This window comes from Enterobacter sp. NFIX58, assembly GCF_900110475.1.
Lineage (GTDB): Bacteria > Pseudomonadota > Gammaproteobacteria > Enterobacterales > Enterobacteriaceae > Enterobacter > Enterobacter quasiroggenkampii.
Genome location: NZ_FODW01000005.1, coordinates 78,149 through 192,305, shown reverse-complemented (window position 1 = coordinate 192,305; position 114,157 = coordinate 78,149). Strand labels below are relative to the sequence as shown.

Genomic DNA, 114,157 nt, shown 5'->3' with positions numbered 1-114,157 from the left:
TCACCTGCTCGTCGGTGTTGGTTTCGCGAGCCAGATCGCGAACCCACCACGGCTCATCGCCAAACAGCGGGGCCGCTTTTTGCCATATGGCCTCTTGCTCGGCGGTGAACCCGGCCTTGTGATCCGGCAGGTGCAGCCAGCCGTGGTGGCTTTTAATCACGCCGCTTTCGCGCATGTTTTCGATCAGCAGCAGCACCAGCGCATCGTCTTCCATCGGCAGCGCCATGCGTCGCAGACGCTCGCGCCCCGGGCCAGGCTCGTCCTGATGCTGTTCATGGTAAGTCGCAAGCGTGTTCAGTATCTTACGCTGCCAGTGCGCAGCAACCGGGGCATTGAGCAGGCTGTTGCCGGCCTGAATAAAGCCCGGCTCCTGGGTCAGCTGCCGTAAGCCTTCCCCACTCAGCTGGCGCGCCCATGCAAAATCACGCAGACTCACCGCCCCGCGATCGAGGTGCACCCGCAGCGCGGCGTTATCATCGCTGGCCTGCGCCAGCGCGGCCAGCCACTGCAGATATTCAGGTTTACGCTTGCCGCGTCGGGGTGGGTTAAGCGCCACCACGCGCGCACCCGCCAGCGTTTCCCTTGCAGAAATGTCACGCAGTACCAGACGATCGTTATCTGCCAGCCAGAGCGGCGAATCGAATACCAGCTCGGCAAGGTCGTTTTCCAGCAGCGACACGCGCCCGGTGATATGGCTGGCCGCGTGGTGAATATGCAGCGGCTGCCATTGGGTCAACGGCATGTGTGTCTGCAGGGAGACAATCACGCGTTCAGACGGTTCCGGCGGGGCATCGGCCAGCAGCCAGTCTCCGCGATTAAGCTGCTCTTTTTCCGCATCCCCGGCAATGTTCAGCGCGATACGCTGCCCGGCATGAGCGCGGTCAGTGGGCTGGTTTTGTGCATGCAGCCCGCGCACGCGCATCGGTTTATTCACGCCCGTCAGCCAGAGCGTATCTCCCACGCTGACTTCACCACTCAGCGCGGTGCCGGTCACGACCAGCCCCGCACCTTTTACGGTAAACGCCCGGTCGATCGCCAGACGGAAACGATGATGGCTGGCGTGGTCGCGTGTTGAAAGGTTCTGCAAATGGTGGCGAAGTTCGTCGATACCACGCCCTTCTGTCGCCACGGTGACAAAAAGCGATGCGTCGGCAAAACCATACTCCCGCAGAGTCGCCTGGACCGTTTCGCGCACCTCGCTGATGCGCGCATCATCCACGCGATCGGCTTTGGTCAGCGCCACGGTCAGCTGCGGGTTGCCGGTTAGCTGCAGGATCGCCAGGTGCTCGCGGGTTTGCGCCATCACGCCGTCATCGCAGGCCACCACCAGCAGGGCATGATCGATGCCGCCCACGCCCGCCAGCATGTTGGACAGAAACTTTTCATGCCCCGGCACATCAATAAAGCCCAGCACGCGACCATCAGGCTGGGGCCAGTAGGCATAGCCCAGATCGATGGTCATGCCGCGCTTTTTCTCTTCCGGCAGGCGGTCGGCGTTTACGCCGGTAATCGCCTGCAGTAACGTGGTTTTTCCGTGGTCGACGTGACCGGCGGTGGCAATAATCATTTCAACAACATCTCCAGAAATCGCTCTTCATCTTCAAGGCAGCGCAGATCCAGCCACATTCGGCCGTCGTAAATCCGCCCGATAACTGGCGTCGAGAGACCGCGCCAGCGCGACGACAGCGCCTCAAGCTGGCTGCCGCGCCCGTCACGCGGCGTGAACGTCAGCGCCTCACTCGGCAGCCTGTCCACCGGCAGCGACCCGCTGCCAATCTGCGACTGGCAGGGCTCAATGCGAACGTCAAAATCGGGATAGTGCGCGGCGACGCGCGGCAGCAGCAGTTCGGCCTGGGCGCGAATCGAGGCGGCATCGCGGCTTAACAGACGCAGCGTGGGCAGACGGTCAGCCAGTTTTTCCGGGTGGAGATAGAGCCGCAGCGTCGCATCCAGCGCGGCAAGCGTCATTTTATCGGCGCGCAGGGCGCGCTTAAGCGGGTGCTGCTGCAGCTGCGCAATCAGCTCGCGCTTGCCGACGATAATCCCGGCCTGCGGCCCGCCCAGCAGTTTGTCGCCGGAAAAGCTGACCAGGCTAACACCCGCCGCAATCATCTCCTGCGGCATCGGCTCTTTTGGCAGCCCGTACAGGCTCAGATCCACCAGCGAGCCGCTGCCGAGATCGGCAATCACCGGTATATTCAGTTCGCGCCCAATCGCCGCCAGCTCCGCCTCGTCAACCGTTTTGGTGAAGCCTTCAATATGGTAATTGCTGGTGTGAACCTTCATCAACAGGGCGGTATTTTCATTCACCGCCGCGCGATAATCTTTCGCATGGGTACGGTTTGTCGTGCCCACTTCATGCAACGTGCAGCCTGCCTGGCGCATCACGTCCGGAATACGAAACGCCCCGCCAATCTCCACCAGCTCGCCGCGGGACACCACCACCTCTTTGCCACTGGCGGTGGCCGCCAGCATCAGCAACACCGCGGCGGCGTTGTTATTCACAATGCAGGCATCTTCCGCGCCGGTCAGTTGGCACAGCAGCTCCGCCAGCGCGCGGTCGCGGTGCCCGCGCCCGGCACCGTCCAGATCGTACTCCAGCGTCACGGGCGTTCGCATGGCCTGCACGACCGCGGCAACGGCCTCTTCCGCCTGCTGCGCGCGCCCCAGGTTGGTATGCAGCACGGTTCCGGTCAGGTTTATCACCGGGCGTAATGCGCTTTGCGCCTTCTCATCCAGCCGCTGTTCAACTTCCTGCTCCCACGCGCTACACCAGTCGGGCAAGGCGTTTTCTGCCTGAATCGCGCATCGGGCTTCGTCCTGAAGCAGGCGTAACATTTCCACCGTCGCGGTATGGCCGAAACGCTCAACAACAGCATGAATGCGGGGTTCGCGAAGAAGACGGTCGGTAGCGGGGATCTGGCTGTACAGCGAATGATGAGTAGTCATGAAAGCGCCTGGCGAGTAAATATCTTCCCCCCTCCCGACGGGAGAGGGAGTTAACATGTGAGGGGATTGTACCGCCTCCGACGGCGAAGTGTTATAACCCGCGTCAAGCCTTTGGCGGTTCGGTACGGGCAAAGCTCTCGCGGCTAAACAGCGTGTCTGCAAGCTTCACCAGCAGCGGACGGTCGACGCACCAGCCCGGGGAGACGCGGCGGAAGTTGAGATAACCAATCGCGCAGGCGATGGCGATGGTCCCCAGGTTCAGGCTGTCGGTGTCGATCTTACCCTCCCGGATTAGCTGTTCGCATCTGTCCAGGCTGCGGCTGATTTTTTCCCGCTGGCGTAACAGTTCCGTTTCCGACTGCTGGGCGGCGGGCCTTGCCTGTTCCCGTACGGAGGTTAACGCCGCATCCATAATGCCATCGGCCAGGGCTTCAACCTGCTTCACCGCCAGCGCCGCTTTTGGGTCTGCTGGAAGCATTGCCGGGGCAACGCCCAGCAGCTCGATATACTCCGCAATAATCGGGGAATCAAACCAGTATTCGCCCTCGTCCGTGACCAGCGCCGGGACTTTCCCCAGCGGGTTGTACTGCGCGACGCCGTTTTCTGCGTTGTAGGGCTGTTCATTCACGAATTCAAATTCAATCCCCTTCTCCAGCAGGAGAATCGAGATTTTTCGCACGAAGGGACTGGTATAGCTGCCGATGAGTTTCATTGCCTGATCCTTGATGCCGGAAAAAAGTCAGTATGGATCAAGCGATGAAAAAAGGGCAGGTCTGCATGTCGCATTCCCGCCCTGGAAGGATTAGTGATCGAGGTAGAGGTAGTGCATCCAGCTGGTCATACGCAGCAGTACTTTACGCATGACCGAGACGTGGGCGAAGTGGTCCGAATAGACCGCCACCTGGGCATAGATACCGTCCGGCAGGGCATCGACTTCCGCGTTGGGTTCCAGCTCAATAAGTGCCTGAACGCCGTCCGTTCCCGGCACCACCGTCAGCGACTGCAGCGCGCCCTGCGCCTGATAGGTTCCCCCCGGCACCACCGGCAGAATACTGGTGAGCTTCCCGGAGAAGACCTGGCCCGGCAGCGCGTTAAACACCACTTCCGCTTCATCGCCCGGCTTCAGACGCAGCAGCGAGTTCTGACGGAACTGGGCCACAATCTGACGCTTCTGTTCAGGGATAAAGACCATCACCGGACGCAAAGGCAGCGCGGCGGCATAGGTTCCCGGACGAATCAGTACCTGGGTGATGTAACCATTGCTCGGCGCGCGCACCACGGTCTGGTCCAGATTGTATTTGGCTTCGGCAAGCTGGGCGCGTAAGGACGCAATCTGCGACTGCTCGCCGTTCACCATGCTGTCTAACTGGCTTTGGATCTGCACCTGTTCAGCCACGGAGCCTTTCACCAGCGCATCCTGTGCCAGATAGTTCTGACGCGCGTTGTCGATATCGCTTTCAGAGAACGGATTCACCTTTGCCTGGCTGCCTTTCAGGTAGCGCTGATAATCTTTATAGAGGCGATCGCGTTCAGCGGAGACGCGCGTGGTATTGGCAACAGCTTCCGCCAGCTGCGCTTTCAGATTATCGATATTGTGCGTCGCGGTCACCAGGTCGGCCTGAAGTCTGTCGACGCGCGCCTGATAGCGGCCTGGATCCAGTTTAAATAACACTTCGCCTTTTTTAATTAGCTGGTTATTTTTATCAGTCACTTCGCTGACCACACCGGTCACCTGCGGCGTGATTGGAATAGAAATAACCGCTTTTTGCGCCGTAAAGGTATACGGGTGGTTATAGTTCATTAACAGAATAAGTCCGGCAACAATAAATACGCCGCCTAATGTTGCGGTGGCAAGCGTCCACTGGTTGACCGGAATTCGGAATATTTTAAAGATGGCCCAGGCAAATGCCACATAGGTCAAAATAATCAACAGATCCATGATTAGCGCTCCAGCGTGTTCTTATCAGCAGCAGGCTTTACCGCGCCCAGCTTTTGTTCGAGTTCCGCCACGCGTTTGGCCAGCGCATCCATGCCCGGGACCTCATCAGGCTTTGTGATGTGGTTTTGCATGCCCCAGCCGCGATCCTCGCGGTACAGCGTGGCCCAAATCCACAGGAATGGCCAGATGGCATGAAGCGTAAACAGGCTAATCCAGCCAGCCGTATGAATGGCATCGGCATGCGGATGGTTACGCTTTTTGGCCATATTATAAGGAATATCATGGATGGCGATGATTCCGTAAAAGAGAACCAGAAATACAAAAATCAATACGCCCAGCGCAAAATAGTTGAGAAACATATTCTCCTCACTTAAACAACGTCAACTCATTAAATTAATAAAACGGTACGCAACCTAATTAATTTTTTATAAACACGGGGTTGTGCTTACTATTTCCGAGCCGGGGAGTATCGGTTTTTATAATATCTCCATGCAAGTTTATAAGCGTGTCAAAATATATCCTGAATAATAATAGACTTAACCTTACAATATGAGCGTAATCCACCTTTTAACTTTTCGCCATACCACACATCAAAAGTGGTTTTTTAGCTTATCGTGTCGTGCAATATCATCCTGGCGCTGAATCGCGAAGCAGAGTTTGCCGCCGATCACAGCCGGAGAAATCCGCATAAAAATATTTTGTGAAATCAGTCACAATCCAGAAACAAACCCACCAGAACAAAACGTGACAACAATCACATAAAAGGGTGGATTTTGCTTTTTTTGTCGCCATTGTATTTTTTTTGTCCGCAGATTTTGTGATTGAGATCACTCCATTGATATCCCTACCCCCTGCCTTTACGTGATGTGCATCACACAAATTTTCCCTGTCTGGACAGTTGAACGATTCAGTGCCAGATTTCACAGCATCAGAACAGGGTCCGGCTACCTCTGCCGCCTCATTAACAATAAACCTCGGGCCGCAAGCCTAAGCGTAAACAGAAGAAGGGGTGTTTTATGTCATCCGATTTCAAGATCAAAGTTCAAAGCTTTGGTCGTTTCCTCAGCAACATGGTGATGCCAAATATCGGCGCGTTTATCGCGTGGGGTATCATCACCGCATTGTTCATTCCGACAGGGTGGTTGCCTAACGAAACGCTGGCGAAACTTGTTGGCCCAATGATTACCTATCTCCTGCCGCTGCTCATCGGTTTCACCGGGGGTCGTCTGGTGGGCGGTGACCGTGGCGGCGTCGTGGGTGCTATCACAACCATGGGTGTTATCGTCGGTGCGGATATGCCGATGTTCCTCGGTGCGATGATTGCCGGTCCTCTGGGGGGCTGGGCGATTAAGAAGTTCGACGTCTGGGTTGATGGTAAGATCAAATCCGGCTTCGAAATGCTGGTGAACAACTTCTCTGCGGGCATCATCGGGATGATCCTCGCCATTCTGGCGTTCCTCGGCATTGGCCCTGCGGTTGAAGTGCTGTCTAAAATTCTGGCGGCAGGCGTTAACTTCATGGTGGCGCACGAGATGCTGCCGCTGGCGTCTATCTTCGTTGAACCGGCGAAAATCCTGTTCCTTAACAACGCCATCAACCACGGCATCTTCTCGCCGCTGGGTATCCAGCAGTCTCACGATCTCGGCAAGTCTATCTTCTTCCTGATTGAGGCCAACCCGGGTCCTGGTATGGGCGTTCTGCTGGCGTACATCTTCTTTGGCCGTGGCAGCGCAAAACAGTCTGCTGGCGGCGCGGCGATCATCCACTTCCTGGGCGGTATCCACGAAATTTACTTCCCTTACGTGCTGATGAACCCACGTCTTATCCTGGCCGTTATCCTCGGCGGTATGACCGGTGTGTTCACCCTGAGCGTGCTGGGCGGCGGTCTGGTTTCTCCGGCCTCTCCGGGTTCTATCCTGGCGGTACTGGCGATGACGCCAAAAGGCGCTTACTTCGCGAACCTCGCGGCTATCTTTGCGGCAATGGCCGTCTCCTTCGTGGTCTCTTCTATCCTGCTGAAAACCAGCAAAGTGAAAGAAGATGATGACATCGAAGCCGCAACCCGTCGTATGCACGACATGAAAGCCGAATCCAAAGGCGCGACGCCACTGGCAGCCGGTGATGTCTCTAACGACCTGAGCCACGTGCGTAAAATCATCGTTGCCTGCGACGCCGGTATGGGTTCCAGCGCAATGGGTGCAGGCGTGCTGCGTAAGAAAGTGCAGGATGCGGGCCTGACCAACATCTCCGTGACCAACAGCGCCATTAACAGCCTGCCGCCGGATGTTGACCTGGTTATCACGCACCGCGATCTGACCGAACGCGCCATGCGTCAGGTACCACAGGCACAGCACATTTCGCTGACCAACTTCCTCGACAGCGGCCTGTATACCAGCCTGACCGAACGTCTGGTTGCCGCGCAGCGTCACGAAGACAACGAAGTGAAAGTGCGCTCCAGCCTGCAGGACAGTTTTGACGAGAGCAACGCCCACCTGTTTAAGCTGGGTGCGGAAAACATCTTCCTCGGTCGTACCGCGGCCACTAAAGAAGAAGCGATTCGCTTTGCCGGTGAGCAGCTGGTGAAAGGCGGCTACGTTCAGCCTGAATATGTCGACGCGATGCTGGAACGCGAAAAACTGACCCCGACCTATCTGGGCGAATCCATCGCGGTGCCGCACGGTACGGTTGAAGCGAAAGATCGCGTCCTGAAAACCGGCGTCGTATTCTGTCAGTATCCGCAGGGCGTGCGCTTCGGTGAAGAAGAAGACGACATCGCCCGTCTGGTGATTGGTATCGCCGCTCGCAACAACGAGCACATTCAGGTGATTACCAGCCTGACCAACGCGCTGGATGATGAGTCCGTCATTGAGCGTCTGGCCAACACCACTAGCGTTGAAGAAGTTCTGGCTCTGCTTAACAAATAACGGTACTCCTCCCTCTCCCCCCGGGGAGAGGGCTAGGGTGAGGGGAAAACGTTCCTCACCCCAGCCCTCTCGGGTAAAAACATTGATGAAGGTTAACACTATGAAAGCATTACATTTTGGCGCAGGTAATATCGGTCGTGGTTTTATCGGTAAACTGCTGGCAGACGCAGGCATTACCCTGACATTCGCCGATGTGAATCAGGTTGTCCTGGATGCCCTGAATGCCCGTCATAGCTATCAGGTCCATGTGGTCGGTGAAAACGAGCAGGTTGAGACGGTATCTGGCGTCAACGCGGTCAGCAGTATCGGCGACGACGTTATTGACCTTATCGCCAGCGTCGATCTGGTTACCACCGCCGTGGGTCCGGTTGTGCTTGAGCGCATCGCCCCTGCGGTCGCGAAAGGCCTCGCAAAACGTAAAGCGCAGGGTATCGATACCCCGCTGAACATCATCGCCTGTGAAAACATGGTGCGCGGCACCACGCAGCTGAAAGGCCACGTGCTCAACGCTGTGGCAGACGAAGACAAAGCCTGGGTGGAAGCGCACGTGGGTTTTGTGGATTCCGCCGTGGATCGCATCGTTCCGCCTTCCGAATCCGCGACCAACGACCCGCTGGAAGTGACCGTAGAAACCTTCAGCGAGTGGATCGTCGATAAAACCCAGTTTAAAGGCGCGCTGCCGACCATTCCGGGAATGGAATTAACCGATAACCTGATGGCATTTGTCGAACGCAAACTCTTCACGCTGAACACCGGGCATGCTATAACCGCGTACCTCGGAAAATTGGCCGGTCATCAGACCATTCGTGACGCGATCCTCGATGAGAAGATCCGCGCGGTGGTAAAAGGGGCAATGGAAGAGAGCGGCGCGGTGCTGATTAAACGCTACGGTTTCGATGCGGATAAACACGCAGCATACATCCAGAAAATCCTCGGTCGCTTTGAAAACCCGTATCTGAAAGATGACGTTGAGCGCGTGGGCCGTCAGCCGCTGCGTAAGCTGAGCGCGGGCGACCGCCTGATTAAGCCGCTGCTGGGCACGCTGGAATACGGCCTGCCGCACGCCAATCTGGTGAAAGGGATTGCCGCCGCAATGCACTACCGCAGCGAGCAGGACCCGCAGGCGCAGGAACTGGCTCAGCTGATTGATACCCAGGGCGCGCAGGCTGCGCTGGCGCAGATTTCCGGTCTGGACGCCAACAGCGACGTGGTTGTGGAGGCGGTTAACGCATACAACGCAACCAAATGATGCACAATGCGGCGCAGGTTAGCCTGCGCCCGGATAACAGATTGTCAGATATGCAGGCAATAATGGAACAAACCCAGGCCTTTGAAAATCGTGTGCTTGAGCGTCTGAATGCTGGCAAAACCGTACGAAGTTTCCTGATTGCCGCCGTCGAGCTGTTAACCGAGGCGGTGAATATCCTGGTGCTTCAGGTGTTTCGCAAAGACGACTACGCGGTAAAATATGCTGTAGAACCGTTACTGGACGGAGACGGACCGCTGGGCGATTTATCCGTGCGTCTGAAGCTGATTTATGGTCTTGGCGTGCTGAACCGACAAGAGTATGAAGATGCGGAGCTGCTAATGGCGCTGCGCGAAGAACTCAATCATGACGGTAATGAATACACCTTTACCGACGATGAAATCCTGGGGCCGTTCGGCGAGCTGCACTGCGTCACCGCGCTTCCTCCGGCACCGCAGTTTGATAACAGCGATCCTGAGCTCTATGCGATGCAAAAGCTGCGTTATCAACAGGTTGTCCGTTCCACGATGGTTCTCTCCCTGACTGAGCTGATTTCCCGAATCAGCTTAAAAAAAGCGTTTCAGAAGTAAGCCTGCTCACATTGGTGTATCCTTCCCTGTAAATTCCCCGTTTTCAGAGTTATTTGTCATGAAAGAAGTCGAAAAGAACGAAATTAAACGCCTGAGCGACCGCCTGGATCTCATCCGCCACCAGATGGCGGGCCTGTCACTGGTCGAGTCCGCCGAGAAGTATGCCGAGCTTGAAAAAGAGACCGCGAAGCTGGAAGCAGAGATCGAGCGCCTGCGCGAAGTCAAAGGCCAGAAGCTGAGCAAAGAAGCGCAGAAGCTGATGAACATGCCGCACCGTCGTGCGATCACCAAAAAAGAGCAGGCCGACATGGGCAAGCTGAAGAAAAGCGTCCGTGGTCTGGTGGTGGTTCACCCGATGACCGAGCTTGGCCGCGAAATGGGCCTGAAAGAGATGACGGGGTTTTGTAAGACGGCGTTCTGATTTCATGCCGGGTGGCGCTACGCTTACCCGGCCTACTCTTTTCCCCTTCGTGTGAATTGGTCCAACCAATAGCGCAACCAATCCTTCCCCGGTTCACAATTCCATTATTTCCGCTCACAAAACCATTGCGAGCTCATAACATCTGGTTAACCATTCATTGTCATTAACCCTACAACACAAAATTGGCAGGACCACTTTTACACAGACTGTGACGCAGAGATGAGCGGAGACTCACCCGCAGCGCAGGCTGTCTGGTCCCCAGGAGACCTGCATGAGCCTCTGGCAACAAAACTACGACCCGGCCGGCAATATCTGGCTGTCGAGCCTGATCGCATCGCTTCCGATCCTGTTCTTCTTCTTTGCGCTGATTAAGCTCAAACTGAAGGGCTACCTTGCCGCGACGTACACCGTCGCCATCGCCCTGCTGGTGGCGCTGTTCTTCTACAAAATGCCGGTCGATCGCGCGCTGGCCTCCGTCGTCTACGGTTTCTTCTACGGCCTGTGGCCGATTGCGTGGATCATCATCGCGGCGGTCTTTGTCTATAAAATCTCGGTGAAAACCGGGCAGTTCGACATTATCCGCTCGTCGATTCTCTCCATTACGCCGGACCAGCGCCTGCAGATGCTGATTGTCGGCTTCTCCTTTGGGGCGTTTCTGGAAGGCGCGGCAGGCTTTGGCGCACCGGTGGCGATCACCGCCGCGCTGCTGGTGGGCCTGGGCTTTAACCCGCTGTATGCCGCAGGCCTGTGCCTGATTGTGAACACCGCACCAGTGGCGTTTGGCGCGATGGGTATTCCGATTCTGGTTGCGGGCCAGGTGACCGGCCTGGACAGCTTTGAGATTGGCCAGATGGTGGGTCGCCAGCTGCCGTTCCTGACCATTATCGTCCTGTTCTGGATCATGGCGATTATGGACGGCTGGCGCGGCGTGAAGGAGACCTGGCCTGCGGTGATGGTGGCGGGCGGTTCGTTCGCGATTGCCCAGTACCTCAGCTCGAACTTCCTTGGCCCGGAACTGCCGGACATCATCTCTTCGCTGGTTTCCCTGGTCTGCCTGACGCTGTTCCTGAAACGCTGGCAGCCGGTCCGTATTTTCCGCTTCGCCGACATGGGCGCCTCGCAGGTCGATCAAACCCTGGCCCGCACCGGTTATACCGCAGGACAGGTGATTCGCGCCTGGTCGCCGTTCCTGTTCCTGACCGCCACGGTTACGCTGTGGAGCATCCCGCCGTTTAAAGCCCTGTTCGCCCCGGGCGGCGCGCTGTACGACATGGTGATTAACGTTTCGGTACCGTTCCTCGACAAGATGGTCGCCCGTATGCCGCCGGTGGTGCACGCCGCCACGCCGTATGCCGCAGTCTATAAATTCGACTGGTTCTCCGCCACCGGGACCGCCATCCTGTTTGCCGCTATTCTTTCCGTGGTGTGGCTGCGCATGAAGCCTGCGGCCGCGGTGCAAACCTTTGCGGCGACCGTTAAAGAGCTGATGCTGCCGATCTACTCCATCGGCATGGTGCTGGCGTTCGCGTTTATCTCGAACTACTCCGGCCTCTCATCAACGCTGGCACTGGCGCTGGCGCATACCAGCCACGCCTTCACCTTCTTCTCGCCGTTTCTCGGCTGGCTGGGGGTTTTCCTGACCGGTTCCGATACCTCGTCTAACGCCCTGTTTGCCGCGCTGCAGGCCACGGCGGCTCAGCAGATTGGCGTGTCGGACGTCCTGCTGGTGGCCGCAAATACCACCGGCGGCGTGACCGGGAAAATGATCTCCCCACAATCCATCGCCATTGCCTGTGCGGCGGTGGGACTGGTCGGTAAAGAGTCGGATCTGTTCCGCTTTACCGTGAAACACAGCCTGATATTCACCTGCATGGTCGGGGTGATCACCACCCTGCAGGCCTATGTCTTAACCTGGATGATCCCATGATAGTGATGCCCAGACGCCTGTCCGACGAGATTGCCTCTCGCGTGCGGGCGCTGATTGAAGAACAACAGCTGGAAGCGGGCATGAAGTTGCCCGCCGAACGCCAGCTCGCCGCCCAGCTTGGCGTGTCGCGCAATTCACTGCGCGAGGCGCTGGCAACACTGGTCAGCGAAGGGGTGCTGGTAAGCCGTCGCGGCGGCGGCACCTTTGTACGCTGGCAGCATGACGACTGGTCCGAGCAAAACATCGTTCAGCCGCTGAAAACGCTGATGGAGAACGACCCGGACTACAGCTTCGACATCCTTGAAGCGCGTCACGCCATCGAAACCAGTACCGCCTGGCACGCGGCCATGCGGGCAACCGACGCCGACAAAGAGAAACTCATCGCCTGCTTTGAGGCCACGCAAAGCAGCGACCCGGACATCGCCTCCCAGGCGGACGTGCGTTTTCACCTGGCGATTGCCGAGGCGTCGCACAACGTCGTGCTGCTCCAGACCATGCGCGGGTTCTTCGACCTGCTGCAATCCTCCGTGAAGCAGAGCCGCCAGCGTATGTATCTGGTTCCGCCGGTTTTTGCCCAGCTGACCGAACAACACGAGGCGGTGCTCAACGCCATTTTGGCCGGTGATGCCGAAGCCGCGCGCAAAGCGATGATGGCGCATCTCGGTTTCGTGCATACCACCATCAAACGATTCGATGAAGACCAGGCCCGACAGGCGCGTATTACCCGTCTGCCTGGCGACAGTGATATTTCCAGGGAGAACAAAGCATGATCATTTCAGCAGCCAGTGACTATCGCGCCGCGGCGCAGCGCATTTTGCCCCCGTTCCTGTTCCACTATATCGACGGCGGAGCGTATGCCGAATACACCCTGCGCCGCAACGTGGAAGATCTGTCGGAGGTGGCTCTGCGCCAGCGCGTGCTGAAGAATATGTCTGACCTGAGCCTTGAGACAAAACTGTTTAACGAAACGCTTTCCATGCCGGTCGCGCTCGCACCTGTCGGTTTATGCGGCATGTACGCCCGTCGCGGTGAAGTGCAGGCCGCCGCCGCCGCAGATGCTAAAGGCATTCCGTTTACCCTTTCCACCGTGTCCGTCTGCCCGATTGAAGAGGTTGCCCCAACCATCAAGCGGCCAATGTGGTTCCAGCTGTACGTTCTGCGCGATCGCGGCTTTATGCGTAACGCGCTGGAGCGCGCCAAAGCGGCGGGCTGCTCCACGCTGGTCTTTACCGTTGATATGCCGACCCCCGGCGCGCGCTACCGCGATGCGCACTCCGGCATGAGCGGCCCAAATGCGGCGCTCCGCCGCTACTGGCAGGCGGTAACGCATCCACAGTGGGCGTGGGACGTCGGCCTGAACGGTCGTCCACACGATCTGGGGAATATCTCGGCGTATCTGGGTAAACCCACCGGGCTGGAAGATTACATCGGCTGGCTGGCGAATAACTTCGATCCGTCCATCTCCTGGAAAGACCTGGAGTGGATCCGCGAATTCTGGGATGGCCCGATGGTGATCAAGGGGATCCTCGACCCGGAAGATGCCCGCGATGCGGTCCGCTTTGGCGCAGACGGGATTGTGGTCTCTAACCACGGCGGACGCCAGCTCGACGGGGTGCTCTCCTCCGCCCGCGCCCTGCCAGCTATTGCCGATGCGGTGAAAGGCGATATCGCCATCCTGGCCGACAGCGGGATCCGCAACGGGCTGGACGTGGTGCGTATGATTGCGCTGGGTGCCGACAGCGTGCTGCTGGGACGCGCGTATCTGTATGCTCTGGCGACGGCCGGTCAGGCAGGCGTGGCGAATCTGCTTAACCTGATCGAAAAAGAGATGAAGGTGGCGATGACGCTGACCGGTGCGAAAACCATTAGCGAAATCAGTAAGGATTCCCTGGTGCAGGAGTTAAGCAAATTACCGGCAGCGCTGGCTCCACTTGCTCAGGGAAACGCGGCCTGAATCCCCCCTCGTTAACACCTCTTTCTCATGCGTCCGATCTCCCCCTCGGGCGCTTTTTTATGCCAAAAATAACATCCAGATAACATATTGGATAAGAAAATTTGACATATACATGCCGTCCGCAATTGTATAGACAAGCAAAGACAAGAACACAAAAACAACATCACATCAGAGGGGAGCGTATGACCTATTCAGGTAAGGTGGATATTCAGCAGGTGATCGACGACAGTCGCTTTTCAGGGTTTCACTGGCTGCTCATTGTGCTGGGCTTTCTGGTTCTGGCGATCGATGGCTTTGATACGGCGGCAATGGGCTACATCGCGCCCACGCTGTCGGCAGAATGGGGGATCCATAAACAGGATCTGGGGCCGGTGCTGAGCGCGGCGCTGCTGGGGCTGTCGTTGGGCGCGCTGATCGCCGGTCCGGTATCGGACCGGATGGGCCGCAAGCGCGTACTGGTCTTTTCGTGTCTGTTCTTCGGCCTGGCAAGCCTGGGCACGGCCTGGGCGCAAAGCCTCAACACCCTGACGCTGTGGCGCTTTCTGACGGGCCTGGGGCTCGGCGCCGCCATGCCGAATGCCATTACGCTGATCTCCGAGTTTGCCCCCCAGCGCTGCCGCGCCATGGCGATTAATACCATGTACTGCGGCTTCCCTCTGGGTGCGGCGGGCGGCGGCGCGATCTCGTCCTGGCTTATTCCCCACCACGGCTGGCGAAGCGTGCTGCTGACCGGCGCAATTGCGCCGCTGATTTTAACGCTGCTGCTGGCACTGCTGTTGCCGGAGTCGGTGAAGTTTCTGGTGCAACGCGGGAAAGACGTCATGCAGGTTCGCCGCATTGCCAGCCGGTTCGCCCGCGGTACGCTGGAGGGCGTCACGGGCTTTTTCCTGGCGGAGGAGAAAACCGCGTCTAAAAAGGGGAGCGTGTCGCAGCTGTTTTCGATGCCCTGGCTGCCCGGCACCCTGATGCTATGGGTGACCTACTTTATGGGGCTGGTCATCTACTACGTCCTGCTGAGCTGGATGCCGACGCTGATGCAGGGGATGGGTTATGCGCTGGCGGAGTCCGCCTGGCTCACCTCGCTGTTCACCTTCGGCGGCACGGCCGGCATTCTGCTCGCTGGCTGGATGATGGACCGCTGGGAAGCGCACAAGGTTGTCGCGGGCGGGTTTATCCTGACGATGGGGCTGATCCTGCTACTCGGCATGGAGCATAACCATATCGCCCTGTTTGGCGGGTTGATTTTCCTGATGGGGATCGCGATGAACGGCGCACAGTCGGGTATGCAGACCCTGGCCGCCACCTTTTATCCCACCGAGTGCCGCGCGACGGGCATCGCCTGGATGCAGGGGATCGGCCGCTTTGGCGGCGTGGCGGGCACCATGACCAGCGCCCAGCTTCTTTCGATGCAGTGGCAGGCAGACAGTATTTTAATGATCCTCAGCGTACCCGCTCTTGTGGCCGCAGCGGCAACCGTCTACAAAATGCTGTACAGCCGCTCGCAGGAACCCGGCGTCGCGTAGGTCCTCTCTTTTCTGCTATCCTGCCCCCGCAATTAAGGGGGCAGCATGCTTAACATCGTTTTATTCGAACCAGAAATTCCGCCGAATACCGGCAATATTATCCGCCTGTGCGCCAACACCGGTTTTCGTCTGCACATCATTGAGCCAATGGGCTTTACGTGGGACGACAAACGCCTGCGCCGCGCGGGGCTGGATTATCATGAATTTACCGCCGTTATTCGCCACCACGATTACGCCGCGTTTCTGGAAGCCGAGCAGCCACAGCGCATGTTCGCCCTGACCACCAAAGGTACGCCAGCGCACAGCGCCGTAAGCTATCAGGAGGGTGACTATCTGATGTTTGGCCCGGAAACCCGCGGCCTGCCGGCCACGATTCTGGATGCCCTGCCCGCTGAGCAGAAAATCCGTATTCCGATGATGCCGGACAGCCGCAGCATGAACCTGTCGAATGCGGTGTCGGTAGTGGTGTATGAAGCATGGCGCCAGCTTGGGTATCCGGGCGCCATTCTCAGACGTTAAATGCCGTCACCATACTCAAACGTATGGTGAATACCGTTGAAGTGCTGATCCATATCCATGGACGGCTTATCGCTGTCTGGCTTACCGACGATGCGCGCCGGTACGCCAGCGGCGGTGGTGTGCGGCGGAACCGGCTGGAGCACCACGGAGCCTGCGCCGATCTTCGCGCCGCGCCCGACTTCGATATTGCCGAGGATTTTGGCACCCGCGCCTATCATCACCCCTTCGCGAATTTTCGGATGGCGATCGCCGCTGGTTTTCCCGGTACCGCCCAGGGTAACCGACTGCAGGATCGAGACGTCGTCTTCAATCACCGCCGTTTCCCCGACAACAATCCCGGTGGCGTGGTCGAGCATGATCCCACGGCCAATCTTCGCCGCCGGGTGAATATCAACCTGAAACGTCACGGATACCTGGTTTTGCAGGAAGATGGCCAGCGCGCGGCGGCCTTCATTCCACAGCCAGTGCCCAATGCGGTACGCCTGCAGAGCGTGGAAGCCTTTCAGGTACAACAGCGGCGTAGAGTATTTATCGACCGCCGGGTCACGCGTGCGCACTGCCTGGATATCACAGGCGGCAGAGGCGATCATTTCCGGGTCAGCGGCGTAAGCCTCTTCCACCACCTCACGAATGGCAATCGCGGGCATGATCGAGGACGCCAGCTTGTTGGCGAGCATATAGCTGAGCGCACTGCCGAGGTTTTCGTGCTTGAGTAGCGTTGCGTGGTAGAAACTGGCCAGCATAGGCTCGCAGTCGGCCAGCGCCCGGGCTTCGGCTTTAATGTTGTTCCAGACGATATCCAGTTCTTCACACGGCATTGCTAACTCCAGACGATAGTATAATGACCAGCCAGTTCTGCGCTGGCTGGGTCATTCAGGTGACAACGGTTCCGACTAGTTACTGCTGCGCTCGTCCTTGCGCGCACGACCTAATAAGGTCAATGCTGCCTCGCGCGCATTTTTTCCGCAATACAATACCTGATAAATTTCCTCGGTTATTGGCATTTCGACACCGAAACGGTGCGCCAACTCGCGGACTTCTTTGGTATTGCGGTAGCCTTCAACCACCTGGCCAATCTTCTCCTGCGCGTCTTTCACATCGCTGCCCTGTCCGAGCATCATGCCAAAGCGGCGGTTACGAGACTGGTTGTCGGTACAGGTCAGCACCAGGTCGCCCAGGCCAGCCATCCCCATAAAGGTGGCCGGATCGGCACCCAGCGCTTCGCCCAGGCGGGACATCTCGGTCAGCCCTCGGGTGATCAGCGCCGTACGGGCGTTAGCACCAAAACCAATGCCGTCGGACATCCCGGCGCCAATCGCAATCACGTTCTTCACCGCCCCGCCCAGCTGCACGCCGATAAAATCGGGGTTGCTGTAGACGCGGAAGCTCTTGCCGCAGTGCAGCAATTGCTGGAGATCGTCGGAGAAGGCCTGGTCGGTTGAGGCCAGCGAAATCGCCGTCGGCAGGCCAGCGGCCAGCTCTTTGGCAAAGGTCGGGCCGGAGATGACCGCCAGCGGGATCGCATCACCCAGCGCTTCGCGGGCAACGTCCTGCAGCAGGCGTCCAGTTTCGGCTTCCAGTCCTTTTGTCGCCCAGACAATGCGCGCATCCGGGCGCATCAGCGGCTTAATCTGACGCAGCACGTCGCCAAAGACATGGCTCGGAACCACAATCAGAATGTTGCGGCTGGCCGCCAGCGCGGTCGCAAGGTCGCTTTCAAGGTGCAGGGAGTCAGGGAACGGAACGTCCGGGAGAAACGCGACGTTGCAACGATCGCGCTGCAGCGTGGCGATATGTTTTGGGTCGTGGCCCCACAGGACCACCTCGTGACCATTTCTTGCCAGAGTAATGGCAAGAGCGGTGCCGTATGAGCCGGCACCGATCACAGTCATTGACGCATTAACAGTGCTCATCAGGCATCCTGATGTTGTTCAGCACCTTCGCCAGCCTGCTGCTGCAGATAGTTCATGAACAGCGCATCAAAGTTAACTGGCGCAAGGTTCAGTTGCGGGAATGTACCGCGAGAAACCAGGCTGGTGATGCATTCACGCGCATACGGGAACAGAATGTTCGGGCAGTACGCACCCAGGCAATGCGCCATCTGGTTGCCTTCGATGCCGCCGATAGAGAAGATACCGCCCTGCTGTACTTCACACAGGAATGCAGTTTCTTCGCCCAGAGAGGCGGTAACGGTCACACGCAGCACGACTTCATACACGTCATCTGCCAGCTGGGTAGATGCGGTATCCAGATCAAGTTTAACCTCTGGCTGCCAATCTTTCTGGAAAACGTGTGGCGCATTTGGCGCTTCGAAAGAGACATCTTTGGTGTAGATACGCTGGATCTGGAAAGTCATCTCGGTGTTGTTTTGTTCTGACATGGAAATACCCTTTTTAATTGTCCTAAAGTCTCTTAGCTCAGCAGCGGATCGAGTCCACCACGGGCGTCGAGCGCATACAAGTCATCACAGCCGCCAATGTGCTGCGCATCAATAAAAATCTGTGGAACCGTCGTACGACCACTACGTTGGATCATCTCTTCGCGTTTAATCGCGTCACCGTCGATCGGCAGTTCCTGGAACGTGACGCCTTTACTGTTCAGCAGCGCTTTCGCACGATGGCAGAACGGGCACGTCGCTTTGGTATAGATCTCAATATGGGCCATGACTGAACTCCTTATTTACCGCGCACCAAAGGAAGATTTTCCCCGCTCCAGCCGGAAATACCTTCTTTCAGCACCGTTACGTTTTCGAAGCCTGCTTTATGAAGCGCGCTGGCAGATTCCTGTGCCTGCATGCCGGTCGCATCCACAACGATAATCGGCTGGGCTTTGTGTTTTTCAAGCTCACCGACGTTGTTCGCTTTGATTTCAGCTGGCAACAGGTTGATTGCGCCCGCAATGTGACCTTTGCGGAAATCGTCACGCTGACGCAGATCGACAACGACGGCATCTTCTTTGTTAATCAGACGCGTCGCTTCACCACGGGTGATAACCTTAATCTTAGACGTCAGGCTCTTAAATGTGGTGAACAGCACAGCAGCCAGCAGGCCAATCCACGCGATGCTCAGAACCGGATGGCGGCTAACGAATTGCATAATTTCTTGCATGGAGGGTAACTACTCCCGACTAAGTGATAAAAAAAACCAGGACAGGAGTATACCTGTGCGTTCTGGCAAATACAGCCAGCGACCCTAACCTAATCCATTTTCTGCGGCATGCCACCTAAAAAAATGCCTTAAAATGGTCTGGTCAGCACCTTGCTCCTGCGCTTTCTTTGATCTTCTGCGGCTATTTGATCGATTCAGCTGTAGTAAAATTACGCAAATTTTGACTCTTGAGCATGAGGTTGTCGCAATGTCGGTTTCTAAAAAACCTATGGTACTGGTGATTCTGGATGGCTATGGCTACCGTGAAGACAGCCAGGATAACGCTATTTTCAACGCCAAAACCCCGGTCATGGATGCCCTGTGGGCAAAACGTCCGCATACGCTGATTGACGCGTCTGGCCTGGAAGTGGGCCTGCCGGACCGCCAGATGGGCAACTCCGAAGTCGGTCACGTTAACCTGGGCGCCGGGCGTATTGTGTACCAGGACCTGACGCGTCTGGACGTTGAAATCAAAGAACGCACCTTTTTCTCCAACCCAACGCTGTCAGGCGCGGTTGATAAAGCCGTTGCCGCTGGCAAGGCCGTTCACATTATGGGCCTGCTCTCTGCCGGCGGCGTTCACAGCCACGAAGATCACATCATGGCGATGGTTGAACTGGCCGCTGAACGCGGTGCGGAAAAAATCTATCTGCACGCCTTCCTGGACGGTCGCGACACGCCACCACGCAGTGCAGAAGGCTCCCTGAAAGCCTTCGAAGAAAAATTCGCCGCGCTGGGTAAAGGCCGTGTGGCCTCCATCATTGGTCGTTACTACGCCATGGACCGCGACAACCGCTGGGATCGCGTTGAACAGGCCTATGACCTGCTGACCCTGGCAAAAGGGGAATTCCAGTTCGCGACCGCCGTTGAAGCGCTGGAAGCAGCTTATGCACGTGATGAAAACGACGAATTCGTGAAAGCATCCGTGATCCGTGCTGAAGGCCAGGCCGATGCCGCGATGGAAGACGGCGATGCGCTGATCTTCATGAACTTCCGCGCTGACCGCGCGCGCGAAATCACTCGCGCGTTCGTCAACAGCGACTTCGACGGTTTTGCCCGTAAGAAAGTGGTAAACATCGACTTCATCCAGCTGACCGAATACGCGGCAGACATCAAAGCCCCATGCGCTTACCCACCTGCCTCGCTGGCCAATACCTTCGGTGAGTGGATGGCGAAGAACGACAAAACGCAGCTACGTATCTCCGAAACGGAAAAATACGCACACGTGACCTTCTTCTTTAACGGCGGCGTTGAAGAGCCGTTCAAAGGCGAAGAGCGCATTCTGATCAACTCCCCGAAAGTCGCCACTTACGATCTGCAGCCAGAGATGAGCTCTGCAGAATTGACTGAAAAACTGGTTGCGGCCATCGAGAGCGGTAAGTACGACACCATCATCTGTAACTACCCGAACGGCGACATGGTCGGTCATACCGGGGTGATGGAAGCGGCAGTGAAAGCGGTTGAAGCGCTGGACCACTGCGTTGAGCAGGTGGCGAAAGCGGTTGAATCCGTTGGCGGCCAGCTGCTGATCACCGCGGATCACGGTAACGCTGAACAGATGCGCGACCCGGCGACCGGCCAGGCGCACACCGCCCACACCAACCTGCCGGTTCCGCTGATTTATGTGGGTGATAAATCAGTGAAAGCCGTAGAAGGCGGCAAGCTTTCTGACATCGCGCCAACCATGTTGTCGCTGATGGGGATGCCGATCCCTGAAGAGATGACTGGTAAGCCGCTGTTCATCGTGGAATAATCGCTCCCCATGAGGGGAAAGGCGATTTTTTCAATCACATGGGTCGTGAAGCCGCTTAGGTTATCAGTCAGACCTCTGTTTTACGCCAGCGCACTCAGCGCTGGCGTATTGCTGTGCGCCGCATCCGCCCACGCGGATGACCGCGACCAGCTGAAATCCATTCAGGCCGATATCGCCGCCAAAGAGCGTGCGGTACGCCAGCAGCAGCAGCAGCGCGCCGCCCTGCTCGCCCAGCTTAAGCAGCAGGAAGAGGCCATCTCCGCTGCCACGCGTAAACTCCGTGAAACGCAAAACACCCTCGCCCAGCTGAATAAGCAGATCGACGAGATGAACGCGTCGATTGCCAAACTGGAGCGCCAGCGCGATGCGCAGGAGCGCAATCTTGCGGCACAGCTTGATGCCGCATTCCGCCAGGGTGAACATACCGGACTCCAGCTGATCCTCAGCGGCGAAGAGAGCCAGCGCGGCCAGCGCCTGCAGGCCTACTTTGGCTATCTGAACCAGGCGCGTCAGGAGACGATCGCGCAGTTGAAGCAGACGCGCGAAGAGGTCTCCACGCAAAAAGCCGAACTGGAAGAGAAGCAGAGCCAGCAACAGACGCTGCTCTACGATCAGCAGGCACAGCAGGCGAAGCTCGAGCAGGCGCGCAACGAGCGTAAGAAAACCCTTGCCGGTCTCGAGTCCTCGATTCAGGAAGGGCAGAGCCAGCTGAGCGAAATGCGCGCCAACGAATCCAAACTGCGTAACAGCATCGCCCGTGCGGAAGCCGCGGCGAAAGCGCGCGCCGAAAAAGAGGCTCGCGAGGCGCAGGCCGTTCGCGACAAGCAGCAGGAAGCCTCCCGCAAAGGCACCACCTACAAACCAAGCGAAAGTGAACGTTCCCTGATGTCGCGTACCGGCGGCCTGGGTTCACCTCGCGGCCAGGCTTTCTGGCCCGTTCGCGGTTCAATTCTGCATCGCTATGGCGAACAGCTGCAGGGTGAGCTACGTTGGAAAGGGATCGTTATCGGTGCGTCTGAAGGTAGCGAAGTGAAAGCGATTGCCGATGGTCGCGTGATTCTGGCCGACTGGCTGCAGGGTTACGGACTGGTGGTGGTGGTCGAACACGGTAAAGGTGATATGAGCCTTTACGGCTACAACCAGAGCGCGCTGGTCAGCGTCGGCACGCAGGTGCGCGCGGGCCAACCCATCGCCCTTGTGGGCAGCAGTGGCGGTCAGGGCCGCCCGTCACTCTATTTCGAAATTCGTCGTCAGGGTCAGGCGGTCAATCCACAGCCGTGGTTGGGAAGATAAGTTTTGCTTCAATTTCGTCGAATCGTTTTCTCCGTCGTCAGCGCGCTGGCGCTGGCTGCACCGGTATACGCCGGTAAACTCGCCATCGTGATAGATGACTTCGGTTATCGTCCACATTATGAAAATCAGGTGCTGGCGATGCCGTCGGCCATCTCCGTTGCCGTCCTGCCGAATGCCCCCCACGCGCGTGAGATGGCGACCAAAGCCCACAGCAGCGGTCATCAGGTTCTCATCCACCTGCCCATGGCCCCGCTCAGCAAGCAGCCGCTGGAAAAAGATACCCTGCGCCCGGATATGAGCAGCGAGGAGATCGAGCGCATCATCCGCGACGCCTACAACAAGGTGCCGTATGCCGTAGGGCTGAACAACCATATGGGCAGCGCGATGACCTCCAGCCTGTACGGGATGCTAAAAGTGATGCAGGCGCTGGAGCGTTACAATCTCTACTTCCTCGACAGCATGACCATCGGCAACAGCCAGGCGATGCGCGCCGCTCAGGGAACGGGCGTAAAGGTGATTAAGCGCAAGGTATTCCTGGATGACACCCAGAACGAAGCCGATATTCGTATGCAGTTCAATCGCGCGGTACAGCTGGCCCGCCGCAATGGTTCGGCCATTGCCATCGGTCACCCGCACCCGTCGACCGTTCGCGTCCTGCAGCAAATGCTGCCGACCTTACCTTCCGATATCACGCTGGTGCGCCCGAGCGATCTGCTTAACGAGCCGCAGGTGGATACCTCTACGCCGAATTCTGCGCAGCCCGTGCCGACCGCACCGCGTAATCCGTTCCGCGGCGTGAAGCGCTGCGTACCGAAGCAGCCGCTTGAACCGGTCTACGCGACCCGCTTCTTCTCTGTCATCGGAGACAGCATCAGTAACAGTACGCTGGTGAAATACGTCCAGCAGCAGTGGCAGGGATGGGGTAAGAAAGCCTGACCGCCTGACGCTTATTTCGCAATCTGAGAGTCCGTCTGCTCATTCGCAACGGGCTCTTTTTTCTCCTGATGCTGATACCAGGATTTGAAATACTTCAAAAAGCTGTAGGCTGTAGCATACAGTCCCGTCACGACCCCAACCTTGCCCTGACGCCAGGCTCCGCTGAACAGATACCATTTGAAGAACGCCCCGATAGCGCTGATGATGCCGCGTCCGATCGAAGGGCGAGCCGGCTGGTACTTCACCAGCCGGGTGGTGTAGCTGTTGAGCTTGTTGAACACTTCATGAAGGTTATAAAACGTGTCGTGACGCACCCGCCCCGGCATTTTCATGGCGACAATCTTGCCTTCAACTTTGTCATCCACGGGTCGTTGGTTGAAGCGAGCCTGGGTACGATTGAACAGCCGCACCGGGAAATCAGGGGAGGAAACAGGGTAGATTGTACGCACTTCTTCACCCAGCACGTGCCAGTACCGGGCGATACGCCAGGCGCGATCGGCGGAAGGTTCATCCCCGGCTTTCAGGGTCAGAATAAAGTCGACAGTCTCCGCGTCCAGAATCTCGTCGCTATCCATGCAAAGCACCCAGTCATTGCTCGCCAGATCGATCGCATGGTTCATCTGCACGCCATGCATAGCATAGGGGTGATGATGAAGGGAGAGCCCGTACTCGCGGCAAATAGAAAGAGTGGCATCCGTACTGCCGGAATCCAGAACGACAATTTCATCTGCCACCGTCAGCAGCGGAGGAATCACCTCGCGCAGCAAACGCGCAGAATTACAGGTCAATAAACAAACGGTAAGCTTGAACATAGGCGCTGTAAACTTAAACGGATAATCAACAAACTTTATAAGTGTGCGGGTAAAAAAGCGAAGGAAAAATCGAAATAATCTGATTGCGGATGTAAGAAACGTGAAGAGGCCGTAAAAAAAGCGCCCGAAGGCGCTTTCTCTGTTACTCCCAGCTCAGGATCACTTTCCCTGACTGGCCGGAACGCATCGCGTCAAAGCCCTGCTGGAACTCATCGATGGAGAAACGGTGAGTAATAATCGGGGACAGATCCAGACCCGACTGAATCAACGCCGCCATCTTATACCAGGTCTCAAACATCTCGCGGCCATAGATGCCCTTGATGAACAGCCCCTTGAAGATCACTTTGTTCCAGTCGATAGACATATCCGACGGCGGGATACCCAGCATCGCGATACGACCACCGTGGTTCATGGTGTCGAGCATGGTGCGGAACGCCGGCGGCGCGCCGGACATCTCCAGGCCCACGTCGAAGCCCTCGGTCATGCCCAGCTCTTCCATCACGTCGGTCAGGCTCTCTTTCGAGACATCCACCGCGCGGGTGACGCCCATTTTGCGCGCCAGCGACAGGCGGTATTCGTTCACGTCGGTGATCACGACATTGCGTGCTCCCACGTGCTTCGCCACGGCCGCCGCCATGATGCCGATTGGGCCCGCACCGGAGACCAGCACGTCCTCACCCACCAGATCGAAGGAGAGCGCCGTGTGTACCGCGTTACCAAACGGGTCGAAGATGGAGGCCAGATCGTCAGAGATATTGTCCGGGATTTTGAAGGCGTTAAAGGCCGGGATCACCAGATATTCCGCGAAGCAGCCCGGACGGTTCACGCCCACGCCGATGGTATTGCGGCACAGGTGCGTACGCCCACCGCGGCAGTTACGGCAGTGGCCGCAGGTAATATGACCTTCACCGGAAACGCGGTCGCCGATTTTGAAGCCTTTCACTTCCTGGCCGATACCCACCACTTCACCGACATATTCGTGACCGACAACCATCGGTACAGGAATGGTTTTCTGCGACCACTGGTCCCAGTTGTAGATGTGAACGTCAGTACCGCAGATAGCTGTTTTACGAATTTTGATCAGCAGATCGTTATGACCGACTTCCGGTTCCGGCACGTCGGTCATCCAAATCCCTTCTTCCGCTTTCAGTTTGGATAACGCTTTCATCACACGTCCTCAGGCAATGACGCCCAGCTGTTTACCGATGCGGGTAAAGGCTTCCACCGCACGTTCAATTTGTTCAGGCGTATGCGCCGCAGACATCTGGGTGCGGATACGTGCCTGACCTTTTGGCACCACCGGGAAGAAGAACCCGGTGACGTAAATCCCTTCTTTCTGCAGTTCGCGGGCAAATTGCTGCGCCACGACCGCATCGCCCAGCATCACCGGAATGATCGCATGATCGGCACCGGCCAGGGTGAACCCTGCTGCGCTCATTTTTTCACGGAACAGACGGGCGTTAGACCACAGACGGTCGCGCAGCTCAGCTCCGGACTCCACCATCTCCAGCACTTTGATAGAAGCGGCAACAATCGCTGGCGCCAGGGAGTTGGAGAACAGATACGGACGGGAGCGCTGACGCAGCCACTCAACCACCTCTTTGCGCGCAGCGGTATAGCCGCCGGATGCGCCGCCGAGCGCTTTGCCCAGCGTACCGGTGATGATGTCCACGCGGCCCATGACGTCGCAGTATTCGTGGGAGCCCCGGCCGTTTTCGCCGACAAAGCCCACCGCGTGAGAGTCATCGACCATCACCAGCGCGTCATATTTATCTGCCAGGTCACATACGCCCTTCAGGTTGGCGATCACGCCGTCCATGGAGAACACGCCGTCGGTGGCGATCAGCACATGTCGAGCGCCCGCTTCACGGGCCTCTTTCAGGCGCGCTTCCAGCTCAACCATGTCGTTGTTGGCGTAGCGGAAACGCTTCGCTTTGCACAGGCGCACGCCGTCAATGATGGAAGCATGGTTCAGGGCGTCGGAGATAATGGCATCTTCTGCGCCGAGCAGGGTCTCAAACAGGCCGCCGTTGGCGTCAAAGCAGGAGGAGTACAGAATCGCATCTTCCATTCCGAGGAAGGTTGCCAGCTTTTGCTCAAGCTGCTTGTGGCTGTCCTGGGTTCCGCAGATAAAGCGTACGGAGGCCATGCCGAAGCCGTGGGTATCCATGCCGTTTTTGGCAGCGGCAATCAGCTCAGGGTGATTCGCAAGACCTAAGTAGTTGTTCGCACAAAAGTTGATCACATGGCTGCCGTCGGCAACGGTGATGTCCGCCTGCTGGGCAGACGTGATAATACGCTCTTCCTTGAACAACCCTTCCGCACGTGCGGTCTCGAGGTCGCTGTTTAACTGTTTGTAAAAATCACCACGCATTGCAATTCTCCAGACTCGGCAAATTTCGGGACATATTACCCAAACCTATAGTTCATGACGAGATGACACGTCATCTCTTGTCGTTTTTGCAGCATAAATCACGTGTACCCTTGCGCTATGTCGGTGAATGGCTGAAGGGCAGCCATACTAATGATATGATAGAAACATTAGCGTCCGGGATTGTCCCCGGGCTCCACACTTCAAAGGTTACAGTTATGATCATCGTTACCGGCGGCGCAGGCTTTATCGGCAGCAATATTGTTAAGGCTCTCAATGACAAAGGCATCACCGACATCCTGGTGGTTGACAACCTGAAAGACGGCACCAAGTTCGTTAACCTGGTGGATCTGAACATCGCTGACTACATGGATAAAGAAGACTTCCTTATCCAGATTATGGCAGGTGAAGAGTTCGGCGAGATCGAAGCCATCTTCCACGAAGGTGCCTGCTCGTCCACTACCGAGTGGGACGGCAAGTACATGATGGACAATAACTATCAGTACTCCAAAGAGATCCTGCATTACTGCCTGGAGCGTGAAATTCCGTTCCTGTATGCCTCTTCTGCTGCCACCTACGGCGGGCGCACCTCGGACTTCATCGAGTCCCGCGAATATGAGCAGCCGCTGAACGTCTACGGTTACTCCAAGTTCCTGTTCGACGAATACGTACGTCAGGTACTGCCAGAAGCGAACTCGCAGATCGTCGGTTTCCGCTACTTCAACGTCTACGGACCGCGCGAAGGCCACAAAGGCAGCATGGCGAGCGTGGCGTTCCACCTGAACACCCAGCTGAATAACGGTGAAAGTCCAAAACTGTTCGAAGGCAGCGACGGCTTTAAGCGTGACTTCGTCTACGTGGGTGACGTGGCCGCCGTAAACCTGTGGTTCTGGGAAAACGGCGTGTCCGGCATCTTCAACCTCGGTACCGGCCGCGCAGAGTCCTTCCAGGCGGTGGCTGACGCCACGCTGGCGTACCATAAAAAAGGCAGCATCGAGTACATTCCGTTCCCTGACAAGCTGAAAGGCCGTTACCAGGCGTTCACGCAGGCCGATCTGACTAACCTGCGCGCCGCAGGTTATGACAAGCCGTTCAAGACCGTTGCCGAAGGCGTAACGGAATATATGGCCTGGCTGAACCGCGACGCGTAAGTATGAGAATTCTGGTGATCGGCCCGTCATGGGTGGGCGACATGATGATGTCGCAAAGTCTCTATCGCACGCTCAAGGCGCGTTATCCCCAGGCGATAATCGACGTGATGGCACCCGCGTGGTGCCGTCCGCTGTTATCGCGTATGCCGGAAGTGAATGAAGCGATCCCGATGCCGCTCGGCCACGGAGCGCTGGAGATTGGCGAGCGCCGCAAGCTCGGCCATAGCCTGCGCGAAAAGCGGTACGATCGTGCGTATGTCCTGCCCAACTCCTTTAAATCCGCGCTGGTGCCCTTCTTTGCGGGCATCCCGCATCGCACCGGCTGGCGCGGCGAAATGCGCTACGGTCTGCTGAACGATGCGCGGGTGCTGGATAAAGCGGCCTGGCCATTAATGGTGGAGCGCTACGTGGCGCTGGCCTATGACAAAGGCGTGATGCGCAGTGCGAAAGACCTGCCGCAGCCGCTGCTCTGGCCCCAGCTTCAGGTTAACGACGGTGAAAAATCCCAGACCTGCAGCGCGTTTGGCCTTTCGTCTGAACGCCCGATGATTGGCTTCTGCCCTGGCGCCGAGTTCGGTCCGGCAAAACGCTGGCCGCACTACCACTATGCGGAGCTGGCGAAACAGCTGATCGACGAAGGCTACCAGATTGTCCTGTTCGGTTCGGCAAAAGACCACGAGGCGGGCAACGAAATTCTCGCCACACTCAGTAATGAACAGCAGGCCTGGTGCCGCAACCTGGCGGGAGAAACGCAGCTTGAACAGGCCGTTATTCTGATTGCAGCCTGTCACGCTGTGGTCACCAACGATTCAGGCCTGATGCACGTCGCCGCTGCACTCAACCGCCCGCTGGTAGCGCTGTATGGCCCAAGCAGCCCGGACTTCACGCCTCCGCTTTCCCATAAAGCGCGCGTCATCCGCCTGATCACCGGCTACCACAAGGTGCGCAAAGGCGATGCCGCAGAAGGTTATCATCAGAGCCTGATCGACATTACGCCAGCGCGCGTTCTCGAAGAACTCAACGCACTGCTGTTGAGCGAAGAAGGATAACGAATGCGGGTATTGATCGTTAAAACCTCTTCGATGGGTGATGTTCTGCATACGCTGCCGTCGCTGACGGACGCCATGCGGGCCATCCCCGGCATTCGTTTTGACTGGGTGGTGGAAGAAGGCTTCGCGCAGATCCCCACCTGGCATGAAGCGGTTGACCGCGTGATCCCGGTGGCGATTCGCCGCTGGCGCAAAGCGTGGTTCTCCGCGCCGATTAAAGCCGAACGCAAAGCCTTTCGCGAGGCGGTGCGGGCACAGCATTACGACGCCATCATTGACGCGCAGGGGCTGGTCAAAAGCGCCGCGCTGGTAACGCGTCTGGCGCACGGCGTAAAGCACGGGATGGACTGGCACAGCGCCCGAGAACCGCTGGCGAGCCTGTTTTATAACCGTCGTCATCACATCGCAAAGCAACAGCATGCCGTCGAACGTACCCGCGAGCTGTTTGCCAAAAGCCTGGGGTATGCGAAACCGGAAACCCAGGGCGACTATGCAATTTCCCGGCATTTCCTGCACGCCTCATCGCAGAAAAGCGACCCTTATTTGATTTTCCTTCACGCGACAACCCGCGATGACAAGCACTGGCCGGAAGCGTACTGGCGCGAACTGATCGGCCTGCTGGCGAGCGCGGGGCTGCGTATCAAACTCCCGTGGGGCGCACCGCACGAAGAGGCACGGGCCAAACGTCTGGCAGAAGGGTTTGATTACGTGGACGTTCTGCCGCGCATGAAACTTGACGGCGTCGCTCAGGCGCTGGCAGGCGCTACGGCTGTGGTTTCTGTGGATACGGGCCTCAGCCACCTGACGGCGGCGCTGGACCGACCTAACATCACGCTTTACGGCCCAACGGACCCGGGCCTGATCGGCGGCTATGGAAAAAATCAGTATATCTGCCGCCCGGAACACTCATCGCAGTTGAGCGATCTCAGCGCCGCTGCGGTATTTGCGCAATTAGAGCCTTTGCTGGCAGCAGAGAGAGCCTATGTCTGATTTTTTCTCAGCGGAGCGCCCGCCAAAGCGCGTGCTGATTATTAAGCTGCGTCACCACGGTGACGTTCTGCTTACCTCGCCGGTGTTTACCGTGCTGAAAAAGAACTGGCCGAACGTGGAAGTCGATGCGCTGGTTTATGACGATACCCAGGCGATGCTGACCAGCCATCCGCATATCGACCAGGTGCATACTATTGGGCGCAACTGGCGCAAGAAGGGCTGGTTTGAACAATTTCGCCTCTACCGCGCCCTGCTGAATACCCTGAAAGGCCGTCAGTATGACGTGCTGATTAATCTGACCGAACACTGGCACGGCGCGCGTCTGGCGCGTCGCCTGAAACCGCGCGTCTCCGTCGGCTTTAAGCCGGATAAACGCGGGGGCCTGGCACGTCGTCGCTGGGTGAAATCGTTCACCACGCTCTACCCGGCCATTCAGGACAACAGCCGCCATATGGTGGAAGTCAATCTGGATGCCCTGCGCCGAATCGGTATTCATCCGCAGTCCGACGAAGACAAGCATACGCTTTTTGTGCCTGGTGACGCGGCAGAAGCCTCTGTGGCCGAAAAACTGGCCGGGTTTGGGCTCACGAGTAAGTCCTACATTCTGGTTCACCCGACCTCGCGCTGGATGTTTAAGGCCTGGGATATCAAAAAACTGGCAGCGACCATTGATAACCTGGCGGCGCGCGGCCTGCCGATCGTCCTCTCCGCCGCACCGTCAAAAGAAGAGAAGGCCTACATGGATGAGCTGCGCGCAGCCCTCACCCAGCCGGTCTTTGATTTAAGCGGTCAGCTGAACCTGAAAGAGCTGGGTGCGCTGATGAAGCACGCCCGGGTGTACTTCGGCGTGGATTCCATGCCAATGCATCTTGCAAGCGCCGTCGGTACGCCGACCGTCGCTATCTTTGGCCCTACCGGCGCCATCAAATGGGCACCGTGGGGGGTAAATTATCGTGTGATTGTGGCCGGGTTTACCTGCCAGCCGTGCGGCAAAGCGGGCTGCGGAGACAGCGGTGTCTCAGACTGCATTACGGCCATCACCCCACAGCAGGTGCTAAGCGCCATTGATACGATGCTTCTGGAAACGGAAACCCCTGCATGAAGCTGGCCATTGTTCGACAGACCTACAACCCCAACGGTGGCGCAGAGCGTTTTGTCTCACGTGCGCTGAACGTGCTGGCGCAGGATACCTCCCTTGATGTCACGCTGATTGCTCGCCAGTGGGAGGATGCCGCAGGCTGGAAAACGTTGACGGTCAATCCGCCGTTTCGCAATCGCATCGCGCGTGAATCCGGTTTTGCCGTCGAAGCCGCCGCGCATTTTACGCAGTTTGATATTGTGCAAAGCCACGAACGCATACCGGGCGCCACCATCTTCCGGGCGGGCGACGGTGTTCACGCCACCTGGCTTGAGCAATATGGTCGTATTCTGTCGCCACTGGCGCGTTGGGCGCAGTCTCTGAGCCGTTATCACCGCTACATTCTGCAGGCCGAGGCGCAGATGTTTACCCATCCGCAGCTGCGCAAGGTGATCTGTAATTCGAAGATGGTTCGCGATGATATCGCCCGTCGTTTCGGACTGTCGGAAGACAAGCTGACGGTGATCTACAACGGCGTAGACACCGTTCAGTTTAGTCCTGAGGTCCGCGCCCTTTCGCAGCGTGATGCACTGGGTATTCCCCGTAACGCACCGGTACTGGCGTATGTTGGGTCAGGCTTCAGCCGCAAAGGCGTCGCCACCGCGCTGCGCGCTATTGTGCCGCATCCTGACGTCTGGCTGCTGATTGCCGGCCGCGATAAACATGCGCGGAAGTTCGAAAAGCTGGCGCAGGCGCTGGGAATTTCCTCTCGAGTGACGTTCCTGGGCCCCGTAGCCAACGTGCGTGAAGTGTATGGCACGGCTGATGCCCTTATCCTGCCGACGCTCTACGATCCCTTCCCGAACGTCTGCGTGGAAGCCCTGGCCTGTGGTTTGCCACTGCTCACCAGCCACGGTTGTGGCGCGGCGGAGTGGATAACCGAGGGTCAAAACGGCTGGGTACGCGATGCGCTGGATAGCGAAGGTTACCAGCAGGCCATCTCGCTGTGGCTAAAAGGCCGTGAACAGGGTGTCGATTACGTCGCTGCCGCGCGTGCGACTGCGGAGCCTTTCACCCTGGAGAGAATGGCCCGAGAGCTACAAACGCTTTATCGCGATTTGCTGCGCTGAGCGGCATCGGAGAAGACCTTCTCCATCGCATCCAGCATACATTCGCGGGTAAAGTGCGTGCTCAGGTAGTCATACCCCTGTTGCGCGAGCGTCTCGCGAAGGGCTGAGTCGGCATAGAGTTTCATTATGGCATCGCGCAGTGCGTTTTCGTCGCGCTGGGCGACCAACAATCCCGTCTGCCCGTTAATCACCGCATCCCCCGTTCCACCGGCATCCGTCGCAATAGTTGCAATACGGGTGGCTAACGATTGCAGGACGCCCTGCGGCACACCTTCCATATCATGCGAAGGACTCAGCGCAATATCAAAGGCCGGAAACCAGCGTTCCGGATCGGGTTGATGTCCCGCCATGACCACGCGCTGCTGTAATCCCAGCGCGGCGATTTCCTGTTCCAGCGTCGCCTTGTGCGGGCCTTCGCCAACAATCGCCAGCTTGATGTGTGGATTGTCGATTTTCGCCAGGGCATGCAACAGTACGCTATGGCCTTTGTTCGGGCGCAAATGCGACACCACGCCCAGCCAGAAATCTTCCTCAGACAGGCCACAATGCGCGCGAGCTTCGTGCTTATCTCCCGGATGGAAACGCTGCGTATCGACACCGCTTGGCACCGACGTACTCTGAGACATCGGCACGCCAATATTTGCCACCTGATGGCGCAGCGCCTCCCCGGTAGTCACGATGTGCGCGCAGGCGGTGCGGAACAGCCAGCGTGTCGTCCAGTTGTTACGCGGAACGCCGGACGCATGACGGGTTCTCACCAGTGGTACGGAGTTGGAGAGCGTCAGATTCGCCAGCGCCACCAGCCAGGTATCGGCAGAGTTATGGCTATTGATGACGTCAATCGACTGACGGTTATCCTTCAGCCAGCGACGCAGCAGCTGCAGGTTTTTAAGGTTCTTACGCTTCAACGGCATCGTGACCACCGTCAGACCGGCACTGCGTGCCAGCGCGTGAAGCGGCGCAGTTTCCGGACAAAGGAGAGTCACCTGATGGCCACGCTGAATCATCCCAAGCGATTCGTTGATAATGCGCAGAGGCTGCCCGCCTTTGCCGCCGTCTGCTTCAGTGTGAACAATGTGCATATATTTCCTGTCGTTTAGCTGAAACCGCTGCCCAGGCTGCCGATTATATACGTGGGTATTACGATAATGCACAGGCGGATTAATCTTGCTTACAAACATTGTCCTTCTGTAGTTATGGCTTATGTGGTAATTTTCTCAGGCTTTTATTCCACTCAAAATCAGTGGAATCTGCGTATGGCATTGTTAACTAACCGGTATTAACGCCGAGATCCTTTACCAGTACCAAAATTATGACAAATACTCGTAACATCCTGACAGGTCTTTTAGTACTGTCTGTACTGGCTTTATGTTTTATCTGGCCAATCCCAAACGATCAGCTACCTTTTCATCGTAATGGACTGATTTATCCTAATATTGTGGTGGCGCTCGGTCTTTTCTTTAGCTCCTCAGTGGCGAGAAAAGCGCTGGACTTAAACAAAATTAAGTTCGTGCTTATTGTGCTCTGGGCATTAACCTTCTTTATCCTGATTAACGGCTTTTTTGTCGCGCCAGATATTAAAGAAATGGTGTCGACCTGGGATGGTCAGTGGTTCCGTCCGGTATTGCTTTTCTGCGCGGGTCTGGTGTTATTACCGGTGATTCAGGAGCGCTTCCCCTCTTTATCGGCAGCCCGTTTCTTTACTCTCGTCGTCCTTTTTTTCTGGGGCGTCGTCTGTATCCACCTCCTTGATACCGTCTGGCTTTACTGGCGAGACGGCGTGATCCACTGGGGCGAAACGCGGATTGTTTATAACCGCACGCGCATGAGCTTCCAGGTCAATATGATCACCGGTTTCCTGATCGCTGAACTGCTTGCACGCGGCCTGCTTCATCAGCGTTTCTTACGCCTGCAGACACCGTTCCTCGCCTTTATGCTGCTGTGTAACCTTGTCTGCACGGCGTTAGTCGATACCCGCTGGGGAACGATCGGCCTGGTTGGTAGTCTGTTCTCCACCTTCATACTGCTTAGCCTGCACAGTATGCGTCGCAGCCGGGTAGTACTAACAGGCATTATTCTTGTGAGCATCATTATCGTTTCCGCGCTTCTGGGCTATGCTTCCTGGAAAACCGATCCGCGCTGGCAAAACCTGGAAGATGATGCAGTAACAGGCTGGAACGCGCCTTTCACCAGTTTTTGCTATAACAGAACCAACGGAACTGTACCGACTAACGATCTCGGTCGACCAATGGACCACTCCAACGGCTGTCGCGCGAGTTTCTTCCATCAGGGCTGGAAACTGGTGGGTGAACATCCTGCGGGAATGGGACCTCGCAAAGAGGCCTTCCGTTATGTGCTGCGTCGCGACACGCAGGACAATCGCATTGATATTCCGCACAGCCACTACGGCCTGATTGAGTTTGGTATCCAGAACGGGGTTGTGGGCATTGCAGGCTGGCTGATTCTGCTGGCAGGCTGCTGGTACATCGGCTGGCGCGAGTTCCGCCATGGCAATATGATGGCAGGCATGTTCTTGCTGCTGTTTACGGTTGGTTTCTTCTCCCGAACCATGGTTGACCACAATTTGAAAGATCACTACCTGGAGCAATATATGCTGTTAACCGGGTTACTTGTGGGAATGTGCGCGTTACGACCCGCTAAACGGACAGAAACAACCTCCTGATCGCGTATATTGCGCCGATGATAACAGGCATCGGCGCAACGTTACCCATCAGAACTCTTTTGCCTGCCGGCTGTCGAAAAGCCATTGCACATTGCTGTATCGCTCGTTAGCCGCATCTCACCGCGTTAAATTACGGAGTAAGCATGTCTGGAACGCCTCAATTAAGCCTCGTTGTCGCCGTCTATAATGGCGAGAATTTCCTGAGCGCTTTTTTTGACAGCATAAAGAAACAGAATCTGCCCAGCCTGGAACTTGTTATCGTTAATGACGGCTCAACTGACGGCTCCGCAGATATCATCGCCCGCTACGCCAGTGAATTCAGTCATTTTAACGTCATCGACCAGCCTAATGGGGGTGTCTCTGCGGCCCGTAATACCGGTCTGGCCGTGGCTACGGGCGAGTACGTCGCGTTCCCGGATATTGATGACGTTATCTATCCGGGTATGTATCCGCGCCTGCTGGAGATTGCACTCGCCGGGCAGTTGGACGTCGCGACCTGCAACGGTACCTATATTTATGATGACGGACGCCCGTCGAAGAAGATTTTCCCTTCAGATAAACTTGCGTCAACCGGCGTGCTGGACGGCCCGACCTGGCTGCAGATGGCGCTCGAATCGCGCAAGTTCCTGCACGTAACATGGCTGAATATCTATCGACACGCCTTTATCAAAGAGCAGGGCTTCAGCTTTGAACATGGTCTGCGCCATCAGGACATCCCCTGGACTACGGAAGTGCTGCTCACCGCCAGACGCGTGCAGTATATTGATGAGGTCTATTACGATTACCTGATCCATTCCGCTTCCGTTTCCCATACGCCAGGCACGGACGACACGCGCATGCGCTCTTCGCGCCATTACATGAAGATTCTGGAGATGCTGGACGCCATCAACAAACGCTATCCGGAACAGGTGAAACGCGTACCCGCCTGCCGCTGGCAAATCGCTAAAGAGGGTCTGGGGATCCTGCATAGCATTAACAACATTGACGATATGGCCAAAAAACGCGAGATCACCCGTGAGCTTTTCGATCGCGGTATCTGGACGCTGATTTGGCAAAATGCGCGCGGCTTCCGCCAACGGTGGCGTCTGGGACGTCGCTACTTCCGTCTTAAAAAACTCGTCAAATGAGTGGAATTATGAGCAAGCTTAAACTGCATGTTGTTTCCCGCCCAGAGTTTATCGCGACGAATTTTGCCGATTTTCAGGAACTGATTGATCACAAAATCAATCCGGATGATATTCCGCATCGTTTTTACTGTGGGGGAAGAGGCGTCTGGACATTTCAGACGATGCTCAGCCTTAACTATTACTATAACGGTCAGATTGAATGTTCATGGGGCACTGAATGCCGCCCGGATGCAATTAATCTGATGCACAACGATCACTATGGTTCCCGCGTAAAACCCTGGGTCGGCGTGACCGTTGTTGCTCGTGCCGATCGTCCGCCGGTTATCGGCGCGGATTACGTCGTCGAACAAAACCCTGAAGTTGCTAACATCCCAGGGCGTATCTTTATTCCTAACTGGCCACAACCGGGCGTAAAACCGCGTGAGCGCACCGACGAGACAATCAAAACCGTCGCATTCTTCGGCCGTGTAGACAGTTTCCCGGACCAATACCGCGAAGGGAACTTTAAGCAACGCCTTGCCGAACAAGGTATCGAGCTACGCATCTCGTTCGATAACTGGACAAACTACCAGGACGTGGACGTGTGCATCAGCTTCCGCAAATCACACGATCATAAACTGGCGCGTAAGCCTGCCAGCAAGCTCATTAACAACTGGCTGGGGAAAACGGTGATGGTCTGCGATGACGAGCCGTCTTATCGCGCGATCCGCGAAAGCGAGCTGGACTACCTCATCGCCAAAAACCCTGATGAAGCCTTCGATGCCATCATGCGTCTTAAAAATTCCCCTGAACTGTATCGTCAGATGCGCGAACAGGGTGAAAAACGCCTACAGGTCTATTCCCGCGAAGCGGTCGCCGCACGCTGGTACGCCCTGTTTGAGGATATCTGGCGTAAAGGATTGCACAATCGTCCTACGGTAGTTCGCGCACTGCGCTTTGGTTTTGGTAAAGCCATTCGCCCGCTGACTAAAAAGTTCTGATCGGAATAGAGCCCTTCCATGTTCAAAACAACGACACACTCTTCGTTCACCCCACGCAGCAATCTGTTGCGCACCCTGGGGTTGACGCTGGCATTCTTGCTGCTGTTCTCGCTCTCAGAAATCATCATTCTGCTGAAAGATCATGTCTACCAGCCGAAATCCGGTGATATCTCGCTGTATCTGATCATCTCCCTGCTTGCCGCGGCCAGTGCGCGTTTCTTCCTGACTCGCCTGCTGCTGGCCGTGACGTTTATCGTTCAGATATCGGAAGCGGTGTACTACCAGTTCTACGGTCAGTTCTATGGCCCGAGTGAAGTCTGGCTGGCGTTCGTGGAAACGAAAGACATTGCCAGTGGGATCACCGACAGCCTGGGTTCACTGGGCATTTACTTTGGCATTATGATTGTGGCGGTCGTGTTTGCGCTGGTCTTTGCGCGTCGTCTGGCGCCGCTTTGGCACAAATGGATTGCGCTTCCTTGCCTGCTTGCCATCGTCGTGATGTTTGTCGGCCAGTTCTACAAAGCGGTCGACGGGCAGATGTACAAGTTCAACCCGGACCTGCGGCACTCCCTGCTGCGTAACGGCCTGTCTGCGATGAGCTTCAGCGCCATACGCCTGATCCCGGAAGCGATGTCAGGAGAAAACCAGAATCTGACCCATTACGATCCCTACCAGGTCAAACCTGTGAAGGATACGCGTGCGGGCAAATATTCGATTATTCTGGCGATAGGTGAAAGCCTTAACCCGCACCACGTCAGCGCCCTGGGCTACGAACGCGATACCACGCCCGAGCTGAAAGCGCTGCTCCAGCAGTATCAAGGTACAGGCCGTCTGATTGTCTCCAACGCCGTATCCACCCGCGTGGCCATCCCGATGCTGGTGAATAATCTGCGCGAGCCGGATAACTACGGGGCCTATAAATCGAAATCCACCAATATCTTCGCCAACGCGAAGAAACAGGGTTATCAGACCGCCTTTATCTCCGCCCAGGGACTGGAAGGGCTGAGCAACTGGATTGGTATCCATGATATTGATCTGTGGGAAGATACCCAGATCCGCCCGGCACCGGATGTCGGCGCGGACGTTGTTCTGACGCCATCCGTTGAGAAAGCAACGCTGGACTGGAACAAACCGTTCCTGATGGTGCTCAACAGCCGTGCTCCACATATCCCGTATGAGCGTAATATCCCGCAGGGCTTCGCGAAGTTCTCTACGCCACGTCTGAGTGATGATGTGGCGCAGAAGAAAAATGAGTATGACGATGCAGTCCGCCTGTATGACAAAGAACTCGCGTCCGCGATTCGCACCGCGCTGGCAAAATCCAAACTGCCGGTGCTGGTGTTTATCACCTCCGATCACGGGGAACGCGTGGGCGATAACGGTCTGTTTGGCCACTCGGTTGTAGAAATGCCAATTGCTCAAGTACCGTTCCTCTACTTCAGCAACGATCCAGCTTACGCCATGAAGGAGATCAGCCCGCAGATGCCGCTCAACCATTATCAGGTGGCAACGCTCATCAACAAGATGCTGGGCTACGACGTCAGTAATCCAAATCAAAAAGATGACAGCTTCTTTATCACTGGCGGTGACATTCGCGGGCTTTCGGAGCGCGTAACCTACCATCTGAACGCCCTCCCCGAAGCGGAGCGCTAAACGGTGAGACAAGAAACGGGCAAGAAATTGCCCGTTTTTTTTCAGGCGAATGAGCGTAACGCAGCCAAATGGGTGTCTTAAAACACCAAAGAGATAGCTTTAGACGGCTCAAATGCTTAGAATTTGCCCGCCGAAACTAAAAAAACGGATAATCGCTTGGAATTGTTGTATACCGCTCTGCTCTACATCATTCAGCCACTGGTGTGGCTGAGACTGTTGCTTCGTAGCCGTAAAGCGCCTGCGTATCGTAAACGCTGGGCTGAACGCTATGGCTTCTGCCGCAATAAAGTCGCGCCGGACGGTATTTTGCTGCATTCCGTTTCTGTCGGTGAAACGCTGGCGGCAATCCCTCTGGTTCGCGCCCTGCGTCACCGCTACCCGTCACTGCCGATTACCGTCACGACGATGACGCCAACCGGCTCGGAGCGCGCGTTATCCGCTTTTGGCAAAGACGTCCATCACGTCTATCTCCCTTACGACCTGCCCTGCGCCATGAATCGTTTCCTGAATACCGTTCGCCCGAAGCTGGTGATTGTGATGGAAACCGAACTGTGGCCGAACATGATTTCCGCCCTGCATGCCCGTAAAATTCCGCTGGTGATTGCCAACGCGCGCCTGTCAGAGCGCTCGGCGAAAGGTTACGGCAAGCTGGGTAAATTTATGCGCCGCCTGCTGAGCAAAATCACGCTGATCGCCGCGCAGAATGAAGAAGATGCGGCACGCTTTGTCTCTCTGGGCCTCAAACGCAACCAGCTTGCAGTGACGGGCAGCCTGAAATTTGATATTTCGGTTACCCCGGAACTCGCCGCCCGCGCAATCACGCTGCGTCGCCAGTGGGCCCCGCGTCGTCAGGTCTGGATTGCGACCAGTACCCATGACGGTGAAGAAGAGATTATCCTGCAGGCGCACCGTAAGCTGCTGGAAAGCTTCCCTGATTTACTGCTGATCCTCGTGCCCCGCCATCCGGAACGTTTTAAAGATGCCCGTGAAATGGTGCAGAAAGGCGGTTTCAGCTTCACGCTGCGCAGCAGCGGGGAGATCCCGTCTGGCAGCACCCAGGTGGTGATTGGCGATACGATGGGCGAGCTGATGCTGCTGTACGGCATTGCTGACCTCGCGTTTGTCGGCGGCAGCCTGGTGGAGCGCGGCGGTCATAACCCGCTCGAGCCGGCCGCCCACGCGATTCCGGTGCTGATGGGGCCACATACGTTTAACTTCAAAGATATCTGCGCGAAATTACAGCAGGCCGATGGTTTAATTACCGTGACCGATGCGGATTCGGTAGTCAAAGAGGTATCGACCCTTCTGACTGATGAAGATTATCGCCTGTGGTACGGGCGTCATGCCGTTGAAGTGCTGCATCAGAACCAGGGCGCCCTGACCCGTCTGCTGCAACTTCTGCAACCTTACCTGCCCCAGCGGAGCCACTGATGTCAACGCGTCTGTCGGTCGTGATGATCGCCAAAAACGCCGCCGACCTGCTTCCGGACTGCCTGGCATCAGTTGCCTGGGCTGACGAGATAGTCATTCTTGACTCCGGAAGTACGGACAGCACGGTGGACGTTGCCCAGGCAGCGGGTGCAAAGGTGTTTACCGACGCTGACTGGCAAGGCTATGGCATCCAGCGCCAGCGCGCGCAGGGGTTTGCCACCGGTGATTATGTCCTGATGCTCGATACTGACGAACGTATTACGCCAGAACTTCAACAGGCCATTCAGGCGGTGCTTTCCTCGCCTCAGCCTGGTGCTGTATACAGCATTGCCCGTCGTAACTATTTCCTTGGCCGATTTATGCGCCACAGCGGCTGGTATCCAGACCGCGTGACGCGCCTTTACGAGCGCGAGCGCTATCAGTACAACGACAATCTGGTGCATGAATCCCTGAGCTGCGACAACGCCCAGGTCATCCCCCTGACGGGCGATTTGCTGCACCTGACCTGCCGTGATTTCGCGAGCTTCCAGCGTAAACAGCTCAACTATGCCACGGCTTGGGCGCAGGAGCGTCACCAGCGCGGCAAGAAGGCCTCACTGACCGGTATCTTCACCCACACGCTGGGCGCGTTCCTGAAAACGCTCCTGCTGCGTGGTGGCGTTCTGGACGGTAAGCAGGGCTGGTTACTCGCGGTAGTGAATGCCCAGTATACTTTCAACAAATACACCGAGCTGTGGGCGCTCTGCCGCGGCTACTCAGAGAAAACGTGAGCCATGAGCACAAAAGCGATTTATCCGGGTACCTTCGATCCGATCACCAACGGTCATCTTGATATCATCACCCGTGCGGCGTGCATGTTTGACAAGGTGATCCTGGCCATTGCCGCGAGCCCCAGCAAAAAGCCGATGTTTGACCTCCACGAGCGCGTGCAGCTTGCCACCGATGCCATTTCGCACCTGCCGAATGTTGAGGTGGTCGGGTTTAGTGACCTGATGGCTAACTTCGCCCGCGCCCAGCAGGCGAACATTCTGATCCGCGGCTTACGCGCGGTGGCAGACTTTGAGTATGAGATGCAGCTGGCGCACATGAACCGCCACCTGATGCCGGAGCTGGAGAGCGTATTCCTGATGCCTTCTAAAGAGTGGTCGTTTATCTCGTCCACGCTGGTAAAAGAGGTGGCGCGTCATCACGGGGACGTTACCCATTTCCTGCCGGTTAACGTCCACCAGGCGTTGATGGAAAAGCTAAAGTAGCCCTATTTCTGGCACTGACGGCAGTAGAACGTGGCGCGCTGGGCGTGCTTCGTGGCAATAATGGGCGTACCGCAGACTCTGCACGGTTCGCCTTTACGGCCATACACCTGCAGCTCCTGGGCAAAATAGCCCGGCTTGCCGTCACTTTGCAGGAAGTCTTTCAGCGTTGTTCCCCCCTGTTCAATCGAGCGCAGCAATACGGCTTTAATCACGCGGACCAGCAGCTCACACTCCTGCGCCGACAGCGAAGAGGCCAGCCGATCGGGATGGATCCCGGCGGCAAACAGCGATTCGCTGGCATAGATATTCCCCACGCCGACCACCAGCTTATTGTCCATCAGCCACGGCTTAATCGGGCTTTTCTTCTTCGCGCACTTCGCTTTCAGGTATTCCGCGTTAAACGCGTCTGAGAGCGGCTCCGGGCCCAGATGCGCGAGCACGTTATGCCCTTCCAGCTCTTTCGTCCACAGCCACGCGCCAAAGCGCCGTGGGTCGGTATAACGGAGCACTTTGCCGTTACTCATCACCAGATCGACGTGGTCGTGCTTTTCCGCCGGCAGTTCTTCGGTAAGAACGCGCAGGCTCCCGGACATCCCCAGGTGGATAATGATCCAGCCGTCAGGCAGTTCCAGCAGCAGGTATTTCGCGCGACGCTGCACGCTAAGGACGGGTTGATCGCTCAGGGCGTGGATCTCATCGGACACCGGCCAGCGCAGACGCCCGTTACGGACAACCGCGTGAAGAATCGTCGCGCCGACCAGATGGGGCTCAATGCCGCGACGGCTGGTTTCTACCTCAGGTAATTCAGGCATGGTTCCTCCGTTGAGATACAGAATGCAAAAAACCCCGCAGTTGCGGGGTTTTTCGATACAAGGAGACTAAAATTATTTGATTTTAGCTTCTTTGTACAGTACGTGCTGGCGTACAACTGGATCGAATTTTTTCAGTTCCAGTTTTTCCGGCTTAGTACGTTTGTTCTTCGTGGTGGTGTAGAAGTGACCTGTACCAGCAGAAGAAACCAGCTTGATTTTCTCGCGAATACCTTTAGCCATGATTTATTTCCTCTTTAAGTACTTAGTACTTTTCGCCACGGGCACGCAGTTCGGACAGAACTGTATCGATGCCTTTCTTATCGATTACACGCATACCTTTAGCAGATACGCGCAGGGTGACAAAACGCTTCTCGCTCTCAACCCAGAAACGGTGAGAGTGCAGGTTCGGCAGGAAACGGCGTTTAGTCGCGTTCAGTGCGTGGGAACGGTTGTTACCGGTCACCGGACGCTTGCCAGTAACTTGGCAGACTCGGGACATGTCTATTCTCCAAAAATCAAATTAGCTCGAGCTTCGTATGGGGTATCGGCGCCTCGTCAGGCTTTACAGCCCGGTCATCGCATAGTTCTAAGTGAACTCTCGATTGCCAGGCCCAAATGCCAAACCCGAGATTCTCAAAGGTGGCGTAGTATACGCTGACTCGGCGGTGTGCTCAAGTCCCGAACAGACAAAGATCCCGATGGATCGCGAGAAATAGCCTAAATCCAGCCATGTTCTGCAAAAGAAATGTACTCTCCGCGGCCAATTATCAGATGGTCCAGCACACGAATGTCCATGAATTGACAGCATTTGATAATGCGCTCGGTGATTTCTTTGTCCGCTCTGCTCGGTTCTGCACAGCCAGAGGGGTGATTATGCGCGAGGATCACGCCCGCTGCATTCACTTTTATCGCTTCCCGCACAATTTCACGCGGATGCACCTCAACGTGGCTTAACGTGCCGGCAAAGAGGCAGCTATGTTTCAGTACCCGGTTTCGGTTATCGACAAAGATCACCATAAAGATCTCGCGCTCGATATCGGTTAACTGGCTTTGCAGATATTCACGCGTCATCGCTGGCGTCAGGATCGGATCGTCCTTCTCCATGCGGACATTGTAAAAACGGCGGGCAAGTTCGGCAATGGCCCTCAACTGGGCATATTTCGCCACGCCGATCCCCTCAACATGCTTAAACTGCGCCAGCTCGGCGGTCAGTAAACCGTACAGCGAACCGAAACGTGCTATCAGCTCTTTTGCCAGCGTAAATACCGTTTTGCCGGGCGTTCCGGTACGTAAAAAGAGCGCCAGCAGTTCATCATCTTTTAACAGGGTGACGTCGTAGCGCAGCAGTTTTTCACGCGGCAGCAGCTGCTCATCCTCTTCTTCCATGCTCTTTCTCCCTTTTTAACCGCATGCTGCCACAGGCCCATCCGGCGCTCGACGGCCACGTTGCGTTCTTGCGTAGCGCCTCGCAAAGTGGTCGAAGGACAAAATCACCCCGTTTTGGGGATTGTGATAAAATGCCCGCTCTCTGGTGAAACCCAACAGGAAAGAATCATGATGAGCCTGGCCGGTAAAAAAATCGTTCTTGGCGTGAGCGGCGGTATTGCTGCCTACAAAGCGCCGGAGCTGGTGCGTCGTCTGCGCGAGCGCGGGGCAGATGTGCGGGTCGCGATAACCGAAGGCGGTAAAGCCTTTATCACTCCTCTGAGCCTGCAGGCCGTTTCAGGATACCCGGTATCTGACAGCCTGCTCGATCCGGCTGCCGAAGCCGCGATGGGCCATATTGAGCTTGGGAAATGGGCAGACCTGGTTATCCTCGCCCCCGCCACCGCGGATTTAATCGCTCGGGTGGCGGCCGGTATGGCAAACGATCTGGTTTCCACCATTTGTCTGGCTACGCCTGCCCCTGTTGCCGTCGTTCCGGCCATGAACCAGCAGATGTACCGTAATGCCGCCACTCAGCACAATCTTGAGACGCTGGCCTCACGCGGCCTGCTTATCTGGGGTCCGGACAACGGCAGCCAGGCCTGCGGCGATGTTGGCCCGGGCCGCATGCTCGATCCGCTAACGATTGTTGATATGGCCGCAGCCCACTTCTCGCCTGTCAACGATCTGCAACATCTCAACATCATGATTACCGCGGGTCCCACGCGCGAGCCGCTGGATCCGGTGCGCTACATCACCAACCATAGCTCCGGCAAAATGGGCTTTGCGATTGCCGCCGCCGCTGCGAAGCGTGGCGCGAACGTCACGCTGGTGAGCGGCCCGGTCTCTCTGCCTACCCCTGCGTTTGTGAAGCGAATTGACGTTACCACCGCGCTGGAGATGGAAGCCGCCGTGCAGGCACATGCTCAAAACCAGCAGATTTTTATCGGCTGTGCGGCCGTTGCAGACTATCGCGCCGAGACGATCGCCGAGGCTAAAATTAAAAAGCAAGGCGATGAATTAACACTAAAAATGGTGAAAAATCCGGACATTGTTGCCGGTGTCGCCGCACTAAAAAGCCACCGTCCATACGTTGTTGGGTTTGCCGCAGAAACGAATAATGTGGAAGAATATGCCCGGCAAAAACGTACCCGCAAAAACCTCGATTTAATTTGCGCGAACGACGTATCGCTGGCCACACAAGGATTTAACAGCGACAGCAACGCACTGCACCTTTTCTGGCAGGATGGAGATAAAGTCTTACCGCTTGAGCGCAAGGAACTCCTGGGCCAACATTTACTCGACGAGATCGTTACCCGTTATGATGAAAAAAATCGACGTTAAGATTCTGGACCCGCGTGTTGGCGAGCAATTTCCGCTGCCAACCTATGCCACCTCCGGCTCGGCCGGTCTTGACCTGCGCGCCTGTCTCGATGACGCCGTAGAACTGGCTCCGGGTGCCACGACCCTGGTTCCGACTGGCCTGGCGATTCACATCGCTGACCCGTCGCTGGCGGCGGTGATCTTGCCGCGTTCTGGCCTGGGCCATAAGCACGGCGTTGTGCTGGGTAACCTGGTGGGCCTGATCGACTCCGACTACCAGGGTCAGCTGATGGTCTCCGTCTGGAACCGTGGTCAGGACAGCTTCACCATTGAACCGGGCGAGCGTATCGCACAGATGGTCTTTGTACCGGTGGTACAGGCAGAATTTAACCTGGTGGCAGACTTTGATGCCACCGACCGTGGCGAAGGCGGCTTCGGCCATTCCGGGCGCAAATAACTGCCCGACAGACACGTATCCCACAGCGTCATAATGCAATAACAAACCGCAAACGTCCGTTTGCGGTCGCTGTGTGGATGCCAGCCTGGCAAGTGCTTATTTTCAGGGGTATTTTGTAACATGGCAGAAAAACAAACCGCGAAAAGGAATCGTCGCGAAGAAATACTTCAATCTCTGGCTCTGATGCTTGAATCCAGCGATGGCAGTCAACGCATCACCACCGCTAAACTGGCCGCCTCCGTAGGCGTGTCTGAGGCGGCGCTGTACCGTCATTTTCCGAGCAAGACCCGGATGTTCGACAGCCTGATCGAGTTTATTGAAGACAGCCTGATCACACGCATCAACCTGATTCTGAAAGACGAAAAAGACACCACCGCGCGTCTGCGTCTGATTGTGCTGTTAATCCTGGGCTTTGGTGAACGCAATCCGGGCTTAACCCGTATCCTGACCGGCCACGCGCTGATGTTTGAACAAGACAGACTGCAGGGCCGCATTAACCAACTTTTCGAACGCATTGAAGCGCAGCTGCGCCAGGTGCTGCGCGAGAAGAAAATGCGTGAAGGTGAAGGATACAGCATTGATGAAACGCTGCTGGCGAGCCAGATTCTGGCGTTTTGTGAAGGGATGCTCTCCCGCTTTGTGCGTAGCGAGTTCAAATACCGCCCAACGGACGATTTTGACGCCCGCTGGCCGTTAGTCGCAGCACAATTACAGTAACGCCATCGCCGGATGGCGGCTTCGCCTTATCCGGCCTGCGAACGGGTAGGCCCGGTAAGCGTAGCGCCACCGGGCAATGCAATTAAACCCCAAACGCTTCGCGATACGCTTTTACCGCTGCCAGATGGTCCGCCATCTCAGGCTTCTCTTCCAGATACACAATCAGCTCTTTCAGGGTGATAATCGACGTCACTTTGCAGTTGTAGTCGCGCTCCACTTCCTGAATGGCGGAGATTTCTCCACGACCACGCTCCTGACGATCCAGCGAAATCAACACGCCAGCCAGCGTTGCACCGTTGGCCTGGATAATCTCCATTGATTCGCGGATCGCCGTGCCTGCGGTGATCACGTCGTCCACCAGCATGACGCGGCCCTGCAGCGCGCTGCCGACCAGATTCCCGCCTTCACCGTGGGTTTTAGCCTCTTTGCGGTTAAAGCAGTACGGCACGTCGCGGTCATGGTGTTCCGCCAGCGCCACCGCGGTGGTAGTCGCAATCGGAATGCCTTTATAGGCCGGGCCAAACAGCAGGTCAAAATCAATCCCGGAATCTACCAGCGCTTCGGCATAGAAACGGCCTAACAATGCCAGATCGCGCCCGGTATTAAACAGCCCGGCGTTGAAGAAATAGGGACTCTTACGCCCGGATTTCAGCGTAAATTCGCCAAACTTAAGTACCTGCTTGTTAAGCGCAAACTCAATAAACTGGCGCTGATACGATTTCATGGATTTGCTCCTTTGGTTTTCTGTCTTACAGGCAAAAAAAAGGCGACTCATTGGTCGCCTTTAAAATCAATTTTCTAACGCCGCTTTCTGCGTCGTGACAATGGATTCGATTCCCCCTCGGGCCAACGCCAGCAGGGAGAGAAGTTCTTCGTGAGTGAACGGCTCGCCTTCTGCCGTGCCCTGCACCTCAATGATGCGACCATCTTCGGTCATCACCACGTTCATGTCTGTCTCTGCCGCGGAATCTTCAACGTATTCCAGATCGCAAAGCGCTTCACCGTTAACGATGCCTACGGAGACCGCCGCAACCATGCCTTTCATTGGGTTGGTTTTCAGCTTACCGGCTGCAACCAGCTTGTTCAGGGCATCCGCCAGCGCGACACAGGCGCCGGTAATAGAGGCCGTACGCGTACCACCATCGGCCTGAATCACGTCGCAGTCCAGAGTAATCGTGAATTCGCCGAGGGTTTTCAGGTCAACGGCGGCGCGCAGCGCACGCGCGATCAGACGCTGAATTTCCATAGTACGACCGCCCTGCTTACCCTTCGCCGCTTCACGGGCATTACGGGTATGGGTCGCACGCGGCAGCATGCCGTACTCGGCGGTGATCCAGCCCTGGCCCTGACCTTTCAGGAAGCGCGGAACGCCTTCTTCGATGGAGGCGGTGCACAGCACTTTAGTGTCACCAAACTCAACCAGCACGGAGCCTTCAGCGTGTTTTGTATAGTTACGGGTCAGGGTGACGGGACGCACCTGATTGGCGCTACGACCTGATGGACGCATGATGGATTCTCCGGCTTGAAACGAATGTGGCTGCGCATTATACGGATAAAGGACGCTTATTCCTATCCTGAGAAGCCCCCGAAAGCTATAATCCCCCCATCTCTCCTTTAAAAACGGGAATGTCTATGATCCGCAGTATGACCGCCTACGCCCGGCGTGAAATCAAGGGTAGCTGGGGTAGCGCCACATGGGAAATGCGCTCGGTAAACCAGCGTTACCTGGAAACGTATTTCCGTATGCCGGAGCAGTTCCGCAGCCTTGAGCCTGTTGTACGCGAGCGTATCCGTACGCGCCTGACGCGCGGTAAAGTGGAATGCAACCTGCGCTTTGAGCCTGATGCCAGCGCACAGGGCGAGCTGATCCTTAACGAAAAACTGGCGAAACAGCTCGTCAATGCGGCGAACTGGGTCAAAATGCAGAGCGATGAAGGCGAAATCAACCCGGTTGATATTCTGCGCTGGCCTGGCGTCATGGCCGCCGGTGAGCAGGATCTGGACGCCATTGCCGCTGAAATTCTGGCCGCTCTCGACGGCACGCTGGATGACTTTATCGTTGCCCGCGAAACCGAAGGTCAGGCGCTGAAAGCGATGATTGAGCAGCGCCTTGAAGGCGTCAGCGCTGAAGTGGCTAAGGTTCGCACCCATATGCCGGAAGTGCTGCAGTGGCAGCGCGAGCGCCTTGTCGCCAAACTGGAAGAAGCAGAAGTTCAGCTGGAAAACACCCGTCTGGAACAAGAGCTGGTGCTGATGGCGCAACGTATCGATGTCGCTGAAGAGCTGGACCGTCTGGAAGCGCACGTTAAAGAGACCTACAACATTCTGAAGAAGAAGGAAGCGGTGGGCCGCCGTCTGGACTTTATGATGCAGGAGTTCAACCGTGAGTCGAACACCCTGGCGTCTAAGTCTATCAATGCAGAAGTCACCAACTCCGCGATTGAGTTGAAAGTGCTGATTGAGCAAATGCGCGAGCAGATCCAGAATATTGAGTAATGCCTTTCCGGGTGGTGTCGACGGTGCCACCCATTATTATTTCTAATCCATCCCAACACCTGATTTTGCGTTTTACCGCCGCTCATCAAGCTCATTCAACTTAACTTGATAAAAATATATAGGGCAAACCCTGTCGCCTTAGAAAAACTCAATCGTGATCTTGCGCACAAATCGCTAACCTCCCCGCATTCACACCGGAGGGTATATGCTGCTTCACATTCTTTATCTCATTGGCATCACCGCAGAAGCCATGACCGGCGCACTTGCCGCCGGACGTCGCCGTATGGACACCTTCGGCGTGATCATTATTGCTACAGCGACCGCGCTGGGCGGCGGTTCGGTACGAGATATCCTGCTGGGACATTATCCGCTCGGCTGGGTAAAAAACCCTGAATACATTGTTATTGTCGCGATTGCCGCCGTGTTGACCACCATCGTGGCGCCCGTTATGCCCCACCTTCGTCGTCTTTTTTTAGTCCTTGACGCTTTAGGTCTGGTGGTTTTCTCCATTATCGGGGCGCAAATCGCGCTGGATATGGGCGAAAGCCCGGTCATAGCCACTATCGCCGCGGTCGTAACAGGTGTATTTGGCGGCGTACTGCGCGATATGTTCTGTAAGCGCATTCCACTGGTTTTCCAGAAAGAGCTTTACGCTGGAATATCCTTTGCCTCTGCCGTTCTGTATATTGCTTTACAACATTATGTTTCGAGCCATGATGTTGTGGTCATTGCCACGTTATTATTTGGTTTTACGGCTCGCTTGCTGGCGCTGCGCTTAAAACTGGGATTGCCCGTTTTTCATTACACGCAGGACACCCATTGAATTCTCAACAAAACCACAACAAAGTAGTAAAAAGCACCTTTTGTTATCCCATATAACCGGGCCAAACGCGATAAAATGTCGCCACTTTGTCCCCATAAACTTGCGTTAAAACAATGTCCTTTGCCAAAACGTCAGCACTGATTATTAATAAAAAACTCAGCAGCCATTTTTTAATTTTGCTGCTCGTTTCCGTGCTGATTCAGTTATGGCCAGTATTTTTAACACAACCTGCGCGATTCGCAGTGCGCATTGCGATTTGTAATGCGCTCTTACTGGTCTGCGCCGCAGCGATCTATCGCACGCTTCCCGGTAAGATCGTCGCATTTGTTTTAACCGCCCTGCTTACGTTAAATTTTGCGGTTGCTTACAGCACATGGAGTGTCTACCAGAGCGAATTTAACACCGTATTTGCGATGAGTATTCTCGGCACTCACGTAGCCGAAGCGAAAAGCATGTCAGGTTTATACCTGCACTGTTTACCAGCCGCGGTTGCTTACTTTGTTGTCACCTGGTACGCAATCAAATCGACGAGCGAGCATGTTTCTTCCCGTGTAAGAACTGTCGGCTTCGTTCTGCTTGCCGTTTATTTGGGCTGGTATTCAACGGCGAACTGGCTAAAAAAACGCCACGATCTTGAAGTTTATTATCCGCTCAGCTCGCGGATTTTAACCAATACGCCTTTTTACACCGGTGCAGAGTTCATTATTGCCCATCGCGATAACGCGCTGGCCGAGAAAATTAGCCAGCACAGCGTCAATTATCCTGCATTGCAATATCATGATACGGGCATCGAAAACTATGTTGTTATCGTGGGTGAATCCGCACGTCGCAGCAATATGAAGCTCTACGGTTTTCACCAGGATACCACGCCTGTGGAATCCAGGCTGGCGAAGGACGCCCTCATCTTTAGCAATGCTATTGCCCCCGCGTCAGCCACCGTGCTTTCCGTGCCGATGATTTTAAGCAAAGCTGATCCAGACCACTTCACCACCGATAAGCTTGCTGACAATATCGTTAGCGTCGCTAAAAAAACGGGCTATCACACCGAGTGGATTAGCGCCCAGGGTAACACAGGCAAGAGCAATAACTACATTGTGGCCATTGCCTCTATCAGCCATAAAGCCCAGTGGATTGATACCCGTTATGACACCGAGCTTTTACCGGCACTGGATGAGGCGCTTAAAGCCCCCGGCAAGAAGTTAATTTTCCTGCATATCAACGGCAGCCATGAGATGGCCTGCGATCGGTATCCGGCATCAGCGAATATTCTGCATACCGGCAACAAATATGAAGATTGCTACAATAACGCGATTCTGTTTACCGACTACTTCATTGGCGAAGTGGCTAAACGTCTGCAGGGCAGCGCATCCTCTCTGCTCTATTTTTCAGACCATGGGCTGGAAAAAAACCCGCAATTGAATTCCATCTATATGCATGGCTCACGCAACCCAAGCAAAGAGGCTTACCAGGTCCCCCAGTTTATCTGGTATAGCCAGCAAGCCCTGAATGCCCAAAAAAGAGCGGTAGGGTGGGTACATGAAGCGTGGCCCACAGCAAGCAATTATGAGTTGATGTTAACGTGGCTTGGAATCACAACGGGTGTTGATCAATGCAGCTCGGTGCTTGCACCGTGCTATCAGGCTCCTACACTGATCCCGGTAATTGATGGCGGCCGCCACATCTATGACTACGATCAGCTTCGCGAAACCTTCAGTTCACCAGACAGACATACCCCCTGGCGCAAAGCTAAAGCAAGCTCGCTCTAAAATCCGGGTAGACCCTGCTTGCCTAGCCAGGAAGCCAGGCCGGCAACGCCAGGGTCATGGATGAATGCAACAATTTGTCGCGCCTTCTTCTCTCCCGTTCCCGGCAGGCTCTGCCAGTCCTTTGCGCTACGTCCGCTCAACGTTTGCCACGTTACGTCCCCCATCGCCTTCAGCGAAGCCTGCGTCAGCGGAACACCCAGTGCCATGAGCCAGCGGATAAAAGGCTTCTCGCGCACCAGATTAAATCGATGCCAGAGCGCCAGCCCGCGCGCGGAGGAAAATCCAGGCGTAGCCTGCATTTGCGCCTGCGTTAATAACAGCCACGAAAAGAGATGTTCAAAATGATGCGCCTGCCAGAGGGTCCGCCAGCCTGACTCGCCTAATCCTTCAATATCAAATACCTGCTTTGAGCTGAGCCACGCCAGTCGGGCAAAGAACTGCTCCATACACTCCGGCGAAGCATAGAAACAGCTAAGCGCATGATAACGCGAGGCGGGAGGCTCAGGTTTATGTCTGTCTGTCCCGCGCCAGACCACCTTATCAAACCGGGGAATACCCTGCCCGGCCAGGCTGACCTGGATCTGATCCCCCGGGGCAATATCCAGCCGCTGCCAGCGCTCAACTGAGCCCAGACTCACCCGCTGCACCTGTTTATCATCCAGTTGCACGGGTTCCAGCGCGGCTACAACGGACATTTTGCCCGTTCGCCCCACGGAAAAATGAATATCACTCACCTCGGTCACCTGGGCTGCTGGCATATATTTCCACGCAACCACCCAGTTGCCTTCGCCCGGCAACCAGCCTTCCCCCGCAGGCGCATCCTCCGACCGCACCACAATGCCATCCGTGGCAAAGGGTAATGCAGCTACGTGCCAGGCCACGCGTTGTTTCTCGACGGCGTCAACAGATTCGGCGGGTAGCGTATACCGTGCCGACAGCGTAAAACCGGCCTGAGACAGTTCAGCTAAAGATGTCTGCATATTTTTCGGCCCATCCGGCCAGGCCCAGATGAATACGCCGAGCTTATTCAATAGCGCGTTATCCTTTTGGCGCATCATCGCACCCGCCACCTTTGCGCGAGCGTTCATCCCACCCATCTGCCGCTGAATGTGACTGTCGCTTAGCCAAAAAAGCTCGCCCTGTAAAACGCTGTTCGCCAGCTTGCCGGTGAGCTTTTGCGGAACAGACGGGATTAAACGTACCTTCCCGGTCCAGTCCTCCCCTTTCAGGCCATCACCGCGACTGATGGCCTGGATTAACTTTCCGTCACGGTAGACCAGCGTTACCGCCACACCGTCAACTTTGGGCTGCATCCACAGATGTTGCCGCGCACGCATCCATTGTTTCAGCTCCTCTTTGCTGGCCACCTTATGTACGCCCGTATGGGCAACAGGATGTTTGACGCTCCCGGTCAGCGGAGGAAGTTTCTCTCCTGAGAGTTCAGTGCCAAAACAGCGCTGCCACTGCGTTAACCGCCCGTTAAGCTGATCGTACACCTCGTCGTTAACTTCGCTCACGCCTTGCTTCCAGTAAGCGTCATCCCAGCGTTTGATTTGCGCGCTTAATGACGCCATCTCTTTCTCTGCTTTTGCCTGCGACCAGACCGGGCATACCGCCGCGCCATAGCCACACCACAACAGCATTAACCCGCTTATCCATCGCCACATCGCTACCCCTCCTTTGCGTTGCAGGAGGTATACATCGATGTCTGAAACAACGCTAACGGCAACGGTTCACACTGCGAGACGCTATCCGGTATTTCCTGGGGGTTGCTGAAAACCACGGATAAAACCTGAAAACGGCACGCAAAATTCAATAATCCAGGGGAAAAAGTGTGACAAAGGCTACGTCACACGGCAGTGACGTGTATAATAAGCCCGTATGTAGGACTTCTTCGTTAACACATACAAAAGACTCTCATGGCTCAAGGCACGCTTTATATTGTTTCTGCCCCTAGTGGCGCGGGTAAATCCAGCCTTATTCAGGCACTGTTAAAAACCCAACCGTTGTACGACACACAGGTTTCTGTTTCTCACACCACGCGAGCGCCGCGTCCGGGTGAAGTGCACGGTGAACACTATTTCTTTGTGGATCACGACGAGTTCAGAGCGATGATCGGCAGAGACGCGTTTCTTGAACACGCGGAAGTATTCGGTAATTACTACGGTACCTCGCGTGAAACCATTGAGCAGGTTCTGGCCACGGGCGTGAATGTGTTCCTGGATATCGACTGGCAGGGTGCACAGCAAATTCGCAAGAAAATGCCTGACTCGCGCAGTATCTTTATTTTACCGCCATCGAAAGATGAGCTGGATCGCCGCCTGCGTGGCCGCGGTCAGGACAGCGAAGAAGTCATCGCAAAGCGTATGGAACAGGCTGTTGCAGAAATGAGCCATTACGCGGAATATGATTACCTTATTGTGAATGATGATTTTGATGCCGCGCTGAGCGATCTCAAAACCATTCTTCGTGCAGAACGTCTGCGTATGAGCCGCCAGAAGCAGCGACATGACGCATTAATCACCAAACTGTTGGCAGACTGAACCCACTTTCAGTATCATGCCCAGTCATTTCTTCACCTGTGGAGCATTTTAAGTATGGCACGCGTAACTGTTCAGGACGCTGTAGAGAAAATTGGTAACCGTTTTGACCTGGTGCTGGTCGCCGCGCGTCGCGCTCGTCAGATGCAGGTAGGCGGTAAAGATCCGCTGGTACCGGAAGAAAACGATAAAACCACCGTTATTGCACTTCGCGAAATCGAAGAAGGTCTGATCAACAACCAGATCCTCGACGTGCGTGAGCGCCAGGAGCAGCAAGAGCAGGAAGCCGCAGAACTGCAGGCCGTAACCGCTATTGCTGAAGGTCGTCGTTAATTAAACCTGCGGGTCGCCCTTGTATCTGTTTGAAAGCCTGAATCAACTGATTCAAACCTACCTGCCTGAAGACCAGATTAAGCGTCTTCAGCAGGCGTATCTCGTTGCACGTGACGCTCACGAGGGCCAGACACGTTCAAGCGGTGAACCCTACATCACGCACCCGGTAGCGGTGGCCTGTATTCTGGCCGAGATGAAACTCGACTACGAAACGCTGATGGCCGCGCTGCTGCACGACGTGATTGAAGATACCCCTGCCACTTACCAGGACATGGAACAGCTGTTTGGCAAAAGCGTTGCCGAACTGGTGGAAGGGGTCTCTAAGCTTGATAAGCTGAATTTCCGCGACAAGAAAGAGGCGCAAGCCGAAAACTTCCGCAAGATGATTATGGCGATGGTGCAGGATATCCGCGTCATTCTCATCAAACTCGCTGACCGCACCCACAACATGCGCACGCTGGGCTCACTTCGCCCGGATAAACGTCGCCGCATTGCCCGTGAAACCCTCGAAATCTACAGTCCGCTGGCGCACCGTTTAGGTATTCACCACATTAAAACCGAGCTGGAAGAGCTGGGTTTTGAAGCGTTGTACCCGAACCGCTATCGCGTGATTAAAGAGGTGGTGAAAGCCGCACGCGGCAACCGTAAAGAGATGATTCAAAAGATCCTCTCTGAAATCGAAGGGCGTTTGCAGGAAGCGGGGATCCCGTGCCGCGTCAGCGGTCGCGAAAAACACCTGTACTCCATCTACTGCAAAATGGTGCTCAAAGAGCAACGTTTTCACTCGATCATGGATATCTACGCCTTCCGCGTGATTGTCCACGATTCAGATACCTGTTATCGCGTGCTGGGGCAGATGCACAGCCTCTATAAACCGCGTCCAGGACGGATGAAAGATTACATCGCCATTCCAAAAGCGAACGGCTATCAATCTTTGCACACCTCGATGATCGGGCCGCACGGCGTGCCTGTTGAGGTGCAAATTCGTACCGAAGACATGGACCAGATGGCAGAGATGGGTGTGGCCGCGCACTGGGCCTATAAAGAGCACGGTGGCGAAAGCAGCACGACCGCACAAATCCGCGCCCAGCGCTGGATGCAGAGCCTGCTGGAACTTCAGCAGAGTGCGGGTAGCTCGTTTGAATTTATCGAGAGCGTGAAATCCGATCTCTTCCCGGATGAGATTTACGTTTTCACCCCAGAAGGCCGCATTGTCGAACTGCCTGCGGGCGCAACACCGGTCGACTTCGCTTACGCCGTGCATACCGATATCGGCCATGCCTGCGTGGGCGCGCGCGTCGACAGACAGCCTTACCCGCTGTCTCAGCCGCTCTCCAGCGGCCAGACGGTGGAAATCATTACCGCGCCGGGCGCACGTCCAAACGCGGCCTGGCTGAACTTTGTCGTGAGTTCTAAAGCACGCGCCAAAATTCGCCAACTGCTGAAAAACCTCAAGCGTGATGATTCCGTCAGCCTTGGGCGTCGTCTTCTCAACCACGCGTTGGGCGGCAGTCGCAAGCTGGCTGAAATCCCGCAGGAGAACGTCCAGCGTGAGCTGGAGCGCATGAAGCTCGCGTCGCTTGACGACCTGCTGGCAGAGATCGGCCTCGGCAACGCCATGAGCGTGGTGGTGGCGAAGAACCTGCAGCAAGGCGACACGACAGCCGTGCCTGCAGCTACGCCAGGCCACGGACATCTGCCGATTAAAGGCGCGGACGGGGTGCTGATCACCTTCGCAAAATGTTGCCGTCCAATTCCTGGCGACCCGATTATTGCGCACGTCAGCCCGGGTAAAGGGCTGGTTATCCACCATGAATCCTGTCGTAACATCCGCGGCTACCAGAAAGAGGCCGAGAAGTTTATGGCGGTCGAATGGGATAAAGAGACCGCGCAGGAATTTATCACCGAAATTAAGGTGGATATGTTCAACCATCAGGGTGCCCTGGCGAACCTGACGGCAGCGATCAACACGGCGTCTTCCAATATTCAAAGCCTGAATACGGAAGAAAAAGATGGCCGCGTGTACAGCGCCTTTATTCGTCTGACCGCCCGCGACCGCGTGCATCTGGCGAATATTATGCGCAAGATCCGCGTCATGCCGGACGTGATTAAAGTCACCCGTAACCGAAACTAGCGGCATGAATCCACAACGTTACGCGCGGATATGCGAAATGCTCGCCAGGCGTCAGCCTGACCTGACGGTCTGCATGGAGCAAGTCCATAAACCGCATAACGTCTCTGCTATCGTTCGTACCGCCGATGCCGTCGGTGTGCATGAAGTGCACGCCGTCTGGCCGGGTCACCGGATGCGAACCATGGTCTCTGCCGCGGCAGGCAGTAACAGCTGGGTTTCCGTCAAATCTCACCAGACAATTGGCGAAGCCGTATCGCACCTGAAAGGGCGCGGGATGCAGATCCTTGCCACCAACCTGTCCGCTAAGGCCGTGGATTTCCGCGAGATCGACTACACCCGCCCGACCTGCATTTTGATGGGTCAGGAGAAAACCGGGATCACCCAAGAAGCGCTGGATCTGGCGGATCGGGACATCATCATTCCGATGATTGGCATGGTCCAGTCACTCAACGTCTCCGTGGCCTCCGCGCTCATTCTGTATGAAGCGCAGCGCCAGCGTCAGAACGCCGGCATGTACGAGCGCAGCAACAGCATGCTGCCGGAAGAGGAACAGCAGCGCCTGCTGTTTGAAGGTGGCTATCCGGTACTGGCTCGCGTTGCGAAGCAGAAAAAATTGCCTTACCCCCACGTCAACGCGCAGGGCGAAATTGAAGCCGATGCCGAGTGGTGGGCCACAATGCAGTACGCCGGTTAAGCGATGAAAGGCCGCCTGCTGGATGCCATCCCGCTCAACAGCCTGACGGGCGTGGGCGCGGCGCAAAGCAATAAGCTGGCTAAAATTGGCCTGCACACGGTGCAGGATCTCCTGCTTCACCTCCCCCTGCGTTACGAAGACCGCACCCAGCTTTACAAGATTGGCGATCTCCTTCCCGCCATTTACGCCACCGTTGAAGGCGAAGTTCTGAACTGCAACATCACCTTCGGCGGACGCCGGATGATGACCTGTCAGATCAGCGACGGCACCGGCATTCTCACCATGCGTTTTTTCAACTTCAGCGCGGCGATGAAAAACAGCCTGGCAACGGGCCGCAGGGTGCTGGCCTATGGCGAAGCCAAACGCGGAAAATATGGCGCAGAGATGATCCACCCGGAGTACCGCGTGCAGGGCGATCTCAGCACGCCAGAGATGCAGGAGACGCTCACCCCGGTTTACCCGACGACCGAAGGCATCAAGCAGGCGACGCTGCGTAAGCTCACCGATCAGGCGCTTGAGCTGCTGGATACCTGCGCCATTACCGAGCTGCTGCCGCCCGAGCTGGCACAGGGCATGATGAGCCTGCCCGAGGCGCTGCGTACCCTGCACCGCCCGCCGCCAACGCTGCAGCTCAGCGACTTAGAAAGCGGCAAACACCCCGCTCAACAGCGTCTTATCCTTGAGGAATTACTGGCCCATAACCTGAGCATGCTGGCGCTGCGCGCCGGCGCGCAGCGTTTCCATGCCCAGCCATTAAGCCCGCGTGATGAGCTCAAAGATAAGCTGCTGGCCTCCCTGCCGTTTAAACCCACCGGCGCACAGGCGCGCGTCACCGCCGAGATTGAACGCGATATGGCGCTCGACGTGCCGATGATGCGCCTGGTGCAAGGCGACGTGGGGTCCGGTAAAACGCTGGTTGCCGCGCTGGCCGCCCTGCGCGCGATTGCCCATGGCAAACAGGTCGCGCTGATGGCACCGACCGAACTGCTGGCGGAACAACACGCCAACAATTTCCGCGCCTGGTTTGCACCGCTCGGGATTGAAGTCGGCTGGCTTGCCGGAAAGCAAAAAGGCAAAGCGCGCCTAGCGCAACAGGAGGCCATCGCCAGCGGGCAGGTGCAGATGATTGTCGGCACGCACGCTATCTTCCAGGAGCAGGTGCAGTTCAACGGCCTTGCGCTGGTGATTATCGATGAACAGCACCGCTTCGGCGTGCATCAACGTCTGGCGCTGTGGGAAAAGGGACTGCAGCAGGGCTTCCACCCGCATCAGCTGATCATGACCGCCACGCCGATCCCGCGCACCCTGGCGATGACGGCTTACGCCGATCTGGATACCTCCACCATCGACGAACTTCCCCCGGGTCGTACGCCAGTCACAACGGTTGCCATTCCTGACACGCGTCGCAGTGATATCATCGATCGCGTGCGCAACGCCTGCACCCACGAAGGGCGTCAGGCCTACTGGGTTTGTACGCTGATTGAAGAGTCGGAACTGCTGGAAGCGCAGGCTGCCGAAGCCACGTGGGAAGAGCTTAAGCTGGCGCTGCCGGAGCTGAACGTGGGCCTGGTTCACGGACGCATGAAGCCTGCCGAAAAGCAGGCGGTGATGCAGTCGTTTAAGCAGGGCGAGCTGCAGTTGCTGGTCGCCACGACGGTCATTGAAGTGGGCGTGGACGTCCCGAACTCCAGCCTGATGATTATCGAAAACCCGGAGCGCCTGGGCCTGGCCCAGCTCCACCAGCTGCGCGGACGCGTTGGCCGTGGCGCGGTAGCGTCCCACTGCGTCCTGCTCTACAAAGCCCCGCTCTCGAAAACCGCCCAGATGCGTTTGCAGGTGCTGCGCGACAGTAACGACGGTTTTGTGATTGCGCAAAAAGACCTTGAGATCCGCGGCCCCGGTGAACTGCTGGGCACGCGTCAGACGGGGAACGCGGAATTCAAAGTCGCGGATTTGCTGCGCGATCAGGCCATGATCCCCGAGGTTCAGCGCCTCGCCCGCCACATTCATGAACGCTACCCCGAACAGGCGGCAGCGTTAATTGAGCGCTGGATGCCGGAAACCGAACGCTATTCCAACGCCTGATTCAGGCAAACATCGGCAGCATCAGGTACAGCTTAATCACCAGCGCGTTGACGATATCAATAAAGAACGCCCCGACCATCGGGACCACCAGAAACGCCATGTGCGATGGCCCGAAGCGTTCGGTGATCGCCTGCATGTTGGCGATAGCCGTTGGGGTGGCCCCCAGACCAAACCCGCAGTGACCCGCTGCCAGCACCGCCGCATCATAGTTTTTGCCCATCATCCGCCAGGTGACAAACATGGCGTACAGCGCCATAAACAGGGTCTGCACCGCCAGAATCGCCACCATTGGCAGCGCCAGCGAGGCCAGCTCCCACAGCTTGAGGCTCATCAGCGCCATCGCCAGGAACAGCGACAGGCAGACGTTGCCGAGCACCGACACCGCCCGTTCAAACACACGGTAGAAGCCCATCAGCGCCAGACCGTTGCTCAGGATCACCCCGATAAACAGCACGCAGACAAACGTTGGCAGCTCAAACGCTGAGCCCGCCAGCCATTGCGCAACCACTTTGCCCACGGTCAGGCAGATGGCGATCATCGCGATGGTTTCAATCAGCACCAGCGAGGTAATACTGCGCCCGACGTCCGGCTTTTCGAATGCTGTCGGCACCAGCTCATCGTCCGGCCTGCCGTCCGGCGTGGTGGAGTGCTTCACCAGATAGCGAGCCACCGGGCCGCCAATCAGGCCACCCAGCACCAGACCAAAGGTCGCGCAGGCCATCGCCACTTCCGTCGCGTTTTCAAACCCGTAGCGCTCGATAAACAACTTGCTCCACGCGGCCCCGGTACCGTGACCGCCTGACAGGGTGATCGACCCTGCCAGCAGCCCCATCAGCGGATCCAGTCCCAGCAGCGACGCCATCCCGATACCAATGGCGTTTTGCATCAGCAGCAGCCCCACCACCACAATCAAAAATACACCGAGCACCTTACCGCCCGCCCGCAGGCTCGCCAGGTTGGCGTTCAGGCCGATGGTGGCAAAGAAGGCCAGCATCAGCGGGTCTTTCAGGGACATATCAAAATCGATTTCCCAGCCCAGGCTTTTTTTCAGCACCAGCAGGGCCAGCGCCACCAGCAGACCACCGGCGACAGGCTCAGGAATAGTGTATTTCTTCAGAAGGGAAACGCTATGTACCAGCTTACGACCAAGCAGTAAGACCAGCGTTGCGGCAACAAGGGTCGACAACGTATCGAGATGAATCATAGAAGGCTCCTTTTTTGCGCGTGTTCCCTACACACGCGGCGTTATCCTGGGCCGGTTTGCGCTCTTCATGAGCCCCCGGCGCAAAAAGTGTAATTTTTTTTCCCGATGCGTTGTAGAAAACCTGCTCACAGCGGCAGATTTTCTTGCCTTTTTTTGCTGGCAATCGTTTGCTTTTACCAGGTGGTCAGATAAAATGCCCGCTTTTCCACCGTGGGATTGCCGCCGATGTCCGTTAACACCATAGAGTCGCCTGATGCGCAACCGATTGCGCAGAAGCAAAATAGCGAACTGATTTACCGCCTTGAAGATCGTCCGCCGCTGCCGCAGACGCTTTTCGCCGCCTGCCAGCATCTTCTGGCAATGTTTGTTGCGGTGATCACCCCGGCGCTGCTGATTTGCCAGGCGCTCGGCTTACCGGCGCAGGACACGCAGCACATTATCAGCATGTCTCTCTTCGCCTCCGGCGTGGCCTCGATTATTCAAATTAAAGCGTGGGGTCCGGTGGGGTCGGGATTATTGTCGATTCAGGGCACCAGCTTTAACTTCGTGGCGCCCCTGATCATGGGCGGTACGGCCCTGAAAACCGGCGGCGCGGATGTCCCGACCATGATGGCGGCGCTGTTCGGCACCCTGATGCTGGCCAGCTGTACGGAGATGGTGATCTCCCGCGTTCTGCATCTGGCTCGCCGCGTTATCACCCCGCTGGTTTCCGGCGTCGTCGTGATGATTATCGGCCTGTCGCTGATTCAGGTGGGCCTTACCTCCATCGGTGGCGGCTATGCCGCGATGAGCGACCACACCTTCGGCGCGCCGAAAAACCTGCTGCTGGCAGGCGTCGTGCTGGCCATCATTATTCTGCTTAACCGTCAGCGTAACCCTTACCTGCGCGTCGCCTCGCTGGTGATCGCCATGGCGGCGGGTTACCTGCTGGCCTGGGCGCTGGGTATGCTGCCGGAGAACACCGCGCCGACCAACAGCGCGCTGATCACCGTCCCCACGCCGCTGTACTACGGTCTGGGCATTGACTGGGGCCTGCTCCTGCCGCTGATGCTGGTCTTTATGATCACCTCTCTGGAGACCATCGGCGACATCACCGCCACCTCCGACGTCTCCGAGCAGCCCGTTTCCGGTCCGCTGTACATGAAGCGCCTGAAAGGCGGCGTGCTGGCGAACGGCCTCAACTCGTTTGTCTCTGCGGTCTTCAACACCTTCCCGAACTCCTGCTTCGGTCAGAACAACGGCGTGATCCAGCTGACCGGCGTGGCCAGCCGCTACGTCGGCTTCGTGGTGGCGCTGATGCTGATCGTCCTCGGCCTGTTCCCGGCGGTGAGCGGCTTTGTGCAGCACATCCCTGAGCCGGTGCTGGGCGGTGCAACGCTGGTGATGTTCGGGACGATCGCGGCCTCCGGCGTGCGTATCGTCTCCCGCGAGCCGCTGAACCGCCGCGCAATCATGATTATTGCGCTTTCGCTGGCCGTCGGTCTGGGCGTTTCTCAGCAGCCGCTGATCCTGCAGTTTGCCCCGGACTGGGTGAAAAACCTGCTCTCTTCCGGCATTGCCGCAGGCGGTATCACCGCTATCGTGCTGAACCTCGTTTTCCCGCCTGAGAAAAATTGATTTCTCTCACGGCAGGCAGTCAATGCCTGCCGTGACATCTAATTACACCATTCCCGCCTTGAGGATTGCGCATAAATCGTGCATAACTCCCTTATGTGCGTTTTGCGGGATGGAAGACCATGAAATTTATTGGAAAGCTACTCGTCTATCTTCTGGTAGCCCTGCTCATTGTGATGCTGGCGCTCTATATTCTGCTCCAGACCCGCTGGGGTGCGGCTCAGGTCAGCAGCTGGGTTACGGTGAATACCGACTACGAACTCAGTTTCGACAAGATGAATCACCGCTTTTCGTCGCCTTCCCACCTCATTCTGGAAAACGTCACCTTCGGTCGGGACGGAAAACCCGCCACCCTGGTTGCCAAAAAAGTGGATATCGGCCTGAGTAGCCGCCAGATAACCGATCCGCTGCACGTGGACACCATCGCCCTGCTCGACGGCACGCTGAATCTCTCCCCGCAGACCGCGCCGCTGCCTTTCCAGGCCGATCGTCTGCAGTTGAACAACATGGCGTTCAACAGCCCGAATACCGAATGGGATCTGAGCGCGCAGAAGGTGACGGGCGGCGTCAGCCCATGGCAGCCGGAAGCGGGCAACGTGCTGGGTAATCACGCGCAGATCCAGATGAGCGCAGGCTCGCTGACTCTGAACGGCGTACCGGCCACCAACGTGCTGATCGAGGGCCAGCTTAACGGCAAGGAGGTGGTGCTGAACACGATTGGTGCCGATATGGCCCGCGGCTCACTCACCGGCTCCGCTCTGCGCAACGCCGACGGGAGCTGGATTATCGACACCATGCGCCTGAACGAAATCCGCCTGCAGAGCGATAAAACGCTGACCGCGTTCTTCGCGCCGCTGGCCACTATCCCCTCTCTGCAGATTGGTCGTCTGGACGTGACCGACGCCCGGCTTCAGGGCCCGGACTGGGCGGTGACCGATCTCGATTTAAGCCTGCGCAACCTGACGCTAAGCAAAGGCGACTGGCAGAGCCAGGAGGGCCGTCTGTCGATGAACGCCAGCGAGTTTATCTACGGCTCCCTGCATCTGTTTGACCCGATCCTGAATGCGGAGTTTTCCCCGCAGGGTATGGCGCTGCGTCAGTTCACCTCCCGCTGGGAAGGCGGCATGGTGCGCACCTCCGGCAACTGGCTGCGCGACGGTAAAGCGCTGGTGCTGGACGATGTCGCCATCGCCGGGCTGGAGTACACCCTGCCGCAGAACTGGAAAACGCTGTGGATGGCGCCTCTACCGGAATGGCTGAACAGCGTCACGCTGCAAAAATTCGGCCTGAGCCGCAACCTGGTGATCGACATCGATCCTGCCTTCCCGTGGCAGATCACTTCTCTGGATGGCTATGGCGCAAACCTGCAGCTGGTGAAAGATCGCCAGTGGGGCGTCTGGGGCGGCAGCGCGACCCTGAACGGCGCGGCGGCAACCTTTAACCGCGTCGACGTACGTCGTCCGTCGCTGGCGCTGAATGCCAACGCCGCCACGGTGAATATTACCGACCTCAGCGCGTTTACCGAAAAAGGCATTTTGGAAGCGACGGCGACCGTTTCACAACTCCCGCAGCGGCAAACCGCGGTGAGCCTGAACGGGCGCGGCGTACCGCTCAATGTGCTGCAGCAGTGGGGCTGGCCTGCGCTGCCGATTGCAGGCGACGGCAATATTCAGCTCACCGCCAGCGGCAGCGTGCAGGCCAGTGCGCCGCTGAAGCCAACGGTGAATGGGAAGCTGAGCGCGGTGAATATGGATAAGCAGCAGGTAGAGCAGACGATGACGGGCGGCGTGGTGTCGGCGATGGCGCCGGCACAGTAAAAAGCCGGGTGGCGGCTTCGCCTTACCCGGCCTACGAGGTTTTGGTTCCCTCTCCCTGTGGGAGAGGGTCAGGGTGAGGGCATCAGACCGCATAATTACCGTAGGCCCGGTAAGCGAAGCGCCACCGGGCATTTTCCACCTCAGAGCTGAACCACCACCTCATCCCCTTCGGCTTTCACTACCACGCCCCACTCGCTGCCCGCCTGCGAACCGCCCTTCACGCCGCTCACCGTCTGCACGTTGCGCAAACACACCGACCAGTTTTGCGCGTCTCCCGTGCCGGTAAAGGTCACGAAGTCGCCCTGACGCGATGCCTTCAGCGTAAACGCCACCGCGCCGTCCGCCGAAGGCACTTCGCTCACTGCCGTTGCGCCATCATCCAGGTTAAACAGATGGAAGGCCGTCCCCTCGTGCCACGCGTAGTCGGGCTTCTGGTTATTATTGCCCAGCGCCAGCAGCGTGTTGTCGCGCACGTAGACCGGCAGGCTCATGAAATCGTGCTGCTGCTTATGCCAGCGGCTGCCCTGGATTTCGTCGTTGTGCCACAGGTGCGTCCAGCGCCCTTCCGGCAGGTAGAACTGCACGTCGCCCGCCTCGGAGAACACCGGCGCCACCATTAACGAATCCCCCAGCATGTACTGACGGTCGAGGTAATCGCACGCCGGATCGTCCGGGAACTCCAGCATCATCGCCCGCAGCATCGGCGTGCCGAACTCGCGCGCCAGCGTCGCCTGATGGTACAGATACGGCATCAGCTGGCACTTCAGCTGCGTGAAGTGGCGCACCACGTCGCAGGACTCGTCATCGTACGCCCACGGCACGCGGTAGGATTTGCTGCCGTGCAGGCGGCTGTGGCTGGAGAACAGCCCGAACGCGCACCAGCGCTTGTAGACGTGCGCCGGGGCGGTGTTTTCGAACCCGCCGATATCGTGGCTCCAGAATCCAAAACCGGACAGGCCAATCGACAGCCCGCCGCGCAGGCTTTCCGCCATTGATTCGTAGTTGGCGTAGCAGTCGCCGCCCCAGTGCACCGGGAACTGCTGTGCCCCCACGGACGCGGAGCGGGCAAACAGCACCGCCTCTTCTTCCCCCACCGTCTCTTTCAGCACGTTCCACACCAGTTCGTTGTAGATGTAGGCGTAATGGTTGTGCATCTTCTGCGGATCGGACCCGTCGAACCACTGCACGTCCGTCGGAATACGCTCGCCGAAGTCGGTCTTGAAGCAGTCGACGCCGATATCCACCAGGCCTTTCAGCTTGTCGGCATACCACCGGCACGCGTCCGGATTGGTGAAGTCGTAAATCGCCAGCCCCGGCTGCCATTTGTCCCACTGCCACAGGGAGCCGTCGGGGCGCTTGAGCAGGTAGCCCTTCGCTTTCAGCTCCTGGAAGATCGGCGACTTCTGGCCAATGTACGGGTTAATCCACACGCAGACCTTCAGCCCTTTCTCCTTCAGGCGGCGGATCATTCCTTCAGGGTCCGGGAAGGTCACCGGATCCCACTCGAAGTCACACCACTGGAAGGCCTTCATCCAGAAGCAGTCGAAGTGAAAGACGTGCAGCGGCAGGTCGCGCTCGGCCATACCGTCGATAAAGCTGTTCACCGTCGCTTCGTCGTAATTGGTGGTGAACGAGGTGGTGAGCCACAGGCCGAACGACCAGGCAGGCGGCAGCGCCGGACGCCCGGTGAACTGCGTATAGCGATTCAGCACCTCTTTTGGCGTCGGGCCGTCGATCACGAAGTACTCAAGATATTCGCCTTCCACGCTGAACTGCACCTTAGAGACTTTCTCAGATCCCACTTCGAACGAGACGTTTTCAGGATGATTCACCAGCACGCCGTAGCCGCGGTTGGTCAGGTAGAACGGGATATTTTTATAGGACTGCTCGGTGCTGGTGCCGCCGTCGCGGTTCCAGGTCTCGACCATCTGGCCGTTGCGCACCAGCGCGGTGAAGCGCTCGCCCAGACCATAGACCGTTTCCCCCACGCCCAGATCCAGACGCTCAAAAACGTAATTGCGGTGGGTATTGCTGTCCTGCACGTAGCCGTTATTTTTCAGCTGGCTGCCGGTAATGCGCTGGCCGTTGCGCAGGAAGTCCAGCGACCAGAACTCGCCTTTGGTGACGCGAACGCTGACGCTGCCGCTTTTCAGCTCGGCAAATTCGGCGTTGTTTTCGATCTCAACCTTCACGTCTTTCAGGACGTTCAGCGGATAATGTGGACCATTGTTCAGTGCGCCCTGGAAGTGCTCGATACGCACCCCGACAATCCCTTCCTGTGGAGCAAACAGGCGCACCGTGAACATCAACGTGTCGAGCTGCCAGGTGCGTTCGCGCACGTCACGCGGCGCCACATACACCACCAGGTCATTCCCCTGCTGCTCCACGTCGAACACCTGAACCGGATAGGTCACATTCAGGCCCGGTTGAATAAGCCAGTTTCCATCACTGATTTTCATGCTTTCGTCCTCTTAGTTCTGCAATTCTTTGCTGACCGGCAGGGTTTCAAATTCCTGCTGATTGCGGCGCGCGCCCTGCGCCAGCTCGGCCAGGATTTTGGTCAGGAAGGGGGTTTTTAGCGTGTAGTAGCGTTTGGCGATGATTGCGCTCAGCACATAGCAGACCGCCGGGGCCAGGGTAAACAGGCCGATAATGATGCTGATGGTCGCGCTGTTCTGGGTTTTGGCCGCCGCGTCGTAGCCGCCGCCTGCCAGCATCCAGCCGATCATCGCCCCACCCAGCGCCAGACCCAGCTTCAGCACGAACAGCGTGCCTGCAAAGCTGATGCCGGTCAGGCGCTTGCCGTTGGTCCATTCACCGTAGTCGACGGTATCGGACATCATTACCCACTGGATCGGCGTCACCAGCTGGTGCAGCACGCCAATGACGAAGATAAAGGCGAACATCACCACGGTGGCATGCATCGGGACGAAGAACATCGCCACGCTGACCACCGCCAGCGCGGCGTTGGTCCACCAGAAGATGCTGACCTTGCATTTCCAGTCGGTAAGCGGTTTCGCCAGTGCAGAGCCAATCAGATTGCCGACGCAGTAGGTGGTGAGGAACGCGACGAACACTTCCGGCGAGCCCATGATCCAGGTGCAGTAGTACATCATCGCGCCGCCGCGCACGCAGACGGCAAGGATGTTGAGGATGGTCAGCACGCCCACGATGCGCCACTGGTCGTTTTGCCAGATATCGCGCAGGTCTTCGCGCATGGAGGTGGTGCTCGGGGGCACCTGGATACGCTCTTTGGTGGTGAAGAAGCAGAACGCCAGCATCAGGAACGCGACCACCGACAGCACGGCGATGCCGCCCTGGAAGCCGAACGCCTTATCGTCGCCGCCAATCAGCTTCACCAGCGGCATCATCAGCACCGTGGAAAGCATGCCGCCCGCCGTCGCCAGCACAAAGCGCCAGGACTGAAGGGAGATACGCTGCGTCGGGTCACTGGTGATCACACCGCCCAGCGCGCAGTAAGGAATATTGACCACGGTATAGAGCAGGGTCAGCAGCGTGTAGGTCACGGCGGCGTAAACCATTTTGCCGTTGAGGCTGAGGTCCGGCGTGGTGTAAGCCAGCACGCAGACGATGCCGAACGGGATCGCGCCGAACAAAATCCACGGTCGGAACTTGCCCCAACGGCTGCGGGTACGGTCGGCAATCAGCCCCATGCACGGGTCGGAGATCGCATCCAGCGCGCGCGCCAGCAGGAACATGGTGCCGACGAACCCGGCGGGAATGCCAAAAATATCGGTATAGAAAAACATCATGTACAACATGACGTTATCAAAAATGATGTGGCTGGCGGCGTCTCCCATGCCGTAGCCAATCTTCTCTTTTACTGACAATACTTCGCTCATCTTTTTTTATCCTTCACGCTATAGGGGGCGCTGAGACCGGTTACAGTGTTTTTAAACCATTGTTTCTTGGGCGGGTATTGCGTTTTCTGGTTAGCAGATTACGTTTCTTGTTTTTTGTGATCGCGGTAAATATTGGAGAGCACGAAGGGCTAACATGAGGATTTTCTTAGGAATTAACTGAAACAGGGGGGTACAGGTCAAAAGAGAGGTGAAAAAAGTGGTGTGGGGTATGTGGTAAATGCCTGAAAGTAGCTATAATGCGCCCCGCCTCCATGTAGCAATGCAGGCGCGGAAGATCGTCATCTCCGGTGAGGTGGCTGGACTTCAAATCCAGTTGGGGACGCCAGCGTTCCCGGGCAGGTTCGACTCCTGTGATCTTCCGCCAAAGTACACCCTTCTCACGCAAATAAACATCGTCTATTATTCTCTTAAATTAATCTTTGACTGAAGAGAATAAAAAATGAATTTAGCTCTAGCTATCGCTACTGTCTTTGCTACCCTTTTTAGCCCATTAATAGCTGTTAGAGTACAAAAATATTTAGAGAAGAAATCAGAAAAACAAACAATAAAGGTTAAAATATTCTCGCAACTTATGGCTACTCGAGCTATTTCATCTCGTTTACTCCCTGAACATGTTCAAGCATTAAATATGATCGACTTAGCCTTTTATGGAGATATAAGACGTGGAAAAATAAAGCGTTCCGATTCAGAAAAAAAATTCATATTAGCTTGGAAAGAATATTTCGCTCACCTTTGTTCAACCGTACCCCTAACGGAATCTGGGGCAGAATTGTGGAATCAAAAAAGCAATCAACTTTTTTTGAGCTTGCTTTATGAGATGGCCAACGATATTGGATATGACTTTGACAAGGTCCATTTGCAGAACGCCATATATTCTCCCACTGCACATGGTGATATGAATCTTGATCAAATTAAAATAAGAAAAGGTTTAGCCTCTCTCCTAACAGGAGATAATCCCATTAAGGTCGAATTAACTGGCAAACAAGATAAAAATAAAAACTAAATATCATCGCCTGAAAATGGCTTATGACCTAAACGAATTAGTTCTTGACGTCCTAGAGTTTTAAGCCAATTTCCTAAGCTCATTCCCTCAGCCTTCGCAGCAGCCTCAAACTGTGCCTTCAACTCCGGCGTAATGCGAATCTGAAAAGTTGGTGCCTTTCCGGATCTAGATTTGTTAGGGTCGCGTTTAGCTGTTGACATGTACGTACCTACGAGAGCTAACCTCACCAACTATCAAGGAGTTGATTATGGCTGATTCGCATTCAGCCCCAGACCCCGACCAATCCGGAACCGAGCGTTCGTTAATTGTGGGATACCGCCCGAATGTTTTCGACAAATCCACGCCGAATATCATCCTTTCCGGCAAGTGGCTGCACGCTGCAGGTTTTGATACCGGACAGCAGGTCACGGTAAAAATCATGAAAGGGTGCATCGTTTTGGTGGCGTATAACGAGCAGGAGCAGAGATTGCAGGATGATTATAAACGGACGAAAGCAAAGCTCATTGAGATAGAGGACGCACTTGCGGCGATTCAAACTCCACGTCCTGGAAAGCGGCTCGCAAACGTGAGCACAAACCACCGAGCTTAACGTTGAGAATATGGAGGCGGCATTACTGATAATGATGTCATCCATTATCCGGCAGGAGAAAATGATTAACATTCTACTATCCGGAAATCCCGGATAGTTCGCCTGAAGGGAAACATCAGGTTTCCAGAAAGATAGTTAACCATAACGGGTACCGCTCTCCCGAGGCGCCCAGTTCCACCAGGAACCCTCAAACGCCCCAATAATACCAGATCAAAAGGTTCGTCACGAACGAACGCCAGCCTCACTCTCCAGCATGAATGAAAAAACGCTGGAAAGCACCTCGCAATTTCTTAATTGCAAAATCCGTTTGAAATCCCCTCTTTGTCATACTCCTGCCACTAACAGCCTGGCTGTCGATGACTGCCATTGCATTTATTAACTACAGCTTATATTTTTTTTATAAGCTACAGCTTATCATGGACGAAAGCATGTGGACGGTTCGGTTCGGAAAGGTATTCGAGCAGTGGTTGTTTGAACAAGAAGAAGGATTACAGGATAAGGTACTGGCAGACCTGCTAAATCTGCAACACTATGGGCCACGTCTTCCTCGTCCCTATGCAGATACGGTTAAAGGCTCACGGTATAAGCATATGAAAGAATTACGTATTCAATATGCTGGTCGTCCTGTTCGTGCTTTCTTCGCATTTGATCCTGTACGTCAGGCCATTGTGCTTTGCGCGGGCGATAAGAGTAACGACAAAACCTTTTATGAAAAAATGATTCGCATCGCAGATGCCGAATTTTCCCTTCATCTGACAAGCCAAGAGGCAGCCAAGTGAAAACCTTAAATGAAGTGATTGCGTCACGTTCACCGGAAAGCCAACAACGTATTAAAGAGATGGCAGAAGAAATGATCCTCGAAACGGGTCTGCAACTTTTACGCGAAGAGCTCAGGCTTTCGCAAAAAAAAGTTGCTGACCTGATGGGGGTGAGCCAGCCCGCAGTAACTCAGATAGAGCAACGTGGAAATGAACTAAAAATTGCCACGCTTAAGCGTTACATCGAGGCAATGGGTGGGAAACTCTGTATCGACGTTGAACTTCCCACAGGAAAACGCGTTGCATTTCATATCTAACAAGCGTGATTCCTGCGTTAAGTGAATATTCACTTAGCCAACCGCATATGCAGCAACGGAAACGGATTCCCCTGCCCGTCCAGTTCCGAGCGGCCGACCTGCTTAAACCCCATATGGCGATAAAACGCGACGCCCTGCGGGTTCTGCTCATTCACGTCCACTTCGTTCGCGCCGAACTCTGCAATAGCGTATTGCAGCAGTAGTTTCCCGACGCCCTTCCCGCGGCTCGCGTCGTCAACAAACAGCATTTCAATGCGGTTTTCATCCACGCCTAAAAAGCCGTGAATAACGCCTGCGTCATCCTGGGCCATCACGACGGTGAGGTTAGGCAAATACGCGTTAAGCAATAGCGGGCGCAGCGCCGCGATATCGCTTTCCTGTAAAAAGTGATGGGTGGCGCGGACGGAGGATTCCCAGATCGCAACCAGACGTTCGAAGTGTATGGGGAGTGCGGTTTCAATTTTCATGGGGGGATCATGTGCGGTTTAGGACGTTAATTCAAGTCACTCCTTGCACTCTGTTCCCCCTCACCCTAGCCCTCTCCCTCAGGGAGAGGGAACTGACCGTGCGGTTTTTCATCCCCTCCCCTGATCTCCATCACCGCATACACCCCGTCCTTCGGCACCACCACGGTGACGTTTTCCACCGGCACGCCCGCCGCGAGGTGGATGTCCTGCAGCTGCTGCAGCGTCCTCGGGTGAATATCCTCCCAGCCAATACCCCGCAGCACAAAGTCAATGTGCGGGCTGCTGGTCAGCATGTTCGACACAATCACCGCCCCGCCGGGTTTGACCAGCCGCAGCGCGCGCTGGAGGAAAATCACCGCATCGGTATCGCTGAAGTATTCAAAAATCCCCAGCGCGTCGACCAGTTCGGCCTGATGCTCGCCCAGCTCCAGCAGCAGGTCCTCGTTACGCACCAGCGTATGGAGCAGGTTGCGCCTGAGCAGCGTCAGCTGTTCGCCCACCACAATGCCTTCCTGCGCCGCCATGGTTTCCGCCCAGCTCAGCGCCACGGGGTCTTTGTCCACCAGCGTGAGATAGACCTGCTGGCCATCAAGCTTTGCTTCACGTAGCGCCTCCAGCACCGGAATGGCGGCGCCGCTCGCGAGGCTGACCCAGTTGTTCTCGCTCTCATTGTGAATGTATTTATCCGCCAGCGCGGCCAGCACCCGGGCGCGGGAACGCACGCCGATGGCATCATTTGCGTGGATAAACCACTGGCGGCTGTCGCTGTCCATTTTTGTTCCATCGGGCAGGCGGTCTTCCAGCGGGTTTTGCACCACAAACAGCGCCAGCGCGGAGGGGACCAGCCGGGTGCGCCACGCGGTGAGGGCCGGGCGGTTACGGAAGGCCTGTTCGGAATAGCGGTTCTGGGGGACAAGCACGGCCTGCCCGCCCTCGTCGTATTCCACCCGCGGCGGACGGAGCGCTGGCTCGGCTTTCAGGGCGCGGTCAAGGGAGGCGATCTCCCGGGCAGCATCGTCTTTCATCGGCCACTGGTCGCTGACGTCGGGAAATGACGCGCTGAAAATCGTCATATTTTCCGGCGCATCGCCGCGAAAAGGCTGCCAGTTCATGTCGTCTTCTCCCCGTTAGGCTTTTAACGGAAGTCTATCCAGGCGAGCCAGTAATGCCCCAGGAAGAAAGCACGATTTTTATTGCTTCACCCACACCAGCTGATCAACCCGGAAGCCCAGGCTGCGCGCAGTATTCAGGTAGTCCTGCTTCACCGCATCCGGGATGGTCGGCGTGCGCGACAGGATCCACAGGTAATCGCGGTTCGGGCCGCTGACCAGCGCATACTGGTACTTATCGTCCAGTCTGATCACGTTATAGCCGCCGTAGAACGGGCCGAAGAAGGAGACCTTCAGCGCGGCCGTGGTCGGTTCGCCGGTAAAGTACGCTTTCCCCTCGCTCTCGTTCCACTTATTCTTCACCGGATCGTAGCCCCGGTTAAGCACGCTGATACCGCCGTCGCTGCGCTTGCCGTAGGTCGCCGTCACCTGCTCCAGCCCGCGTTCGAAGCGGTTTTCCAGACGGGCGACTTCGTACCATTTGCCGAGATAGCGGCTGGCTTCGAAGTTGGTAATAGGCTGCACGCCTTTCGGCGGCGTGGGGGATTTACAGGCGACCAGCGTCAAAGCAATCGCAACACCGGTCACAACAGGCCATAGCTTCATGAGAATTCCTTTCATTTGCACGGTTGGATGTTAAGTGTAGTGCACCGTTTCGGCGCTTCATCCCGTTCGGGAAAATTCGTAGTATATTGAGAGTATTCCTCCACTCTGGACACGGACATGGCTTACTCCATCGGCGAATTCGCCAGACTCAGCGGCATCACCGCCACCACCCTGCGGGCGTGGCAGCGTCGCTATGGTTTACTCAAGCCACAGCGCACGGAAGGCGGCCATCGCCAGTACAGCGATGAGGACGTCCAGCAGGCGCTCAAAATCCTCGACTGGGTAAAAAAAGGCGTCCCGATCGGCCAGGTCAAACCGCTGCTGGAACGCCCGATGCCGGGCCGGACCAACAACTGGCAAACCCTGCAGCAGAACATGCTGCAACGCCTGCAGGACGGCAAAGTCGAGTCCCTGCGCCAGATGATTTACGACGCCGGACGCGAGTACCCAAGACCCGAGCTGGTCGCGAACGTGCTGCGCCCGCTGCGCAGTCAGGTTTCGGCCAACGTGGCCGCCGCCATGACCCTGCGCGCAATCCTCGACGGCATCATCATCGCCTACACCTCGTTTTGTCTCGAGGGTGATAAAAAAGCGCCGGGCGATAATATTCTGCTCAGCGGCTGGCACCTGAACGACGCCTGCGAGATCTGGCTCGAAGCCTTAACGCGCACCGGGCAGGGACACCGAATCGATATTCTGCCCTCGCCTCCGGCCGCGCTGGCCCCGGAAATTCTCCCGGAGCGCAAATGGCTTCTGGTCACCAGCGGCAAGCTCACCGCGGCGCGGAAAAAGCAGGTGGAGCAGTGGCAGCAGCAGGTATCGCTTGAAGTGATTATCCTCTGATCATTTTCTCCTGCGGGAATCTTCACGAAAAGTTGAATATTTTCCCGCGCCGCAGATGCTAACGTTTTCCTGTGACGAATAACTCCACAGGAAAACACCATGAAAAAAACTGCCCCTCTGCTGATGCTGGCCGCGATGGCCTTTACCCCTGCCGCCTTTAGCGCCGCTCCTGCTGGCACCCTGAGCGTACACATCCTCGACCAGCAAACCGGCACGCCTCCACCGGGCGTCACCGTCACGCTGGAAAAGCAGCAGCAGGACAAATGGACCCCGATCGCCAGCGGTAAAACTGACCAGGATGGACGCATCAAATCGCTCTATCCGCAGGACCAGGACATGCAGCCTGGCGTGTATAAAGTGACCTTCAAAACCGCAGAGTACTTCCACGGCAAAAAGCTCGACTCCTTCTTCCCGGAGATTCCGGTGCTGTTTACCGTGACCCGCACCAACGAGAAGCTGCACATCCCGCTTCTGCTGAGCCAGTACGGTTACTCGACCTATAAGGGCAGCTAAGACGCATTGATTCTAAAGGAATAAAAAAAATAGTTCCGCTAATACTTGGACAAATTAGTCATGTTGTGTAAGTTTTAATTATATGAACGGGAGGGCGACACCATGACGACGAAACCAGTGCTGGGTATTAGCGGATGTTTGACCGGATCCGCCGTTCGCTTTGACGGCGGACACAAGCGTATGGGCTTCGTCATGGATGAGCTGGCCCAGTGGGTGAATTTCAGGCCCGTCTGTCCGGAAATGGCCATCGGCCTGCCGACCCCTCGCCCGGCGCTGCGTCTGATCGTGACGGAACACGGTGAAACGCAGATGCGTTTTAGCCATGCGCCTCACGAAGACGTTACGCAGAAAATGGCGGACTTTACGGCAGATTTTTTGCCGAAAATTGGCGATCTCGCTGGTTTTATCGTCTGTGCTAAATCCCCAAGCTGCGGCATGGAACGCGTGCGTCTGTATGATGAAAACGGCAACCGGGGCCGCAAGGAGGGTGTCGGGCTGTTCACCGCCGCCCTCCTTGAAACCTGGCCGTGGCTGCCCGTGGAAGAGGATGGACGCTTGCACGATCCGGTGCTGCGGGAAAATTTTGTCGAACGTGTTTTTGCCCTGCACGAACTGAACACGCTGCGTAAAAATGGCCTCACGCGCCGCGCGCTGCTGGACTTCCACAGCCGTTACAAACTCCAGCTGCTGGCGCACCATCAGGCGGGTTACCGTGAAATCGGCCCGTTCGTTGCCTCGCTGCACGAGTGGGAAGACCTGGACGCTTTCTTCGTGGCGTACCGGGAAAAGCTGATGTCCATCCTGAAAAAACCCGCTTCGCGTAAGAATCACACCAACGTGCTGATGCATATTCAGGGGTATTTTCGTAACCAGCTGAACACCCGCCAGCGCGGCGAGCTGCGCGACGTGATCCTGCATTATCGCAACGGACAGTTGCCTATCCTCGCCCCGATCACGCTGCTGAAGCACTACCTGGCCGAATACCCCGACCGGTATCTGATGACGCAAAACTACTTTGATCCCTATCCTGATGATTTGGGTCTGCGTCTGGCAGTCAAGTGATCATAAAAATGCGAAGGCCCCATTGACCCGTAGAGGCCCAAAGCAGTACCCCGTTTAGACGACATCCTCACTGTCGTCTCTTTTTTGCATTTCATCTCAAAGACTGTGATTATATACAGGCTTATTCTGCGAAAGGGGCCTGCATGTGATCAACACCCTGCACATTCAAAACTACCGCTCCATCCGCGAGATGTCGCTGGAGCTGGAGCAGCTCAATATCGTCTTCGGGCCGAACGGGACCGGAAAATCAAATATCTACAAGGCGATACACCTGATGCACAGCGCCGCGCAGGGGCAGTTTTCCCAGGCGCTGGCGAACGAGGGCGGCATTCTGAAGGTGTTCTGGGCAGGCAAAACCCGTAGCGACCAGCTGCGGCGGATGAACCTCGCGGTGGAAACAGAGAGCTACGAATACGAGCTGCAGGTCGGGTTTGTGGAGAAGCTGCCCTACCCCTCGCAGTTTCAGCTCGACCCGGTGATCAAAGAGGAGTCCATCTGGCTGAGCGGCCAGCACCGTCGACCTTCGTCACAGCTGATGAAGCGTAAGAACCAGGCGGTGTTTCTGAACAACGTGCATCACGAGAAGGTGACCCACAGCGGCACGCTGTACGAGAACGAATCGGTATTCGGACAGCTCGGCGAACCACACCTTTACCCGGAAGTGTCGCAGATGCGCGAGTCCCTGCGTAACTGGCGCTTTTATCATGAGTTTTCTGTATCAATCGGCTCGGCGATGCGGGCCCCGCAGGTCGGTTTCCGCTCCCCGGTGCTGGCCAGCGACGGCGCTAACCTGGCGGCGGCGTTTCAGACCATTGTCGAGATTGGCGACGAGCTGCTGCTGATGCGCATCCTTGACCAGGCCTTCCCCGGCTGCGTGTTTTATAGCGACAACACCGGCGGACGTTTCCGGATGATGATGCAGCGCGAGGGGCTGAGCAGACCGCTGGAGCCAGCGGAGTTTTCCGACGGTACCCTGCGCTTCCTGTGCCTGGCGGTAGCGCTGTTAAGCCCGCGCCCACCGGCGTTTATCGCGTTGAACGAACCGGAAAACAGCCTGCACCCGCAGATGCTGCCTGCCCTGGCGAGCTTAATCGCCGAGGCCAGCCGCTACTCGCAGATCTGGCTCACCAGCCACTCGCCGGAGCTGGCGACGTTGATTGAGAAGCAGCGATCATTTTCGCTGTATCAGCTGTCGATGGTGGAGGGAGAGACACGGGTGGAGAGGCTGGGGTAGTCTCAATGGGCACGGAGGCTGTTTTTTCGCATCTCGCTTCAGTGAAGCATGCCAATAAAGAACCCCAGATACCCGGCCCTGCTTAACCATATAAAGGGGCTGGTAAGGCCGGAGCGCCGGATATTAATCAACTCTCTCATGGGGGCCAGGCCATCATTTTTGATAACGACATTTTTTGCACAATAGCGGCAATGCATAATCAGAAATAAAATTCCGGCGATCGCAAAACCAATATAACTTTCGCGACTTCCCCAAAAATGGGTGCTTAATTTTAAATAGGTTAATCCCCAGATACTGACTAGAAAGACGATAAATGAAGATGCTGCGATGTTCATGTCTCGCTTACTACCCAGACCAAAAAAAAGCGCATCAAAGAAAAACATCGTGGTAAGAGGTGACTGAACGCTTCTTCCCGTCACTTTACTAAAACGGACAAACACGACAGTTCCGATGAAAAATGCGAACAGCGCAATTCCTAATAGCAGATAAATCATTTAATCAGTCCTTTTTGAAGGGCCAGGATATGAGGTCGGGACTGTTAGAGCCGTTAGGTTTAGAGAGAAATGACTCAGCAAATGATGTAAAAACTTTCTTCAATCCTGCTTAGTGCGATATTTTATACTAACCAAAATCAATTAATCGATTGTTTTTGCTCAGAAGCCGATAAGTAAAAAAAGAAGAAAGGAAAAAAGTATTTTTTTCATTTCAGTTTTCCCCTGGCAAAATCTTCGCCTGCTTTTCCTGCTCTCTCAGATAGATAGCCACCTACTGTAACACCTGCTATTACTGGTAATTGGTTTACGGTACCACACCGCTATCTAGTCCCGAGCCGAAGTGCATCGGTTGGAAATAGTGGTTGCAAAATCATACTTTCATTAAAAATGAATATTTTTGGTGACAATGCCGCGACATCATAAATATTTTCAAGCACTAATCTCAAATTTGTTCTGAATATAGGTATATTTGCATCATCTGCAATGACATAAACATTTTCATTTTTTAGCCAGGATTGACAGAGTAACTCATCACTTGTTTCAAAGTCTCTAAAGCTTATTTCAGACCAAGATATGTTTCCGCTAACAAAGGGATACCCTTCCAGAATAGTAGTTACTCGCTCTTCTTCTTTATCAATGATAGTGAAATCAGCACTAAGAGCCTGTTTACACTCTTCGAATAAACTCATGAGATCTACCTGTTCATTTATTTAAGCCTTAATGGTTTTTCCATTACCTCAAATAGTATTACTTGCTTAACACCATTTCCTGCCCCTTTGTACAATCTCTATTATTCATATGGATACCTTTTACAGGATCATAATCGACTCGCCGCGCTGAGCCCACCGAAAATATTCCAATTATATTTCTCGGACAGAGTTCTTCAGAAGATTCGCGCTAACATTAATATGTAATTTTAGCCGATTATAAGCACTGGATACCGCGACTATCCCTCGCCAGATTCAAGACAGACTGCCATTTCTTTATCGAAAGTTTTTTCCTCATTTCAGCTTAAAAACTTACTCTCAGCAACAACTAATATTTTTTAAAAGAAATATACCAGCAACCTACACCAACAATAACCCCACCCAACGATGCGCCCTTAATAATCCTCACTAACTCAAAAAGACTTATCTCAACAGGGATATTACGAATGAAATAGAGATAGGCCTTTGCAAAAAAATAAGTTAGCAAAGCAATAATATCCATTGTTAAGATCAGCGTCAGCAAAATCAAAATAAAAGATATTAGCCATCTTTTTTCGTTCATTTTGCTGCTCCATTCTTGTTATTAGCAGGAGTAGATGGGTCTACCACCACATTAAATACTTCACCTGCAACGCCGCCGCCTGCAGCTCCAACAATCCCAGGCACTGGACTCAATCGATAAGGCTGAGATATACCATATCCAATATCCTCCCACTGTAAAGATTTCCGCATGGGGTTAACAACCTCACCCAATATCGGTTCTATTAATTTATTACCTACTCCATAACCAATTGCTCCACCCAAACCACCGATAGTTCCGTAAAGGAATGGATTTTTTCCATCCAGGTAGCTTACGATGGCGCTGCTACCAGCATTGATAAGAACTGTTGATTCAAATCCAGTATAACGGGTTAAAGCACCGCTCCAGTAGGCAGCAATAACGTTTTTAGGATCAACGGAACCATTCATCACATAATCAACACCACACACAGCTCCGGCGCTGATTACACCAGAAATCACTATTGCTTCAGGAAGAATGCCTCCGTACAACACTGTTCCCATAGCCGCCATCGCCATCTGGCAGGATACCGGTGTGCCTCCGCTGCCGGCTTCTTTAATCGCGGCCTGCTGCTCTGCCTGCCATTTTTCTGTCGTTCCCGATTTTACAGCATTTGCAGCTGCCAGAACGCTGGCAAGGTTGTTATTCTCAACAACAACTCTTTCCGGTGCGAACTCAGCCACCGCAACCACTTTTCCCTTTTCTTTCAGTTAGTTACAGCTTCTTATCCCTGTTGTATTTTATGCCCAGGATTTTTGCGCTGTTAAGCGTTTTTGGGGCCACAGACGCTACCGCCCTGCCGTGACACAAGGTCTATCGCGCCACCATCATATAAGCAAACTACAGCATCACTGCGGACGCCGAAATCTTGGATTTATATTTCAATTAAGAAGTTCCTTTGATACATTGCCAGTATCGAAGAACTCCCTAAAGATCCTGACAACAAGATCATAATTTTTTGTAAGCTGACTTGCTGGCCAGTAATCTCCGAAAATTAACACTTTTTCATCTGGTTGTGTTAAATCAGTAATTGACATAACCTCATCATCTTCGTTCAAAAACGTAACCAGATAGAAACCTTTTTCCATTCTTACTTGTACTTCTGAGATTAAATAACCTTCGCAGTCTAATCTGTCGACGGTTACACAACCACTAAATAAACGAACTTTGGCTAATAAGTTAACAATATCTTCCCAGCAATCAGGCTTCTTCGTACCACCTTTTTGTGATATCGACCATGAAACAAGCAACCTATTCATCATTAGCTCCTTTTACGCGGAAGCCCTTTGTTCCTGACTGCCAATATAAGGTCCTACCAGTAGTTTCTTCAAATAATGTTAACGACTTAAGCCCTGATCTTTCAGCCATAATTTTTATATCGCTAAGACAGTATGAGCAAACTTTCTCCCCACTTACCGACATAAGCATATCTTTGCCGTTAGTCATTCCTTTTTCATAAGCTTGCTGAATTACACCTACCTCTGCATGAGCTGTTCCCATATTCCCATTGGGAAGGTTTTTATCCGGCCGCTTGTCTATCTTGGCCTGCACAACATCATTGATAAGCGTCGGTTTATTGAAATCAGCTAACTGTGAAGGTCTTATACCTTGGTTGGTGTCAGAAAACTTCACTCCATCCACATTTCCCCTGGCTACGACTTTTAGATTGGCATCAACAACTTTACTTAATTGTTTTGCCGCAGCAGAACCCAAAATTGGTGTTACCGAAGCCGCAATGATCTCCAGACCCTGCTTCGTTTCGGTGTAGCTTTCTGCGGTCTGACGATCAACCCCTTTGGTGACCATGAAATAGTTAATCATGGCATCTTTCACCTGCTGCTGATTCTGTGCATCAACACTAGTGATATCAAGGAGATTGACTATCTGCCCATACGCATCAGCGTACTGTTGGCTATATTTCGAGTTATAAGGGCCATCTTCATATCCCTCTTTTGTCGCAATGACTTTTAGTCTTGCACCTGCACACGCTGAGCTACCCGCATTACCATTACCGCAGGCATCAATAACGTCTTTATCGCTGGAAATATCTTTTTCAATCAACGCATCATATTTCTGCTGCGCCTTTTCGCGCTCTGCCGGATCTTTACTGTTTTTAAGCGTCTGTTTTGCTATCTCAAGCTCTGTCTTTTCAGACACGCTAAGATAGTTATTCTCCACCGCATTCTTCCCTGCACTGGCCCCAGTCGCCGCACCAGCCGTATTTCCCCCGGCAATCCCGCCAGCTATGCCCGCTGAAACAGATGCCAGCGTACTCACGGTCTGCTTCTGCTCTTCCGTCAGCTTCGACGGGTCTGTGTCCGGATAGAACTGTCTGGCGATAGCTGTCGCAATCAGTTCGCCGGATGCGGCTCCCACAGCGCCCGCTGCGGCACTGTTGCCCTGAAGGGCTGCGGTTACGCCGCCGAGGATGGCATGGGCAATCGCTTTTGCCGCCGTATCGTCATCAATGCCTGCATGATGGCCGATGATGTTCGCCAGCTCCGGTGCTGACGCGCCCGCCAGCGCCCCTCCGATATTGCCGCCCGCGAGTCCCTGCAGTGCTGCTGTGGCCGCCTGGATGCCGCGCTGCATGGCGCTGCCCGTACCATACTTTTCCTGCGTCTCTTTATATTCCGGCGTAGCACGCAGTTTCGCCAGATAATCCTGGCGCTCCTTTTCTGTCGCGTTAGCCGGAATATCACCGTATTTATCCTTTGCCGCCTTCAGCCCGTTCAGATCACCCTGCGTCCTGGCAATATCCGCCACCTGGCTGCCAATGTCGCTGATCATCCCAACTGCGTTCAGACGGTTCTGCTCTTTCTCCTTGTCGAAGATCGGGCTGATGCTGTCGTTGGCATGTTCGGTGTCGCGGCTCAGATCGGCCACGTCCTGCTTCTGGTTTGCCTTGTCGCGGATGGTGAGGGAGCCCTCCGCCACGGCGGCCTGCGTGGTGCCCTCCTTATGGCCTTTATTACCCGCAGCGGAGATCATGCCGCCCGGCAGGTTGCCCTGGAATTTATCCCCGAAGCTGCCGCCGCCGCTCAGGCTGATACCGGAGTGCGAGGTTTTAAAGTCCGCTTCGTTGTGGATATCGCTGAAGCCCAGCGTCCCGGTATCGAGGCTGTTTTTGTCCGGCGTGGCGGTAGAGGCGATAACCGCGCCATCAAGCTGGGTGTGATGCCCCACGGTGATGTCGAAGCCCCCGTCCCCGGCATACAGTCCTGTTTGTTCGGCCACCGAATCAAAGCGGCTCTTCATCTTGTCCTGGCTGGCGTTGATATAGCCTGAACCAGACATGGTGCCGAAGGTGAAGCTGCCCCCCGCCGCAACGCTGGTCTGCTTGCTGTCGTAGTCGCTGTTGTCCTGCTGGCTGCGCATCAGCAGGTCGTGACCAACGTCTGCCACGATTTTATTGCCGTTAACCTGGGCGCCATCAAGCACGGTGTCGTGCCCGCTTTTTAGGGTGACGTTTTTGCCGCTGTCGATGGTGGTTTCGGTCCAGTCGGTACCGTTGCCTTTATCCTTGCCGTGCGCGGCGTTAACGTTGGCAAACACGCTGATACCCGCGCCGTTGCCTCCGGCACCGATGCTTACCCCAATACCGCCACCGCTGCTGCTGTTCTTGCCGCTGGTTTTTTGGGTATTCGCCGCGCCGGACAGCAGAATGTCGTTCTGTGCATCCAGCGTGGTGTCGCCCCCGGCTTTCAGCTGGCTGCCCGCAATCACGATGTCGCCGCTGTTCGCGCCTTTGTTTTTACCGTTCGCGGTGATGGCAAGATTGTTGCCTGCGTTCAGCGTGCTGCCTGCCACCGCATCACTCTCAGCATGCTGCTGTGATTTCGACTTCTGGGTCGTCAGCGAGAGGCTCACACCCATTGCGTTCGGGTCACCGGTGGTTGCCGCCATATCCGCTGCCTGCCCGGCCTGCACGCCGGACAGCACCGTTTTGGTGGCCTGAAGGGCTTTCAGACGGCCATCACTTTGCTCTTTGGTCTCCTGCGCCGCGCTCACGGCATTGTTAATAGCGCTACCGACGGTGCCGGAGAGCGCCACGGTGAGCCCGCTTTTCTTCTGCTCGAAGGTTTCATCCCGGGTGCGCTTGTCGTGCCCCGGCTCGATGATGACGCTGTCGCCGCTGAGGCCTAAATCTTTCCCGGCGATAAGATCCGCGCCGCCGATGTGGGCCTGGTTTCCTGCAGAAATCGCGACGCTCCCCCCCGTCGAGCCCACCGTACTGAAACTCTGGCTCTGGGTGGTGCCCTTCTCACGGAGATCCTGGGTACTTTTGCTGCTGCCGATGGTGAAACCAATCCCGCCCGAGCCCATCAGGCCGGATTTTTTCTCTTCCTTAAAGCGCCAGGAGGTATCGCTATTCGTCGCTGCCACAATATCGACGTTGTTGCCCGCCTTAAGCTTCACGTCGCCGTCGCCCGCCACGGCGGATCCGTTCACCAGCAGGTTATTGCCCGCAACGACCTGCACGTTATCGCCGCTCAGCAATGAGCCGGATTCACGCGTCGCGCTGTTCTCCTCGATGGTGTGGGTGGTTTTCTTGCTCAGGAACCCTTTTTTGGTTTTGGTCTGCTCTTTGTAGTGATAATCGCTCTCGGTTGCGGTATTGAGATTGACGTCACGGCCCGCCGCCACGCCGATATCGCCCTTCGCCGTTACCTGCGCGGCTTCGGTGGTGACATCGCGCCCCGCGAGGATCTGGGTATTCGCCCCGCTGGCGATCTCGGTTCCCTGCTGGCGTACCGATTCGTTGATGACGGTTTTCTTGCCTGACTTATAGCTATCGCCCTGCGTGGTCTCTTCCGCCGCCAGATTCACGTCGCGACCCGCCTGCAGCCCGACGCTTTTCTCCGCTGCCAGCGCGGCGGCCTGAGCGTTGATATCCTGCCCGGCCTTCAGCACCAGGTTATCGCCTGCGGAAATCGTGGTGCGGTCGAGCCCGGTGCTGTGGGACTCGCTTTTCCCTTTATGGCTGCTTTCGCTGGTCTGTGCCGCGTTCAGATTGAGATCGTTGCCCGCGCTAAGCCCCGCGCTGCCGCCCGCCTTCAGGTCGCTGGCGGTCACGTCAAGGTTGTGCCCGGCGTTCACCAGCAGGTTGCCGCCCGCGGTGACGTTACTGCCCTGATAAGTAACGGACGAACGGCTGGTTTTCGCCCGGCTGGAGCTGAATGCGTCGTTGATCTGATTCGCGTTGACGGCAATATCGCCCCACGCGTTCAGCAGCATATCGCCGCCGGAGGCCAGGTTCGCCCCGGTGACGGTGATGTTTTTCCCCGCCTCAAGCGACAGGCCATCCTGTGCGGTAATAGACGCCGTGTTGCCCAGCAGGGTGTCTTTCAGGCCGATCTTGCCGTACTTCCCTCCGGCGTTGATATCAATCTGCTCAACCTGGGTCAGGTTGTTGATGCTGCCGTCCAGGCTCTCCAGCGCGACCGTTTTGCCGCTGATGGTGGAGCTGATGTTATTGATATCGCCGATGGCGCTCAGGTTCAGGTCGCCGCCCGCTTTCATCAGGCCGTTGTTGAGGTTGCTGATGCTGTTCTGGCTGTCGAGCGTCAGGCTGTTTTTCGCCAGCAGCGAACTGCCGCTGTTGGTGATGTCGCCGCCCTTCAGGGTAACGTTGTTACCCGCGATTACGCTGCCGTTATTGACGGTGACGTCCTTCGGTGACAGGTAGAGTTTCGGCACCATCACGGTTTCGCCGTTGACGGTTGCTTTCTCCCACCACAGCAGGCTGTGGTCGAGCGCGGCAATCTGAGCGGCGGTCAGCGAGACGCCAAACTGCAGGCCCAGCGACTGCTGCGCCGCCGCGGCGTTGTCCATCAGATAGCGCATCTGATCCAGATCGGAGCCGATGCCGTTCAGGTAACGGTTACCGGTCTGGTTGAGCACCACGTTGGAGACATAGCGGGTATCGAACGCTGCATCGCCGAGGAAGCGGTAGTCGTAATCCGGGTTCAGGTTGAGGCGGCCGAGCATATAGGACGAGCCGAGGAACTGCTTCTCGTCGGTAAACGCCAGCCGCGTCTCCTGCGGCGCCGTAGACGACGGTTTGACCCCGAGCATCGCGTTCAGGTCGGCAAACAGGGCGGGATCAAGCTGTCCGAGACCGTTCAGTTTCGGGTTGATGCTGATCAGGTACGGGCTTTTCGGGTTGTCGGAGAAGACAAAATAGCCGTTGTTGCCCGACGGCAGCGGGTAAGCGCTGGTATCGACGCGCTGTCCCTGATAATGCCCGACGGCGCCGCCCTGAGCGGTTCTGAGATCGGCGGTGGTGACCCCGGCGTTCGCCAGTGCGCCCAGCTGGCCGAGGTTCGCGTTGCCTTTCTGCGTGGTGCCAATGTTGCTGAGAGGCGTGCCGGACGCGCCGCCGTTTTCCAGCGCGCCGCCGCCGTTAAGCTGCTGTAGCGCACCCTGGAGCTGATCGTTCCACTGCGGCGAGTTCACCGCCACGGTGCCGGTCGTGTTCAGCCCCTGTTTTTGCACGCCGCTGCCGACGCTCTGGTTGCTGAGGGTGTTCAGCGACGGCGCAGGTATCGAATGGCTTATTCCACCGCCATTCGAGGTCGTCGCCGTATTGCTGATATTACTGGTAAAATTCGCCGTGACCTGACCGCCGGCCTGAATCACCGCACGGAGGGCTTGATCGGTGGTATGGGTTTCATACTGAGGTGCGCCATCCAGCGTATAAGTCACACGACGGTTGTTATCGTTGCCGGAGGCGGGACTTCCTTTTAGGCTGGATACCTTGCCTGTTTTCCCACTAAAACGATAGACTTTGTATTCATCCTCAGAATAACCAAACCAGGACTGGTTATTCAGGCTGTTGCCGGAAAGGTTCATCCCATTCCCGGCAAGTAAATAACCGGCACGGTTATTCAGCGTGGCAGCATTGATAGCCAGATCTCGGTTGGCGGCGATGCGCGCAACACCACCTGTTGCGGTGACATTGACCACAGTCGATCCTACCAGATAACGTTGTACAGCCCCACTTGGCATGGGTGCGACAACGGATGTGGCTCCTCCCCCACCGAAACTGTTTATGATCGTGTAGATATAACCCCACTCATCGGGGGGCAGGTCTGTGACTTTTACACTAATGGAGGTCGCGCCGCTTGCAGCAGGGCTGCCCGTCGCGGCCTGATAGCTGCGGGTTTCACTGATCCCCTCGCGCTCATTCAACAGGCTTCCTGTCCTGATCGTAATATCACCATTCTGCGTCTCAATATTCCCCGACGTGTTCACCACCTGGCTGTTCGCATTTCCCGCCGCATCCCGCTGCATCCACAGGTTGTTCCCCGCCATGATGTCGCCGCGCTGGTTGGTGATGCTGTCGGCAAACAGCGCCAGATTATTCGCCGCGTACAGCAGCGCGGTGTTGACGATAGCGCCCGGCGCGCTCAGGGTCAGCGAGCCGCGCGTGCCGGTGAAGCCGTCCACGGTAATATTGCTCCGGCTGGCCACGGTGATGTCACCTCCGCCCTGCACCGAGCCCGCGCCGTTCAGCGCCACGCTGCTGCCGGAAAGCGTACTCGCGCCGCCGCCAGTGGTGATTTGTCCGTTGTTGCTGAGCTGCCCGCCCGCGTTCAGGTTGACCGCCTGCCCCTGCAGCACACTGCGGTTATCGATGTCGCCGCCGCTGTTGATGGTGAGGGTTCTGCCTGCCGCCACAGCGGTTCTGCTGGTAAACGCGTTCGTCAGCTGCAGCGTTAAGTCCCCCAGGGACACCAGCTGGCCGGTAAGGTCCAGCCCCCGGCTTTGCAGCCACAGGTTGCCGCCGCTCAGCAGCCTGCCGCCCGCGCTCTGGGTTACCTGGTCCGCGCCAATATTCAGCTGCGTGTTGCCGAGCAGCGTGCCGCTGTTGTTCAGCTGGCTGTAGTTAACCGTCAGCTGTCCCGCCTGGGTGGTGCCCTGGCTGGCGAAATTGGTGCCGGTCAGGGTGGCGCGATCGGCCACCCACGTGCCGCCGTTGGTAGCGTTTGCCGCATTCAGGATCAGGTCGGTGGCCTGCAGCCAGCCGGTGCCCGTGAACTGCGGCGTGCCGAGCGTCAGGCGTGCGCCGGAAAGCAGCCTGCCGTCGTTACGCGCCTGCGAGGAGGCGGTCACGCGCGTCTCGCCGCCGCCCTGGATCAGGCCGTAGTTAAACAGCGCGGGCGTGGTCAGCGTCAGCGCATCGCGGCTGACGATTTCGCCTCCGCTGTTGTTGGTCAGCGTCCCGCTGAGGGCCAGCGTCGCGCCGTTATCGCCCTGCAGACGTCCGTTGTTGGTGAGCGCCCCGGTGGTGATGCCGAGCGTGCCCCCCTGCACTTTGCCGTCGCTGGTTACGGAGGTCGCCGTAATGTTCAGCGCCCCGCCGGACAGCAGGGTGCCGCCAGACTGCTGGCTGACCGCGCCGGTCTGGCTGAGGGTCAGGCCATTCACGCCGCTGATGGCGCCGCTGTTGCTGAGCGTTCCACCTGTCAGCGTCAGGTTTTTCGCCGCCCACTGGCCCTGGTTCGCCAGCGTCGCGGCCTGCAGCGTCGCCGCACCCAGCGCGGTGATCCTGCTGCCTGCGGTTCCGGTGAGCGTATCGGCCAGCGTCATCTGCAGCGCGTCGGCGCTCTGCACCGCGCCGCTGTTGGTGAGCGACCGGGCGTTAAGCAGGATGTTCTGTGCCTGCCAGCTGCCGGCGTTGGTCACCGCGCCGGACGCAATCGTCAGAGTACCCTGGGTGAGAAGCTTACCGCCTGCGCCGTTGATCAGCTCCTGCTGAGGCGCGGCCATCGCCATGCGCGCCATCAGCCGCTGCTGCCCCTGAACGGTCAGGCTCTGCAGACCGGTTAAGGTGCCTTGGTTGTTAATGCTGTTCTGATGCAGCGCGAGGGTGTTCCCCTGCACGGTGCCGCTGTTTTTAAGCGTGCTGCCGCCCAGTGTCACATCGCCCTCGCTGAGGAGCTGCCCGCGGTTATCCAGCGTTTGTGCGGTGATATCCGTCCTACCCTGGCTCATCAGCGAGCCGGTTGAGGTCAGCGTGCCGCCGGTTGTGGCCGTCAGCGTTCCCTGGCTGAGCAGAGACCCGCCGTGCGTCCAGTCGCTGGCGCGGATGTCCGCGCCGTTCCCCTGCAGCGTGCCCTGCGTGGTCAGTTGGCCTGCATCCAGCGTCAGCATGCCGCCGGAGAGGGTGCGCGAGGCCGCGCCCGTGGTCAGCGTGGTTCCGGTGAGCGCCAGGCCATTCGTTCCCTGCATCAGCCCGCCGTTGTTCATATCGCGGGCAGTGAGGGACAGCGTACCGCCCGTGATGCGCCCCGGGTTCGCCAGGGTATCCGCGGTGAAGGCGGTCGTGCCGCCGCTCTGCAGCAGCCCGGTATTCGTTAACGCCCCGCTGAGCGTGCCGCTGAGTCCCATCTGCCCGTTCACCGTGCCGCTGTTGGTGAGGGTGGTGCCGGTCATGCCCAGCGTCGCGCCCTGCAGCGTACCGGCGTTGGTCAGCTGTCCGCCCGTCAGCGTGAAGCCGCCGCCGGAGAGCCATTTACCGTTCAGCTCGTTGATAAAGCGGTCGGCGGTGGCGTTAACCGCGTTGCTGCCCTGCATTAGGCCGCTGTTGCGCAGCTCAGTACCGCCTGCTATCAGCGTTTTGCCCGCCACCGTGCCGCTGCTGGTCAGCGTCGTCGCGTTAAGCACGGCATCGTCGGTGGCAACGATGTTCCCCGTGTTGGTCAGGGCATTGCTCATGCCCAAATCCAGGCTCTGCGCCTGAATATCGCCCCGGTTCGTCAGGTCGCTGCCCCGCAGGGTGAACCCGCCCTTCACCAGCAACAGGCCGGCGTTATCGAGCGTGTCGAGGGATAAGTTCAGAGGACTGCTGCTCACCAGCTGCCCGGTGGCGCCGTTGCTCAGCGCGCGGGTGGTCAGCACCAGCGAGTCGTTGCCCTGAAGAATCCCGGTGTTGTTCAGCTGCGCAGCCTTCACAGTGAGGGCTTTCCCGGCCAGCTGGCCGTCGTTGAACAGCTGCGCCGCCGTCAGCGTGAACAGATTCTGGCTGAGCAGGGCACCCGTGTTATCCAGCCTGCCGGTTGCGGAAAGCGTCAGGGCGTCCAGCGTCTGAACGCTGCCCTGGTTATTCAGGCTCCCGGCGTCAAGCGTCGCACTGCGCCCCTGAAGGCTGCCCGCGTTGCTGAGGGTTTGTCCGCTCAGCGTCAGGGTCTCGCCGCCCGTCACCTGGCCCTGAGGCTGGTTCGTGAAGGTGTTCCCGGACCAGGCCAGCGTGCTGCTGCCCTGAAGCAGGCCGCTGTTCTGCAGGTCGCCCCGCAGGGTCAGCACTTTCGCCAGCAACTGGCCACGGTTATCGGTCCTGTCGGCCTGGACATCCAGCACCTGCTGGCTGAGCACCTTACCGCTGTTGGTCAGCGTGCCGGTTACCGCCGCCGTCACGCCCGTTTCCCCCAGCGCGTTACCGGTGTTCATCCACTCACCGGTGGCGAGGTTCAGGGTGTTGCCCTGCAGCAGCCCGGCGTTGTTCAGGGTGGTGTGGTGCAGGGCGAGCGCGCCACCGGAGAGCAGCATGCCCGCCTGCTGGTTGCTGAGCTGTGCCCCGGTCGTCGTCAGGGAGTGTGTCCCCTGCAGCGTGCCGCCGTTGGTCACCGACGCGCTGTTAAACTGCGCGTCGGTACCGGCCATCAGCCCGCTGTTCGTCAGGCTGGCGGTGGTCAGCGTCAGGCCGTTCCGGGCAATCACTCGCCCGTCGGCATCGTTGCTGGCCTGTCGGGTCAGGTTCAGCAGCAGCGCGGTGGCGCTGAGCTCGCCGCTGTTGGCCAGCGTTTCACCGCCGAGCGTCAGCGTTCCGCTGCTGCGCAGCGCGCCACGGTTAGTGAGGTCTGCCACGCCGAGCGTCAGCGCCGAGTCCCCCTCGACGGTGCCCTGGTTTTGCAGGCTGTTCGCCGTGATGTGCAGGTCGCTGGCCGCAATATTGCCCGCGTTAGCAAACGCAGTGCCGTTCAGGGTGAGCCGGTCGTCCGCCAGCAGGCGTCCGGTATCGGTGTTGGTCAGGCTGAAGTAGTCGCTGCTCAGGCTGACGCCGTTGATTTCACCCTGGTTTGTCAGCGTGTCGCCCCGGAGGCGCAATGTGCCGTCAGTGGTGATAAGCCCGCTGTTAGACAGCACCGGAATGTTCAGCGTTAAATCATGCGTGCTGTAGACCGATCCGCCCGCGAGGTTTGTGAGTGACCTGGTCTTCAGGCCGAGCAGGGTGGTCCCCTGCAGCAGTCCGCTGTTCTCCACCGAGGCAGCATCCAGCGCCAGCGTACCGGCAACCAGCGTACCGCTGTTGGTGATGCGTTCAGGAGCCGTCAGGGTCATGCGATCCGCTTTTGCGACGCCGGACTGGTGGATGTTCTGTCCGCTGAGCGCGATGGTGCTGGCGGTAAGCTCTCCGCCGCTGGTCAGGTCGCCGGTCGCGTTAAAACTCAGCGCGTTACCGGTGGATTTCCCGGCGTGCGCAATCGTGCCCGCCGTCACCGACAGAGCCCCCTTCGCCGCCTGCGTGCCGTTCAGCGCGGCATTCTTCGCCTGCAGGGTAAGCCCCTGCCCGCTCTGCAGATGCGCATCCTGGCCGGTGGTCAGGTCGCCGGTGCTGACGGTTAATGCCCCCGCCGCGTCCGTCTGCCCGTTCAGGCTGGCGCTGCGGGTCGCGGTAATCTGAACATTGCCCTGACTGGTGGTACGGGACGCCTGACCGCTGGTCAGGGTGCCGGTCTGCGCCGTCAGCGCCGTCGCGCCGGACAGGGTGCCATTCTGTTCAAGCGCGTCTGCCGTCACGCTCATCGCCCCGTCAGCCAGCAAGCTGCCGCTGTTACGCAGGGTCTGCTGCGCCGTGACGTTTGCATTGCCCTTCGCGCTCAGCGTGCCCCGCTGTTCCAGGGTACCGGTGCTTAGCGCCAGGTTGCCGGCGCTCTGCAGGGTACCGCTGTTAGTGACCGTCTGCCCCTTCAGGGTGACGTCGTTACCCTGCACCGTGCCGCCGTTTGTCAGCTCTCCTGCGTTCACGTCAAGGTGGCCTTTCGCTGCCAGCTGGCCGCTGTTGGACACCCTGTTGCCGGAGAGGGCAATGTCGCGCCCCGCATTCACCTGCCCCTGATTACTGACGGAGCTGCCCGTCAGGCGGACATCGCCCGTGGCATCGGCCCGGCTCTGGCCGTCCATCACCAGCTGTCCGCCGCTCAGGGCCAGATTATCTCCTGCCGAGACCGCACTGGCCGTGGATGACAGCGTGCCGCCGCTGCTGAGGGTCGCGCGGGTATCGCTACCGCTGCGGGTATTCGTCAGCGTGATATCTTTCCCGGCCGCCACGCTGAGCGCGCCTTTGCTGGTGACGCTGCCGCCGCGCTGCGTCAGGCTGCCGTCGGTGGACAGCGTGGTGTCGGCCTGGCCTGTCAGCGTCGCATCCGCAAGCGCTGTGCCCTGTTTGCTCGTGACGGTTAGCGCCCCGCCCTGTGCCGACACGCCGCCGCCGTTTACGGTCAGGGTATCTTTACTGTCCAGCGTCGCCGCGCCGCGGGAGACCAGGGAGGTATTGCTGAGCGTCATCCCCTGCCCGCTGCTCACCGACAGCGCGCCCGCGCTGTTTGTCCCGCCGCCCGTCGTCTGCACTTTCCCCGCAGCGGAAAGGCGCATATCGCCCTGGCTGGCGAGCGTGCTGTTATTGAGTTCCACATCCTGCGAGCTGGTCACATTCAGCGCGCCCCCGGCCTGATGGCTGCCGTTGAGGACCACTCCCGCGCCATTCGCGGTAATCGAGCCGCTGGCCAGGCTGTTCGTGACCGTCAGTTTCCCGCCCGCATCCAGCTGAATATCGCCCTGGCGCGCGGTGAGGTTGCCGAGGTTCACCCCCACGCCCGTCTCGCTGGAGACCAGGCGGATACGGTTGGCATACATCCCGCCGAGCGCGCCGGTATCCACGGCCACCACGGGCGCGGCGCCCTCACCGGCAATCGGTTTGACGCTGCCGTCTGCGCCCACGCGGTTCGCCCCTGCCGTTACCGTCAGGTCGTTCGCATGTATCGCGGCGTTCACTTCCGTCGCGCGCGCAATAATCGACAGCGCGTCGCTCTTGCTGGCATCCAGCCCCTGGCCTTCAACCGTGATGGCGCCTTTCGTCACCTCCAGCGCCTGCAGGTTACCGCTGGCGTCGAACTGCGGTTTCCCCGTGGTCAGGGTGACGTTCGGGGTGTTGATAAATCCGCACCCGTTACAGGTAATGCCGTACGGGTTGGCCACCATGACGTTTGCTGCTTTACCGGCGACTTCCGTGTAGCCCTGCAGCTGCGAGCGGCTGGCGCCCGTGACTTCGTTGATAATGCCTTTCGCTTCCCGCCCGGCCTGCAGGTTGGGGTTGTTCTGGATAAGCCCGCCCAGCTGGGTCTGGGTTAAACGGTCCGTACCGTTGTTGAGGATAAGCCCCTCTTTGCCGACGTTATACTCACCGAACTGGTTATGCGAGATACCCGCCCCGTTGGGCGTGGCGATGTTGACGACCGGCACCCCGTTCCCCGCCCGATCGACCGTGGTCTGCCCGGTCGGCGTCAGCGCCGCCGCGACGGCAGGTGCCATCGGCTGCCAGACCATTAAGCCGCAGACAATCCAGCTGATCAGACGCTGCGAGAAACGAACGGGTGGGTGACGGGTATCCATAGTCGTAGAGTCTCTTAAAGCATGAAGGCAATGCGCCAGTTAACGCTCACATGATCCGGGCCGAGCCAGTCGGGGTAGTGCAGGGGCGTGCCGACCGAAATCTGGCTGCTGTACCAGCGCCCTGCGCTGCTCAGCCCCACCGAGCCTCCCCATAACGTGCCGGAGGCAAAACGGTCCTGACGGTCTTTTTCCAGCCAGCCGCCGTCAACGGCGACCGTTGCGCTCACCGCGCCAATCACCGGAAGGGTGAAGAGGGAATACCCCAGCTCGTTACGCCAGTAGCCGCCGTTATCCCCGGACAAGTACTGCTCTTTAAAACCGCGCACGGAGCTTTCGCCGCCGAGCGTCAGGCGCTCGGAACCGTACAGCCGATCGGGCGACCACTGACCATAGGCGCTGGTCAGCCACCAGGCATTACGGGTAATCGGCCGCTGGAAGCTGGCGTTCAGACTCCATTTGCGGAATTCCGCACGCGGCACATCCCCGGACTTATCTTCGTCGGTTTCGGCATTGAACCACGGCATGCCGTGGCTCCAGGTCGGGTTGAAGGTCGCCACGCCGCCCAGCATTTTTTGCGTGTGCGTAATGCCCAGAATCAGGCTGGAGAGGTTGCGCGTGCTGCTCTGAAGCGGCGCGTCGTTGAGCCAGTTGCGGCTGGATCGCTGAACCACGCCAGCCGCAATGCCGGTTTTCACCTCCCCGTTGCGGAAGACCACCCAGGACGCGTTAACGCGGTGGGTTTTGGTATCGCCCGTGGAGAGCCAGTTGAATCCCTGGTTACTGATGGTGGTCCGGTAGTTACTCCAGGCGTAGCTGTAGTCCAGTAATCCGTAGCCAAACGGCACGCTGACGCCCGCCTGGAAATTCTGCGCATCGTACGCGCTGGCAAAATCGCTGCTGCGCCCGCCGCTGACAAACCATTTATCCGCCAGCCCCAGCATATTATTGGCGGTGAGCACGCCACTCAGCTGATCTTCGCCGGTACTCTTCTGCCCGCTATTATCCAGGCTTACGGATACACTTAAGGGAAATTCCGGTTTTGCCGTGAGATTAACGATGGAATATCCGGCCTGCGTTCCCGGAAGAATTTCAATCTGAACCGGGTCGGTACGCAAACGGTTAATTTGCTCCATGCCCTGTTCAATATCGCGTAAATTAAGGATGCCGCCCACCCGTCCCGGAAACGCCATTTTCAGCATACGCGGCGTTTCGCCTTCCAGACGGATCGCTTCCAGTCTGCCTTCCAGCACAACAATATTCAGCTGACCGCCGGAGAGATCCTGCTCGGTAAGAAAAGCGCGGCTGGTGATATATCCCCGGCTGATATACCAGTCAGAAATATGGGCGAGAAGTTCCGTTATTTTCGCCATATCCAGACAGCGGCCCTGCCACGGCGCGACAAGGGCCTGCCGGTTTTTCGGGGAGATTAAGGTCGCACCGGAAAGGGTAATGGTATGAATAGTAAAACAGGGCCCGGAGCCGGTAACAGACAGCGGTCTGGCGGGCGCAGGGCGAGGAATACTGCGCTCCAGTTCCTCACGCTGTTGCTGGTTCTGTAATAAAAGCTGCTGCTGTTGCTGTTGAATGGAATCGCGATCGGCCGGCGATAAAGGTGCAGCACTCACCCTCGCTGAAAAAAGCGAAAACAATAAGATAGCAACAGCATAATTTACTAATGAAATTATTCTAATTTTTATTTCGGCGCTATTCATCCATGCCACAAAAATGTCCGCAATGATTATTTTTGTAATATAAGAGTTTTCTTAAAGAGAGTATATCAAATTTGAATTAGGGCTCCTAAAATTAATAGTTATTTCAGAAGAGTGAGAAGGGTATTAAGAGAAAATAAGAAGGGATTTAACTCACCCTTAAATCTTGAGTTAGCCGTAATACACTAGGCATGAAGCCGAAACGTCTTTCGCCACTCCGCCGGACTAACCCCAAAACGCGCCTTAAACTGCTGTCGCCAGGTGACGGCGGAATTAAATCCCACCAGCTCAGCCACGCGCTCAACGGGCATATTTCCGGCTTCCAACAGGATCTGGCTGCGCCGCAGGCGTTCGGCGGTCAGCCAGTCGGTGACGCTCATCCCCGTCGCGTTAATAAAATGACGGGTCAGGGTGCGGCGGCTCATCGAGACCACCTCCGCCAGCGAGTCCAGACTATGCGGTTCGGTGATGTGCTGCTGCAGGTAGTCGATCAGACAGTTAATGCGTCCGTCGCGGGTATCTTTAGGTACCGGCTGGGCGATGAACTGCGCCTGCCCGCCCTCGCGGTGGGGCGGAACAATCATTCGACGGGCAATCTGGTTAGCGACCACGCTGCCAAAGCGCTGGCGAATGATATACAGGCAGCAGTCGAGGGCTGCGGCAGTACCGGCGGAGGTGATGATATTGCCGTCATCCACGTAAAGGGCATTAATATCCAGCTGAACGTTCGGAAAGAGCGACTGAAACTGACGTTCGAACTCCCAGTGGGTGGCCGCGCGTTTGCCGTCGAGGATCCCCGCCCAGGCCAGCACAAACGACCCCAGACACAGTCCGACGATTTCCGCACCGTAGTCTCTCGCCTGCACCAGGCTGTCGAGCAGCGACTGCGGCGGGCGTTCAAGAACGTGCTGCCAGTAAGGAACGACAACAATATCGGCCTGCCCAATGGCGGTAAAATCCTGCGTGGCGTTGAGAGCAAATCCGTCTTTTGAGGTGAGAAATCCTGGCGTTTCGGCGCAGATCGTCACGTTAAAGCGCTTTTCTCCGGAGACCGAGTCGCCAAACAGAATGCAGGGAACGGAGTAGTGGAACGGGCTGAACCCGTCTACCGCGACAATCGCGACGTTGATTAGCGACATCTGTCTCTCCTTTCCCTTTCAGACACTCAGAATATAACGGTTTCGCCATCCTGGGGAATGCTCACTGCGTCACTCACCTGGTTGGCTTCAACGTACTCCCGCAGCGCGCTGCGGGTTAACAGACAGTGGTTAATGGCTTCCATATGGATCGCCACAATTTTAGCCTGCGGCAGCAGGAAATGGACGTTGAGCACATCCTCCTGCCCCATAATAATGGGCCCAAAACCAATGACGTGGGCATAGCCGGCGTTCAGCACCACCACGTCCGGCTGGTGCTTTTGCAGATCGGCCGCCACCTCGTCACGCCAGACGGTATCCCCGGCAATATAGAGCGTCTTCTCATCAGGATGACGCAGCACCACGCCACAGGCCTCGCCCAGCCGCTCCGCCAGTTCGGGCACGGCGTATGCGCGATCGGTACCGTGCTGGCCGCCGTGGGTCTTCGCAATTCGAATCTCGCCAAAGGTGGTCTCGTCGGTCATGACCGTCAGGTTGCTAAACCCCTGGCTGCGCAGCAGCGCGGCGTCGCGGTCATTTTGTACGTAGATCGGTTTGTCTTTGGCGATCAGTTCCGCTGCGGCGCGATCCCAGTGATCGTCATGGGTATGGGTGACGATCACCGCGTCGGCGTCCAGCAGCGCGTTGACGTCAACGGGGAGTTCGACCGTCGGGTTGCGGCGTTCGGCATGAGCTGTGCCAGGGAAGCCCGGATAAGCGCCCTGTGGGGCCAGCATCGGGTCGACTAAAAGACGTTTTCCGGCATAGGTAATCAGCTGGGTGGCGTTGCGAATGTGGGTGATGTTCATGGGCTATCCTCCGGTTGGTGTGATAAGGAGGATAGCCAGCCGTCGCGCGGCACGCTGTGGGTTAAAGAGCGATTACCGATGAAATCGGGCCAATTTACGTCACCGTGCTTTATGCGGGTGTTTTTACCAGCCCGGCACCGCCCCGCCGTTAAAGATCGTCTCCGCTGCTTTCGCTACTTCAGGGGACTGATACGACTGGATAAATTCCTTCACGTTCTCCGCGTCTTTGTTGTCTTCGCGCGTCACCACGATGTTCACGTACGGCGAATTTTTGTCTTCGATAAAGACGCTGTCATGCACCGGCGACAGCCCGGTTTGCTGAATATAGGTGGTGCTGATGATAGCGACATCCACTTTCGGGTCGTCCAGCACGCGCGGCAGCTGCGCCCCTTCCAGCTCCATGATTTTCAGCTGCTTAGGGTTGGCGGTAATATCCAGCGCCGTCGGCAGCAACCCGGTATCTGGCTTCAGGGTGATGAGCTTCTCTTTTTGCAGCAGCAACAGCGCGCGTCCCAGGTTGGTCGGGTCGTTTGGAATGGCAATGGTTGCGCCGTCCTTCAGGTCAGACACGGATTTGATTTTGCGGGAATAGCCAGCCATCGGGAAAACAAAGGTGTTCGCCACGGCCACCAGCTTGTAGCCATGCGCCTTGTTATCCTCTGCAAGGAACGGGCGATGCTGGAAGACGTTGGCATCCAGCTCCCCCTGGTTGGTGGCATCGTTAGGCAACAGCGAGCCGCTGAAGCCCACCAGCTCCACGTCCAGGCCATATTTCTCTTTCGCCACCTTTTTGGCGACTTCCGCCACGTCCTGTTCGGCGCCGTTGATGACGCCGACTTTAATGTGTTTGGCATCGCTGCCACTTTGATCGCACCCTGCCAGCAGCAGGCCAGCCAGTACCAGAGCACCCAATCGACGTTTCACAAGACAGTTCCTTTTGCTGAATGTTGTAGTGACTATATCGACAACGAGGCGGGGAAATAAAAACCGAAAAAGAATCAATAAGAAGGATCGGTTATATGCGGGTATGGCCGGGTGACGCTGCTCCACCGGGCATCAGGGATCACAACGTTGTCGTCCAGTCCTCGACGGCAAGCTCCTGCACCATTCTGAATGCACGATCGTTAGTAACAATCGTTGTTCCCCGACTGATAGCATGTGCAGCGATCAGTTGATCGAGATCCCCCATCACTTTCCCTTTCTTTTCCAGGGTTGCACGGAGTTCACCGTACGTTGCTGCGGCGTCGCTGTCCCAGTCGCAAATCGTGATGGTATTGAGAAACTCCCGGATTGTTTCTTTCAATCTACTGCTTTTCTTCTTGTCAGCACCATACAGCAATTCCGCTTCGGTAATGCTTGAGATACAAACGTCACCCGGCGCCAGACATGTCATTCTGCTTACAACCTCCGGGTGTCGTTTAAACAAGTGACTCACAATATTCGTATCCAGCATATGTCTCATGAGCATGCTCCATCCAGAGGGTCTCTTGTCGTAACACTCTGATTGCGTTCCTCCTTGCTCAAAAACGTATCTGGTACGTCCGTTTCTGCCAGCATGCGGAGAAAATTATCCCAGCTCTTTATTCGAACAGGTTTTGCCGCCAAAACGACATTCCCCTCCTCATCCCGTCGGATGTAGACGCTCTCCGCATCAAACGCGAATTCAGCAGGCAGCATAACGGCCTGATTCTGACCCTTTTTGAATAGTTTTGCTGTGCGTTCCATTGCTATCTCCATGGATGACTTAACGAGGCCAAAGCATGCGCCAGGGCCCGAAAAGAAGACAAGCAACACGTTTTAAATTAGGAAAGCGGCTCGCAATAAATAGCAGAATGCATAATGACAGAAACGGGCTTAAAGGGCTTTCGCCAGGTAATGTCGCTGCATGCCCGGGTACGGATAATCCTGCAAAGACATCTGCAGCTGGTACCCCTGCTTTTCATAGAACGGACGCGCCTGGAAGCTGGCGGTATCGACCAGCGCGTGCTTGCAGCCTTTGCGCCTGGCTTCTTCTTCGGCCGTTCTGATGAGCTGACTGCCCACGCCGGTTCCGCGTACGGTATCGCTCACCCAGAGATAATCAATATTCAGCCAGTCGCCTTTGCGCACGCCGATTAACCCGCCTAGCATCACGCCATTTTCGTCACGCACGTAAACGCCAACATCGCCGCTAAAATTTGTCAGATCGAGAAACTTTCCGTTAAAAGCCCTCAGCCCCGTCAGTAACTCCTCTTTCTCCTGCGTCGTAACATTATCAGTAATGCTCAGGTGCATATTTTTTCTCCTTGTTATCTGTGCCGTTTCACTATCTCACACACGCATCGTGGAGAAAATTCATACTTTCGGCTGGCGTCGCTACACTGAATGTAACGATATATTTCATGGGAAGCCTGTGACTTCTAATGGGGGTTGTTGATGAAAGCTGCGCATCTGGTCTGCCTGCTGGTTTGTCTGCTCTTCGCCGCGTTTGTCCATGCTCAGGAAAAGGAGGATCCGGCGAAAGAAGCGCAGATTAAGCAGCAGGTCATGAAAGATATAAAGAAAACCTGTACGCCACAGAAAAAGCAGAGCGATAAGGCCTGGCAGGCGATGATTTTGTCGTCAGAGGCCAATCAGCTGCTGATCAAAAATGCCGTTACCGCCGTGAAGCGCGACAACCTGGACGCCTACTGGGCGGCGATTGGCCAGGTGGATTGTATGGAAGATTATTGAATGCTGCTTGCCGGGTGGCGGCTGCGCCTTACCCGGCCTACACAATATTTTTAACGCTTACGCACGTCTGGAATAATTAAATCCCCGCGCAGCACATACGAGCCGAGCATCTGCGTTTTCTCCGTCAGCCAGCTCACGATACGCGCCGCCATGGCATCCATTGAATATTCAATCGCCGGGATCACCGGAATACCCGGCAGGTGCAGCGATCCCGCCAGGCTAAAGACCATAATGTCGTCTGGAACGGATTTATTAAATGCCTGCAGCTGCGGGATCACCCGCTGGGCTTCCTGCTCGTCCGCCACCAGCAGTGCGTTGAAGTTCAGCGTGCTGGCGTTATTCAGCAGCTCCTGTAGCGCAACGGACGAGGAGGTCGCGTCCATGAACACAAGGTTGCGATTAAAGGGCAGGAAATTTTTCTCCAGCGCGTGCTTGTAGCCGAGCAGAACCTGGTCGGCAAACCCGCTGCCGTGCGGGTGGATCAGGGCAATCTGCCGTCGCCCCTGGCTGGTCAGGTAGTTACAGGCGGTTTCGGCGGCAAAGGCGTGATCGAACTGAATGCTGTTGGAATTATCAGACTCCATGCAGTCGACCAGGATGACGTTGTCCATATCGACGTCCAGCGGGAAACGCGCGCCAATCACCAGGATGTCATCGCAAAGCCCGCGAGAGAGTTCTTCAAGGGCGTGCATCACTTCCGCTTTACTGTGCGCGAAGCGCAGCAGCAGGTGTTTTTGATGCTGGCTGAGCTGTTTTTCCAGCGCGTAGAGATAACCGGTGGTCTGGTTAATATTTTCCTGCGCGCAAATCACCCCGATACAGCCCGTCGACTGGCTCAGCAGCGACTGGGCAATCACGTTAGGCCGGTAGTTCAGCTCATCCACCGCTTTCAGTACGGCCTGACGGCTGGCTTCCTTTACGCCACGCGACCCACTCAACACTCGCGATACCGTGGCTTTAGACACCCCGGCAAGACGTGATACATCATTGATTGTCGACATCTCTTTCCCCTGGCAGGCTTACCTCGCGCCTGCAAATTCCATGACCGCTTCGGCTCACATTATAGCCAGAACGGAGTATATCCGTTTCCGTTTTCCATGGAAACCGATTTTCCGTTTCCACTCAAAATGATGTCAAAACAGCCAAATTATGTGACCTGCATCCGGTTAATTAGCCTCATAAGTATTGGATCTTGATGGTTGTCACAGTTCTGTCTTTTATGAATGGAAACCGGTTTCCGTATCATGTCCAATCATCCTCGCAATAACTTTTTACATTTAGAGGATGGTTGTCGATGTTCAAGATTATGCTGTGCTGCTCTGCCGGGATGTCCACCAGCCTGCTGGTCAGCAAAATGGTCGATGTCGCGAAAGAACGTGGTTTGCCGGTGAAGATTGATGCGTACGGTGTTTCCGAATTTGATACGCAGTTTCCGCAATACCAGGTGGTACTTCTCGGACCGCAAGTGAAATACATGTTACAGACACTCTCAGACAAGGCGGCGACGCATGGCATTCCGGTGCAGCCCATCGACATGATGGACTACGGCATGCAGCGTGGCGATAAAGTACTGGACTTTGCTCTGTCGCTCATCGAAGCGGCACACTAAAAGGTGTTCACATGAGTTCGTTATATCAATCCATGGTCGCGGTGATTGAGCAGTCAATCACCCCGCTGGCCGCGAAGCTCGGTCAGCAAAAGTATGTGATTGCCATCCGCGACGGCTTTACCGCCGCGCTGCCGTTTATGATCATCGGCTCGTTTATGCTGGTGTTCATCTTCCCACCGTTTTCGGCGGATACCACCAACAGCTTCGCCCGCGGCTGGCTGGATTTCTCCCAGACCTACCGCGAACAGCTGATGCTGCCGTTTAACCTCAGCATGGGCGTGATGACCTTCTTCATCTCGGTGGGGATTGGGGCGAGCCTGGGGCGTCAGTTTAACCTCGACCCGGTGATGTCCGGCCTGCTGGCCTTTATGGCCTTCCTGCTGGTCGCCGCACCGTATGCCGACGGCAAAATCTCGACCCAGTATCTCTCCGGTCAGGGCATCTTCACCGCGCTGATCACCGCGATCTACGCCACCCGCGTCTATGCCTGGCTGAAGCAGAACAACGTCACCATCCGCCTGCCGAAGGAAGTGCCCACCGGCGTGGCACGTTCGTTTGAGATCCTGATCCCGGTGATGGTGGTGATCGGCACACTGCATCCTCTGAACCTGTTCATTGAAGCGCAGACCGGGATGATTATCCCGCAGGCAATCATGCACCTGCTGGAGCCGCTGGTGTCCGCGTCTGACTCCCTGCCCGCCATTCTGCTCTCCGTGCTGCTGTGCCAGATCTTCTGGTTTGCCGGTATCCACGGCTCGCTGATTGTCACCGGCATCATGAACCCGTTCTGGATGGCCAACCTCTCGGCAAACCAGGCGGCACTGGCCGCAGGCGCGGCGCTCCCGCACGTTTACCTGCAGGGCTTCTGGGATCACTACCTGCTGATTGGCGGCGTCGGTTCCACCCTGCCGCTGGCGTTCCTGCTGCTACGCAGCCGCGTTACCCACCTGCGCACCATCGGCAAAATGGGCGTGGTGCCGAGCTTCTTTAACATCAACGAACCGATTCTGTTCGGTGCGCCGATCATCATGAACCCGATGCTGTTTATCCCTTTCGTGTGCGTTCCGCTGGTCAACGCCTGCCTGGCGTACGGTGCAACTAAGCTCGGCTGGCTGGCGCAGGTCGTCTCGTTAACCCCGTGGACTACCCCTGCACCGATTGGCGCCTCGTGGGCGGCGAACTGGGCGCTGAGCCCGGTGGTGATGTGCCTGGTCTGCATGGTGATGTCGGCGCTGATGTACCTGCCGTTCCTGCGCGCCTATGAGCGTACGCTGATTAAAAACGAAGAGCAGAAAGCCCAGGCTGCAACCGTGGGTGCCGCTGAAGCCACAAGTAATTAAGTCAAAGAGGAAGGGTCATGAAATACGCATTTCCCGATAACTTCTGGTGGGGCAGCGCAAGCTCCGCTCTCCAGACGGAAGGGGCAAGAGAGGGTGAAACCACGTGGGATTACTGGTTTGCCCGCGAGCCGAACCGTTTTCACAACGGCGTGGGGCCGCAGCAGACCTCCACGTTTTATCAGCACTGGAAAACGGACATTCAGCTGTTGAAACAGCTGAACCACAACAGCTTTCGCACCTCGATTAGCTGGGCGCGCCTGATCCCCGACGGTATCGGTGAAGTGAACCCGGACGCGGTCGATTTTTATCATCAGGTCATTGATGAACTGAATGAACAGGGCATCACGCCGTTCATCACCCTGTTCCATTTCGACATGCCGATGGCGATGCAGGAGATAGGCGGCTGGGAAAACCGTGACGTGGTGGACGCGTACGCCCGCTATGCGCAGATTTGCTTCGAGCTGTTCGGCGACCGCGTGCTGCACTGGTTTACCTTCAACGAGCCGATCGTGCCGGTGGAAGGCGGTTATCTGTACGACTTCCACTATCCGAACGTGGTGGATTTCCGCCGGGCGGCCACCGTGGCGTATCACACGGTGCTGGCGCATGCGAAGGCAGTTCAGGCCTACCGCGCCGGGCATTACGCGGGGGAGATCGGCATTGTGCTGAACCTGACGCCGTCGTATTCGCGCTCGCAAAACCCGGCGGACGTGAAGGCGGCGCACGTTGCGGACCTGATGTTTAACCGCAGCTTCCTCGACCCGGTGCTGCGCGGGGAGTATCCGGCCGACCTGGTGGCGCTGCTGAAATCTTACGACCAGTTGCCCGCCTGCAAGCCGGAAGACGGTTTCCTGATTGCGGAAGGGAAAATCGACCTGCTCGGCATTAACTACTATCAGCCGCGTCGCGTGAAGTGCCGCGACAGCGCGGTGAACCCGCAGGCGCCGTTTATGCCGGAATGGTTCTTTGATAGCTACGAGATGCCGGGCCGCAAGATGAACCCCTACCGCGGCTGGGAAATCTATGCGCCAGGTATCTACGATATTCTGATTAACCTGCGCGACAATTACGGTAACCCCCGCTGCTTTATTTCTGAAAACGGGATGGGCGTCGAAAACGAGCAGCGCTTTATTGAAAATGGCCAGATTAACGATCAATACCGCATTGAGTTTATTTCTGAGCATTTAACCTGGCTGCATAAAGGCATTAGCGAAGGGTGTAATTGCCTTGGCTACCATATGTGGACATTTATCGATAACTGGTCGTGGTGCAATGCCTATAAAAATCGCTACGGATTTATCCAGCTCGATCTGGAGACGCAGCAGCGCACCATTAAGAAAAGCGGAGAGTGGTTTGCCACCACCGCCTTAAATAATAGTTTTGAAAAAGAGTAATGATAATGATCGCATTAGAAGAAGCCGTTATGGAAATTATCGTCAATGCTGGCCAGTCCCGCAGCCTGTGCTTTGAGGCGCTGCACGCGGCGCGCCAGGGCAACATTGACGAAGCCAAAAGCCTGCTGCGCGAAGCCGACGGCTATGCGCGCCAGGCGCACAAGATGCAGACCAAACTGATCGAGCAGGACGCAGGCGAAGCCCGCCAGCCGATGACCTTAATTATGGTGCACGCGCAGGATCATTTAATGAATTCGTTATTAGCGCGTGAATTGTCTGAAGAAATTATTCATTTATATCAGAGATAGTCTATGGCGAAATAAATTAATGCAATACCTCTGCACCTAAAAAATAGAAATCCACTTGTTCTGATGATAGCGACATATTCTGTCAGATCGGAGCGGGATGGTTATTGTCTGAATAAAATTAAACTATATTGAGATAACCATGAATACGATTAAAAAACTTCCATTAACCATGGCGGTTATCGCCGCGCTTTGCCCAATTTCCGTGCTCGCACAAGAATTCACCCAGGAGCAAATCGACGCCATTGTGGCGAAAGCGGTGGATAAAGCCCTGGCCGAGCGCCAGGCCAAAATGGATGCCGCCGTCGCGAAAAAAGCGGACGTGGTGACCGAGCCGCAAAGCGCGGCGCAATCCCCGGACATGGCGATTCCGTTCGGGATTAAATTTACCGGCTACGCCCGCTACGGCGCGCACTTCCAGGCCGCCGATCAGAAATACGTGGCTGTCGATGGCTCCTACAACGGCGCGTCCGCGATTGGTCGTCTGGGTAACGAAGGCAACGGCGGCGAGTTCCAGCTCTCTAAAGCCTTCAAGGGCGAAAACGGCGCCATCTGGGACATCAACGTGATGATCGACCACTGGGGCGACGAAGTTAACCTGAAAAAGGCCTACGCCGGGGTGACCAATATTATGGCCTCCAACCCGAACGCCTACTTCTGGGCCGGTCGTGACTTCCACCAGCGTCCGCAGCAGGGCATCAACGATTACTTCTGGATGAACCACGACGGCCAAGGCGCCGGGGTGAAGAACTTCGACATCGGCGGCGTGCAGTTTGACGTCGCCGCCGTGGCGGCGGTGGAATCCTGTAGCCCGGAAGTGATGGAAGACGAAGCGAACCCGTCGCGTATCACCTGTACCGGCGGGTCCGGTACGGGCGACAAAGGCAACTACGCCGCGACGTCTAAAATCCACGGCATGAAGCTCGGTCCGCTGGATCTGGAGCTGTACGCCAACTACGGCTTTGACTCGAAAGCGGTAGAGAGCGACGAGCGTCTGAACGCCTGGCAGGGCGGCGTGGTGCTGAGCCACACCAACGACAGCGGCGTGAACAAGGTGATCGCCCGCTACTCCGATAACGCGGACAACAGCGTGTTCAACAAAACCGAGGATCTGACCACGGTCTACGCCAGCTTCGAAGGGCTGTATAAATTCACCCAGGCCACGCAGGTGGAGTACATCCTCGCCTTCCACGATTATGACAACAGCCGCGATAAGACCGACAACCGTAAGAACTACAACGCCATCTTGCGCCCGATGCACTGGTGGAACGACGTTCACTCCACCTGGCTGGAAGCGGGCTGGCAGCACGTTGATTACGACAACGGCGGTGACAACAAGGGCTGGAAGCTGACCCTGTCTCAGAACATGTCTATCGCCATGGGGCCGGAGTTCCGTCCGATGCTGCGCTTCTACGTGACCGGCGGCAAAGTGGATAACGAGCGCACCGCGCGCGTGAACAACACCAAAGACGAAACTCTCGACGACTTCAACGTCGGCGCAATGTGGGAGGCGTGGTTCTAGTAGAGCGTCGTTTGTTTCGCCCGGCGGCGCTGCGCTTGCACGGGCCTACAAGGTTTTGTAGGCCGGGTAAGCGCCGCGCCACCCAGCAAGATCCCATGTTATGCTAGAAAAAAATCAACATAGCAGGGGAGAAAATGGGTTCCACACGTAAAGGGATGCTGAACGTCCTGATCGCCGCCGTTTTATGGGGCAGTTCCGGCGTTTGCGCGCAGTACATCATGGAGAAAAGCCACATTTCTTCGCCTTACCTGACCATGGTTCGCCTGCTGTTTACCGGCGTGATCCTCCTGACGCTCTCCTTCGTTCACGGCGACAAGATTTTCTCGGTCATCAAGCATCGCAAAGACGCCCTCAGCCTGCTGTTTTTCTCGTTGGTCGGCGCGCTCACCGTGCAGCTCACCTTCCTGCTGACGATTGAAAAATCCAACGCCGCTACCGCCACCGTGCTGCAGTTTCTGTCGCCAACGATTATCGTGGCGTGGCTCGCGCTGGCGCGGAAAACGCGCCCCGGCGTGTTTGTTCTGTCCGCAATTGTGACCTCGCTTGTCGGGACGTTCCTGCTGGTGACCCACGGCGATCCAACCTCGCTCTCCATCTCGCCAGCCGCGCTGTTCTTTGGCATCGCCTCGGCGTTTGCCGCGGCGTTTTACACCACCTATCCGTCAACGCTGATTGCCCGCTACGGCACATTGCCGATTGTCGGCTGGAGTATGTTGATTGCCGGGTTAATGCTGACGCCGTTCTACGCCGGGCGCGGGACGACCTTCGTCATTGACGGCAGCCTGCTGCTGGCGTTTTTCTATCTGGTGGTGATCGGCACCGCGCTGACGTTCAGCCTGTATCTGAAAGGCGCGCAGATGATCGGCGGGCCAAAGGCGAGCATTCTGAGTTGCGCCGAGCCGCTGAGCAGCGCGTTGCTGTCGGTGATGTTGCTGGGCGTGGCGTTTACCCTGCCGGACTGGCTGGGGACGCTGCTAATCGTGTCGTCGGTGGTGCTGATTTCGATGGATTCAAGAAGACGGGTGAGGACATCGGCGTAGCCTGATGTCCCCTCATCCCGGACTGTACACCCCAAAGGGGCGAGGGGGAAAAGACCGCCCCGAGCAGTCCCCTCTCCCCTGTGGGGAGAGGGTTAGGGTGAGGGGAAAATTGACTACTTAGCTTTAACCTTCCCCGCCACCAGCAGCGCGGTCAACAGCATCAGCGTGCCGGAAATCACCAGCGGTGACGTCAGCCCCAGGTGGTCGAGCGCCACGCCGCCAATCGCCGCGCCGCAGGTGTTTGCCAGCTGGATCACCGCCACCTGAATCGACCCGGCTTTTTCCGCCTGATCGGCGAGCGAGCGGGTGATCCACGTCGACCAGCCCACCGGCACCAGCGCAAAGGCAAAGCCCCAGATAATCGCAATGGCAGACGCGACCCACTTATCGCTGCCCCACAGCACCAGCACCGTGGCGCTCACTGCCAGCACCAGCGGCGCCCCCGCCAGCGCCACCTTCAGGGAGCGCTTCAGGAACTGGGACGACAGAGAGGTGCCGACAAAGCTGGCAATACCGAAGCTCAGGAGCACCAGCGTCAGGCCGTCGACGTCAAAGCCCGCCATGGTCATATACACCGGGCGGATATAGGTAAAGAAGGCAAACTGCCCGGCAAAGGACATAAAGATCGCGGTCATCCCCGCCAGCACGCCGGGGCGCTTCAGCAGGCTGAACATGTTCTGCTTGTGGTGCGCCGCTTCGCCCGGCAGGGACGGCAGCGCCTTCCACACCCAGATAACGCAGAGCAGGCCCATCACCGCCGCCGCGTTGAAGACGTTACGCCAGCCGATAATCCCGCCGAGGAAGCTGCCCAGCGGCGCGGCAATCACCAGCGCGATAGAGACCGCGCCAAAGATGACGGACAGCGCTTTCGGCACGGTGCGCGCAGGCACCAGGCGCATGGTCAGCGAGGCGGACATCGCCCAGAAGCCGCCGAGCCCCAGCCCCAGACAGGCGCGACCGAGCAGCAGCAGGGTAAAGCTTTCCGCGAAGGAGACCAGCAGGCAGGAGAGCGTCAGCAGCACGCTGAACAGAATGACCACTTTGCGGCGATCGATGGTGCCAATCACCTGGGTGATAAACAGGCTGGCAAACATCGCCACAAAGGCGGTGACGGTAACGGATTGCCCCGCCACGCCTTCGGAAATGCCCAGATCCTGCGCCATCGGCGTCAGCAGGCTCACCGGCAGAAACTCAACGGTAATCAGGCAGGCGACGCAGAATGCCACGGCGAAAACGGCCGACCAGTTGGGGCGTGAAACCTCGCTGGTCTGCGGTCGGGTCGTGGGCTGAATATGTTCTGTCATGGCGTCACCTGAAGATAAAAACGTGCGGAAAAGTCGCGCAGTTTATCATCAAAAGTGTGACGAATTTAACGATTTGACAACTTTTGTGGTTTTTAGAGGGGATCAGTGCAGGTAAAACACGCCCTCTTCCGGCAGGAAGAGCTGGTTATAGCGCAGCTGGAAGGCGTTCAGCTCCTGCGGATCGGGCTCCATCTCGCGCATAAAGCCGAGCGCCAGACGAATTTGCGCATCGGTGATCGGCGCGGCCAGGCGGGCTTTACGCAGCAGGCGGTGCCACGTGTGCAGGTTCTCTTCACTGCCGTCGACAATGCAGACCTGCCAGATCAGCAGCACCTGTGCGGCGTTTTGCAGATGCGCCTCGTCGGGGCGCTCAAGGTAGCGGATAAACTCATTGCCCGGCATTTTACCGAACTGATCGATCATCGACTCGACCGGCATCGGGGTGATGCCCAGACGCTCGCTTAAACGTTTGATGGCGCGGCGGGAATCTGAGGTCAGGACGCGAAATCCCACCACAAACACCACGGCAAGCGTTGCCAGCATTATCCAGACCATGCGTTCTCCTTTGACTAGCCGCTCATCATAGCGGGAAACGCACGGCGTCAACAGCGGGCAGAACCTGAATAGTGCTCTGAAAAGACGTTGTGGAACGGGGGATAAGGTATTAATGCTGTCGGCGGAAATAAAAAAGCCCGGCATCACACACCGGGCAAAGAAGTTACCTGCACACTCAGGCTGTTTTTAATTTCTGCGCACGATTCTCACGGCGAATTTTACGTTCTTCCAGTACGGCAACCATCGCCATCAGGACGATACAGCCGATCGCTGCCGCATCCAGCGCCGCGAAGGTGCCCGCCCAGCCGGTGAGGCCGAAAATTGGCGTGCCGTCGGCGATCATTCCCAGACCCAGCTTGGCGAAGCTGTCGCCGATCAGGTAGGCGAAGGTGCCCTTGATCCCGTCGGCGGCGCCGATCGCTTTTTTCGGGACGAAGCCCACTGCCGCCACACCGATCAGCAGCTGCGGACCAAACACCAGGAAGCCGAGCGCAAACAGGGATGCGAGGTAAACGTACTGGTTGCTGGCATGCTGGTAAACGCCCAGCGTGGCGATAATCAGCGCCAGCGCGATGCAGGCCACCAGCGCGCGACGGCCGTTGGCGAGGTCGGAGAGCCAGCCCCACAGCAGCGTGCCGACCAGCGCGCCCACTTCGAACAGGGTGAAGCCCTGAATCGCCACCTCTTTAGAGAGCTTCAGCTCCTGGAAGGCGTACACGGTAGACCACTGGTCAATACCGATGCGCACCACGTAGAGGAAGATGTTTGAGAAGCAGAGCAGCCAGATCACTTTGTTTTTCAGCACGTAATCAACAAAGATCTGCCATTTGGTCATCTCATTCTCTTCGGTCTCTTTGTCCTCTTCGCTGATCTCCTCGCCGAACAGCTCTTCGGCTTTGCCGAGGCCGTAGGATTCGGGGGAGTCGCTGCCGAAGCGCAGGCCGATAAAGCCGACAATCAGGGCGATAATCGACGGGAAGATAAACATACCGATCACGTGGCCGTCGAACAGGTAGTTTGCGCCAAACAGCGCCACGCCTGCCGCACCCGCCCCGCCGAGGTTATGGGAGATATTCCACATGCCGAGGTACGACCCTCGCTTGCGGCGCGGCGTCCATTTGGTGATGGTGGAGTAGCTGCACGACCCGCCGGTACTCTGGAAGAAACCGCTCAGGGCGTAGAAGGCGATCATCAGGAACAGGCTAACGGACCCTGCGCCCATGCTGGCGCTGAAGCCGAGCATACAGATGGCGGAGAGGATCAGCATAAACGGCAGGAACTGCTTGGTGTTTTTGCCGTCCGCGTAGTAGGAAACGACAGTTTTCCCCACGCCGTAGGTGATGGAGAAGCCCAGGCCAATCATCCCCAGCTGCGTCATGCTCAGCCCGTAGGTGGAGATCATGTCGTTCTGCGCGATGTTAAAGTTTTTGCGGATCAGGTACATGGTCAGGTAGCCGATGAAGACCACCAGATAGGACTGCATGAACGGTTTGAACCACATTTTGCGCCGCACATCGAGCGGCAGATCCAGGGTCGGCTTGCGCACCTGATTTAAGAAGGCCAGCATGGTTGGTTTACTCCTGAGCTGATTTTTGCAGCATTGTAAAAATCAGCCGGGAGAGATGCCTGAGACAGCGTCCAGGTAAAACCGGGAAAATTTCTTAGTTTTGCACCACTCGGGGCGAAAAGGTGAGGCGCATCACATCACACTTGCTTCACGCGGGGCCTGCGCATGTAAAAACGGCAGCAGCAGCAGGGCGGAAATTCCCGCCGCGATGGCGATCACCGCGAAGAAACCGCTCCAGTGCCAGATGTCGATGACCCGCGCCAGCGGCCAGCCGGAGAGCGATGCGCCGAGGTATGCAAACAGCCCGACAAAGCCCGTCGCCGCGCCTGCCGCCTCTTTGTGGGAGCACTCTGCCGCCGCCATGCCGATGAGCATCTGCGGGCCAAAGACGAAGAAGCCGGTGGTGAAGAAGCACGCCGCCTGCATGACGTAGCTGGCGAACGGCATCAGCCACAGCGAGCCAACAGAGAGCAAAATCCCGGCGGCAAAAATCAGGTTCATCGGGCCGCGGTTGCCGTTGAACAACTTATCCGAGCCCCAGCCCGCCACCAGCGCGCCGATAAACCCACCCAGTTCGAACATCGTGACCGCCGAGTTAGCAGTGACCAGGTCCACGCCGAGCGTCTCGGACATGTACAGATTGCCCCAGTCGTTGATGGCCGCGCGCACCACGTAGACCAGCACGTAGCAGAGCGAGAGGAGCCAGATGTAGGGGTTTTTCAGCACGTATTTGGTGAGGATCTCCTTGCGGGTCAGCCCTGCGCCCTCCTGCTGCTGGGCAATCTCCATCTCGTCGTGCCGCCAGTCGCCCACCGCAGGCAGGCCCACGGTCTGCGGCCTGTCACGCAGGCGCCAGCAGAGGAACAGCCCGGCGACAATCGCCAGGCCACCCGCAATCATCATCCCCGCGCGCCAGCCGTAGTGCAGCGCCGCGGCACCCACCACCATCGGGATCAGCGCCCCGCCGACGTTGTGCGCGGTGTTCCAGACGGCCCACCAGCCGCCGCGCTCGTTGCGCGAGTACCACGCCGTGAGCAGGCGGGCGCAGACCGGCGCGCCCCAGCCCTGGAAGAAGGCGTTAAGCGCCCACAGCAGGGCAAAGGCCCACAGCGAGGTAGAGAAACCAAACAGGATGTTCACCACACCGGTGGCGATCAGCCCTACGCCCATGAAATAGCGCGCGTTGGAGCGATCGCTGACGATGCCGGAGAAGAACTTCGACAGGCCGTAGGTGATGTAAAACAGCGTCGCCAGCAGGCCGATGTCGGTGCGCGTCATCACGCCGCTGGCGAGAATTTCCGGCGCGGCGGCGTTGAAGCTTTTGCGGGTGAAGTAGAACAGCGCGTAGCCGAGCCAGATGGCGATCAGAATATGGCGACGCCAGTAGCGGTAGCGGGTGTCGATTTCCGCTTTGTCGCCAATCGGCGCGGCGCTGGCAGGGGTTTTAAACATGATAACTCCGTAGCGGCAGGCTGACGCTGACGCGCGTCCCGTGGGTGCAGGAGAGGTTCAGCGTGCCGCCCAGCGCCTTGACGCGCTCGCGCATGCCCGCCAGGCCAAAGCCCTGGTGGCCGGAGCCCGGCGGCAGGCCGCAGCCATCGTCTTCAATTATCAGCATCAGGCGTTCGTCCTGCTGCCAGCCCTGTATCGTGACCGCGCTGGCATTGGCGTGTTTAACAATATTGTTCAGCCCTTCCTGACAGACGCGGAAAAGGGTCACGCGCTGGCCTTCGCTCAGCGCAGATTCGTTAATTCGCCAGTCGAGATGGCTGACAATGCCGCGGCTTTCCAGCTCCATCTCGCGCATCAGGGAACGCACCGCCTGCTCCAGCGACAGGTCGTCGAGCTGGCGCGGACGCAGCCTGCCGAGCAGGCGTCGCACCGAGTCATACACGCCCAGTGAAAGCTGCTCGATATGCGCTCCGCCCTGCTTCACGCCCGCGTTTTCCGCCGCCAGACGCTGGACAATGCCCGCCTGGGTGCGGATGGCGGTGATCGTCTGGCCGATATCATCGTGCAGCTCGCGGGCGACCTCCTGCCGCACGCTCTCTTCGGTCTCCAGCAGGCGTTCAGCCAGACGCCGGTTGCGCGCCAGCTCGGTTTGCAGGGACTGGTTCAGCTCGCGCAGACGCTGAATACCCGCCCCGAGCAGCAGCCCGGTCAGGCTCTGGGCCAGCAGCGAGAGCAGCAGATCCACCGGATGGTCGTGCCAGGTCTGGCTGGCAATCAGCGCAATGGCGTTCATCAGAGTCGCGATCAGCGCCCCCTGCCAGCCGTAGTGCCAGGCCAGGGCAATAATCGGCAGCGCCAGGCAAAACGGCGTAAAGCGTGAAAGCTCGGCAGGTAGACCCAGCTGAAGCCAGAGGCTCACCACGAACAGCAGCAGATACCAGATGAGATGCCTGGCGCGCCAGTTCACCGGTTGGGACACCAGCCCCGGACCAAGCGGCTGCCAGACGGTGCTGGAGAGATAGTGCCAGATAACGAGGCAGGTCGGCGCAAGCGTCAAGCCGCCGGTGAGGGTGAGCAGCAGCGCGTTGAGCATCTCCTTATCGCCAACCCACGGCAGGGACTGCAGCAGCGCGGCGGCAATCAGCGCCGCCCCCTGGCGCAGCAGCGTGCGCCAGTCGCGCTGGTGACGGTAGCGGGAAATGAGCGCAACCGGGAGAAGCGTAAGCAGGCTTCCGGTCATCAATAATGGCAGATGCGCCAGAGCGACTTCCTGCGCCAGCCAGACCAGCAGCAGCCACTCTGCACCCAGCAAAACGGGCCAGTAGCCGCGCGGGCACTGGAGCATTAACCCCAGTCGCAGGCCGAAGGGAAAGAGCAGCACCGCCAGTTCAGGACGTTCCACCAGATGCAGGCTGATGCTCCACAGGCAGAACCACGCGGCAGAGAAGATAAAAAAGCTCGCAACGACGGCGATCAGCCGCGAAAACACGGGACTCATTGCCAGCTGTCGAACATGCGGCGCGCCAGCTCGACGTCGTTGCTGACGTTGAGTTTTTCCATCAGGTTGGCGCGATGGACGTGCACGGTCTTCGGCGACAGATCCAGCTCGGCGGCAATCTCTTTTACCGACATCCCCTGCGCGAGCTTCTCAGCCACCTGACGCTCGCGTCTGGTGAGCGGGTCCTGTCGTCCGGCCGCCAGCTTGATGGCGATATCCGGCGTCAGGTAGCAGCCGCCGGTGGAGACGGTGCGCACGGCGGCAATCAGCTCGTCCGGGCTACAGCGTTTGGAGAGGAACCCGCGCGCGCCCGCGTTGAGCGCCTGCTCGACCAGCGCCGGGCTGTCGTGGACCGAGAGCATAATGGTCGCCATCCCTTTCGGCAGCTGGCTTAACAGCTCCAGCCCGGAGAGATCCGGCATCGAAATGTCGCAGATACAGACCTGCACTCCGCGCCCCGGCAGACCCGCCAGCGCTTCGCGACCGGAGCCAAACTCGGCCACGACCTGAAAATCCGGTTCGAGGTTGAGAAGCTGGGCAAAGCCAGAGCGGACGATAAGGTGGTCGTCGATAAGGGCGATGGTGGTCATGTGTGTTCCTGCGGTCTGAAAAAGCCGGATGGCGCTGCGCTTATCCGGCCTACAAGAGCGAAAGACGCTTACCTTAAGCGATCTATTCGAAGAACACCGCAATTTTGTTAAACATGGTGGGATCGGACTGGTTGCGCGCCACGTTGGTGACGTCCTCCAGCTTGTCGATCTGCGCCATCATCTGCTCCAGACGCTGGTCATCGTTGACCAGTAGCCAGATGCGGCTGTGCTCGCTGCCCTGAATCGGCAGACAGAGAATGCCTTCCACGTTAAACGCCCGGCGGGCAAACAGCCCGCAGACGTGTGTCATGACGCCAGGATGGTTGCGGACGGTGAGTTCCAGAATGACGTTATCATGTTGTTTCTGCATGGCTTATTCTCCCACCATCTCAGTATTTGCCGCACCCGGCGGCACCATCGGATACACTTTTTGTTCAGGGTCGATACGGACGTGGATCAGCGCCGGGCCCGGACGCGAGATCGCCGCCTGCAGCGCCGCGTGGGCATCCTCTTCCGCGTTCAGATCGCAGGTGTGCAGGCCAAAGCCGGCGGCAATCTGCATAAAGTTAATCATCCCCGGATAGGTCGCCGCAAACACGCCCTGCTTGTAGAACAAGCTCTGCTGCTGGTGCACCAGGCCCAGCGCCTCGTTGTTCATCAGGATGATTTTTACGTCTAACTGGTTTTCGGCTGCAGTCGCCATCTCCTGAATGTTCATCATCAGGCTGCCGTCGCCGGAGAAGCAGATGACCTTGCGGTCCGGATTCGCCAGCGCCGCACCGACTGCTGCAGGCAGACCAAAGCCCATGGTGCCCAGACCGCCGGAGGTCAGCCACTGGCGCGGACGGTTCAGCGGGTAGGCCTGCGCGGTCCACATCTGATGCTGGCCAACGTCGGTGGTGATAATCGCGCTGTCGTCCACGCAGGCGGCCACGGCGTTGATCAAGCCGTAGTGGCTCAACGGGTCGCCTTCAGTTGGGATCGCGCCCGGGAACTCGCGCTGCAGGTCGGCCACCAGCTGGCGCCAGTCGGCGCGATCGGTCGCGTCGGTTTGCGGGATCAGCTGCGCCAGCACTTCGGCTACGTCCCCCTGAATCGCCACGTGCGGCTGCTTGATTTTACCCAGCTCGGCGCGATCGATATCCACGTGAATGATTTTCGCATTCGGGCAGAACTGCTCGGTTTTGCCAATCGCCCGGTCATCAAAACGCGCGCCCATAACAATCAGCAAATCCGCCTCTTGCAGGATGTAGTTGGTGCTGCGCGCGCCGTGCATGCCCAGCATCCCCAGGGACAGCGGGTGCGCTTTTGGCAGCATGCCGAGCGCCATCAGGGTCATGGTGGTCGGCAGATTGGCTTTTTCCGCAAACTGGCGGATTTCATCCGCGGCGTTGATCGCCCCGCCGCCCAGATAGAGCACCGGACGTTTGGCGGCGTTAATCATGGCGGCGGCGTCGCGCACGCTCTCCGCGCTAAATGCTGGCGCGGGGGCACGCTCGCCCGGTTCAGGCAGAACGTCGATCTCAATTTCTGCGGTCTGGACATCCTTAGGAATGTCTATCCACACCGGGCCCGGGCGGCCGGACTGCGCAATGCGGAACGCATCGCTGATAACCTGAGGAAGCTCGGCGATGTCGCGAACTAAATAGTTATGTTTGGTGATGGGGATAGAGATGCCGTAGGTATCAACTTCCTGGAACGCATCGGTACCGATCATCGAGGACGGCACCTGGCCGGTAATGCAGATCAGCGGAATGGAGTCGAGGCGCGCGTCGGCGATGGCGGTGACCAGGTTGGTTGCGCCCGGGCCGCTGCAGGCCATACAGACCGCCGGTTTACCCTGCGTGCGCGCCATGCCCTGAGCGATAAAGCCTGCCCCCTGCTCGTGACGCGCCAGCACGTGGCGGATCTGCGTGCTTTGGCTTAACGCATCGTACAGCGGCAGCACCGTGCCGCCGGGGATGCCCGCAACCGTGGTGATGCCCTGTCGCTCCAGCAGATGAACGATCAGCTGCGCGCCGGTAAAACGCGTCTTGGTGGATGTTGTGCCCGAACTTGCCATGCTCCAGTCCTTTTCTTCTGAGCCGACTTTCCGGGGAGGGTCCTAAACGAAAAACCCCGCCCGGTTTGCGCCGGCGGGGTTTTGGATTCGTGTGTTGATCCAGTCCCTACGGCGCATTGCCGACGACCACCACCACACGCACGACGACCACTGCGGCTGGTTGCGCAGTTTTTAGTAGGGTCGAAGTGAAGATGGATGAAGTCATTGGGGACCTGTGTTTGGAATCATTGATTGAATTTATACAAACACAGGTTTTCGGGCGTGACAATGGAAAATTTTTCATCTGCGCAAAAATGCGCCAGGGATCACGTTTCGTTTGTTGGGTTTGCTCTCCGTTTTCACCTCTCAAATTTGCCCGAAACGCTATTAGGTTCAGTCACATATTAATTTCTTATGAAAATCTGAAAATAGCGGCTCGAGGGTATTGCCGCAGGCTTTATGTGGTTATGATTTCTTCGAACCTAAGAACAACTACAAAAATACGAGAGCGTGCCGAGGGATACAGGCTGGTGTTAAGGAAGACAACATGAATAAGTTTTACACAATGCTTTTCGCGGCTTTGCTTTTACTGGCCGGATGCGACCAGCCCGTAAAAACGGAACCAGCCCCGCCTGGCGGGGGCGGAACCATTGAAGCCATTAACCACACCAGCTGGGCCATCAA

The 114,157-nt window shown here is 57.0% G+C and carries 103 protein-coding genes, 1 tRNA gene and 1 pseudogene (1 of these 105 only partly in view); 54 read left to right on the top strand and 51 right to left on the bottom strand.

The window, feature by feature from the left end; translation table 11 throughout:
• The 5 genes from selB to BMW97_RS19605 all read right to left on the bottom strand — a co-directional run.
• Positions 1 to 1,567: the 5' portion of a selenocysteine-specific translation elongation factor gene (gene selB, locus BMW97_RS19625; protein ID WP_090393089.1), read on the bottom strand. It extends 281 nt beyond the left edge of the window; 1,567 of the gene's 1,848 nt are visible here — the first part of the coding sequence; the start codon lies at positions 1,565 to 1,567; its stop codon lies off the left edge, out of view.
• The gene (selA, locus tag BMW97_RS19620) at positions 1,564 to 2,949 is read right to left on the bottom strand and encodes an L-seryl-tRNA(Sec) selenium transferase (RefSeq protein WP_045907893.1); all 1,386 of its coding nucleotides are present in this window, start codon (positions 2,947 to 2,949) and stop codon (positions 1,564 to 1,566) included. Before selA ends, selB begins: the two co-directional genes overlap by 4 nt.
• Positions 2,950 to 3,052: 103 nt before the next feature.
• Positions 3,053 to 3,661 carry a glutathione S-transferase gene (locus BMW97_RS19615; protein WP_045907894.1) on the bottom strand — a complete coding sequence of 203 codons (609 nt, stop codon included), beginning with the start codon at positions 3,659 to 3,661 and terminating at the stop codon, positions 3,053 to 3,055.
• A 90-nt stretch (positions 3,662 to 3,751) separates the two neighbouring features.
• Positions 3,752 to 4,888, bottom strand: a complete 1,137-nt coding sequence (locus BMW97_RS19610) for an HlyD family secretion protein (RefSeq protein WP_025758413.1) — start codon at positions 4,886 to 4,888, stop codon at positions 3,752 to 3,754.
• Between the two features lie 2 nt (positions 4,889 to 4,890).
• Positions 4,891 to 5,247, bottom strand: coding sequence for a DUF3302 domain-containing protein (locus BMW97_RS19605; RefSeq protein WP_045907895.1), 357 nt, complete (start codon positions 5,245 to 5,247; stop codon positions 4,891 to 4,893).
• A 657-nt stretch (positions 5,248 to 5,904) separates the two neighbouring features.
• Between BMW97_RS19605 and BMW97_RS19600 the strand changes: the two genes are divergently transcribed.
• The 9 genes from BMW97_RS19600 to trmL all read left to right on the top strand — a co-directional run bounded on the left by BMW97_RS19600 (position 5,905) and on the right by trmL (position 15,992).
• Entirely contained in the window at positions 5,905 to 7,812 is a 1,908-nt protein-coding gene (locus BMW97_RS19600) for a PTS mannitol transporter subunit IICBA (protein WP_045907896.1), read from the top strand.
• 100 nt (positions 7,813 to 7,912) lie between these two features.
• Complete coding sequence (mtlD, locus tag BMW97_RS19595; RefSeq protein WP_045907897.1) at positions 7,913 to 9,061, top strand: mannitol-1-phosphate 5-dehydrogenase; 1,149 nt, start codon at positions 7,913 to 7,915, stop codon at positions 9,059 to 9,061.
• Positions 9,058 to 9,648, top strand: coding sequence for a mannitol operon repressor MtlR (gene mtlR / locus BMW97_RS19590; RefSeq protein WP_045907898.1), 591 nt, complete (start codon positions 9,058 to 9,060; stop codon positions 9,646 to 9,648). Before mtlD ends, mtlR begins: the two co-directional genes overlap by 4 nt.
• 58 nt (positions 9,649 to 9,706) lie before the next feature.
• Entirely contained in the window at positions 9,707 to 10,069 is a 363-nt protein-coding gene (locus tag BMW97_RS19585; protein ID WP_021242435.1) for a YibL family ribosome-associated protein, read from the top strand.
• A 271-nt stretch (positions 10,070 to 10,340) separates the two neighbouring features.
• Positions 10,341 to 11,996 (top strand): L-lactate permease, encoded by a 1,656-nt coding sequence (gene lldP, locus BMW97_RS19580; RefSeq protein ID WP_039267048.1) that lies wholly within the window; start codon positions 10,341 to 10,343, stop codon positions 11,994 to 11,996.
• Positions 11,993 to 12,766 carry a transcriptional regulator LldR gene (gene lldR, locus BMW97_RS19575; RefSeq protein WP_023294814.1) on the top strand — a complete coding sequence of 258 codons (774 nt, stop codon included), beginning with the start codon at positions 11,993 to 11,995 and terminating at the stop codon, positions 12,764 to 12,766. Before lldP ends, lldR begins: the two co-directional genes overlap by 4 nt.
• Complete coding sequence (gene lldD / locus BMW97_RS19570) at positions 12,763 to 13,950, top strand: quinone-dependent L-lactate dehydrogenase (RefSeq protein WP_023334042.1); 1,188 nt, start codon at positions 12,763 to 12,765, stop codon at positions 13,948 to 13,950. Before lldR ends, lldD begins: the two co-directional genes overlap by 4 nt.
• A gap of 182 nt (positions 13,951 to 14,132) precedes the next feature.
• Positions 14,133 to 15,473 (top strand): MFS transporter, encoded by a 1,341-nt coding sequence (locus BMW97_RS19565; protein WP_045907899.1) that lies wholly within the window; start codon positions 14,133 to 14,135, stop codon positions 15,471 to 15,473.
• Between the two features lie 45 nt (positions 15,474 to 15,518).
• Positions 15,519 to 15,992, top strand: a complete 474-nt coding sequence (gene trmL, locus BMW97_RS19560) for a tRNA (uridine(34)/cytosine(34)/5-carboxymethylaminomethyluridine(34)-2'-O)-methyltransferase TrmL (RefSeq protein WP_045907900.1) — start codon at positions 15,519 to 15,521, stop codon at positions 15,990 to 15,992.
• On the opposite strand, the gene cysE is transcribed toward trmL, so the two are convergent.
• The 5 genes from cysE to BMW97_RS19535 form a co-directional block, all read right to left on the bottom strand.
• Positions 15,989 to 16,810: a serine O-acetyltransferase gene (gene cysE / locus BMW97_RS19555; RefSeq protein ID WP_008502718.1), complete on the bottom strand. Its 822-nt coding sequence runs from the start codon at positions 16,808 to 16,810 to the stop codon at positions 15,989 to 15,991. The two genes, trmL and cysE, sit on opposite strands and share 4 nt — an antisense overlap.
• A 75-nt stretch (positions 16,811 to 16,885) precedes the next feature.
• The gene (gene gpsA, locus BMW97_RS19550) at positions 16,886 to 17,905 is read right to left on the bottom strand and encodes an NAD(P)H-dependent glycerol-3-phosphate dehydrogenase (RefSeq protein ID WP_045907901.1); all 1,020 of its coding nucleotides are present in this window, start codon (positions 17,903 to 17,905) and stop codon (positions 16,886 to 16,888) included.
• The gene (secB, locus tag BMW97_RS19545) at positions 17,905 to 18,372 is read right to left on the bottom strand and encodes a protein-export chaperone SecB (RefSeq protein ID WP_003860835.1); all 468 of its coding nucleotides are present in this window, start codon (positions 18,370 to 18,372) and stop codon (positions 17,905 to 17,907) included. The genes gpsA and secB overlap by 1 nt, the downstream gene beginning before the upstream one ends.
• 32 nt (positions 18,373 to 18,404) lie before the next feature.
• Positions 18,405 to 18,656 carry a glutaredoxin 3 gene (grxC, locus tag BMW97_RS19540; protein ID WP_008502715.1) on the bottom strand — a complete coding sequence of 84 codons (252 nt, stop codon included), beginning with the start codon at positions 18,654 to 18,656 and terminating at the stop codon, positions 18,405 to 18,407.
• An 11-nt stretch (positions 18,657 to 18,667) separates the two neighbouring features.
• Positions 18,668 to 19,099 carry a rhodanese-like domain-containing protein gene (locus tag BMW97_RS19535; RefSeq protein ID WP_023309913.1) on the bottom strand — a complete coding sequence of 144 codons (432 nt, stop codon included), beginning with the start codon at positions 19,097 to 19,099 and terminating at the stop codon, positions 18,668 to 18,670.
• A gap of 247 nt (positions 19,100 to 19,346) precedes the next feature.
• Between BMW97_RS19535 and gpmM the strand changes: the two genes are divergently transcribed.
• From gpmM to BMW97_RS19520, 3 genes are read left to right on the top strand one after another with little or no spacing between them, the layout of a single operon-like run.
• A complete protein-coding gene (gene gpmM / locus BMW97_RS19530) occupies positions 19,347 to 20,891 on the top strand; it encodes a 2,3-bisphosphoglycerate-independent phosphoglycerate mutase (RefSeq protein WP_045907902.1) in 1,545 nt (514 codons plus the stop codon).
• Positions 20,892 to 20,924: 33 nt separating this feature from the next.
• The gene (envC, locus tag BMW97_RS19525) at positions 20,925 to 22,184 is read left to right on the top strand and encodes a murein hydrolase activator EnvC (RefSeq protein ID WP_025910576.1); all 1,260 of its coding nucleotides are present in this window, start codon (positions 20,925 to 20,927) and stop codon (positions 22,182 to 22,184) included.
• A 3-nt stretch (positions 22,185 to 22,187) separates the two neighbouring features.
• A complete protein-coding gene (locus tag BMW97_RS19520; protein WP_045907903.1) occupies positions 22,188 to 23,120 on the top strand; it encodes a divergent polysaccharide deacetylase family protein in 933 nt (310 codons plus the stop codon).
• Between the two features lie 11 nt (positions 23,121 to 23,131).
• On the opposite strand, the gene BMW97_RS19515 is transcribed toward BMW97_RS19520, so the two are convergent.
• From BMW97_RS19515 to kbl, 3 genes are all read right to left on the bottom strand, one after another.
• Positions 23,132 to 23,932, bottom strand: coding sequence for a glycosyltransferase family 2 protein (locus tag BMW97_RS19515; protein WP_045907904.1), 801 nt, complete (start codon positions 23,930 to 23,932; stop codon positions 23,132 to 23,134).
• Between the two features lie 142 nt (positions 23,933 to 24,074).
• A complete protein-coding gene (gene tdh, locus BMW97_RS19510; protein WP_024906616.1) occupies positions 24,075 to 25,100 on the bottom strand; it encodes an L-threonine 3-dehydrogenase in 1,026 nt (341 codons plus the stop codon).
• 9 nt (positions 25,101 to 25,109) lie between these two features.
• Complete coding sequence (kbl, locus tag BMW97_RS19505) at positions 25,110 to 26,306, bottom strand: glycine C-acetyltransferase (RefSeq protein WP_045907905.1); 1,197 nt, start codon at positions 26,304 to 26,306, stop codon at positions 25,110 to 25,112.
• Between the two features lie 215 nt (positions 26,307 to 26,521).
• Here kbl and rfaD point away from each other — a divergent pair, with 215 nt between their 5' ends.
• Genes rfaD through BMW97_RS19480 form a run of 5 tightly spaced genes read left to right on the top strand, consistent with a single transcriptional unit; the run spans position 26,522 to position 31,701 of the window.
• On the top strand, positions 26,522 to 27,454 hold the full coding sequence (gene rfaD, locus BMW97_RS19500) for an ADP-glyceromanno-heptose 6-epimerase (RefSeq protein ID WP_008502707.1): 933 nt from the start codon (positions 26,522 to 26,524) through the stop codon (positions 27,452 to 27,454).
• A gap of 2 nt (positions 27,455 to 27,456) precedes the next feature.
• Positions 27,457 to 28,503, top strand: coding sequence for an ADP-heptose--LPS heptosyltransferase RfaF (rfaF, locus tag BMW97_RS19495; RefSeq protein ID WP_045907906.1), 1,047 nt, complete (start codon positions 27,457 to 27,459; stop codon positions 28,501 to 28,503).
• Positions 28,504 to 28,506: 3 nt separating this feature from the next.
• Positions 28,507 to 29,493: a lipopolysaccharide heptosyltransferase RfaC gene (gene rfaC / locus BMW97_RS19490; RefSeq protein WP_045907907.1), complete on the top strand. Its 987-nt coding sequence runs from the start codon at positions 28,507 to 28,509 to the stop codon at positions 29,491 to 29,493.
• Positions 29,486 to 30,595, top strand: a complete 1,110-nt coding sequence (rfaQ, locus tag BMW97_RS19485; protein WP_023618272.1) for a putative lipopolysaccharide heptosyltransferase III — start codon at positions 29,486 to 29,488, stop codon at positions 30,593 to 30,595. Before rfaC ends, rfaQ begins: the two co-directional genes overlap by 8 nt.
• Positions 30,592 to 31,701, top strand: a complete 1,110-nt coding sequence (locus tag BMW97_RS19480; RefSeq protein ID WP_045907908.1) for a glycosyltransferase family 4 protein — start codon at positions 30,592 to 30,594, stop codon at positions 31,699 to 31,701. The genes rfaQ and BMW97_RS19480 overlap by 4 nt, the downstream gene beginning before the upstream one ends.
• Here the strand turns inward: BMW97_RS19480 and BMW97_RS19475 are convergent.
• On the bottom strand, positions 31,680 to 32,783 hold the full coding sequence (locus BMW97_RS19475) for a glycosyltransferase family 4 protein (protein ID WP_045907909.1): 1,104 nt from the start codon (positions 32,781 to 32,783) through the stop codon (positions 31,680 to 31,682). The genes BMW97_RS19480 and BMW97_RS19475 overlap by 22 nt on opposite strands.
• Before the next feature lie 230 nt (positions 32,784 to 33,013).
• Here BMW97_RS19475 and BMW97_RS19470 point away from each other — a divergent pair, with 230 nt between their 5' ends.
• From BMW97_RS19470 to coaD, 7 genes are all read left to right on the top strand, one after another.
• Positions 33,014 to 34,384 (top strand): O-antigen ligase family protein, encoded by a 1,371-nt coding sequence (locus BMW97_RS19470; RefSeq protein WP_045907910.1) that lies wholly within the window; start codon positions 33,014 to 33,016, stop codon positions 34,382 to 34,384.
• A 143-nt stretch (positions 34,385 to 34,527) separates the two neighbouring features.
• The gene (locus BMW97_RS19465; protein ID WP_045907911.1) at positions 34,528 to 35,511 is read left to right on the top strand and encodes a glycosyltransferase; all 984 of its coding nucleotides are present in this window, start codon (positions 34,528 to 34,530) and stop codon (positions 35,509 to 35,511) included.
• A gap of 8 nt (positions 35,512 to 35,519) precedes the next feature.
• Positions 35,520 to 36,491: a glycosyltransferase family protein gene (locus BMW97_RS19460; protein WP_045907912.1), complete on the top strand. Its 972-nt coding sequence runs from the start codon at positions 35,520 to 35,522 to the stop codon at positions 36,489 to 36,491.
• A gap of 18 nt (positions 36,492 to 36,509) precedes the next feature.
• Positions 36,510 to 38,144 (top strand): sulfatase-like hydrolase/transferase, encoded by a 1,635-nt coding sequence (locus tag BMW97_RS19455; protein ID WP_045907913.1) that lies wholly within the window; start codon positions 36,510 to 36,512, stop codon positions 38,142 to 38,144.
• 156 nt (positions 38,145 to 38,300) lie between these two features.
• Entirely contained in the window at positions 38,301 to 39,575 is a 1,275-nt protein-coding gene (gene waaA / locus BMW97_RS19450) for a lipid IV(A) 3-deoxy-D-manno-octulosonic acid transferase (protein WP_024906625.1), read from the top strand.
• On the top strand, positions 39,575 to 40,345 hold the full coding sequence (locus BMW97_RS19445; protein WP_045907914.1) for a glycosyltransferase family 2 protein: 771 nt from the start codon (positions 39,575 to 39,577) through the stop codon (positions 40,343 to 40,345). The genes waaA and BMW97_RS19445 overlap by 1 nt, the downstream gene beginning before the upstream one ends.
• 3 nt (positions 40,346 to 40,348) lie before the next feature.
• A complete protein-coding gene (gene coaD, locus BMW97_RS19440; RefSeq protein WP_008502695.1) occupies positions 40,349 to 40,828 on the top strand; it encodes a pantetheine-phosphate adenylyltransferase in 480 nt (159 codons plus the stop codon).
• Positions 40,829 to 40,830: 2 nt separating this feature from the next.
• Here the strand turns inward: coaD and mutM are convergent, their stop codons facing one another.
• From mutM to radC, 4 genes are all read right to left on the bottom strand, one after another.
• The gene (gene mutM, locus BMW97_RS19435) at positions 40,831 to 41,640 is read right to left on the bottom strand and encodes a bifunctional DNA-formamidopyrimidine glycosylase/DNA-(apurinic or apyrimidinic site) lyase (protein WP_032675725.1); all 810 of its coding nucleotides are present in this window, start codon (positions 41,638 to 41,640) and stop codon (positions 40,831 to 40,833) included.
• Between the two features lie 72 nt (positions 41,641 to 41,712).
• Complete coding sequence (rpmG, locus tag BMW97_RS19430; RefSeq protein ID WP_003024094.1) at positions 41,713 to 41,880, bottom strand: 50S ribosomal protein L33; 168 nt, start codon at positions 41,878 to 41,880, stop codon at positions 41,713 to 41,715.
• A gap of 22 nt (positions 41,881 to 41,902) precedes the next feature.
• Positions 41,903 to 42,139: a 50S ribosomal protein L28 gene (rpmB, locus tag BMW97_RS19425; protein ID WP_002436699.1), complete on the bottom strand. Its 237-nt coding sequence runs from the start codon at positions 42,137 to 42,139 to the stop codon at positions 41,903 to 41,905.
• 218 nt (positions 42,140 to 42,357) lie between these two features.
• Positions 42,358 to 43,026, bottom strand: a complete 669-nt coding sequence (gene radC / locus BMW97_RS19420) for a RadC family protein (RefSeq protein ID WP_032675724.1) — start codon at positions 43,024 to 43,026, stop codon at positions 42,358 to 42,360.
• A 171-nt stretch (positions 43,027 to 43,197) separates the two neighbouring features.
• Between radC and coaBC the strand changes: the two genes are divergently transcribed.
• The 3 genes from coaBC (at position 43,198) to slmA (ending at position 45,562) form a co-directional block, all read left to right on the top strand.
• On the top strand, positions 43,198 to 44,409 hold the full coding sequence (gene coaBC, locus BMW97_RS19415) for a bifunctional phosphopantothenoylcysteine decarboxylase/phosphopantothenate--cysteine ligase CoaBC (RefSeq protein ID WP_090393101.1): 1,212 nt from the start codon (positions 43,198 to 43,200) through the stop codon (positions 44,407 to 44,409).
• Positions 44,387 to 44,845 (top strand): dUTP diphosphatase, encoded by a 459-nt coding sequence (dut, locus tag BMW97_RS19410; protein WP_008502691.1) that lies wholly within the window; start codon positions 44,387 to 44,389, stop codon positions 44,843 to 44,845. The genes coaBC and dut overlap by 23 nt, the downstream gene beginning before the upstream one ends.
• A gap of 120 nt (positions 44,846 to 44,965) precedes the next feature.
• A complete protein-coding gene (gene slmA / locus BMW97_RS19405) occupies positions 44,966 to 45,562 on the top strand; it encodes a nucleoid occlusion factor SlmA (RefSeq protein WP_008502690.1) in 597 nt (198 codons plus the stop codon).
• 82 nt (positions 45,563 to 45,644) lie between these two features.
• Here the strand turns inward: slmA and pyrE are convergent, their stop codons facing one another.
• Together pyrE and rph are read right to left on the bottom strand one after the other, a co-directional pair.
• On the bottom strand, positions 45,645 to 46,286 hold the full coding sequence (gene pyrE, locus BMW97_RS19400; protein ID WP_045907916.1) for an orotate phosphoribosyltransferase: 642 nt from the start codon (positions 46,284 to 46,286) through the stop codon (positions 45,645 to 45,647).
• Positions 46,287 to 46,352: 66 nt separating this feature from the next.
• Entirely contained in the window at positions 46,353 to 47,069 is a 717-nt protein-coding gene (gene rph, locus BMW97_RS19395; RefSeq protein WP_006812424.1) for a ribonuclease PH, read from the bottom strand.
• Between the two features lie 125 nt (positions 47,070 to 47,194).
• Between rph and BMW97_RS19390 the strand changes: the two genes are divergently transcribed.
• The 3 genes from BMW97_RS19390 (at position 47,195) to BMW97_RS19380 (ending at position 50,647) form a co-directional block, all read left to right on the top strand.
• Positions 47,195 to 48,058: a YicC/YloC family endoribonuclease gene (locus tag BMW97_RS19390; RefSeq protein WP_008502687.1), complete on the top strand. Its 864-nt coding sequence runs from the start codon at positions 47,195 to 47,197 to the stop codon at positions 48,056 to 48,058.
• A gap of 205 nt (positions 48,059 to 48,263) precedes the next feature.
• On the top strand, positions 48,264 to 48,881 hold the full coding sequence (locus BMW97_RS19385) for a trimeric intracellular cation channel family protein (protein WP_045907917.1): 618 nt from the start codon (positions 48,264 to 48,266) through the stop codon (positions 48,879 to 48,881).
• Positions 48,882 to 48,994: 113 nt separating this feature from the next.
• Complete coding sequence (locus BMW97_RS19380; protein ID WP_045907918.1) at positions 48,995 to 50,647, top strand: phosphoethanolamine transferase; 1,653 nt, start codon at positions 48,995 to 48,997, stop codon at positions 50,645 to 50,647.
• Here the strand turns inward: BMW97_RS19380 and ligB are convergent.
• Complete coding sequence (gene ligB / locus BMW97_RS19375; protein ID WP_045907919.1) at positions 50,644 to 52,314, bottom strand: NAD-dependent DNA ligase LigB; 1,671 nt, start codon at positions 52,312 to 52,314, stop codon at positions 50,644 to 50,646. The two genes, BMW97_RS19380 and ligB, sit on opposite strands and share 4 nt — an antisense overlap.
• A 252-nt stretch (positions 52,315 to 52,566) precedes the next feature.
• On the opposite strand from ligB, the gene gmk reads away from it, so the two are divergent.
• The 5 genes from gmk to recG are packed head-to-tail and all read left to right on the top strand — an operon-like array spanning position 52,567 to position 58,433.
• Entirely contained in the window at positions 52,567 to 53,190 is a 624-nt protein-coding gene (gmk, locus tag BMW97_RS19370; RefSeq protein ID WP_010426438.1) for a guanylate kinase, read from the top strand.
• A 54-nt stretch (positions 53,191 to 53,244) separates the two neighbouring features.
• Positions 53,245 to 53,520: a DNA-directed RNA polymerase subunit omega gene (gene rpoZ / locus BMW97_RS19365; RefSeq protein WP_000135058.1), complete on the top strand. Its 276-nt coding sequence runs from the start codon at positions 53,245 to 53,247 to the stop codon at positions 53,518 to 53,520.
• A 19-nt stretch (positions 53,521 to 53,539) separates the two neighbouring features.
• Positions 53,540 to 55,654, top strand: a complete 2,115-nt coding sequence (gene spoT / locus BMW97_RS19360) for a bifunctional GTP diphosphokinase/guanosine-3',5'-bis pyrophosphate 3'-pyrophosphohydrolase (protein ID WP_045907920.1) — start codon at positions 53,540 to 53,542, stop codon at positions 55,652 to 55,654.
• Positions 55,655 to 55,658: 4 nt separating this feature from the next.
• Positions 55,659 to 56,348, top strand: a complete 690-nt coding sequence (gene trmH, locus BMW97_RS19355) for a tRNA (guanosine(18)-2'-O)-methyltransferase TrmH (protein ID WP_045907921.1) — start codon at positions 55,659 to 55,661, stop codon at positions 56,346 to 56,348.
• Between the two features lie 3 nt (positions 56,349 to 56,351).
• Complete coding sequence (recG, locus tag BMW97_RS19350) at positions 56,352 to 58,433, top strand: ATP-dependent DNA helicase RecG (protein ID WP_045907922.1); 2,082 nt, start codon at positions 56,352 to 56,354, stop codon at positions 58,431 to 58,433.
• Position 58,434: 1 nt separating this feature from the next.
• Here recG and gltS read toward each other — a convergent pair whose 3' ends face one another.
• The gene (gene gltS, locus BMW97_RS19345) at positions 58,435 to 59,637 is read right to left on the bottom strand and encodes a sodium/glutamate symporter (RefSeq protein ID WP_045907923.1); all 1,203 of its coding nucleotides are present in this window, start codon (positions 59,635 to 59,637) and stop codon (positions 58,435 to 58,437) included.
• Positions 59,638 to 59,862: 225 nt separating this feature from the next.
• On the opposite strand from gltS, the gene xanP reads away from it, so the two are divergent.
• Positions 59,863 to 61,254: a xanthine/proton symporter XanP gene (gene xanP / locus BMW97_RS19340; RefSeq protein WP_014881972.1), complete on the top strand. Its 1,392-nt coding sequence runs from the start codon at positions 59,863 to 59,865 to the stop codon at positions 61,252 to 61,254.
• A 119-nt stretch (positions 61,255 to 61,373) separates the two neighbouring features.
• Positions 61,374 to 63,068 carry an AsmA family protein gene (locus tag BMW97_RS19335; protein WP_045907924.1) on the top strand — a complete coding sequence of 565 codons (1,695 nt, stop codon included), beginning with the start codon at positions 61,374 to 61,376 and terminating at the stop codon, positions 63,066 to 63,068.
• Positions 63,069 to 63,208: 140 nt separating this feature from the next.
• Here the strand turns inward: BMW97_RS19335 and yicI are convergent, their stop codons facing one another.
• Both yicI and BMW97_RS19325 read right to left on the bottom strand, forming a co-directional pair.
• On the bottom strand, positions 63,209 to 65,527 hold the full coding sequence (gene yicI, locus BMW97_RS19330; RefSeq protein WP_045907925.1) for an alpha-xylosidase: 2,319 nt from the start codon (positions 65,525 to 65,527) through the stop codon (positions 63,209 to 63,211).
• A gap of 12 nt (positions 65,528 to 65,539) precedes the next feature.
• The gene (locus tag BMW97_RS19325) at positions 65,540 to 66,931 is read right to left on the bottom strand and encodes a glycoside-pentoside-hexuronide family transporter (protein WP_045907926.1); all 1,392 of its coding nucleotides are present in this window, start codon (positions 66,929 to 66,931) and stop codon (positions 65,540 to 65,542) included.
• A gap of 290 nt (positions 66,932 to 67,221) precedes the next feature.
• Between BMW97_RS19325 and BMW97_RS19320 the strand changes: the two genes are divergently transcribed.
• Together BMW97_RS19320 and BMW97_RS19315 are read left to right on the top strand one after the other, a co-directional pair.
• Positions 67,222 to 67,316: transfer RNA gene (locus BMW97_RS19320), tRNA-Sec, on the top strand.
• Positions 67,317 to 67,391: 75 nt separating this feature from the next.
• A complete protein-coding gene (locus BMW97_RS19315) occupies positions 67,392 to 67,955 on the top strand; it encodes a DUF6680 family protein (RefSeq protein ID WP_090393087.1) in 564 nt (187 codons plus the stop codon).
• On the opposite strand, the gene BMW97_RS19310 is transcribed toward BMW97_RS19315, so the two are convergent.
• Positions 67,952 to 68,155, bottom strand: a complete 204-nt coding sequence (locus BMW97_RS19310) for a toxin-antitoxin system HicB family antitoxin (RefSeq protein WP_072052247.1) — start codon at positions 68,153 to 68,155, stop codon at positions 67,952 to 67,954. The two genes, BMW97_RS19315 and BMW97_RS19310, sit on opposite strands and share 4 nt — an antisense overlap.
• A gap of 47 nt (positions 68,156 to 68,202) precedes the next feature.
• Between BMW97_RS19310 and BMW97_RS19305 the strand changes: the two genes are divergently transcribed.
• The 3 genes from BMW97_RS19305 (at position 68,203) to BMW97_RS19295 (ending at position 69,619) form a co-directional block, all read left to right on the top strand.
• Entirely contained in the window at positions 68,203 to 68,544 is a 342-nt protein-coding gene (locus BMW97_RS19305; protein WP_045907928.1) for a SymE family type I addiction module toxin, read from the top strand.
• 428 nt (positions 68,545 to 68,972) lie between these two features.
• Positions 68,973 to 69,323, top strand: a complete 351-nt coding sequence (locus tag BMW97_RS19300; protein WP_045907956.1) for a type II toxin-antitoxin system RelE/ParE family toxin — start codon at positions 68,973 to 68,975, stop codon at positions 69,321 to 69,323.
• Positions 69,320 to 69,619 (top strand): helix-turn-helix domain-containing protein, encoded by a 300-nt coding sequence (locus tag BMW97_RS19295; protein ID WP_045352829.1) that lies wholly within the window; start codon positions 69,320 to 69,322, stop codon positions 69,617 to 69,619. The genes BMW97_RS19300 and BMW97_RS19295 overlap by 4 nt, the downstream gene beginning before the upstream one ends.
• A gap of 29 nt (positions 69,620 to 69,648) precedes the next feature.
• Here the strand turns inward: BMW97_RS19295 and BMW97_RS19290 are convergent, their stop codons facing one another.
• The 3 genes from BMW97_RS19290 to BMW97_RS19280 form a co-directional block, all read right to left on the bottom strand.
• A complete protein-coding gene (locus BMW97_RS19290; protein WP_045907929.1) occupies positions 69,649 to 70,086 on the bottom strand; it encodes an acetyltransferase in 438 nt (145 codons plus the stop codon).
• 65 nt (positions 70,087 to 70,151) lie between these two features.
• Positions 70,152 to 71,198: a class I SAM-dependent methyltransferase gene (locus tag BMW97_RS19285; RefSeq protein ID WP_045907930.1), complete on the bottom strand. Its 1,047-nt coding sequence runs from the start codon at positions 71,196 to 71,198 to the stop codon at positions 70,152 to 70,154.
• A gap of 78 nt (positions 71,199 to 71,276) precedes the next feature.
• On the bottom strand, positions 71,277 to 71,801 hold the full coding sequence (locus tag BMW97_RS19280) for a lipocalin family protein (RefSeq protein WP_008500115.1): 525 nt from the start codon (positions 71,799 to 71,801) through the stop codon (positions 71,277 to 71,279).
• Positions 71,802 to 71,918: 117 nt separating this feature from the next.
• Between BMW97_RS19280 and BMW97_RS19275 the strand changes: the two genes are divergently transcribed.
• From BMW97_RS19275 to BMW97_RS19260, 4 genes are all read left to right on the top strand, one after another.
• Positions 71,919 to 72,644 carry a MerR family transcriptional regulator gene (locus BMW97_RS19275; protein WP_045907931.1) on the top strand — a complete coding sequence of 242 codons (726 nt, stop codon included), beginning with the start codon at positions 71,919 to 71,921 and terminating at the stop codon, positions 72,642 to 72,644.
• 99 nt (positions 72,645 to 72,743) lie between these two features.
• The gene (uraH, locus tag BMW97_RS19270; protein WP_045907932.1) at positions 72,744 to 73,157 is read left to right on the top strand and encodes a hydroxyisourate hydrolase; all 414 of its coding nucleotides are present in this window, start codon (positions 72,744 to 72,746) and stop codon (positions 73,155 to 73,157) included.
• A gap of 102 nt (positions 73,158 to 73,259) precedes the next feature.
• Positions 73,260 to 74,219 carry a YbgA family protein gene (locus BMW97_RS19265; protein WP_045907933.1) on the top strand — a complete coding sequence of 320 codons (960 nt, stop codon included), beginning with the start codon at positions 73,260 to 73,262 and terminating at the stop codon, positions 74,217 to 74,219.
• A 145-nt stretch (positions 74,220 to 74,364) separates the two neighbouring features.
• Positions 74,365 to 75,453 carry an AAA family ATPase gene (locus BMW97_RS19260; protein WP_045907934.1) on the top strand — a complete coding sequence of 363 codons (1,089 nt, stop codon included), beginning with the start codon at positions 74,365 to 74,367 and terminating at the stop codon, positions 75,451 to 75,453.
• 38 nt (positions 75,454 to 75,491) lie between these two features.
• Here the strand turns inward: BMW97_RS19260 and BMW97_RS19255 are convergent, their stop codons facing one another.
• From BMW97_RS19255 to BMW97_RS19195, 13 genes are all read right to left on the bottom strand, one after another.
• Positions 75,492 to 75,947, bottom strand: coding sequence for a hypothetical protein (locus tag BMW97_RS19255; RefSeq protein ID WP_045907935.1), 456 nt, complete (start codon positions 75,945 to 75,947; stop codon positions 75,492 to 75,494).
• A gap of 320 nt (positions 75,948 to 76,267) precedes the next feature.
• Positions 76,268 to 76,636 carry a CDI toxin immunity protein gene (locus tag BMW97_RS19250; RefSeq protein WP_045907936.1) on the bottom strand — a complete coding sequence of 123 codons (369 nt, stop codon included), beginning with the start codon at positions 76,634 to 76,636 and terminating at the stop codon, positions 76,268 to 76,270.
• Positions 76,637 to 76,982: 346 nt separating this feature from the next.
• Complete coding sequence (locus BMW97_RS19245; RefSeq protein ID WP_032654403.1) at positions 76,983 to 77,216, bottom strand: hypothetical protein; 234 nt, start codon at positions 77,214 to 77,216, stop codon at positions 76,983 to 76,985.
• Positions 77,213 to 77,896, bottom strand: a complete 684-nt coding sequence (locus tag BMW97_RS19240) for a hypothetical protein (RefSeq protein ID WP_139177227.1) — start codon at positions 77,894 to 77,896, stop codon at positions 77,213 to 77,215. Before BMW97_RS19240 ends, BMW97_RS19245 begins: the two co-directional genes overlap by 4 nt.
• Positions 77,897 to 78,094: 198 nt before the next feature.
• The gene (locus BMW97_RS19235) at positions 78,095 to 78,475 is read right to left on the bottom strand and encodes a DUF6911 family protein (RefSeq protein ID WP_227156939.1); all 381 of its coding nucleotides are present in this window, start codon (positions 78,473 to 78,475) and stop codon (positions 78,095 to 78,097) included.
• Entirely contained in the window at positions 78,465 to 90,890 is a 12,426-nt protein-coding gene (gene cdiA / locus BMW97_RS19230) for a contact-dependent inhibition toxin CdiA (RefSeq protein WP_082087735.1), read from the bottom strand. The genes BMW97_RS19235 and cdiA overlap by 11 nt, the downstream gene beginning before the upstream one ends.
• 14 nt (positions 90,891 to 90,904) lie before the next feature.
• A complete protein-coding gene (locus tag BMW97_RS19225) occupies positions 90,905 to 92,602 on the bottom strand; it encodes a ShlB/FhaC/HecB family hemolysin secretion/activation protein (protein ID WP_254783062.1) in 1,698 nt (565 codons plus the stop codon).
• A gap of 182 nt (positions 92,603 to 92,784) precedes the next feature.
• Positions 92,785 to 93,738 carry a GlxA family transcriptional regulator gene (locus BMW97_RS19220; protein ID WP_090393085.1) on the bottom strand — a complete coding sequence of 318 codons (954 nt, stop codon included), beginning with the start codon at positions 93,736 to 93,738 and terminating at the stop codon, positions 92,785 to 92,787.
• A gap of 26 nt (positions 93,739 to 93,764) precedes the next feature.
• Positions 93,765 to 94,544 (bottom strand): MBL fold metallo-hydrolase, encoded by a 780-nt coding sequence (locus BMW97_RS19215; RefSeq protein WP_045907939.1) that lies wholly within the window; start codon positions 94,542 to 94,544, stop codon positions 93,765 to 93,767.
• Positions 94,545 to 94,667: 123 nt separating this feature from the next.
• Complete coding sequence (gene nlpA / locus BMW97_RS19210; protein ID WP_008500128.1) at positions 94,668 to 95,468, bottom strand: lipoprotein NlpA; 801 nt, start codon at positions 95,466 to 95,468, stop codon at positions 94,668 to 94,670.
• Between the two features lie 139 nt (positions 95,469 to 95,607).
• On the bottom strand, positions 95,608 to 96,006 hold the full coding sequence (locus BMW97_RS19205; RefSeq protein ID WP_023293716.1) for a type II toxin-antitoxin system VapC family toxin: 399 nt from the start codon (positions 96,004 to 96,006) through the stop codon (positions 95,608 to 95,610).
• Positions 96,003 to 96,269, bottom strand: coding sequence for an antitoxin (locus BMW97_RS19200; protein ID WP_045907940.1), 267 nt, complete (start codon positions 96,267 to 96,269; stop codon positions 96,003 to 96,005). The genes BMW97_RS19205 and BMW97_RS19200 overlap by 4 nt, the downstream gene beginning before the upstream one ends.
• A 129-nt stretch (positions 96,270 to 96,398) precedes the next feature.
• The gene (locus tag BMW97_RS19195) at positions 96,399 to 96,818 is read right to left on the bottom strand and encodes a GNAT family N-acetyltransferase (protein ID WP_045907941.1); all 420 of its coding nucleotides are present in this window, start codon (positions 96,816 to 96,818) and stop codon (positions 96,399 to 96,401) included.
• A 141-nt stretch (positions 96,819 to 96,959) separates the two neighbouring features.
• Between BMW97_RS19195 and BMW97_RS19190 the strand changes: the two genes are divergently transcribed.
• Positions 96,960 to 97,256: a YicS family protein gene (locus tag BMW97_RS19190; protein ID WP_044597403.1), complete on the top strand. Its 297-nt coding sequence runs from the start codon at positions 96,960 to 96,962 to the stop codon at positions 97,254 to 97,256.
• A 50-nt stretch (positions 97,257 to 97,306) separates the two neighbouring features.
• Here the strand turns inward: BMW97_RS19190 and BMW97_RS19185 are convergent, their stop codons facing one another.
• Positions 97,307 to 98,257, bottom strand: coding sequence for a LacI family DNA-binding transcriptional regulator (locus BMW97_RS19185; protein ID WP_008500131.1), 951 nt, complete (start codon positions 98,255 to 98,257; stop codon positions 97,307 to 97,309).
• A gap of 293 nt (positions 98,258 to 98,550) precedes the next feature.
• On the opposite strand from BMW97_RS19185, the gene BMW97_RS19180 reads away from it, so the two are divergent.
• The 6 genes from BMW97_RS19180 to BMW97_RS19155 all read left to right on the top strand — a co-directional run bounded on the left by BMW97_RS19180 (position 98,551) and on the right by BMW97_RS19155 (position 104,466).
• A complete protein-coding gene (locus BMW97_RS19180) occupies positions 98,551 to 98,865 on the top strand; it encodes a PTS sugar transporter subunit IIB (protein ID WP_008500132.1) in 315 nt (104 codons plus the stop codon).
• Between the two features lie 11 nt (positions 98,866 to 98,876).
• Positions 98,877 to 100,205: a PTS cellobiose transporter subunit IIC gene (locus tag BMW97_RS19175; protein ID WP_008500133.1), complete on the top strand. Its 1,329-nt coding sequence runs from the start codon at positions 98,877 to 98,879 to the stop codon at positions 100,203 to 100,205.
• A gap of 17 nt (positions 100,206 to 100,222) precedes the next feature.
• Entirely contained in the window at positions 100,223 to 101,599 is a 1,377-nt protein-coding gene (locus tag BMW97_RS19170) for a glycoside hydrolase family 1 protein (protein ID WP_045907942.1), read from the top strand.
• A 5-nt stretch (positions 101,600 to 101,604) separates the two neighbouring features.
• Positions 101,605 to 101,907, top strand: coding sequence for a PTS lactose/cellobiose transporter subunit IIA (locus BMW97_RS19165; protein ID WP_008500136.1), 303 nt, complete (start codon positions 101,605 to 101,607; stop codon positions 101,905 to 101,907).
• 139 nt (positions 101,908 to 102,046) lie between these two features.
• Positions 102,047 to 103,426 carry a carbohydrate porin gene (locus BMW97_RS19160; RefSeq protein WP_045907943.1) on the top strand — a complete coding sequence of 460 codons (1,380 nt, stop codon included), beginning with the start codon at positions 102,047 to 102,049 and terminating at the stop codon, positions 103,424 to 103,426.
• 134 nt (positions 103,427 to 103,560) lie between these two features.
• Positions 103,561 to 104,466 (top strand): EamA family transporter, encoded by a 906-nt coding sequence (locus BMW97_RS19155; RefSeq protein WP_045907944.1) that lies wholly within the window; start codon positions 103,561 to 103,563, stop codon positions 104,464 to 104,466.
• Between the two features lie 113 nt (positions 104,467 to 104,579).
• Here BMW97_RS19155 and nepI read toward each other — a convergent pair whose 3' ends face one another.
• From nepI to ivbL, 9 genes are all read right to left on the bottom strand, one after another.
• A complete protein-coding gene (gene nepI / locus BMW97_RS19150; RefSeq protein WP_045907945.1) occupies positions 104,580 to 105,770 on the bottom strand; it encodes a purine ribonucleoside efflux pump NepI in 1,191 nt (396 codons plus the stop codon).
• Positions 105,771 to 105,872: 102 nt separating this feature from the next.
• Positions 105,873 to 106,325: a DUF1198 domain-containing protein gene (locus BMW97_RS19145; RefSeq protein WP_023309835.1), complete on the bottom strand. Its 453-nt coding sequence runs from the start codon at positions 106,323 to 106,325 to the stop codon at positions 105,873 to 105,875.
• Between the two features lie 175 nt (positions 106,326 to 106,500).
• On the bottom strand, positions 106,501 to 107,892 hold the full coding sequence (gene uhpT, locus BMW97_RS19140) for a hexose-6-phosphate:phosphate antiporter (RefSeq protein WP_090393084.1): 1,392 nt from the start codon (positions 107,890 to 107,892) through the stop codon (positions 106,501 to 106,503).
• Between the two features lie 132 nt (positions 107,893 to 108,024).
• A complete protein-coding gene (locus BMW97_RS19135) occupies positions 108,025 to 109,344 on the bottom strand; it encodes an MFS transporter (RefSeq protein ID WP_045907946.1) in 1,320 nt (439 codons plus the stop codon).
• Positions 109,337 to 110,842 carry a signal transduction histidine-protein kinase/phosphatase UhpB gene (uhpB, locus tag BMW97_RS19130; protein ID WP_045907947.1) on the bottom strand — a complete coding sequence of 502 codons (1,506 nt, stop codon included), beginning with the start codon at positions 110,840 to 110,842 and terminating at the stop codon, positions 109,337 to 109,339. Before uhpB ends, BMW97_RS19135 begins: the two co-directional genes overlap by 8 nt.
• Positions 110,839 to 111,432 (bottom strand): response regulator transcription factor UhpA, encoded by a 594-nt coding sequence (gene uhpA, locus BMW97_RS19125; RefSeq protein ID WP_022646555.1) that lies wholly within the window; start codon positions 111,430 to 111,432, stop codon positions 110,839 to 110,841. The genes uhpB and uhpA overlap by 4 nt, the downstream gene beginning before the upstream one ends.
• Before the next feature lie 82 nt (positions 111,433 to 111,514).
• Positions 111,515 to 111,802 (bottom strand): acetolactate synthase small subunit, encoded by a 288-nt coding sequence (gene ilvN / locus BMW97_RS19120; RefSeq protein ID WP_008500144.1) that lies wholly within the window; start codon positions 111,800 to 111,802, stop codon positions 111,515 to 111,517.
• A gap of 3 nt (positions 111,803 to 111,805) precedes the next feature.
• The gene (ilvB, locus tag BMW97_RS19115; RefSeq protein WP_045907948.1) at positions 111,806 to 113,494 is read right to left on the bottom strand and encodes an acetolactate synthase large subunit; all 1,689 of its coding nucleotides are present in this window, start codon (positions 113,492 to 113,494) and stop codon (positions 111,806 to 111,808) included.
• Between the two features lie 106 nt (positions 113,495 to 113,600).
• Positions 113,601 to 113,699, bottom strand: a complete 99-nt coding sequence (gene ivbL, locus BMW97_RS23975; protein ID WP_057979964.1) for an ilvB operon leader peptide IvbL — start codon at positions 113,697 to 113,699, stop codon at positions 113,601 to 113,603.
• Between the two features lie 321 nt (positions 113,700 to 114,020).
• On the opposite strand from ivbL, the pseudogene BMW97_RS24360 reads away from it, so the two are divergent.
• Positions 114,021 to 114,157: pseudogene (locus BMW97_RS24360) on the top strand (hypothetical protein); the annotation flags it as partial.

What these genes read in the sequence shown, in the direction of transcription:
- selA (WP_045907893.1), bottom strand. Translation starts at nt 2,949, where the DNA reads ATGACTACTCATCATTCGCTGTACAGCCAGATCCCCGCTACCGACCGT.
- BMW97_RS19615 (WP_045907894.1), bottom strand. Translation starts at nt 3,661, where the DNA reads ATGAAACTCATCGGCAGCTATACCAGTCCCTTCGTGCGAAAAATCTCG.
- BMW97_RS19610 (WP_025758413.1), bottom strand. Translation starts at nt 4,888, where the DNA reads ATGGATCTGTTGATTATTTTGACCTATGTGGCATTTGCCTGGGCCATC.
- BMW97_RS19605 (WP_045907895.1), bottom strand. Translation starts at nt 5,247, where the DNA reads ATGTTTCTCAACTATTTTGCGCTGGGCGTATTGATTTTTGTATTTCTG.
- BMW97_RS19600 (WP_045907896.1), top strand. Translation starts at nt 5,905, where the DNA reads ATGTCATCCGATTTCAAGATCAAAGTTCAAAGCTTTGGTCGTTTCCTC.
- mtlD (WP_045907897.1), top strand. Translation starts at nt 7,913, where the DNA reads ATGAAAGCATTACATTTTGGCGCAGGTAATATCGGTCGTGGTTTTATC.
- mtlR (WP_045907898.1), top strand. Translation starts at nt 9,058, where the DNA reads ATGATGCACAATGCGGCGCAGGTTAGCCTGCGCCCGGATAACAGATTG.
- BMW97_RS19585 (WP_021242435.1), top strand. Translation starts at nt 9,707, where the DNA reads ATGAAAGAAGTCGAAAAGAACGAAATTAAACGCCTGAGCGACCGCCTG.
- lldP (WP_039267048.1), top strand. Translation starts at nt 10,341, where the DNA reads ATGAGCCTCTGGCAACAAAACTACGACCCGGCCGGCAATATCTGGCTG.
- lldR (WP_023294814.1), top strand. Translation starts at nt 11,993, where the DNA reads ATGATAGTGATGCCCAGACGCCTGTCCGACGAGATTGCCTCTCGCGTG.
- lldD (WP_023334042.1), top strand. Translation starts at nt 12,763, where the DNA reads ATGATCATTTCAGCAGCCAGTGACTATCGCGCCGCGGCGCAGCGCATT.
- BMW97_RS19565 (WP_045907899.1), top strand. Translation starts at nt 14,133, where the DNA reads ATGACCTATTCAGGTAAGGTGGATATTCAGCAGGTGATCGACGACAGT.
- trmL (WP_045907900.1), top strand. Translation starts at nt 15,519, where the DNA reads ATGCTTAACATCGTTTTATTCGAACCAGAAATTCCGCCGAATACCGGC.
- cysE (WP_008502718.1), bottom strand. Translation starts at nt 16,810, where the DNA reads ATGCCGTGTGAAGAACTGGATATCGTCTGGAACAACATTAAAGCCGAA.
- gpsA (WP_045907901.1), bottom strand. Translation starts at nt 17,905, where the DNA reads ATGAGCACTGTTAATGCGTCAATGACTGTGATCGGTGCCGGCTCATAC.
- secB (WP_003860835.1), bottom strand. Translation starts at nt 18,372, where the DNA reads ATGTCAGAACAAAACAACACCGAGATGACTTTCCAGATCCAGCGTATC.
- grxC (WP_008502715.1), bottom strand. Translation starts at nt 18,656, where the DNA reads ATGGCCCATATTGAGATCTATACCAAAGCGACGTGCCCGTTCTGCCAT.
- BMW97_RS19535 (WP_023309913.1), bottom strand. Translation starts at nt 19,099, where the DNA reads ATGCAAGAAATTATGCAATTCGTTAGCCGCCATCCGGTTCTGAGCATC.
- gpmM (WP_045907902.1), top strand. Translation starts at nt 19,347, where the DNA reads ATGTCGGTTTCTAAAAAACCTATGGTACTGGTGATTCTGGATGGCTAT.
- BMW97_RS19515 (WP_045907904.1), bottom strand. Translation starts at nt 23,932, where the DNA reads ATGTTCAAGCTTACCGTTTGTTTATTGACCTGTAATTCTGCGCGTTTG.
- tdh (WP_024906616.1), bottom strand. Translation starts at nt 25,100, where the DNA reads ATGAAAGCGTTATCCAAACTGAAAGCGGAAGAAGGGATTTGGATGACC.
- kbl (WP_045907905.1), bottom strand. Translation starts at nt 26,306, where the DNA reads ATGCGTGGTGATTTTTACAAACAGTTAAACAGCGACCTCGAGACCGCA.
- rfaD (WP_008502707.1), top strand. Translation starts at nt 26,522, where the DNA reads ATGATCATCGTTACCGGCGGCGCAGGCTTTATCGGCAGCAATATTGTT.
- rfaF (WP_045907906.1), top strand. Translation starts at nt 27,457, where the DNA reads ATGAGAATTCTGGTGATCGGCCCGTCATGGGTGGGCGACATGATGATG.
- rfaC (WP_045907907.1), top strand. Translation starts at nt 28,507, where the DNA reads ATGCGGGTATTGATCGTTAAAACCTCTTCGATGGGTGATGTTCTGCAT.
- rfaQ (WP_023618272.1), top strand. Translation starts at nt 29,486, where the DNA reads ATGTCTGATTTTTTCTCAGCGGAGCGCCCGCCAAAGCGCGTGCTGATT.
- BMW97_RS19480 (WP_045907908.1), top strand. Translation starts at nt 30,592, where the DNA reads ATGAAGCTGGCCATTGTTCGACAGACCTACAACCCCAACGGTGGCGCA.
- BMW97_RS19475 (WP_045907909.1), bottom strand. Translation starts at nt 32,783, where the DNA reads ATGCACATTGTTCACACTGAAGCAGACGGCGGCAAAGGCGGGCAGCCT.
- BMW97_RS19470 (WP_045907910.1), top strand. Translation starts at nt 33,014, where the DNA reads ATGACAAATACTCGTAACATCCTGACAGGTCTTTTAGTACTGTCTGTA.
- BMW97_RS19465 (WP_045907911.1), top strand. Translation starts at nt 34,528, where the DNA reads ATGTCTGGAACGCCTCAATTAAGCCTCGTTGTCGCCGTCTATAATGGC.
- BMW97_RS19460 (WP_045907912.1), top strand. Translation starts at nt 35,520, where the DNA reads ATGAGCAAGCTTAAACTGCATGTTGTTTCCCGCCCAGAGTTTATCGCG.
- BMW97_RS19455 (WP_045907913.1), top strand. Translation starts at nt 36,510, where the DNA reads ATGTTCAAAACAACGACACACTCTTCGTTCACCCCACGCAGCAATCTG.
- BMW97_RS19445 (WP_045907914.1), top strand. Translation starts at nt 39,575, where the DNA reads ATGTCAACGCGTCTGTCGGTCGTGATGATCGCCAAAAACGCCGCCGAC.
- coaD (WP_008502695.1), top strand. Translation starts at nt 40,349, where the DNA reads ATGAGCACAAAAGCGATTTATCCGGGTACCTTCGATCCGATCACCAAC.
- mutM (WP_032675725.1), bottom strand. Translation starts at nt 41,640, where the DNA reads ATGCCTGAATTACCTGAGGTAGAAACCAGCCGTCGCGGCATTGAGCCC.
- rpmG (WP_003024094.1), bottom strand. Translation starts at nt 41,880, where the DNA reads ATGGCTAAAGGTATTCGCGAGAAAATCAAGCTGGTTTCTTCTGCTGGT.
- rpmB (WP_002436699.1), bottom strand. Translation starts at nt 42,139, where the DNA reads ATGTCCCGAGTCTGCCAAGTTACTGGCAAGCGTCCGGTGACCGGTAAC.
- radC (WP_032675724.1), bottom strand. Translation starts at nt 43,026, where the DNA reads ATGGAAGAAGAGGATGAGCAGCTGCTGCCGCGTGAAAAACTGCTGCGC.
- coaBC (WP_090393101.1), top strand. Translation starts at nt 43,198, where the DNA reads ATGAGCCTGGCCGGTAAAAAAATCGTTCTTGGCGTGAGCGGCGGTATT.
- dut (WP_008502691.1), top strand. Translation starts at nt 44,387, where the DNA reads ATGATGAAAAAAATCGACGTTAAGATTCTGGACCCGCGTGTTGGCGAG.
- slmA (WP_008502690.1), top strand. Translation starts at nt 44,966, where the DNA reads ATGGCAGAAAAACAAACCGCGAAAAGGAATCGTCGCGAAGAAATACTT.
- pyrE (WP_045907916.1), bottom strand. Translation starts at nt 46,286, where the DNA reads ATGAAATCGTATCAGCGCCAGTTTATTGAGTTTGCGCTTAACAAGCAG.
- rph (WP_006812424.1), bottom strand. Translation starts at nt 47,069, where the DNA reads ATGCGTCCATCAGGTCGTAGCGCCAATCAGGTGCGTCCCGTCACCCTG.
- BMW97_RS19390 (WP_008502687.1), top strand. Translation starts at nt 47,195, where the DNA reads ATGATCCGCAGTATGACCGCCTACGCCCGGCGTGAAATCAAGGGTAGC.
- BMW97_RS19385 (WP_045907917.1), top strand. Translation starts at nt 48,264, where the DNA reads ATGCTGCTTCACATTCTTTATCTCATTGGCATCACCGCAGAAGCCATG.
- BMW97_RS19380 (WP_045907918.1), top strand. Translation starts at nt 48,995, where the DNA reads ATGTCCTTTGCCAAAACGTCAGCACTGATTATTAATAAAAAACTCAGC.
- ligB (WP_045907919.1), bottom strand. Translation starts at nt 52,314, where the DNA reads ATGTGGCGATGGATAAGCGGGTTAATGCTGTTGTGGTGTGGCTATGGC.
- gmk (WP_010426438.1), top strand. Translation starts at nt 52,567, where the DNA reads ATGGCTCAAGGCACGCTTTATATTGTTTCTGCCCCTAGTGGCGCGGGT.
- rpoZ (WP_000135058.1), top strand. Translation starts at nt 53,245, where the DNA reads ATGGCACGCGTAACTGTTCAGGACGCTGTAGAGAAAATTGGTAACCGT.
- trmH (WP_045907921.1), top strand. Translation starts at nt 55,659, where the DNA reads ATGAATCCACAACGTTACGCGCGGATATGCGAAATGCTCGCCAGGCGT.
- recG (WP_045907922.1), top strand. Translation starts at nt 56,352, where the DNA reads ATGAAAGGCCGCCTGCTGGATGCCATCCCGCTCAACAGCCTGACGGGC.
- gltS (WP_045907923.1), bottom strand. Translation starts at nt 59,637, where the DNA reads ATGATTCATCTCGATACGTTGTCGACCCTTGTTGCCGCAACGCTGGTC.
- xanP (WP_014881972.1), top strand. Translation starts at nt 59,863, where the DNA reads ATGTCCGTTAACACCATAGAGTCGCCTGATGCGCAACCGATTGCGCAG.
- BMW97_RS19335 (WP_045907924.1), top strand. Translation starts at nt 61,374, where the DNA reads ATGAAATTTATTGGAAAGCTACTCGTCTATCTTCTGGTAGCCCTGCTC.
- yicI (WP_045907925.1), bottom strand. Translation starts at nt 65,527, where the DNA reads ATGAAAATCAGTGATGGAAACTGGCTTATTCAACCGGGCCTGAATGTG.
- BMW97_RS19325 (WP_045907926.1), bottom strand. Translation starts at nt 66,931, where the DNA reads ATGAGCGAAGTATTGTCAGTAAAAGAGAAGATTGGCTACGGCATGGGA.
- BMW97_RS19315 (WP_090393087.1), top strand. Translation starts at nt 67,392, where the DNA reads ATGAATTTAGCTCTAGCTATCGCTACTGTCTTTGCTACCCTTTTTAGC.
- BMW97_RS19310 (WP_072052247.1), bottom strand. Translation starts at nt 68,155, where the DNA reads ATGTCAACAGCTAAACGCGACCCTAACAAATCTAGATCCGGAAAGGCA.
- BMW97_RS19305 (WP_045907928.1), top strand. Translation starts at nt 68,203, where the DNA reads ATGGCTGATTCGCATTCAGCCCCAGACCCCGACCAATCCGGAACCGAG.
- BMW97_RS19300 (WP_045907956.1), top strand. Translation starts at nt 68,973, where the DNA reads ATGTGGACGGTTCGGTTCGGAAAGGTATTCGAGCAGTGGTTGTTTGAA.
- BMW97_RS19290 (WP_045907929.1), bottom strand. Translation starts at nt 70,086, where the DNA reads ATGAAAATTGAAACCGCACTCCCCATACACTTCGAACGTCTGGTTGCG.
- BMW97_RS19285 (WP_045907930.1), bottom strand. Translation starts at nt 71,198, where the DNA reads ATGAACTGGCAGCCTTTTCGCGGCGATGCGCCGGAAAATATGACGATT.
- BMW97_RS19280 (WP_008500115.1), bottom strand. Translation starts at nt 71,801, where the DNA reads ATGAAGCTATGGCCTGTTGTGACCGGTGTTGCGATTGCTTTGACGCTG.
- BMW97_RS19275 (WP_045907931.1), top strand. Translation starts at nt 71,919, where the DNA reads ATGGCTTACTCCATCGGCGAATTCGCCAGACTCAGCGGCATCACCGCC.
- uraH (WP_045907932.1), top strand. Translation starts at nt 72,744, where the DNA reads ATGAAAAAAACTGCCCCTCTGCTGATGCTGGCCGCGATGGCCTTTACC.
- BMW97_RS19265 (WP_045907933.1), top strand. Translation starts at nt 73,260, where the DNA reads ATGACGACGAAACCAGTGCTGGGTATTAGCGGATGTTTGACCGGATCC.
- BMW97_RS19255 (WP_045907935.1), bottom strand. Translation starts at nt 75,947, where the DNA reads ATGATTTATCTGCTATTAGGAATTGCGCTGTTCGCATTTTTCATCGGA.
- BMW97_RS19250 (WP_045907936.1), bottom strand. Translation starts at nt 76,636, where the DNA reads ATGAGTTTATTCGAAGAGTGTAAACAGGCTCTTAGTGCTGATTTCACT.
- BMW97_RS19245 (WP_032654403.1), bottom strand. Translation starts at nt 77,216, where the DNA reads ATGAACGAAAAAAGATGGCTAATATCTTTTATTTTGATTTTGCTGACG.
- BMW97_RS19235 (WP_227156939.1), bottom strand. Translation starts at nt 78,475, where the DNA reads ATGATGAATAGGTTGCTTGTTTCATGGTCGATATCACAAAAAGGTGGT.
- cdiA (WP_082087735.1), bottom strand. Translation starts at nt 90,890, where the DNA reads ATGGATACCCGTCACCCACCCGTTCGTTTCTCGCAGCGTCTGATCAGC.
- BMW97_RS19225 (WP_254783062.1), bottom strand. Translation starts at nt 92,602, where the DNA reads ATGAATAGCGCCGAAATAAAAATTAGAATAATTTCATTAGTAAATTAT.
- BMW97_RS19220 (WP_090393085.1), bottom strand. Translation starts at nt 93,738, where the DNA reads ATGTCGCTAATCAACGTCGCGATTGTCGCGGTAGACGGGTTCAGCCCG.
- BMW97_RS19215 (WP_045907939.1), bottom strand. Translation starts at nt 94,544, where the DNA reads ATGAACATCACCCACATTCGCAACGCCACCCAGCTGATTACCTATGCC.
- BMW97_RS19205 (WP_023293716.1), bottom strand. Translation starts at nt 96,006, where the DNA reads ATGAGACATATGCTGGATACGAATATTGTGAGTCACTTGTTTAAACGA.
- BMW97_RS19200 (WP_045907940.1), bottom strand. Translation starts at nt 96,269, where the DNA reads ATGGAACGCACAGCAAAACTATTCAAAAAGGGTCAGAATCAGGCCGTT.
- BMW97_RS19195 (WP_045907941.1), bottom strand. Translation starts at nt 96,818, where the DNA reads ATGCACCTGAGCATTACTGATAATGTTACGACGCAGGAGAAAGAGGAG.
- BMW97_RS19190 (WP_044597403.1), top strand. Translation starts at nt 96,960, where the DNA reads ATGAAAGCTGCGCATCTGGTCTGCCTGCTGGTTTGTCTGCTCTTCGCC.
- BMW97_RS19185 (WP_008500131.1), bottom strand. Translation starts at nt 98,257, where the DNA reads ATGTCGACAATCAATGATGTATCACGTCTTGCCGGGGTGTCTAAAGCC.
- BMW97_RS19180 (WP_008500132.1), top strand. Translation starts at nt 98,551, where the DNA reads ATGTTCAAGATTATGCTGTGCTGCTCTGCCGGGATGTCCACCAGCCTG.
- BMW97_RS19175 (WP_008500133.1), top strand. Translation starts at nt 98,877, where the DNA reads ATGAGTTCGTTATATCAATCCATGGTCGCGGTGATTGAGCAGTCAATC.
- BMW97_RS19170 (WP_045907942.1), top strand. Translation starts at nt 100,223, where the DNA reads ATGAAATACGCATTTCCCGATAACTTCTGGTGGGGCAGCGCAAGCTCC.
- BMW97_RS19165 (WP_008500136.1), top strand. Translation starts at nt 101,605, where the DNA reads ATGATCGCATTAGAAGAAGCCGTTATGGAAATTATCGTCAATGCTGGC.
- BMW97_RS19160 (WP_045907943.1), top strand. Translation starts at nt 102,047, where the DNA reads ATGAATACGATTAAAAAACTTCCATTAACCATGGCGGTTATCGCCGCG.
- BMW97_RS19155 (WP_045907944.1), top strand. Translation starts at nt 103,561, where the DNA reads ATGGGTTCCACACGTAAAGGGATGCTGAACGTCCTGATCGCCGCCGTT.
- nepI (WP_045907945.1), bottom strand. Translation starts at nt 105,770, where the DNA reads ATGACAGAACATATTCAGCCCACGACCCGACCGCAGACCAGCGAGGTT.
- BMW97_RS19145 (WP_023309835.1), bottom strand. Translation starts at nt 106,325, where the DNA reads ATGGTCTGGATAATGCTGGCAACGCTTGCCGTGGTGTTTGTGGTGGGA.
- uhpT (WP_090393084.1), bottom strand. Translation starts at nt 107,892, where the DNA reads ATGCTGGCCTTCTTAAATCAGGTGCGCAAGCCGACCCTGGATCTGCCG.
- BMW97_RS19135 (WP_045907946.1), bottom strand. Translation starts at nt 109,344, where the DNA reads ATGTTTAAAACCCCTGCCAGCGCCGCGCCGATTGGCGACAAAGCGGAA.
- uhpB (WP_045907947.1), bottom strand. Translation starts at nt 110,842, where the DNA reads ATGAGTCCCGTGTTTTCGCGGCTGATCGCCGTCGTTGCGAGCTTTTTT.
- uhpA (WP_022646555.1), bottom strand. Translation starts at nt 111,432, where the DNA reads ATGACCACCATCGCCCTTATCGACGACCACCTTATCGTCCGCTCTGGC.
- ilvN (WP_008500144.1), bottom strand. Translation starts at nt 111,802, where the DNA reads ATGCAGAAACAACATGATAACGTCATTCTGGAACTCACCGTCCGCAAC.
- ilvB (WP_045907948.1), bottom strand. Translation starts at nt 113,494, where the DNA reads ATGGCAAGTTCGGGCACAACATCCACCAAGACGCGTTTTACCGGCGCG.
- ivbL (WP_057979964.1), bottom strand. Translation starts at nt 113,699, where the DNA reads ATGACTTCATCCATCTTCACTTCGACCCTACTAAAAACTGCGCAACCA.